108 protein-coding genes and 1 other RNA gene (2 of these 109 running past the window's edge) are annotated in these 115,343 nt (G+C 41.5%); 60 read left to right on the top strand and 49 right to left on the bottom strand.

Annotated elements, in window-relative coordinates; genetic code table 11:
- From ACTJKG_RS13270 to proB, 6 genes are all read right to left on the bottom strand, one after another.
- A protein-coding gene (locus ACTJKG_RS13270; RefSeq protein WP_440739478.1) for an alpha-2-macroglobulin family protein crosses the window boundary here: on the bottom strand, positions 1-976 show its 5' end (the start). 4,625 nt of this gene lie to the left of the window's left edge; only the first 976 of its 5,601 coding nucleotides appear in the window; it begins with the start codon at positions 974-976; its stop codon lies beyond the left edge, outside the window.
- An 81-nt stretch (positions 977-1,057) separates the two neighbouring features.
- Complete coding sequence (locus ACTJKG_RS13265; protein ID WP_172333563.1) at positions 1,058-1,462, bottom strand: hypothetical protein; 405 nt, start codon at positions 1,460-1,462, stop codon at positions 1,058-1,060.
- A 96-nt stretch (positions 1,463-1,558) separates the two neighbouring features.
- Entirely contained in the window at positions 1,559-3,946 is a 2,388-nt protein-coding gene (gene topA, locus ACTJKG_RS13260; RefSeq protein ID WP_440739477.1) for a type I DNA topoisomerase, read from the bottom strand.
- A 196-nt stretch (positions 3,947-4,142) separates the two neighbouring features.
- The gene (gene mnmA / locus ACTJKG_RS13255; RefSeq protein WP_172333561.1) at positions 4,143-5,231 is read right to left on the bottom strand and encodes a tRNA 2-thiouridine(34) synthase MnmA; all 1,089 of its coding nucleotides are present in this window, start codon (positions 5,229-5,231) and stop codon (positions 4,143-4,145) included.
- Positions 5,232-5,938: 707 nt separating this feature from the next.
- Positions 5,939-7,186, bottom strand: coding sequence for a glutamate-5-semialdehyde dehydrogenase (locus tag ACTJKG_RS13250; protein ID WP_440739476.1), 1,248 nt, complete (start codon positions 7,184-7,186; stop codon positions 5,939-5,941).
- A 5-nt stretch (positions 7,187-7,191) separates the two neighbouring features.
- Positions 7,192-8,271 (bottom strand): glutamate 5-kinase, encoded by a 1,080-nt coding sequence (proB, locus tag ACTJKG_RS13245; RefSeq protein ID WP_440739475.1) that lies wholly within the window; start codon positions 8,269-8,271, stop codon positions 7,192-7,194.
- A 716-nt stretch (positions 8,272-8,987) separates the two neighbouring features.
- Here proB and ACTJKG_RS13240 point away from each other — a divergent pair.
- Positions 8,988-11,942, top strand: a complete 2,955-nt coding sequence (locus ACTJKG_RS13240) for a TonB-dependent receptor (RefSeq protein ID WP_440739474.1) — start codon at positions 8,988-8,990, stop codon at positions 11,940-11,942.
- 276 nt (positions 11,943-12,218) lie between these two features.
- Here the strand turns inward: ACTJKG_RS13240 and ACTJKG_RS13235 are convergent, their stop codons facing one another.
- The 8 genes from ACTJKG_RS13235 to ACTJKG_RS13200 all read right to left on the bottom strand — a co-directional run bounded on the left by ACTJKG_RS13235 (position 12,219) and on the right by ACTJKG_RS13200 (position 20,536).
- Positions 12,219-12,929: a phosphoadenylyl-sulfate reductase gene (locus ACTJKG_RS13235; protein WP_172333546.1), complete on the bottom strand. Its 711-nt coding sequence runs from the start codon at positions 12,927-12,929 to the stop codon at positions 12,219-12,221.
- Between the two features lies 1 nt (position 12,930).
- A complete protein-coding gene (locus ACTJKG_RS13230) occupies positions 12,931-14,439 on the bottom strand; it encodes a TSUP family transporter (RefSeq protein ID WP_440739473.1) in 1,509 nt (502 codons plus the stop codon).
- 24 nt (positions 14,440-14,463) lie between these two features.
- Positions 14,464-16,554 carry a nitrite reductase gene (locus ACTJKG_RS13225; RefSeq protein WP_440739472.1) on the bottom strand — a complete coding sequence of 697 codons (2,091 nt, stop codon included), beginning with the start codon at positions 16,552-16,554 and terminating at the stop codon, positions 14,464-14,466.
- Positions 16,555-16,831: 277 nt separating this feature from the next.
- A complete protein-coding gene (locus ACTJKG_RS13220; RefSeq protein ID WP_440739471.1) occupies positions 16,832-18,325 on the bottom strand; it encodes a hypothetical protein in 1,494 nt (497 codons plus the stop codon).
- A 99-nt stretch (positions 18,326-18,424) separates the two neighbouring features.
- Complete coding sequence (locus tag ACTJKG_RS13215) at positions 18,425-18,859, bottom strand: RrF2 family transcriptional regulator (RefSeq protein ID WP_172333542.1); 435 nt, start codon at positions 18,857-18,859, stop codon at positions 18,425-18,427.
- 137 nt (positions 18,860-18,996) lie between these two features.
- Positions 18,997-19,308: a SelT/SelW/SelH family protein gene (locus tag ACTJKG_RS13210; protein ID WP_172333541.1), complete on the bottom strand. Its 312-nt coding sequence runs from the start codon at positions 19,306-19,308 to the stop codon at positions 18,997-18,999.
- Positions 19,305-19,709 carry a VOC family protein gene (locus tag ACTJKG_RS13205; protein WP_440739470.1) on the bottom strand — a complete coding sequence of 135 codons (405 nt, stop codon included), beginning with the start codon at positions 19,707-19,709 and terminating at the stop codon, positions 19,305-19,307. The genes ACTJKG_RS13210 and ACTJKG_RS13205 overlap by 4 nt, the downstream gene beginning before the upstream one ends.
- Positions 19,706-20,536, bottom strand: a complete 831-nt coding sequence (locus tag ACTJKG_RS13200) for an MOSC domain-containing protein (RefSeq protein ID WP_440739469.1) — start codon at positions 20,534-20,536, stop codon at positions 19,706-19,708. Before ACTJKG_RS13200 ends, ACTJKG_RS13205 begins: the two co-directional genes overlap by 4 nt.
- Before the next feature lie 227 nt (positions 20,537-20,763).
- Between ACTJKG_RS13200 and ACTJKG_RS13195 the strand changes: the two genes are divergently transcribed.
- Both ACTJKG_RS13195 and ACTJKG_RS13190 read left to right on the top strand, forming a co-directional pair.
- A complete protein-coding gene (locus tag ACTJKG_RS13195) occupies positions 20,764-22,473 on the top strand; it encodes a GMC oxidoreductase (RefSeq protein WP_172333538.1) in 1,710 nt (569 codons plus the stop codon).
- A 157-nt stretch (positions 22,474-22,630) separates the two neighbouring features.
- Positions 22,631-23,344 (top strand): ThuA domain-containing protein, encoded by a 714-nt coding sequence (locus ACTJKG_RS13190; RefSeq protein WP_440739468.1) that lies wholly within the window; start codon positions 22,631-22,633, stop codon positions 23,342-23,344.
- A gap of 102 nt (positions 23,345-23,446) precedes the next feature.
- Here ACTJKG_RS13190 and ACTJKG_RS13185 read toward each other — a convergent pair whose 3' ends face one another.
- The 4 genes from ACTJKG_RS13185 to ACTJKG_RS13170 form a co-directional block, all read right to left on the bottom strand.
- Positions 23,447-24,706, bottom strand: a complete 1,260-nt coding sequence (locus ACTJKG_RS13185; protein ID WP_440739467.1) for a nucleoside permease — start codon at positions 24,704-24,706, stop codon at positions 23,447-23,449.
- A gap of 182 nt (positions 24,707-24,888) precedes the next feature.
- A complete protein-coding gene (locus ACTJKG_RS13180) occupies positions 24,889-25,491 on the bottom strand; it encodes a bifunctional nuclease family protein (protein ID WP_172333535.1) in 603 nt (200 codons plus the stop codon).
- Between the two features lie 26 nt (positions 25,492-25,517).
- Complete coding sequence (locus tag ACTJKG_RS13175) at positions 25,518-26,495, bottom strand: electron transfer flavoprotein subunit alpha/FixB family protein (protein ID WP_172333534.1); 978 nt, start codon at positions 26,493-26,495, stop codon at positions 25,518-25,520.
- Positions 26,496-26,643: 148 nt separating this feature from the next.
- On the bottom strand, positions 26,644-27,381 hold the full coding sequence (locus ACTJKG_RS13170; protein WP_172333533.1) for an electron transfer flavoprotein subunit beta/FixA family protein: 738 nt from the start codon (positions 27,379-27,381) through the stop codon (positions 26,644-26,646).
- A 60-nt stretch (positions 27,382-27,441) separates the two neighbouring features.
- Between ACTJKG_RS13170 and ACTJKG_RS13165 the strand changes: the two genes are divergently transcribed.
- Together ACTJKG_RS13165 and chrA are read left to right on the top strand one after the other, a co-directional pair.
- Complete coding sequence (locus ACTJKG_RS13165; protein WP_369829179.1) at positions 27,442-27,768, top strand: tetratricopeptide repeat protein; 327 nt, start codon at positions 27,442-27,444, stop codon at positions 27,766-27,768.
- A 175-nt stretch (positions 27,769-27,943) separates the two neighbouring features.
- A complete protein-coding gene (chrA, locus tag ACTJKG_RS13160) occupies positions 27,944-29,143 on the top strand; it encodes a chromate efflux transporter (protein WP_172333531.1) in 1,200 nt (399 codons plus the stop codon).
- A 106-nt stretch (positions 29,144-29,249) separates the two neighbouring features.
- Here the strand turns inward: chrA and dnaB are convergent, their stop codons facing one another.
- Positions 29,250-30,815, bottom strand: a complete 1,566-nt coding sequence (gene dnaB, locus ACTJKG_RS13155) for a replicative DNA helicase (protein ID WP_172333530.1) — start codon at positions 30,813-30,815, stop codon at positions 29,250-29,252.
- A 308-nt stretch (positions 30,816-31,123) separates the two neighbouring features.
- On the opposite strand from dnaB, the gene rlmB reads away from it, so the two are divergent.
- Positions 31,124-31,891 carry a 23S rRNA (guanosine(2251)-2'-O)-methyltransferase RlmB gene (rlmB, locus tag ACTJKG_RS13150; RefSeq protein ID WP_172333529.1) on the top strand — a complete coding sequence of 256 codons (768 nt, stop codon included), beginning with the start codon at positions 31,124-31,126 and terminating at the stop codon, positions 31,889-31,891.
- Between the two features lie 112 nt (positions 31,892-32,003).
- Here the strand turns inward: rlmB and ACTJKG_RS13145 are convergent, their stop codons facing one another.
- A complete protein-coding gene (locus ACTJKG_RS13145; protein ID WP_172336411.1) occupies positions 32,004-33,089 on the bottom strand; it encodes a mannose-1-phosphate guanylyltransferase in 1,086 nt (361 codons plus the stop codon).
- A 246-nt stretch (positions 33,090-33,335) separates the two neighbouring features.
- Between ACTJKG_RS13145 and recQ the strand changes: the two genes are divergently transcribed.
- Positions 33,336-35,528, top strand: a complete 2,193-nt coding sequence (gene recQ, locus ACTJKG_RS13140; RefSeq protein ID WP_172333814.1) for a DNA helicase RecQ — start codon at positions 33,336-33,338, stop codon at positions 35,526-35,528.
- A gap of 63 nt (positions 35,529-35,591) precedes the next feature.
- Here recQ and ACTJKG_RS13135 read toward each other — a convergent pair whose 3' ends face one another.
- A complete protein-coding gene (locus ACTJKG_RS13135) occupies positions 35,592-37,493 on the bottom strand; it encodes an OmpA family protein (protein WP_440739466.1) in 1,902 nt (633 codons plus the stop codon).
- 39 nt (positions 37,494-37,532) lie between these two features.
- Positions 37,533-38,156: a 7-carboxy-7-deazaguanine synthase QueE gene (locus ACTJKG_RS13130; protein WP_440739465.1), complete on the bottom strand. Its 624-nt coding sequence runs from the start codon at positions 38,154-38,156 to the stop codon at positions 37,533-37,535.
- Positions 38,157-38,352: 196 nt separating this feature from the next.
- Between ACTJKG_RS13130 and ACTJKG_RS13125 the strand changes: the two genes are divergently transcribed.
- The 3 genes from ACTJKG_RS13125 to ACTJKG_RS13115 are packed head-to-tail and all read left to right on the top strand — an operon-like array spanning position 38,353 to position 41,130.
- Positions 38,353-39,117: a hypothetical protein gene (locus ACTJKG_RS13125; protein WP_172333525.1), complete on the top strand. Its 765-nt coding sequence runs from the start codon at positions 38,353-38,355 to the stop codon at positions 39,115-39,117.
- A 31-nt stretch (positions 39,118-39,148) separates the two neighbouring features.
- On the top strand, positions 39,149-39,478 hold the full coding sequence (locus ACTJKG_RS13120; RefSeq protein ID WP_172333524.1) for a Rieske (2Fe-2S) protein: 330 nt from the start codon (positions 39,149-39,151) through the stop codon (positions 39,476-39,478).
- Positions 39,479-39,525: 47 nt separating this feature from the next.
- On the top strand, positions 39,526-41,130 hold the full coding sequence (locus tag ACTJKG_RS13115; protein WP_172333523.1) for a Na+/H+ antiporter: 1,605 nt from the start codon (positions 39,526-39,528) through the stop codon (positions 41,128-41,130).
- A gap of 88 nt (positions 41,131-41,218) precedes the next feature.
- Here the strand turns inward: ACTJKG_RS13115 and ACTJKG_RS13110 are convergent, their stop codons facing one another.
- The 6 genes from ACTJKG_RS13110 to rnpB all read right to left on the bottom strand — a co-directional run bounded on the left by ACTJKG_RS13110 (position 41,219) and on the right by rnpB (position 48,452).
- The gene (locus ACTJKG_RS13110) at positions 41,219-42,100 is read right to left on the bottom strand and encodes a bifunctional 5,10-methylenetetrahydrofolate dehydrogenase/5,10-methenyltetrahydrofolate cyclohydrolase (RefSeq protein ID WP_166086643.1); all 882 of its coding nucleotides are present in this window, start codon (positions 42,098-42,100) and stop codon (positions 41,219-41,221) included.
- 103 nt (positions 42,101-42,203) lie between these two features.
- Complete coding sequence (lepA, locus tag ACTJKG_RS13105; protein ID WP_172333522.1) at positions 42,204-43,991, bottom strand: translation elongation factor 4; 1,788 nt, start codon at positions 43,989-43,991, stop codon at positions 42,204-42,206.
- A gap of 46 nt (positions 43,992-44,037) precedes the next feature.
- Complete coding sequence (locus ACTJKG_RS13100; protein WP_440739464.1) at positions 44,038-45,684, bottom strand: hypothetical protein; 1,647 nt, start codon at positions 45,682-45,684, stop codon at positions 44,038-44,040.
- Positions 45,685-45,895: 211 nt separating this feature from the next.
- Positions 45,896-46,357, bottom strand: a complete 462-nt coding sequence (locus ACTJKG_RS13095) for a lipocalin family protein (RefSeq protein ID WP_440739463.1) — start codon at positions 46,355-46,357, stop codon at positions 45,896-45,898.
- A gap of 100 nt (positions 46,358-46,457) precedes the next feature.
- Positions 46,458-47,837, bottom strand: a complete 1,380-nt coding sequence (locus tag ACTJKG_RS13090; protein WP_440739462.1) for a sigma-54-dependent transcriptional regulator — start codon at positions 47,835-47,837, stop codon at positions 46,458-46,460.
- Between the two features lie 216 nt (positions 47,838-48,053).
- Positions 48,054-48,452, bottom strand: an RNA gene (rnpB, locus tag ACTJKG_RS13085) — RNase P RNA component class A.
- A gap of 199 nt (positions 48,453-48,651) precedes the next feature.
- On the opposite strand from rnpB, the gene ACTJKG_RS13080 reads away from it, so the two are divergent.
- Complete coding sequence (locus ACTJKG_RS13080; RefSeq protein ID WP_440739461.1) at positions 48,652-49,050, top strand: DUF3574 domain-containing protein; 399 nt, start codon at positions 48,652-48,654, stop codon at positions 49,048-49,050.
- A gap of 145 nt (positions 49,051-49,195) precedes the next feature.
- On the opposite strand, the gene ACTJKG_RS13075 is transcribed toward ACTJKG_RS13080, so the two are convergent.
- From ACTJKG_RS13075 to ACTJKG_RS13060, 4 genes are read right to left on the bottom strand one after another with little or no spacing between them, the layout of a single operon-like run.
- Positions 49,196-49,618, bottom strand: a complete 423-nt coding sequence (locus ACTJKG_RS13075; protein ID WP_440739460.1) for a c-type cytochrome — start codon at positions 49,616-49,618, stop codon at positions 49,196-49,198.
- Positions 49,615-50,271, bottom strand: a complete 657-nt coding sequence (locus ACTJKG_RS13070) for an SCO family protein (RefSeq protein WP_440739459.1) — start codon at positions 50,269-50,271, stop codon at positions 49,615-49,617. The genes ACTJKG_RS13075 and ACTJKG_RS13070 overlap by 4 nt, the downstream gene beginning before the upstream one ends.
- On the bottom strand, positions 50,268-50,678 hold the full coding sequence (locus ACTJKG_RS13065) for a hypothetical protein (RefSeq protein WP_172333515.1): 411 nt from the start codon (positions 50,676-50,678) through the stop codon (positions 50,268-50,270). Before ACTJKG_RS13065 ends, ACTJKG_RS13070 begins: the two co-directional genes overlap by 4 nt.
- A 50-nt stretch (positions 50,679-50,728) precedes the next feature.
- Positions 50,729-51,199: a DinB family protein gene (locus ACTJKG_RS13060; RefSeq protein ID WP_440739458.1), complete on the bottom strand. Its 471-nt coding sequence runs from the start codon at positions 51,197-51,199 to the stop codon at positions 50,729-50,731.
- A 429-nt stretch (positions 51,200-51,628) separates the two neighbouring features.
- Between ACTJKG_RS13060 and ACTJKG_RS13055 the strand changes: the two genes are divergently transcribed.
- Complete coding sequence (locus ACTJKG_RS13055; RefSeq protein WP_440739457.1) at positions 51,629-52,996, top strand: GH1 family beta-glucosidase; 1,368 nt, start codon at positions 51,629-51,631, stop codon at positions 52,994-52,996.
- Between the two features lie 73 nt (positions 52,997-53,069).
- Here ACTJKG_RS13055 and ACTJKG_RS13050 read toward each other — a convergent pair whose 3' ends face one another.
- Entirely contained in the window at positions 53,070-54,251 is a 1,182-nt protein-coding gene (locus ACTJKG_RS13050; protein ID WP_172333512.1) for an acyl-CoA dehydrogenase family protein, read from the bottom strand.
- 239 nt (positions 54,252-54,490) lie between these two features.
- Between ACTJKG_RS13050 and folB the strand changes: the two genes are divergently transcribed.
- Positions 54,491-54,850, top strand: coding sequence for a dihydroneopterin aldolase (folB, locus tag ACTJKG_RS13045; protein ID WP_172333511.1), 360 nt, complete (start codon positions 54,491-54,493; stop codon positions 54,848-54,850).
- Positions 54,847-56,244, top strand: coding sequence for an FAD-binding oxidoreductase (locus ACTJKG_RS13040; RefSeq protein WP_172333510.1), 1,398 nt, complete (start codon positions 54,847-54,849; stop codon positions 56,242-56,244). Before folB ends, ACTJKG_RS13040 begins: the two co-directional genes overlap by 4 nt.
- A 66-nt stretch (positions 56,245-56,310) precedes the next feature.
- Here ACTJKG_RS13040 and ACTJKG_RS13035 read toward each other — a convergent pair whose 3' ends face one another.
- Positions 56,311-56,757 (bottom strand): acyl-CoA thioesterase, encoded by a 447-nt coding sequence (locus tag ACTJKG_RS13035; protein ID WP_172333509.1) that lies wholly within the window; start codon positions 56,755-56,757, stop codon positions 56,311-56,313.
- Positions 56,758-56,893: 136 nt separating this feature from the next.
- Here ACTJKG_RS13035 and ACTJKG_RS13030 point away from each other — a divergent pair, with 136 nt between their 5' ends.
- The 3 genes from ACTJKG_RS13030 to ACTJKG_RS13020 all read left to right on the top strand — a co-directional run bounded on the left by ACTJKG_RS13030 (position 56,894) and on the right by ACTJKG_RS13020 (position 59,508).
- Positions 56,894-57,334: an Hsp20/alpha crystallin family protein gene (locus ACTJKG_RS13030; protein WP_172333508.1), complete on the top strand. Its 441-nt coding sequence runs from the start codon at positions 56,894-56,896 to the stop codon at positions 57,332-57,334.
- A 156-nt stretch (positions 57,335-57,490) separates the two neighbouring features.
- Positions 57,491-58,747 carry a putative DNA modification/repair radical SAM protein gene (locus ACTJKG_RS13025; protein WP_440739456.1) on the top strand — a complete coding sequence of 419 codons (1,257 nt, stop codon included), beginning with the start codon at positions 57,491-57,493 and terminating at the stop codon, positions 58,745-58,747.
- 2 nt (positions 58,748-58,749) lie between these two features.
- On the top strand, positions 58,750-59,508 hold the full coding sequence (locus tag ACTJKG_RS13020) for a TIGR03915 family putative DNA repair protein (protein ID WP_440739455.1): 759 nt from the start codon (positions 58,750-58,752) through the stop codon (positions 59,506-59,508).
- A gap of 603 nt (positions 59,509-60,111) precedes the next feature.
- Here the strand turns inward: ACTJKG_RS13020 and ACTJKG_RS13015 are convergent.
- Positions 60,112-60,615 carry an anthrone oxygenase family protein gene (locus ACTJKG_RS13015; protein ID WP_216650453.1) on the bottom strand — a complete coding sequence of 168 codons (504 nt, stop codon included), beginning with the start codon at positions 60,613-60,615 and terminating at the stop codon, positions 60,112-60,114.
- 3 nt (positions 60,616-60,618) lie between these two features.
- Complete coding sequence (locus ACTJKG_RS13010) at positions 60,619-60,954, bottom strand: c-type cytochrome (protein ID WP_172333505.1); 336 nt, start codon at positions 60,952-60,954, stop codon at positions 60,619-60,621.
- Between the two features lie 179 nt (positions 60,955-61,133).
- Here ACTJKG_RS13010 and ACTJKG_RS13005 point away from each other — a divergent pair, with 179 nt between their 5' ends.
- The 5 genes from ACTJKG_RS13005 (at position 61,134) to ACTJKG_RS12985 (ending at position 65,550) form a co-directional block, all read left to right on the top strand.
- Positions 61,134-62,486 carry a PhoH family protein gene (locus tag ACTJKG_RS13005; protein WP_172333504.1) on the top strand — a complete coding sequence of 451 codons (1,353 nt, stop codon included), beginning with the start codon at positions 61,134-61,136 and terminating at the stop codon, positions 62,484-62,486.
- 111 nt (positions 62,487-62,597) lie between these two features.
- On the top strand, positions 62,598-63,257 hold the full coding sequence (locus ACTJKG_RS13000) for an MBL fold metallo-hydrolase (RefSeq protein ID WP_440739454.1): 660 nt from the start codon (positions 62,598-62,600) through the stop codon (positions 63,255-63,257).
- A 280-nt stretch (positions 63,258-63,537) separates the two neighbouring features.
- Positions 63,538-64,170, top strand: coding sequence for an HAD family hydrolase (locus ACTJKG_RS12995; protein ID WP_172333502.1), 633 nt, complete (start codon positions 63,538-63,540; stop codon positions 64,168-64,170).
- Positions 64,171-64,218: 48 nt separating this feature from the next.
- Positions 64,219-64,998 carry a DUF6438 domain-containing protein gene (locus ACTJKG_RS12990; RefSeq protein WP_172333501.1) on the top strand — a complete coding sequence of 260 codons (780 nt, stop codon included), beginning with the start codon at positions 64,219-64,221 and terminating at the stop codon, positions 64,996-64,998.
- A gap of 165 nt (positions 64,999-65,163) precedes the next feature.
- The gene (locus ACTJKG_RS12985; RefSeq protein WP_172333500.1) at positions 65,164-65,550 is read left to right on the top strand and encodes a hypothetical protein; all 387 of its coding nucleotides are present in this window, start codon (positions 65,164-65,166) and stop codon (positions 65,548-65,550) included.
- 26 nt (positions 65,551-65,576) lie between these two features.
- Here ACTJKG_RS12985 and ACTJKG_RS12980 read toward each other — a convergent pair whose 3' ends face one another.
- Positions 65,577-66,050 carry a ferritin-like domain-containing protein gene (locus tag ACTJKG_RS12980; protein WP_172333499.1) on the bottom strand — a complete coding sequence of 158 codons (474 nt, stop codon included), beginning with the start codon at positions 66,048-66,050 and terminating at the stop codon, positions 65,577-65,579.
- Between the two features lie 277 nt (positions 66,051-66,327).
- On the opposite strand from ACTJKG_RS12980, the gene kaiC reads away from it, so the two are divergent.
- The 5 genes from kaiC to ACTJKG_RS12955 all read left to right on the top strand — a co-directional run bounded on the left by kaiC (position 66,328) and on the right by ACTJKG_RS12955 (position 71,253).
- Positions 66,328-68,067 carry a circadian clock protein KaiC gene (kaiC, locus tag ACTJKG_RS12975; protein ID WP_172333498.1) on the top strand — a complete coding sequence of 580 codons (1,740 nt, stop codon included), beginning with the start codon at positions 66,328-66,330 and terminating at the stop codon, positions 68,065-68,067.
- Complete coding sequence (locus ACTJKG_RS12970; RefSeq protein WP_172333497.1) at positions 68,067-68,360, top strand: circadian clock KaiB family protein; 294 nt, start codon at positions 68,067-68,069, stop codon at positions 68,358-68,360. The genes kaiC and ACTJKG_RS12970 overlap by 1 nt, the downstream gene beginning before the upstream one ends.
- A 3-nt stretch (positions 68,361-68,363) precedes the next feature.
- Positions 68,364-68,699, top strand: a complete 336-nt coding sequence (locus tag ACTJKG_RS12965) for a circadian clock KaiB family protein (protein WP_172333496.1) — start codon at positions 68,364-68,366, stop codon at positions 68,697-68,699.
- Positions 68,699-70,363, top strand: a complete 1,665-nt coding sequence (locus tag ACTJKG_RS12960; RefSeq protein WP_172333495.1) for a PAS domain-containing sensor histidine kinase — start codon at positions 68,699-68,701, stop codon at positions 70,361-70,363. The genes ACTJKG_RS12965 and ACTJKG_RS12960 overlap by 1 nt, the downstream gene beginning before the upstream one ends.
- A gap of 113 nt (positions 70,364-70,476) precedes the next feature.
- Positions 70,477-71,253, top strand: a complete 777-nt coding sequence (locus ACTJKG_RS12955) for an enoyl-CoA hydratase/isomerase family protein (protein WP_440739453.1) — start codon at positions 70,477-70,479, stop codon at positions 71,251-71,253.
- Positions 71,254-71,304: 51 nt separating this feature from the next.
- On the opposite strand, the gene ACTJKG_RS12950 is transcribed toward ACTJKG_RS12955, so the two are convergent.
- On the bottom strand, positions 71,305-71,580 hold the full coding sequence (locus ACTJKG_RS12950) for a hypothetical protein (RefSeq protein WP_172333493.1): 276 nt from the start codon (positions 71,578-71,580) through the stop codon (positions 71,305-71,307).
- A gap of 91 nt (positions 71,581-71,671) precedes the next feature.
- Between ACTJKG_RS12950 and ACTJKG_RS12945 the strand changes: the two genes are divergently transcribed.
- Complete coding sequence (locus tag ACTJKG_RS12945; protein ID WP_440739452.1) at positions 71,672-73,354, top strand: MutS-related protein; 1,683 nt, start codon at positions 71,672-71,674, stop codon at positions 73,352-73,354.
- Positions 73,355-73,362: 8 nt separating this feature from the next.
- On the opposite strand, the gene ACTJKG_RS12940 is transcribed toward ACTJKG_RS12945, so the two are convergent.
- Together ACTJKG_RS12940 and ACTJKG_RS12935 are read right to left on the bottom strand one after the other, a co-directional pair.
- Positions 73,363-73,656: a chaperone modulator CbpM gene (locus ACTJKG_RS12940; protein ID WP_172333491.1), complete on the bottom strand. Its 294-nt coding sequence runs from the start codon at positions 73,654-73,656 to the stop codon at positions 73,363-73,365.
- 17 nt (positions 73,657-73,673) lie between these two features.
- Positions 73,674-74,567: a DnaJ C-terminal domain-containing protein gene (locus ACTJKG_RS12935; protein WP_172333812.1), complete on the bottom strand. Its 894-nt coding sequence runs from the start codon at positions 74,565-74,567 to the stop codon at positions 73,674-73,676.
- A gap of 169 nt (positions 74,568-74,736) precedes the next feature.
- Between ACTJKG_RS12935 and ACTJKG_RS12930 the strand changes: the two genes are divergently transcribed.
- From ACTJKG_RS12930 to ACTJKG_RS12920, 3 genes are all read left to right on the top strand, one after another.
- Positions 74,737-75,069: a cupin domain-containing protein gene (locus ACTJKG_RS12930; RefSeq protein ID WP_440739451.1), complete on the top strand. Its 333-nt coding sequence runs from the start codon at positions 74,737-74,739 to the stop codon at positions 75,067-75,069.
- Between the two features lie 33 nt (positions 75,070-75,102).
- Positions 75,103-75,756 carry a CPBP family intramembrane glutamic endopeptidase gene (locus tag ACTJKG_RS12925; protein ID WP_440739450.1) on the top strand — a complete coding sequence of 218 codons (654 nt, stop codon included), beginning with the start codon at positions 75,103-75,105 and terminating at the stop codon, positions 75,754-75,756.
- A 62-nt stretch (positions 75,757-75,818) separates the two neighbouring features.
- Positions 75,819-76,331, top strand: coding sequence for a GNAT family N-acetyltransferase (locus ACTJKG_RS12920; protein ID WP_440739449.1), 513 nt, complete (start codon positions 75,819-75,821; stop codon positions 76,329-76,331).
- Here the strand turns inward: ACTJKG_RS12920 and ACTJKG_RS12915 are convergent.
- The gene (locus ACTJKG_RS12915) at positions 76,328-76,957 is read right to left on the bottom strand and encodes a chloramphenicol acetyltransferase (RefSeq protein ID WP_172333487.1); all 630 of its coding nucleotides are present in this window, start codon (positions 76,955-76,957) and stop codon (positions 76,328-76,330) included. The genes ACTJKG_RS12920 and ACTJKG_RS12915 overlap by 4 nt on opposite strands.
- Positions 76,954-77,643: an HAD family hydrolase gene (locus tag ACTJKG_RS12910; protein ID WP_172333486.1), complete on the bottom strand. Its 690-nt coding sequence runs from the start codon at positions 77,641-77,643 to the stop codon at positions 76,954-76,956. The genes ACTJKG_RS12915 and ACTJKG_RS12910 overlap by 4 nt, the downstream gene beginning before the upstream one ends.
- A gap of 156 nt (positions 77,644-77,799) precedes the next feature.
- Between ACTJKG_RS12910 and ACTJKG_RS12905 the strand changes: the two genes are divergently transcribed.
- A complete protein-coding gene (locus ACTJKG_RS12905; protein ID WP_172333485.1) occupies positions 77,800-78,159 on the top strand; it encodes a DUF1493 family protein in 360 nt (119 codons plus the stop codon).
- Between the two features lie 159 nt (positions 78,160-78,318).
- Here ACTJKG_RS12905 and ACTJKG_RS12900 read toward each other — a convergent pair whose 3' ends face one another.
- The gene (locus tag ACTJKG_RS12900) at positions 78,319-78,540 is read right to left on the bottom strand and encodes a PspC domain-containing protein (RefSeq protein WP_172333484.1); all 222 of its coding nucleotides are present in this window, start codon (positions 78,538-78,540) and stop codon (positions 78,319-78,321) included.
- Between the two features lies 1 nt (position 78,541).
- Positions 78,542-79,828, bottom strand: coding sequence for a DUF2851 family protein (locus tag ACTJKG_RS12895; RefSeq protein WP_172333483.1), 1,287 nt, complete (start codon positions 79,826-79,828; stop codon positions 78,542-78,544).
- Between the two features lie 137 nt (positions 79,829-79,965).
- Between ACTJKG_RS12895 and ACTJKG_RS12890 the strand changes: the two genes are divergently transcribed.
- Positions 79,966-81,297, top strand: coding sequence for an MFS transporter (locus tag ACTJKG_RS12890; RefSeq protein ID WP_172333482.1), 1,332 nt, complete (start codon positions 79,966-79,968; stop codon positions 81,295-81,297).
- A 158-nt stretch (positions 81,298-81,455) separates the two neighbouring features.
- Positions 81,456-82,532, top strand: a complete 1,077-nt coding sequence (locus tag ACTJKG_RS12885; protein ID WP_440739448.1) for a M20 family metallo-hydrolase — start codon at positions 81,456-81,458, stop codon at positions 82,530-82,532.
- Between the two features lie 141 nt (positions 82,533-82,673).
- On the opposite strand, the gene ACTJKG_RS12880 is transcribed toward ACTJKG_RS12885, so the two are convergent.
- Positions 82,674-83,390 carry a ZIP family metal transporter gene (locus ACTJKG_RS12880; protein WP_172333481.1) on the bottom strand — a complete coding sequence of 239 codons (717 nt, stop codon included), beginning with the start codon at positions 83,388-83,390 and terminating at the stop codon, positions 82,674-82,676.
- Positions 83,390-83,953: a phosphatase PAP2 family protein gene (locus ACTJKG_RS12875; RefSeq protein ID WP_172333480.1), complete on the bottom strand. Its 564-nt coding sequence runs from the start codon at positions 83,951-83,953 to the stop codon at positions 83,390-83,392. Before ACTJKG_RS12875 ends, ACTJKG_RS12880 begins: the two co-directional genes overlap by 1 nt.
- 307 nt (positions 83,954-84,260) lie before the next feature.
- Here ACTJKG_RS12875 and glmM point away from each other — a divergent pair, with 307 nt between their 5' ends.
- The 4 genes from glmM to ACTJKG_RS12855 all read left to right on the top strand — a co-directional run bounded on the left by glmM (position 84,261) and on the right by ACTJKG_RS12855 (position 87,824).
- Positions 84,261-85,643 (top strand): phosphoglucosamine mutase, encoded by a 1,383-nt coding sequence (gene glmM / locus ACTJKG_RS12870; protein ID WP_440739447.1) that lies wholly within the window; start codon positions 84,261-84,263, stop codon positions 85,641-85,643.
- 107 nt (positions 85,644-85,750) lie between these two features.
- On the top strand, positions 85,751-86,887 hold the full coding sequence (locus ACTJKG_RS12865; RefSeq protein ID WP_440739446.1) for a cysteine desulfurase family protein: 1,137 nt from the start codon (positions 85,751-85,753) through the stop codon (positions 86,885-86,887).
- A 187-nt stretch (positions 86,888-87,074) separates the two neighbouring features.
- On the top strand, positions 87,075-87,560 hold the full coding sequence (locus ACTJKG_RS12860; RefSeq protein ID WP_440739445.1) for a hypothetical protein: 486 nt from the start codon (positions 87,075-87,077) through the stop codon (positions 87,558-87,560).
- 39 nt (positions 87,561-87,599) lie between these two features.
- Positions 87,600-87,824, top strand: a complete 225-nt coding sequence (locus tag ACTJKG_RS12855; protein ID WP_440739444.1) for a hypothetical protein — start codon at positions 87,600-87,602, stop codon at positions 87,822-87,824.
- Positions 87,825-87,999: 175 nt separating this feature from the next.
- Here ACTJKG_RS12855 and accD read toward each other — a convergent pair whose 3' ends face one another.
- Positions 88,000-88,845, bottom strand: coding sequence for an acetyl-CoA carboxylase, carboxyltransferase subunit beta (accD, locus tag ACTJKG_RS12850; protein ID WP_172333475.1), 846 nt, complete (start codon positions 88,843-88,845; stop codon positions 88,000-88,002).
- A 219-nt stretch (positions 88,846-89,064) separates the two neighbouring features.
- On the opposite strand from accD, the gene fbaA reads away from it, so the two are divergent.
- The 4 genes from fbaA (at position 89,065) to ACTJKG_RS12830 (ending at position 91,922) form a co-directional block, all read left to right on the top strand.
- Complete coding sequence (fbaA, locus tag ACTJKG_RS12845; protein ID WP_172333474.1) at positions 89,065-90,144, top strand: class II fructose-bisphosphate aldolase; 1,080 nt, start codon at positions 89,065-89,067, stop codon at positions 90,142-90,144.
- 209 nt (positions 90,145-90,353) lie between these two features.
- A complete protein-coding gene (locus ACTJKG_RS12840; protein ID WP_172333473.1) occupies positions 90,354-90,860 on the top strand; it encodes a low affinity iron permease family protein in 507 nt (168 codons plus the stop codon).
- Positions 90,826-91,251, top strand: a complete 426-nt coding sequence (locus ACTJKG_RS12835; protein WP_440739443.1) for a GNAT family N-acetyltransferase — start codon at positions 90,826-90,828, stop codon at positions 91,249-91,251. The genes ACTJKG_RS12840 and ACTJKG_RS12835 overlap by 35 nt, the downstream gene beginning before the upstream one ends.
- A gap of 74 nt (positions 91,252-91,325) precedes the next feature.
- Entirely contained in the window at positions 91,326-91,922 is a 597-nt protein-coding gene (locus ACTJKG_RS12830; RefSeq protein ID WP_172333471.1) for a hypothetical protein, read from the top strand.
- A 110-nt stretch (positions 91,923-92,032) separates the two neighbouring features.
- Here ACTJKG_RS12830 and ACTJKG_RS12825 read toward each other — a convergent pair whose 3' ends face one another.
- Positions 92,033-92,809, bottom strand: coding sequence for a DNA-formamidopyrimidine glycosylase family protein (locus tag ACTJKG_RS12825; RefSeq protein ID WP_440739442.1), 777 nt, complete (start codon positions 92,807-92,809; stop codon positions 92,033-92,035).
- 378 nt (positions 92,810-93,187) lie between these two features.
- Positions 93,188-94,237 carry a winged helix DNA-binding domain-containing protein gene (locus tag ACTJKG_RS12820; RefSeq protein WP_440739441.1) on the bottom strand — a complete coding sequence of 350 codons (1,050 nt, stop codon included), beginning with the start codon at positions 94,235-94,237 and terminating at the stop codon, positions 93,188-93,190.
- Positions 94,238-94,354: 117 nt separating this feature from the next.
- Between ACTJKG_RS12820 and ACTJKG_RS12815 the strand changes: the two genes are divergently transcribed.
- From ACTJKG_RS12815 to ACTJKG_RS12730, 18 genes are all read left to right on the top strand, one after another.
- Entirely contained in the window at positions 94,355-94,510 is a 156-nt protein-coding gene (locus ACTJKG_RS12815) for a hypothetical protein (RefSeq protein ID WP_172333468.1), read from the top strand.
- 98 nt (positions 94,511-94,608) lie between these two features.
- Positions 94,609-95,445, top strand: coding sequence for a hypothetical protein (locus ACTJKG_RS12810; protein WP_440739440.1), 837 nt, complete (start codon positions 94,609-94,611; stop codon positions 95,443-95,445).
- A 17-nt stretch (positions 95,446-95,462) separates the two neighbouring features.
- The gene (locus tag ACTJKG_RS12805; protein ID WP_440739439.1) at positions 95,463-97,919 is read left to right on the top strand and encodes an alkaline phosphatase family protein; all 2,457 of its coding nucleotides are present in this window, start codon (positions 95,463-95,465) and stop codon (positions 97,917-97,919) included.
- A gap of 64 nt (positions 97,920-97,983) precedes the next feature.
- A complete protein-coding gene (locus ACTJKG_RS12800; protein WP_440739438.1) occupies positions 97,984-99,228 on the top strand; it encodes an ElyC/SanA/YdcF family protein in 1,245 nt (414 codons plus the stop codon).
- Between the two features lie 51 nt (positions 99,229-99,279).
- Positions 99,280-100,158, top strand: coding sequence for a hypothetical protein (locus ACTJKG_RS12795; RefSeq protein WP_172333464.1), 879 nt, complete (start codon positions 99,280-99,282; stop codon positions 100,156-100,158).
- Between the two features lie 93 nt (positions 100,159-100,251).
- Positions 100,252-100,860 (top strand): RNA polymerase sigma factor, encoded by a 609-nt coding sequence (locus tag ACTJKG_RS12790; RefSeq protein ID WP_172333463.1) that lies wholly within the window; start codon positions 100,252-100,254, stop codon positions 100,858-100,860.
- A gap of 89 nt (positions 100,861-100,949) precedes the next feature.
- Complete coding sequence (locus ACTJKG_RS12785) at positions 100,950-101,918, top strand: FecR family protein (RefSeq protein WP_440739437.1); 969 nt, start codon at positions 100,950-100,952, stop codon at positions 101,916-101,918.
- Positions 101,919-102,129: 211 nt separating this feature from the next.
- Complete coding sequence (locus tag ACTJKG_RS12780) at positions 102,130-105,714, top strand: SusC/RagA family TonB-linked outer membrane protein (protein ID WP_440739436.1); 3,585 nt, start codon at positions 102,130-102,132, stop codon at positions 105,712-105,714.
- A gap of 23 nt (positions 105,715-105,737) precedes the next feature.
- Entirely contained in the window at positions 105,738-107,270 is a 1,533-nt protein-coding gene (locus ACTJKG_RS12775; protein ID WP_440739435.1) for a RagB/SusD family nutrient uptake outer membrane protein, read from the top strand.
- A gap of 408 nt (positions 107,271-107,678) precedes the next feature.
- Positions 107,679-108,275 carry a DUF4255 domain-containing protein gene (locus ACTJKG_RS12770; protein ID WP_440739434.1) on the top strand — a complete coding sequence of 199 codons (597 nt, stop codon included), beginning with the start codon at positions 107,679-107,681 and terminating at the stop codon, positions 108,273-108,275.
- Positions 108,272-109,444, top strand: a complete 1,173-nt coding sequence (locus ACTJKG_RS12765; protein WP_440739433.1) for a hypothetical protein — start codon at positions 108,272-108,274, stop codon at positions 109,442-109,444. The genes ACTJKG_RS12770 and ACTJKG_RS12765 overlap by 4 nt, the downstream gene beginning before the upstream one ends.
- Positions 109,445-109,456: 12 nt before the next feature.
- Complete coding sequence (locus ACTJKG_RS12760) at positions 109,457-111,469, top strand: phage tail sheath C-terminal domain-containing protein (RefSeq protein ID WP_440739432.1); 2,013 nt, start codon at positions 109,457-109,459, stop codon at positions 111,467-111,469.
- A 51-nt stretch (positions 111,470-111,520) separates the two neighbouring features.
- Positions 111,521-111,952 carry a phage tail protein gene (locus ACTJKG_RS12755; RefSeq protein WP_172333456.1) on the top strand — a complete coding sequence of 144 codons (432 nt, stop codon included), beginning with the start codon at positions 111,521-111,523 and terminating at the stop codon, positions 111,950-111,952.
- Positions 111,953-111,954: 2 nt separating this feature from the next.
- The gene (locus ACTJKG_RS12750) at positions 111,955-112,479 is read left to right on the top strand and encodes a phage tail protein (protein WP_172333455.1); all 525 of its coding nucleotides are present in this window, start codon (positions 111,955-111,957) and stop codon (positions 112,477-112,479) included.
- Between the two features lie 39 nt (positions 112,480-112,518).
- A complete protein-coding gene (locus ACTJKG_RS12745; RefSeq protein WP_172333454.1) occupies positions 112,519-112,686 on the top strand; it encodes a DUF5908 family protein in 168 nt (55 codons plus the stop codon).
- On the top strand, positions 112,683-113,402 hold the full coding sequence (locus ACTJKG_RS12740; protein ID WP_172333453.1) for a CIS tube protein: 720 nt from the start codon (positions 112,683-112,685) through the stop codon (positions 113,400-113,402). The genes ACTJKG_RS12745 and ACTJKG_RS12740 overlap by 4 nt, the downstream gene beginning before the upstream one ends.
- A gap of 3 nt (positions 113,403-113,405) precedes the next feature.
- Positions 113,406-115,202 (top strand): type VI secretion system tip protein VgrG, encoded by a 1,797-nt coding sequence (gene vgrG, locus ACTJKG_RS12735; protein WP_172333452.1) that lies wholly within the window; start codon positions 113,406-113,408, stop codon positions 115,200-115,202.
- Positions 115,203-115,331: 129 nt separating this feature from the next.
- Positions 115,332-115,343, top strand: partial view of a PAAR domain-containing protein gene (locus tag ACTJKG_RS12730; RefSeq protein WP_172333451.1) — the beginning only. 279 nt of this gene lie beyond the right edge of the window; the window shows 12 of its 291 coding nt (coding positions 1-12); the start codon lies at positions 115,332-115,334; its stop codon lies off the right edge, out of view.

The raw sequence follows: 115,343 nt of genomic DNA, 5'->3' as shown, positions 1-115,343 counted from the left end.
GTGATATATTTTCAATACCCTCATTTACAAAAATGCTGTAATTACCCTGAAGACTCTCGGGCGAATAAACTTTCACGGTACTACCGTCAATGGTATAAGCTGGGTCGGTAATGTTATTGATACCTATCAAACCATTCAACTCCTGTCCAACCAATATATTATCGGAAAATTGCACCAATACATATTGATCATTATCCTGTACGGCGCGTATATCCAATACTCTGAAATCGCCTATCGCCGGCACATCAAAATGTTGGTTACCTTTTTTATCAACATTAAGGCTACCGCCATCCCAATTGATAGTGACTGCAGTTACCTTATTCGCCTGTCTTTTTAATCCTGTTATTTTAAAATGATGAGCTTTGGTTCCCGTATTATGTTCCCAGCTTATTTTAACAGGAAATTCATAATTAACCGTTACCAATTTTTCAACAAGGGCCGGATCTTCTGTATCAGCAGTCTGAATGGTACCATCCAGTTTCATTTCATCGATAGAGGTATTTGTGGCGGTTGTTAAACCAGCAAAACTTACGTTAAAGTCGGGTTTCACTACCTGAAAACCGAACTTGAAATGGTCAAACTGATGTGGTACCTCGATCAATTTACCCAGATCAAAATCTACCGTGTATGTTTTTTCGGGATCAAGTTTATCAGTAGGCTTAAATTCAATAGTACGTGCGTCGACCCAATGGGCTTTACCTTTTACAGAGGGCGAGAGATCAAAAAGACCATCGCTTAGTTGTTCATTTTGTTGATGGGTAACCTGTACTTGCCCGGCCAAACGAATGCGAATGGTGCTTTCTTTTGAGATAACCCCGGTAGTATATGATTCAATATATTTACTAAATGCAGGATCTACAGTCGTTTTTTTACGACCGATAGCAATTATGTAAACAACTAATAAGATGAGTGCAAGTGATGCACCTAAGGTAATGATGCTTTTACGCCTGCGGAATCTGGTATATCCGTTCTCCATGGAATAGGTTTATTTATGGTCATGTAAATTATGAAATTTATGAGAATAAATAATTTAAACGGAAACTTATTTTATGCAGGATTATCGTATCATAACACCTGGTTTATTCAAAACCGGCAGCTTGATGAAATTCATTTCGACTATACTTTCGGGCAAAAAAATGAATTTTTTATCGTAGATGTTTTTACCAATATAATAACTGAGCCAATACTCATTATTAAGGCCAAAGGTTTGTTCGTCAATGGGTTCAATAAGCTTAAATGCCTGCCCGGGAACTTCCGGGAACATGTGTCTTAGTGTTGACGTTTTTACCTGTACACCGTCCTTTTCACCATAACCTTTGGATGTAACCAGCACATTTTCAATAGGCTCATTCTTGAGGTTGATGAGATATACATACCATACTTTGCTTTCTATATTCTCACTTTCCAAGGCAACCGCAACTGCAATATCCTGTACGTTATTTTCGGGGAGGTCTTTTATCATGTTTAGTTTATTGGGTGAATGGTTGATTAGGTGAGTAGTTAAATAAAATGATAAAAAAACTATTCACTTAATCAACGTAATAAACCATTCACTAAATTATTTCTTTTTTGCTGCCGCTTTTTTCTTTGCCGGTGCTTTAGCCGCCGGTTTTGCTGCCGACGCTTTACCAAAACGCCCTTTTTTTGCATCTTTCGGTGTAGCATCAGCCAGGGCCTTGCAATCTTCGTAGGTAAGCGTCAATGGATCTTTATCCTTGGGGATCTTCACATTGAGCTTTCCAAATTCAATATAAGGGCCCCAACGGCCATTAAGCACCTTAACCTCGGGATCTTCGTCAAAAGATTTGATCAGTTTCTCGGCATCTTTTTTACGTTTGGCATTGATCAGTTCTATGGCCTGTCCTTCGGTAACGTCCAGTGGATCAATTTCCTTGGGTAAAGAAACAAACGCACTGTTATGGCTGATATAAGGCCCGAAACGACCGATAGCCACTTTCATCACCTTGCCTTCATACTCACCAACAACTTTTGGTAATTTAAACAACTCCAGTGCTTCATCAAGGCTGATAGTTTCTATACTCTGGCCATTTCTTAAACTCGCGTAAAGTGGCTTTTCTTCGTTTTCTTCCGTAGCACTGTCACCTACCTGTACAAAGGGGCCGTAACGACCGATGCGTACGGATATTTTTTTGCCACTTTCCGGATGCACGCCTAATTCACGCTCACCGGTAGCTTTATCTGCGGTTTCAATGGTGCTTTGAACTTCTTTATGAAAAGGGTTATAAAAATCATGGAGCATGTCTGTCCATTCCTTTAAACCCTGTGCTATTTCATCAAATTGTTTTTCAACGCTTGCCGTAAAGTTAAAATCAACAATACCTTTAAAATACTGAACCAGAAAATCATTCACTACAGCACCAATATCGGTAGGGAAAAGTTTGCCTCGTTCTGCGCCTGTATTTTCTGTTTTATTCTCTTTTAGGATCGCATCGCCCTTTAATGTCAATACCCTGAAGTTGCGTGTTTTTCCTTCACGCTCTTCCTTAACCACATAACCACGGTTCTGGATAGTTGAAATAGTAGGGGCGTACGTTGATGGACGACCGATACCTAACTCTTCCAGCTTTTTAACTAAACTGGCCTCTGTATAACGTGCTGGTGGACGAGAGAAACGTTCGGTTGCCGACATTTCCTGTAATGCCAAGCGCTGGCCTTTTGTTAATGGCGGAAGCATAGCGTTCTCACCATCCTGTTGTGTATCATCTTCCTCGTCTTCCGATTCCAGATACACTTTCAGGAAACCATCAAACTTCATTACTTCGCCATTGGCGGTCAGTTCTTCTTTGCGGCTGGAGATGCTGATCTTCGCGGTTGTTTTTTCAAACTGCGCCTCACTCATCTGCGAAGCAATAGCGCGTTTCCAGATCAGCTCATACAAGCGTTTTTCGGATGAATCGCCATCAATGGTATGATTATTAAAATAAGTTGGCCTTATTGCCTCGTGCGCTTCCTGGGCACTGGCATTTTTGGTTTTATATTTACGGTGCTGGTGATATTTTTCACCATAAGCCGAAACGATCTCTTGCTGAGCAGCATTCAAAGCGGTTTCTGACAAGTTAACCGAGTCGGTACGCATATAGGTAATATTACCTGATTCGTATAGCTTTTGAGCAACCTGCATGGTACGGGCTACCGAATAGCCCAATTTTCTGCTGGCTTCCTGTTGTAACGTAGAGGTTGTGAACGGCGCCGCGGGTGAGCGTTTTGCCGGTTTCGTTTCTAACGACCGAACATCAAAATCGGCCGCGATACAATCAGCCAGGAACTTTTCGGCATCTTCCTGCTGGCTAAAACGTTCGGGAAGTTCGGCTTTAAATGCTTCTTTACCTTTACCAAATATGGCTACTATTTTAAAAGCAGCTTCTGACTTAAACTTATTGATCTCTCTTTCGCGATCAACGATAAGCCTTACAGCTACAGATTGTACGCGACCAGCAGACAAAGAAGGTTTTACTTTTTTCCATAAAACGGGGGAGAGCTCAAAACCCACCAATCTGTCCAATACACGACGGGCTTGCTGGGCATTAACCAGGTTGTAATCAATTTTACGTGGTGTATCAATAGCTTTTAAAATAGCTGGCTTGGTTATCTCATGAAAAACAATGCGCTTGGTTGTGGCATCTTTTAAACCCAGTGTTTCAAATAAATGCCAGGATATGGCTTCACCCTCGCGGTCCTCGTCCGATGCGAGCCAAACCATTTCGGCTTCTTTAGCTAATTTCTTTAATTCGCTGACAACTTGCTTTTTATCGGCCGGTACTTCATATTTCTGGGTGAAGTTATTAGCAATATCTATTGCGTCTTCAGACTTTATCAGGTCACGGATATGACCATAGCTCGATTTAACCGTAAAGTCTTTCCCAAGATATCCTTCGATGGTTTTGGCTTTCGCCGGAGATTCAACTATGAGTAGGTTTTTGGCCATTTAAGCAGTTATTTTTTTGCAAATAAAACATAAAGAAAGTGAAACGCAAATTTGTTTTGGTAAAAGCTTATAAGCTTTTACGGCTAAACGTATAAATAGTTGGAATGCAGGATTATTCGTAAAGCGGAGTTTTAAGGCGTTTTGGCAATTAAAAGCATACGGCAACAAGATGCCATTAGCAAGCAATATAGAAGGCCTACATTAGGAAGCCACCACCCAAAAGATCATTTCCTTCATAAAAGACAGCCGACTGTCCCGGTGCTATGCCTGAAACGTTATGATGGAAATCAACTTTCATATGTTCGCCCATTTGTACAATGCTGCTTTGCATACCCGCATCTTTGTAGCGTATTTTGGTAATAGCTTCTAAAGGCTCATTGATAGTGGCATATTTAACCAGGTTAAGGTTTTTAACCCAGGCTTGTTTGCGTTCCAGTTCATCTGCCGTACCTAAAACAACAGTATTAGTATGTGGATCTATAGCCGTAACAAACATTGGGTGTCCCAAAGCTATGCCCAAACCTTTACGTTGCCCTATAGTATAAAACGGATAGCCCTGATGTTTGCCCACTACAGTGCCATTGGTGAGCGTAAAGTTACCCGGGCCTATACGATCATCCAGATCTTCTACTTTGTGTCTTAAAAAGGCTCTATAGTCGTTATCGGGTACAAAACATATCTCATAGCTTTCGCTTTTGCCGGCAAGTTCAATCTGTCCCATATCCAAGGCCATTTGTCTGATCTCGGGCTTAGAAAAACTGCCTAAAGGGAATTTTGTACGTGCAAGGTTCTGCTGAGATACCCCCCATAATACATATGATTGATCTTTATTTTCGTCTTTTCCCTTTGATATCACATAACGACCATTATCCTGCAAACGGATATTAGCGTAGTGACCTGTAGCAATAAATTCACAGTCGAGTTTATCGGCACGTTTTAAAAGCGCATCCCATTTTATATGGGTGTTGCAAAGCACACATGGGTTAGGGGTACGGCCTGCCAGATACTCATCCACAAAGTTGTCGATCACAAAATCGCCAAATTCACTTCTGATATCTAATATATAATGAGGGAAGCCATAACCCACTGCCAGTGCACGGGCATCATTGATGCTGTCAAGGCTGCAGCAGCCGGTTTCCTTTGAGCTACCACCAGATGAGGCATAGTCCCAGGTTTTCATAGTAAGGCCAATAACTTCATAGCCCTGTTCATGCAACATCACTGCCGCTACCGAACTATCAACCCCCCCGCTCATTGCCACTAAGATCCTGCCATGCTTACTCATAATTTTGCAAAGATACCTTTTTGATCTTGATGTCAATACTTTATTGGTCAGCCGAGGGTAAAATGGAGAAACCTATTAAATCTCAATAGATTAACTATTAATTAATAGTTACTGATAATCAATTTATTATAAAATTTACATTAAGTTATAATTCATGATGATTATACAGTTTCTTTAGAAAGAAAATTGCTTCCCAGAAGATAATAACAGCTAAAATCAGGATATACTATGTTTGTATATTTAAGATTAAAAAAAATGCCCGATTATAAAAATTATCTAAAAAATGCTTTTTACTTAATCATAGAGCATAAAATTTAACACTTTAATAGTGTGTAGTCTCTACACAAATTTTAATAGTGCAAGCTTTTTTTTGCGATTATTTTAACGAATAAATGTACTGGTGACCATTGTAAAAAGCATGTAAGTTTTTTGTTAAAAAAAATGCAAAAGTGTATTACGCTCTTGTGGCATCCGGTTTACATTTTAAATTTGCTATACCCTAATTAATTTAAAATGATAAGCCAGTTAACATTAGAGCAAAAACTGCAAGGAGTGATTTTAGTGATTATTTGTTTTGTTGCTATAGCAAATTACCTGATTAAATAACTACACAGACCGAACAGTGAGGAAAAATTTAAGGCGCTTTTTCAAGCGCCTTTTTTTTGCAACAAAGTATAGGTATTAGGTATTAGGTATTAGGTTTATAATTATGGATTTCGGGTTTGACCATCGCCTTTAACCAACCATTTGTAACTGGTCAGTTCTTCAAGCCCCATGGGGCCACGCGCGTGGAGTTTTTGTGTACTGATGCCTATTTCGGCGCCAAGGCCGAATTGGGCTCCATCAGTAAATGCGGTTGAAACATTGACATATACCGCGGCTGCATCTACATCATTTAAGAATGTAGCTATATGTTCGGCATCTTCGGTAATAATAGCCTCACTATGCTTTGAACCATTTATGGCGATATGCTCAAGCGCCTGTTTAAAGCTATCTACTGTTTTTATGGCCATTTTCATAGACAAAAATTCAGTGCCGAAATGTTCCGGAGCGGCTCTATTCAGCAGGTTATCCGGATAATTACCCTTTAATGCCTCGTAGGCAGTTTCATCGGCAAATAATTCTACCTGCTTTTCCTTTAATATGTGGGTAAGTCCCGGCAGATCAGTAACGCGTGATGAGTGGATAATTAAACAATCAAGCGCGTTACAAACGCTTACCCGGCGTGTTTTGGCATTGGCTATAATTTGAGCACCTTTTTCCAGGTCGCCCGATTCATCAAAATAGGTGTGAACAATACCTGCCCCGGTTTCAATTACGGGTACTTTACTGTTATCCCTCACAAAATTAATCAATGACTGGCTGCCTCGCGGTATCAATACATCCACAAAGCCAACGGCATTTAGCAAGGCTGCAGTAACTTCACGATCAGCAGGTAATAAGGTAACTATATCGGTGTCCAGCTGATGTTTACGCAGTATTTTATGTATAACCGAGATAATGGCCCGGTTTGAGAAATCGGCATCACTACCGCCTTTTAAAATACTGACATTGCCTGTTTTAAAGCAAAGGGCAAATACATCAAATGTAACGTTGGGTCGGGCTTCGTAAATAACACCTACAACACCCAGCGGAACCCTAACCTTTGTTATGGATAAACCGTTGGGCATATTGGTTTGCGAAAGCTGTTTACCCAGAGGGCTATCTAAAAGGGCCACATTCACCATATCACCCGCTATGGCTTCAATGCGAGCGGCGGTAAGTTTCAACCGGTCGTATTTAGGATCGGTGCTATCCATCCGGTCAAGGTCTTTCTGGTTCTCGGTCAGCAGGTAATCGGTTTGGGCAATTGCTTCGGATGCCACATCCTGCAATACCTGATTAATCAATGCAGGAGCAAAGGTAGGCTTTCTACCCGCTACAAGGGCTTTTTGAAAATAATTATCGTATCCCATCGCTGTTAACCTTGTAAATAAAGATAATCGTAATGCACCAAGGGCTTTTGGTTTTTCTGCCCAACGCGTTCACGAGCTCTATCAGCACCATATTCGGCTATACCTAAGCCTACTTGTTTGTTTTTTTCGTCAACCAGTTTAATAATGTCGCCTTTTTTAAAATCGCTTACTACCTGTACTATGCCTATCGGTAATAAACTTGTGGCTTTATTAGATGTTAACGCAAGCCTTGCGCCATCATTAACCTGAACGATGCCGGTTGCCGATTTTTCGGAATGCGCTATCCATTTCTTTTTCCCTGACGCTTTTTTTGTAGGAGTAAAGCGGGTATGTATCACTTTATTTTCCAGAACATCGGTCAAGATATTTTCGCGGGTTCCGTTAGCTATATGTACGGCTATGCCCAGTTGTGCCGTTTTTTGCGACATGGTTGATTTAGTGATCATGCCGCCCCGGCCAAATTGAGAACGACCGGAAGAAACAAACTCAGAGAAATCAACTACAGAACCGTTAACTTCTTCAATTACAGAAGATCCCGGCGCGCTTGGATTGCCATTATATATACCATCAACATTGGTTAGCACGATAAGGGCCTCAGCATTTAGCATAGAGGCTATAAGACCGGCAAGCTCATCATTATCCGTAAACATCAATTCTGTTACTGATACCACATCATTTTCGTTCACCACAGGTATTACCTGGTGCTGTAGCAACAATTCCAGGCAGTTTTTCATGTTCAGGTAATGCATCCTGTCCCTGAAATCTTCCTTGGTGACCAGCACTTGCGAGCAAAGGATATCAAAGCGTTCGAAAAGACTGGAGTAGGTATTGATCAGCTTTACCTGACCAATGGAAGCCAATAACTGCCTTGCGGCAATGGCATCATATTTTTCGGAAATAGTGATCAAACTGCGACCAGAAGCCACTGCTCCTGAGGATACCAGGATTACTTCCTTGCCTTGTTTTTTGATCGCCGCTATCTGTTCAACCAGGTGTTCTATACGTTGCAGGTTGGGTAAGCCATTTTCCTGGGTAAAAACGTTAGAGCCTATTTTGATAATGATGCGCTGATAGTTGAAGGCCATTTCCTGCTGATCGTATTTTGATCCAAAAATAGCATTTTTTGATTGATATTAATTCGCTTTAAGGTATAAATTAACCATTTTGAACAAAAAATTATCATTTCACTATAAAATACAGCCATTATGGCTCTTGTATTTATTATTTACATTAGTTTATGGGCAAAAATTAATAATTTTTAATAAATTATTGTTGATTATGCCTTTATATGCATATAAACTATTAATTATTGTGTAACTAATTACCAAGTATATCTGCCGAAATGTAGTTGAAAGGAGGAGGGAGGAAGGCCCCTCCGGAAAGGACGCTGTCTAAATTATCTAGTTACGCCGAAACTTTTTAAACTTTAAATTTTAACATTTTTTAATCAAAAGCCGGGCAAAATGGGATGCTTTTAGGCCAGTTTAACTAAATTTTAACGCCATTTTAACACTTTTTAACAAATTTTTGAGGCGTTTTAAAAGGTTTAAAAAGTATTTGATCACTGGCTTGATAAAGCAGGCTCAAAATTAAAATAGAAAAAAAATTTGTTAAACCTATTTTTTTTCTATTTTTGTCGACTAATTCTATAGACAATGTATCATTATTATAAAATTACGTTAATGCCCTTTGTAAATATGCAGTGCTCTACTGCCTGTTGTTGATGCTTTTGATCTCTACATCTATCAAAAACATTTAATCAACCCAAATTTTAGTTTCCACCACCACCCAACCTTACTACATGAAAAAAATCTTTACAAATTCGTTAAGACTTATTGTACTTTTTCTTTTGCTTACACCAGCCATCAGTTATGCACAGCTCAATGGCTCGTATATTTTAAGCGGACAGGTAAAAGATGATCACGGACAACCTTTAGTAGGCACCACCGTTAGTATAAAAGGTACTACCAACAAAACGGCTACAGACAGTACCGGTAAATTCGCCTTAACTACAAGCGCTAAATTACCATACACACTGATTTTTAGCGCTGTGGGTTTTCAACCACAGGAGTTTTACATTAAGAATGCCAATAGCGCTTTAAATATTCAGCTTACCTCACAATCATTACTCATCAACGAGGTAGTGGTTACCGCATCCCGTAAGGAAGAAAAACTGTTACGCTCACCCGTAGCTATCGAAAAACTGAGCATCAACGCGCTGAAACAATCGCCTGGCCCAAGTTTTTATGACGCGCTGGAGAACGTGAAAGGCGTACAGATGACCACCACGAGTATCACCCTTAAGGTACCTAATACCCGCGGTTTTAACAGCCCCAACAACTTCAGGTTCATGCAACTGGTTGATGGGGTTGATATGCAATCGGCTACTTTAGGTGTACCGCTGGGTAATGCCATTGGCCCAACCGAGCTGGATATCGCCAGCATCGAAATCACTCCGGGTGCGGCCGCAGCTTTGTATGGCACCAATGCCATCAACGGTTTATCGAACCTGTTTACCAAAGACCCTTTTAAATACCAGGGATTGAGCTTCTACCATCGCCAGGCTTTAAACCACGTGGGTAATGATGCTTTGGGTGCGAGTTCATTAACCGAAGATGCTTTAAGGTTTGCGAAGGCTTTTAATGATAAATTCGCTTTCAAAGTAAACTTTAGCTATTTGCAGGGAACCGACTGGCAATCAAACACTCAAAAAGATCAAAACCCGACAAACTTAAAAACCGCCAACCCGGCGTATCCCGAACTGACAGGTACCAGCAACGCTGCTTATGACGGCTGGAACAAATATGGCGATGACGCGCTTGCCGGTAGTAATACGGTTGTAATTAAAGGTATTACTGTTGATGGTGTGGCCCGTCCCAACCTTAATGTGGCCCGTACCGGCTATAATGAGGTGGACCTGGTTGATCCGCATGTAACCAACTTAAAACTGGATGGTACATTGGCCTACAAAATAACGCCGAATACCATTTTATCATATACCTACCGTTATGGCCGCATGGATGGTGTTTTTCAGCGTGGTAACAAGATATCGCTCGATGGTGCTACCGTACAGAACCATAAAGTGGAGTTAAAGGGAAAAGAGTTCCTGGTTCGCACATATGAGTCTATCGAGAATACAGGTAATTCATTCAACGTAAAGCCATTGGCTGATAATCTCGACCTGAACCACGCCAGCAACTCGGCCTGGGCCACTTTATACGGTAACGCGCTTAAATCATATGCAGGTGGTAAATTAACATCGGCTAACCTGGCCGCAGCGGAACAATTTGCCAGGGCCGCCGCCGATAAGGGCAGGGTAGAGCCAGGCACACAGGCCTTTAATGATCTGCGTAAAACCATCATAGGTATCAACAACTGGGACATTAAATCGAGCCAGATCCCGAATGCACCGGTGACCGGTGGCGCCGCCCTGGTTCAAAAAAGCCACATGTATAATGCTGAGGCCCAATGGGACCTGAGCCGGTATGCCAAGGTGATCGACCTGTTGGTTGGCGGTGATGTTCGCGTATATTCCATCATACCTGATGGAAATAACTTTGTTGACTTTACCCGTCCTATTGCTGATCGTAATACACCTTTGGCCAACGGAAGTTTTGGTAAAGATGTGATCTACAAAAAATATGGCGCGTTTACCCAGGTAACCAAAACTTTTTTTGACGAGAAGCTGAAATTATTCGGATCTATCCGCTGGGATTACAACCCTTACTTCGATCCTAAATTTACACCACGTTTAGCCGCCGTTTATACGGTGAATGAAAACCATAACTTCAGGTTCACTTTCCAGAACGGGTACCGTTTTCCATCATTGTTTGAAGCTTTGTCATACGTAAACAATGGTAGGGTGAAACGTGTAGGTAGTTTACCATTTATAAATGATGGATTAGGTTACCTGGGCAACAGCTACACGCAAACATCGGTAACCAATTTTAACGCTGCTGTAAACGCAGCACCGGGAGGTAGCACAGATGCGAATGCCCTGGCTAACAGGAACCTGCTGAAAGTAGCCGATTTGCCACCAGCACGTCCGGAGCAGATCACCTCGTACGAGATTGGTTACAAAGGCATTGTTGCCGATAACAAAGTATTCATCGACATAGATGCCTATACTAACCGTTATGACGGCTTTTTAGGCCAGGTGCAGGTGTTTGTACCCAATGGAACCACTGTGGGCACAGACGCGGCCGTATTATCCATGCTTGACATTAACCGCGACCCAACTTCTGCAACTTCAACCAATGCAGCCAGCCAGGGGCAAAGCAGGTACCGGGTGTACACCAACGCCAAAAACATTTATCACAACTACGGTTCATCGGCAGGTATTACCTATAATTTTTATAAAAGATATACCATATCAGGCAACGTAAGCTTTAACAAGTTAAAAGCTCAAACGGCCTCTGATATTTTTGTAACGGGCTTTAATACACCGGAATGGTCGGGCAACGTATCATTCGGTAATCGTGAAGTGGTTAAAAACTTTGGCTTCAACGTAGTTTACAAATGGCAGGAGTCATTCCTGTGGGAAAGCCCGCTGGTTACCGGTACCGTACCCGCTATTGGCACTGTTGATGCGCAGGTTACCTACCGCGTACCCGTATACTATGCCACCTTTAAGTTAGGCGCAAGCAATATTTTCAACAAGCGGTACATTCAGTATGCCGGCGGCCCAACTATTGGCGGTCTGTACTATGTATCGGTTACCCTGGATGGCTTGTTAAGCGGCCAACAACCTAAATAAGCTTTTTTTTAATACGTTTTATATAGTTTTTAAGGCGGATGGGCAGCAATGCTCATTCGCTTTTTTGTGGGGTGAGGCGTAGGGGCCAACACTATTACGTCATTGCGAGCGCAGCGTGGCAATCCCTAACTATACAGAGCGGCTCTGCCAATTGGGGATTGCCACGCTGCGCTCGCAATGACGGACTTATTAATCACAAGATTCTAAAACAAAAAAACCGGATGATTCTGATGACCATACCGGCTTTGAGTGTATAATTCAAAAAAGCGTCTTTGTTTAATGCTGTTTCACTTCGTGCAGTCCGCATTCCTTTTTAGACTGATCTTCCCACCACCAGCGGCCGGCGCGGAAGTCCTCGCCTTCGGCAACAGCACGTGTACAAGGCATACAGCCAATGCTGGGAAAGCCTTTATCATGCAGGGAGTTATAGGGAATGTTATATTGTTTGATATAGGCTTTAACATCATCTAATGTCCAGCTAAAAATAGGGTGGAACTTGGCCAGCAGGTTTTGCTCGTCCCACTCTACGTTTTCCATATCATGGCGGTTGGCAGATTGATCGGCACGGATACCGGTGATCCATAATTTATTGCCTTTAAGCGCGCGTTTCAAGGGCTCTATCTTTCGGATACCGCAGCACTCTTTACGGTTCTCTACAGACTCATAAAAGCTGTTGGGGCCCTTTTTGTTTACCATTTCTTCCAGCAGATCGCGGTCGGGGTAATAGGCGTGTATGGGTTGTTTATACCTGTCCATAGTGCTGCTCCAAACAGAGTAGGTTTCGCGGAAAAGGCGGCCGGTTTCAAGGGTAAAAACTTTAATTGGCAAGTTATTGGCAAATATCATGTGGCTGATGGCCTGATCTTCCCAACCAAAACTGGTAGAGAACACGATTTCGCCGGGAAACAGCTCGGCGAGTTCGCGCAGGGCCTCAACAGGGTCGAGACCTGCAATTACTTTTTGTATATGTTTAACTACTTCACTCATGTTACAAAACTTTGGTAATAAAGGCGACTATCGATTTGATACTTACCAGTATTACGATAATACCTACAGAAACCATAATGGTTTTGGTGGATATTTTATTAGAGATACGGGCCGCTATAGGCGATGCCAATGCGCTACCCAATATTAAACCAGCTACTGCAGGCCAATGATCGCTGGTTACCAAACTAATAAAGGTAATAGAACCGGCTATAGCAACAAAAAAACGTGCTAATTTTACAGTACCTAATGAAAATATAGGACTACGGCCACCAGCTATCAAAGTTGACAATACGATTGATCCCCAACCGCCGCCGCCAACCGCGTCAATAAAGCCGCCACCTAAACCTAATAACGAAATGCGCTTTACTTTATCGGTCGATTTTTTACGCTTGATATTAAAAGCTTTTGACAGGATAACCCATCCAAGTATTAATGTATATAAAGACACTACCGGCTTGGTATACATGCTATAATGCTCCAATGATGATAATAACGTAGCACCTGTAATAGCTCCGATAATGCCGGGTATTACCAATAATTTAAAAAGCTTCCAGTTGATATTACCCATACGAAAATGCATCCAGCCGGCTATACCACAACTCAATATCTCTGACAGGTGGACACCCATACTGGCAGATGCAGGAGGGATACCCATTGAGAGGGAGAAACTGGTAGAAGTAACGCCATATGACATACCTATAGCGCCATCAACCAGTGCAAACAGGAAACCAGCCCCCAAAAAGTAATAAAACTGTGGAGGTACACCCTCTATAAATGATTTAAACTGAGGTTCCCTGTAATACAAAGCGGAAATAACAACCGCCAGGGAAATGATAATGGTTGACCAGATAAGCCAGATAAAATTCTTATTAACGGTAATTTTAGGCTCAACCAGTACCGAGGTTACTTTATTTAAAGTTTTAACCTTGTCAGCAAAATCACCGGTGAGGGTATTGCGCAGTTCGCTCATTTGCTGCAGAGTGGTATCCAACTCGTCAGGGATACTTTCGTTGAGCACTTCCTTTAAGCGTTTGGCTATGGTTGGCGATTTACCGTTGGTGGATATAGCCAGCTTCAAATCGCCTTTTTGAACGATGGATGCCAGGTAAAAATCGCAAAGCTCAGGTTTATCAGCCACGTTGATCAGCAATTTGCGGTCATGTGCTGCCTGGCGGATATATTTGTTCAGATCGCTATCGTTAGTAGCGGCTATCACTACTTCGGCATCATTCAGATCATCATCGGTAAAGGATTTCTGAATAACGGTTAAGCCGTCATATTGAGCAGCCAGTTCGTGTATTTCCGTTAGAAACTCACGGGATATCACGGTTACTTTGGCCTGGGTGCTGTTATTTAAAATAGCGGTCAGTTTTTCCAACCCAACATTACCTCCGCCTACCAGTACGGTATGCAGGTCGTTCAGCTTTAAAAACACGGGAAACAATTGATTGCCCCCAGTATCCTGGTTCTGAACCTTGGTTATGCTGCTATCTTTGGGCAATAATGACATGCTTACTATTCTTTAACAATTTTATTATTGTACCAAAGCCTCTCTTTTTGCTTTACTTTTTTCTAAAAACGCGGTTGCCTGCGCTAAGTAAGCTGTAGCAAACTCTTGAGAAGGTTCATGTTGGTTGATCTGTAAAACCAGGTCGTTAAAGCTGCCTTCGATATCAAATTCGCCTTTTTCTACATAATTGGCATCAAATTCACGAATAACAGCGGCCTGCGTACTGGTGTTTATACTTTTATCAAGTAACAACGCTTTAGCTGAGCTTAGCAGTGTATTATAGGCATGATAAATGGCATCAGACCATGCACCGGCCTGGAATGATTGCTTGGCCCAGCCCAGTTTTTCTTCCGACTCATACAACAGCGTTGCCACCAGGTCGATGATCACACCGGCACATTCACCAACGCCAATGGCGGTAACAAAAGTTTCCTGGTGACCCCAGTCAACAAACTCATCATCGGTTAGGTTGGTCAAATCGGCAAGGGGTTTCAAAAGGCGATAAAAATAGTCTTTACCTTGTCTGTCGTAGTAATCATTATAAAGTTCACCTTCTGTTGAAAGTGCTTTATAATCATCAAGCAGGGTACGTAAAACATCGGTTGCCCTTTTTGAAGGCACCTTGATCACCCTATCAGCAGCACGACCAACGCCGTCGCCAACGGTACCGCCTCCCAGCATCACCTGTACAGACGGCAACACTTTGGTACCCGCTTTTAATGAGCTGCCGTGAAAACCAATATGCGCCAAACCATGCTGACCGCAGGAGTTCATACAGCCGCTTATTTTTATCTTGATATCGCGGTTATAAATAAAATCTTCGTATTCGTTGTAGATCAGGTCTTCCAGTACACGGGCCATGGTCATACTGTTGGAGATACCCAGGTTGCAGGTATCGGTGCCAGGGCAGGTGGTTACATCAGCCACGCTGTCAAAACCAGGCGCAGCCAGTTCCAGCTTAGCCAAGCCTTGGTACAGGGCTGGTAATGCCTCTTTGCGGGCAAATTTCAACAGTAATCCCTGGTTTTGGGTAACGCGGATCTCGTCGGCAACCAATGGCTGTAATACTTTTACCAGTTCACGGGCGGTATCTGAGGAGATATCACCAACGGGAACTTTAATGTATACGCCATAAAAGCCTTTTTGCTTTTGTTCAAACACGTTGGTAGCCAACCATTGCTCATAGCGGAAAGGGTTGCTGATGCTTACTTCGGCAAAAGCGGTTTCTTCCGGAACGGCAGGTTGTGGAACCGCATCACGGTCGATAGTATAACTTTTTACTTTGATGGCCGTTCTTTCGATAGCCGCTAAACGTAAAACTTCCTCTAATCCAAGTTTTTGAATGAGATATTTCAATCGGGCCTTGTTACGGTTATTGCGTTCGCCATAACGATCGAACACCCGGATGATGGCCTCGATATAAGGGATGAGTTGATCTTCGGGTAAAAATTCTTCTACAATGCTGGCTAACAGCGGCTGGGCGCCTAAACCACCGCCTAAAAGCACTTTAAAGCCACGCTCGCCATTGGCCTTCAGTTTCGGGATAACGCCGATATCGTGAATGTAAGAAAACGCGGTGTCCGCATCGCTTGATGAAAAAGAGATTTTGAATTTACGCCCCATTTCCTGGCATACCGGGTTGCGTAAAAAATACTCGAAAGTAGCATGCGCATATGGCGAAACATCAAATGGTTCCTGCGGATCGATACCCGAAGCAGGGGAGGCGGTAACGTTTCTGACGGTATTACCGCAAGCTTCGCGCAGGGTAATATCATCCTGCTCCAGTTTGGCCCAAAGTTCAGGTGTACGTTCCAGGCTCACATAATGGATCTGGATATCCTGGCGGGTGGTTAAGTGCAGGTTACGGCTTCCGTATTCGTCAGATATCTCGGCAATACGCAGCAGCTGTTTGAAAGTAACTTTACCAAATGGCAACTTGATACGCACCATTTGCACACCCGGCTGGCGCTGACCATAAATGCCGCGTGCCAAACGTAAGCTCCTGAACTTTTCGTCGTGAATTTTACCTTCACGAAAAGCCCTGATCTTTTTTTCAAGATCAATAATATCTTTTTCAACTATCGGGTTCTCCAGTTCCGTTCTGAAGCTCTGCATATCTTATCGTTTTATCAATTATAAAAAAGCCTCTTTGGCTTAGGCTAAAGAGGCGTATATGGTTAATACAAAAATTATAGCCTGGCCTTATTGTCTCTCACGCAATAACACATCAGATTTTTGTAGTAAATATTCCTGTTGAAGGTATTCATTCCCCAAATATATACATACTATAGGGAAATGGTAGAATTTAATTGAAAAAAATTACCATTTGACAGTTTGGTGAGATTATAAGAAGCGCGTATCCAGAATTAGATTGAAATAATTATACTGTTGCTTACTCGATAAAGATCTTTGTGAGATACATATCAGCTTCCTTTTTCCGGAGTAAATAAATTACTTGCTTTTTATTTTTGTCCCGGAAAACAGAACTCGGAAAAATTGCGTCCGTATCTGATTTTGGTGGTTTATTAATCAGTATATTTCTTTGCACCTTACCGCTATCTATTGTTGCGTAAATAACCACAGTTTCATCAGTTTTTGAAGAGTTTACCTTCTTCATTTCATCTGGTGGGCATTGTAAGTTTCGGGGGAGCTCATTGTAAAGGAAATAACTTTTTCCCTTATAAGTTAAAGGCGCGTATCCGGTAAACTGAAATTTTTCTTCGTTGGTATGCTGCTTTTTCTTTATACGGTTAATTTGTTTTGCAACGTAATTGCTATCAACATCAACAGTAATAATATCGCCAATATCAAACTCATTTTGGAGTTTAATACCATAATAGGTTGTGGTGGTTCTGAGCCTGCTTTCAAATACGATCCGTAATCCATTATTGGCTGTAGTAATAATTTGCATGGGGATACATGACGACAAAGAAAAATCATCATTATCGGCATTATCACTATCACCACTACTGCCGGTTTTAAATGGAATGGCCACTTCTTTTACCAACTTATAGCTTTTTGTATCTATCTGTACAATATATGCTCCCACCGCATTTTTATCCGAAGACGGAGTTGTATAAGGTAATAATAAATTAATCTGGTCATGATCATCGACGTAGGACATGCCTCTGCCCGACAGGGAAATAGTATCTTTTGAGAGTTGCTTCAGTTCGATGATTTGCGGAGTATTGGACGAAGGAGAGTAGACTATAACGTTCCATTTAACATTTTTGTTCCTTAACCTACTTCTGGTTAAGCGATACAGATCCCATTTATCATCAAACGCCGAATAAACTTCATATCCGGGGTCTTTGCCCAATGAGATATTCTGTGTTCGGGTTTTGGTTCCTGTATAATCAAAGTGATTGATGTTGATATATGTGCTATCTTTTACGGTTTTATACCCGTATGAAAGAAACTCTTTAGCTGCTTTGCTATTAAGGATAGAAAAACTGCCAGCTTTCCGCGCATTTTTTCCGCCTGAAGTATCTATCAGTTTAGCTGCACCTATTTTTTCTCCATTTCTTTTAAAGTTCAACATTTCTAACTTTTTGCATAAGTTTTTTTCGTCGAAATAGGAGTAGAATACACTGAAGTTATCTTTGAAAACAAAAAGATTTTCAAAACTGTACTGGATCGAATCTTTAGGTGGGAGAGGAACTTTTATATGAGCCTCGTTCTTTAAGAGCTCTTTCTCATAAATGTCTAAGAAATAATCCTTTTTATCATAACGGATGGCATACAGCGACGTGCTGTCCTGCTCAAACATACGAAATGACATGCTATCATAATCAGGAATCTTTGCTCCGCTATAAAAATGTACAGTCTGCGCGGAAATATTGACAACCGAAGCAATGCAAAACAGGGGTATAAGCAAATATTTCATTTTTGGATATGAAGTGATAAGGCGCCCCGGTTTACAAGTTTCCGAAAAGCAATGCAATTTAAGGATTATCTTAAATTTTAACAGCGGTCAATAAGCTTTTTAAGTATGAATAAGCGTTTGCTCCCGCGAGATGATATCAGCGATGCTGGTCTCACTTAATATTTTTAACGTGGCATCACGAACATCAACAAATACATCGCGGATGCCACAGGTAGTTTCCTGGTGACACTCATCGCATTTGTGATAAAAGTTAAGACTGGCGCAAGGCACCATAGCAATAGGGCCATCCGTGATACGCATAATACTTACGAGGAATATCTCTTTAGGATCACGATTTAAGCTGTAACCACCACCTGCACCTTTTTTGCTGTACAGGAAACCTGCATTCCGTAAATCGAGCAGTATTTGCTCCAGGAATTTCTTGGGGATACGTTCGGCCTCAGCGATCTTTGAAATTTGCATTGGCGGCTGATCCATGTTCTTACCCAGGATCACTAATGCCTTAATTGCGTATTTAGTTTTTTTAGATAGCATTTTTTAAAATAAAACTAACAAAGGTACACAATTATAAATAAAAATATCCAGTAATACTATAGGATACTTGTATAGGGTATAGAATCAAGAGATAAGAGCCAGGAATCAGGACAAGGGATTAAATTAATCGATTACTATTATTCTTCCTGATTCTTGATTCTTATTTCTTGCCTCTCTTTTTCCGAGTGCCCTAAGTTTTTATCCGGGTTAACCTGATCACGAACCAGCTGTTTTAACTCTTTGATCTCCGGGAAGCGCCCCTGTTCTTTTCTGTCGAACAATACCTTATCATTAACACTGATGGTATATTTGCCACTTGTTTCGCTTGGGTGCAGGGTTACGCCATAAACATCATCAGTAAAAGTAGTCAGCAGTTCCTGGGCCATGTAAGCGGCGCGCATCATCCAGTTACATTTGGGGCAGTATTCAATGGTAATAGTTGGTTTCATGTTGGTTGTTTATCGGAAGGTTGTATCAGGTCCCACAAATTACCGTAAAGATCTTCAAAAACCGCTACTATACCATAATTCTCGGTAACCGGCTGCCGCACAAAATTGATCCCTTGAGCAGTCATGGCCTTATGATCGCGCCAAAAATTGTCGGTATACAAAAACAGGAATACGCGCTTGCCCGATTGATTGCCAATAGCTTGTTTTTGTTCATCACCCGCAGCCTTCGCCAGCAGAATAGAACATTGTGCATCTTTATCCGGCGCTATTAAAACCCATCTCTTTGTTTCGCTTAAAATGGTGTCTTCTATCAATACAAAGCCAAGCTTTTGGGTATAAAAAGCAATGGCCTCATCATAATCGGCTATCACCAGGGTAATATGGGCAATATGTCTTTTCATTTATAAGGCACCAGGAATCTTTCTTCGGTGTGGGTACTTAATACATTCAGGGTATCGCCAATGGTAATGATGCCGGTACCTTCATGAACCAGATTTTGCCCAAACATTATTTTCTTGTCCATCAGCCGGTATTGCGCCAATGTTTTTAAAGGTTCTTTAGCCTTTACCGCCGTAAGCTGATCGATAGTAGTGAGCACACAACGTGCGCAAAGCTTGGCTCCATAAAAGTTGATACCGGCTACTTGTATATGGTTCATCAGGTCTTCTGCAAAAGGCTCACCGCCGGTAAAAACAATGTTAGGCCTGAACCGGTTCATGGGTAATGGTTCGGCAAGGCGACTATTCAGATCATTAAGCGAAGCCTGACCTATCAGTAAAAAAGGATAAGCATCGGCAAAAGAAGTGATCATACCCGGTGACGCATACCGCTGGTCAACCTCCCTATGCGTGTCTTCGGGCATGTGCACCAGTCGGCATTTTATACCCAGCGCGGCGCTAAACCAACTGTCCAATTCCGAATCCACAAATACGCCCGCACAGGTATCATCCCAGATAGCCACTTCCTGTTTGCCCTGGTTATGTTGCTCAAATGGTATGGCAACCGATCCGTTCAGGTGGTGGGTAACTAACAGTCCGTCGTTTTCAACCTGCACTTTTAGCAACGCCATTTGCGGATATTCTCGCTGGGTTAGGAAACGGTTTTGTTCATCAACCAGCATCCAGCGACGATCATATTTTAGCCCGCGGTCGGTAACCTCGGCGTTGGATAATGATATGCCTCCTAATGATTTGATAGGATAAATATATAATTCACTTACAGTAAGCATGGCAGTAGGGGTATAATATGTAAAAGTAGAAAAACTACCGTTGTTTTGCGAGAGGCGTTTACAGGAATATGATTATATGTGATCTGTATGATACTTTAATCTGACCTGTTTGTAACCTATAAATTACAATCGATTGTTTTTTTATTGACAGTTCATTGCTTTGTTTAGTTTTAATTGATATTATTGTTTATCCAATTGCAAAACCAACCTTTAATTTTATTGAAATTATGCCATTAAACAATGTAAACGGCAAGGCTAAAACCGCCAATACTTATGACGCTATAGTTATTGGCTCGGGCATTAGCGGCGGCTGGGCGGCTAAAGAATTAACCGAAAAAGGTCTGAAAACCATTATGCTGGAACGCGGCCGTAATTTTGAACACATCAAAGATTATAAAACCGCCAATAACAATCCCTGGGATATGCCGCACCGTGGCAGTCCAACACAGGCTCAACGCAAAGTCAGACCGGTAATATCACGTGGCTGGGGGGCTTATGAGCCCATCATGGATTATTGGGTTAATGAGCAGGAAGCGCCTTATACCGAAATTAAACCCTTTAACTGGTGGCGATCATACCAGTTGGGTGGCCGCTCTATTTTATGGGGCAGGCAAAGCTACCGCTGGAGCGATCATGATTTTGAAGCTAATGCCAAAGATGGCTGGGCAATTGACTGGCCTATCCGTTATAAAGACCTGGCACCCTGGTATGATCATGTAGAGAAGTTTGCCGGCATAAGCGGTTCATTAGAAGGTTTGGAGCAATTACCCGATGGGCATTACCTGCCACCAATGGATATGAACTGGGTGGAGAAAGATGTAGCTGCCCGGCTGAAAAAGAATTATAATGGCACCAGGCATATGATCATCGGTCGTTCGGCTAATCTTACAGCGGCCATTCCTGGTCGTACCAAGTGCCAGTTCCGTAACCGTTGCTGGGAAGGATGTCCTTTTGGTGGATATTTCAGTACACAATCCTCCACTTTACCGGCTGCTTTGGCCACCGGGAACCTAACGGTTAGGCCATACTCCATAGTTACTAAAATATTGTACGATAAGGATACGCAAAAAGCTACCGGCGTTGAAGTGCTTGATGCCGAAACCAACCAAACCTATGAGTATTATGCCAAGATCGTATTTCTGAATGCCTCGGCTTTAAACAGTGCCTGGGTGTTGATGAACTCGGCAACGGATGTATGGCCCGACGGATTGGGCAGCAGCAGCGGCGAACTGGGGCACAACATTATGGATCATCATTATAACCTGGGCGCATCTGGCCATGTAGAAGGTTTTGAGGATAAATATTATTATGGTCGCCGTGCCAATGGCATCTATGTGGTACGATTTGCCAATTTATTTGGCGATAAACGCGATTATCTGCGTGGTTTTGGCTACCAGGGTGGTGCAAGCAGAACAGGTTGGAGCCGCGAGATTGCCGAACTGAACATTGGCGCGCAATATAAAGACGCGATAACCGAACCGGGCGACTGGGAGATTGGCATAGGCGGTTTTGGCGAATTACTGCCTTATCATGATAACAAGATCACCCTGGATAAAAACCGCACGGATAAATGGGGCTTACCTGTTTTAGCCATGGATGCCATTATCAGGGACAACGAAAAGAAAATGCGCATCGATATCGTAAAAGAAGCCAAAGAGATGCTGGAAAGTGCCGGCGTTAAAAATGTAAAAACGCACGACAGGGGCCACAACGTTGGTGACGGCATACACGAAATGGGCACCGCCCGCATGGGGCTTGACCCTAAAACATCTGTTCTGAATGCGCATAATCAGGTATGGGATGCCAAAAATGTGTTCTGTACTGATGGTGCAGCGATGACATCGTCCGCCTGCCAAAACCCTTCATTAACCTATATGGCATTAACCGCTCGTGCAGCCGATTTTGCAGTTGGAGAATTGAAGAAGGGAAATATATAAAAGGATCATAGATAAATAGAGCAAAGAACAAGGATAAAATAAACATACACGTCATCCCGAATTTATTTCGGGATCCCACAAGCAAGGTTGATCATACAATGTAGATCTTCTTGTAGGATGCTGAAACAACTTCAGTACGACATAAACTTAATCAACTATGAAAAAACTACTTTTTATTTGTTTGCTATTAAGCACTACGTTGCTTTATGCAAAATCGAAACCCAAAGTGCTTGTTTTCTGTAAAACGGCGGGCTTTCATCATAACTCGATAGCGGTTGGCGTACCGGCTATTATGAAATTAGGCCAGGAAAATAATTTTGATGTGGATAGTACCACCAACGCTGCAAAATTTACACCCGACAACCTCAAACAATACGCCGCGGTGATATTTTTAAGCACCACTGGTAATGTTTTGGATGATACCCAACAAACTGCCTTTGAGCAATACATAAAAGCAGGTGGCGGCTTTGTAGGCGTGCATGCGGCTACTGATACGGAGTATGACTGGCCCTGGTATGGCAAACTGGTGGGTGCTTACTTTAAAAGTCACCCCAAACAACAGGAAGCTACGCTGAATGTGGTCGACCGCAATTTTATAGCCACCAAACATTTGCCCGAAACCTGGAAACGCTGGGATGAGTGGTACAACTATAAATGGATAGCCGACGATTTGCATGTACTGATCAAAATAGACGAAAAAAGCTATACCGGCGGCGAAAATGGTGATAATCACCCCATGGCCTGGTATCACAGTTTTGATGGCGGCAGAGCCTTTTATACCGAACTGGGCCATACCGATGAATCATATGCCGATCCCTTATACCTGAAACATCTTTTGGGCGGCATACAATACGCCATAGGCAAGAAATAGTTGCCTGAATCAGGATTTACAGAATTTAAGGATTTTCAGAATAATCGAGTAACATTCTGTTAATTTTCAAATTCTATAAATTCTGATTCAGATAATATTGCTTTATGCATGTGCAATGGCATGTTTTAATGCCGCGTTATGTTTATATCTAAATATAAAAGGAAAAATAACCGCTATAACCAGTGCATAAGCTGCAAAGGTTAGCCAGATGCCGTGCCAGTTTTTACTATGATCGGCATGGGTGAAGAACTTATCAATAATGTAGCCGCTGCCTATGCTGCCAAAAAAGGCACCAAAGCCATTCACCATCATCATGAAAAGGCCCTGGGCGCTGGCCCTGATTTCGGGTGTTGCCTGCGTTTCGACAAATAATGAACCCGAAATATTAAAGAAGTCAAAGGCCATACCATAAACGATACAGGAACCAATGATCATCCAAAGTCCGCTGGCCGGATCGCCGAAAGCAAACAGACCAAATCGTAACACCCAGGCCAGCATACTAAACAGCATCACATACTTGATACCGAACTTACGCAGGAAGAAAGGGATAGCCAGGATAAACAACGTTTCGGAGATCTGGGATATGGACATGATAATGGCAGGATACTTTACTGCTATGGTATCTTTATAAGCCGGCACAGTAGCAAAATCGTGGATATAGGTATCGCCATAGGCGTTGGTCAACTGTAAGGCAGCGCCTAACAAAAGTGAGAATGCAAAAAATATAGCAAACTTAGGTACTTTAAATAGAGTAAAAGCTTTTAAACCCAATTGCTCTACAAATGATTTATGAGCAACTTTACCCATAAGGGGAGGAGCTTTAGGCAATGTAAAAGAATATAAACCTAATACAAGGGCCATCGCCGATGAGATATAAAACTGATTGGCCGAGGTTTCGTTATGGGTAAGACTCACCGTCCACAATGCAGCAATAAAGCCGATAGTTCCCCATATCCGTATAGGCGGGTAATCTTTTACAATATCCTTATCACTGTTTTTTAACGCCGAATAGGCCACGGTTATGGATAATGATAGGGTTGGCATATAAAACACCATATTCAGCAACATCACCCAAAAAAACGTGATCGGATTGGTAACAAGCGGTAAACAAAATAAGGTCATTGCTCCTAAAATGTGCATTACCCCGTAAAGCTTTTCGGCATTTATGAAGCGGTCGGCAATAATACCGGTAAGGGCGGGCATAAAGATAGCCGAGATGCCCATGGTTGAAAAAATAGCACCAAAGTGCTCACCCGACCATTGTTTATTTTGAAACCAGTATACCCCTATAGTTAGTAGCCATGAACCCCATATAAAAAACTGCATAAAATTCATCACTATTAAGCGAAACTTAATATTCATACAACGCCGGGTTTAAATAATAAAATCAGTATTAAATTAAAAAGGGAAAGTAGTGAAATTAATGTGAATCAGGAAATTTGAGAATTCATCTGAACCCTGATTTACCTGATTAAAGGATTAAATAATTTTTTCATTAAAATCGAGGTAATCATATAATCCTTTAATCAAGGTTCAGACAATCTCTACGATGCTTTGCGTTTGTTTAACTCATCGCGTATTTTGGCTGCCTTTTCATATGATTCTTCGGCAAGCGCTTCTTGTAATTTGGTTTTAAGTTCGTCTATACTCAATGAGGCAAATCCGCTGCCTACGGTTGCGCCTACTGTTTTCTCTTCCTGGGTTTCGTTGATGTTTTCGAGATAAACAAAATCATTGCCTTCAATAACTATACCTGCGGTAGACAGGATGAACTCGTAAGTAAAAATAGGGCAGTCGAACCTTACAGCTACCGCAATAGCATCTGATGTGCGGGCATCAATCTCGATGGATCGTTTACCATCGCTACAAATCAATTTGGAGTAAAATATACCGTCGACCAGGTTATAAATAATGATCTCCTGCACCTCGATCTGATAAGCTTGTGCAAAGCTCTTAAACAGATCGTGCGTAAGCGGGCGGCTCGGGGTCATTTTTTCTATCTCGATAGCTATGGCCTGTGCTTCAAAGCTGCCGATAATGATAGGGAGCCGTCGCCGGCCGCTTACCTCGCCTAAAACTAATGCGTAAGCGCCCGATTGTGTCTGACTGTACGATAACCCTACTATATCCAGCTTAATTTTTTTCATGTTATTACCCATCGCACCTATATAATTTATGCTGAAGCTTTATATTCTTTAACGGCCGCTATTAATTGAGGCACAACTTCAAAGGCGTCGCCAACAATTCCGTAATCTGCCACTTTGAAAAAAGGAGCTTCCGGATCTTTATTGATCACCACAATAACTTTTGAAGAACTGATACCCGCCAGGTGCTGTATAGCACCTGAAATTCCTATCGCAATATACAAATTTGGACTGACAGCGATCCCCGTTTGACCAACGTGTTCGCTGTGTGGGCGCCAACCGGCGTCTGATACTGGTTTAGAGCATGCTGTGGCCGCGCCAAGCAGTTCGGCGAGCTCTTCTACCATGCCCCAGTTTTCGGGTCCTTTGAGGCCACGACCGGCAGAAACAACAATTTCCGCATCGGGCAGGGATATTTTATCGGTAGAGCGAACGATCTCTTTGATCACGGCTCTAAAATCGGACTCTTTGGTTTCGGCAGCAAAATCTTCTACCTGGGCAGTACCCCCGGTTTCCACCACCTTATAAGAGTTAGGCACCAGGGCGATAACCTTATTGGCTGATGTTAACTCTACAATAGCAAATGCTTTGCCCGAGAAAGCAGTTTTTTTGATAGTGAATTTACCACCATTTTGCTCTGGCAGCGCTACGGCACCGTCAGCAACACCGGCCTGTAGTTTCACACCCAAACGTGGCGCTAAACCACGGCCAGAGAATGTATTGGATAATACCACAATATCGGCGCTTTGCTTTTTTGCGGCTTCGGCAATGATAGAGGCATAAGCCTGGTTGATAAAATTCTTGAGCTTATCGCCAGATACGTTCAGCACTTTTTCGGCACCGTATTTACCTAACGCGGCTAATTCATCTTTGCTGACATCGCCAATGGAGATAGCCACAAGATTGGTTTTATTTTGATCGGCAATGGCACGGGCATAGGTAACAGCTTCAAAAATTGACTTTTTGAATTTACCACCGGCATTTTCCGCATATATTAAAACTGACATATATTAAAATGAGTTATGGTTTTAGGAAATAAGAATCAAGAGACAAGAATCAAGAAAAAATATATCGCTATGTTGAATTATATTTTTTAAATCTCCCATCTTCTGAATTTCTTATCTTGATTCTTGGCTCTTGATTCTTGTTTCTTTTTTAAATAACGCGTGCTTCGGTATGCAAAAGCTCAACCAATTTCGCTGTATCATCAGCAGGAACCAATTTTACTTGTCCACGAGGGGCAGGAGTTTCATAGCTCAATACTTCCGAATAAGTCTTTACTTCAACTGGTTCAACCACCGCTAAGGGTTTGGTACGGGCCGACATGATACCGCGCATATTGGGTATTTTAGGTTCAGCAACGCCTTCAGCAGTACCGGCCACAAAAGGGTAGGGAATGGTCAGGAGCTCTTTACCGCCCTCTATCTCGCGTTCAACGGTAGCTTCTTTATCAGCAGCATCCAGTTTTTTGATGATAGATACCGAAGGCAGATCAAGCAACTCGCCAAGCATACCGGCAATTTTTGAGCCGTTATAATCGATAGACTCGCGGCCCGTCAAAATAAGGTCGAACGGATTGGCTTTCACGTACTCAGCTATCTGGTAAGCCACATACCAGGCATCGTGAGGTTTAGCGTTTATACGCACCGCGTCTGTAGCGCCAATAGCCAGCGCTTTACGGATAGTAGCTTCTGTATTTACTTCACCAACGTTGATAACCGTTACCGCCCCTTTACCGCCATCGGTTAACTCAATAGCACGCGAAAGCGCTATCTCATCATATGGGTTTAGTATAAATTGAACACCATTTGTATTAAATTGGGTGTTATTATCAGTAAAGGTTATTTTTGTGGTGGTATCAGGAACATTACTTACACATACCAGGATCTTCATATCAATAGGTTTTTGCAAATTTAATTAAAAAAGATAGAGTTTAAAATGGAGTTGAGCAGATTGGATAAGCTATTAGAATTTATAAAGAACGAACCCGAAGACGAATTTTTAAAATACGCCCTCGCCACAGAATATCTACGTCTGAATCAGGCAGATAAGGCCTTAACTTATTATGAGGACCTGGTGACAAATCACCCGGGTTATGTGGGCACTTATTATCATTTAGGCAAATTATATGAAGCCCTGAACCGCAAACCCGACGCTATTACTACCTACGAAAACGGCATGACCATAGCCAAACAAAAGCGCGACAACCATGCTTTTTCGGAGCTGCAGGCTGTTTACCGCCAGGCCAAAGGCATTGAAGAAGATGACGACGATTATTAAATAGTTCATTTGTTTGCTGGTTCATTAGTTCATTGGGACCTATGCTAATCAGAATTTAAGAATTAAGGAGATTTTACTAATCTTACAAAAGTTTAACAACCGTGTAATGACGATTTGTTTAATAAGGTTTGGCTCGATACCAATGAACCAGTGAACTAATGAACCAGTGAGCTAAATGAAAAAACGGGAACTTCTATTTCTTCGTGATGTATTGATCTATACGTTTACGGCTTTTGGTGGCCCGCAAGCGCATATAGCTGTTTTACTGCGTGAGTTTGTGGAAAAACGGCATTATATTACCGAAGATGAATTAATGGAGCTCAATGCTTTATCGCAAGTGTTGCCCGGCCCGTCATCAACCCAAACATTGGTCGGTATAGCCTGGAAGGTAGGCGGATTAAGGCTGGCTTTGATCACCTTCCTGATATGGATACTGCCGTCTGCTGCAATTATGGCTACCGCTGCTATCAGCTATAAAATGTTTGCCAACCGTGCTAAATTTGCACACATTATCACTTATATACAACCCTTGGCTGTAGGTATTGTGGCTTATGCTACCTATAGTTTTGCGCACAGGTTCCTGAAAACGCGGGTGAGCACCATGCTGGCTATAGCATCGTTCATAGCAACACTTATTCTCCAAAATGCCTATGCTTTCCCATTATTGGTTTTATTAGGTGGGATTATATCATCGGCTATGGAAACCCAGCCGCAGGAAAACGAATTGAGGGTTAAACTATACTCTAACGTAAACCCTAATAAAGTGGCCTATTTTATTGGGATTCTGTTGTTCTTTGCGGCACTGGGTGCCATCATCAATCAAACATCACCGTTTAGCTTACCTATTCGTTTATTTGAGAACTTTTACCGTAACGGTATCCTGATATTTGGTGGCGGACAGGTTATGGTGCCGCTCATGTACACAGAATTTGTAGAAGTTAAACATTACCTCAGCAATTCGGAATTCCTTTCCGGATACGCCTTACAACAGGCGCTTCCGGGGCCAACATTTTCTTTTACATCCTTTTTAGGCGGTATCACTTTAGGGAACAAGGGATACGGCATTGGTGGGCAGATCATAGGCAGCATTGTGGCGGTTATTGGGGTAAACACACCCGGCTTGATACTGATCCTGTTTATTGTGCCGTTTTGGGAAGATCTTAAAAAGATAACCCGTATTAAAAATTCCTTAAGTGGTATCAGCGCGGTAGCGGTAGGTTTTATGGCTACGGCTTTTATTTTATTGGTACGGCCATTTGGGGGCAACTGGATAGCTTATGGGCTTATGGCGGGCACTTTTTTACTGTTGCACTTCACCAAAATAAAAACCCCGGTAATTATTATCATCGGGGTGTTACTGGGGATATTTTTTTGATTTGGGATTTCGGATGTTCGATTTCGGAATTACTATGATTTAAGATTTCTTGTTTAGTTCAATCCACAATAAAAATAAATCCGAATCAAAATTCCCAAATCCGATATTAAAACGGTGGTTCATCATCAATATCGTCCATTCGCGATGGGCGGATGATGAAGTTACTTTGTTTTTCAAAATCCTGCGATGGCGCCAGGCCCGAGAATGCGCTGCCCGCAGCAGGAGGGAAGCCATCCATGCTCTCTTCCAGGTTAGCGAATTTTACGTATTTACCCACAAACTTCAATCGTACCGTACCCGTTTCACCGTTACGGTGTTTGGCTATAATAACTTCACCCACATTGTTGGTTGGGTTACCGTCTTCATCTTCTGTTAAGCCATAGTATTCAGGGCGGTAAAGGAAAAGCACCATATCCGCGTCCTGCTCAATAGATCCCGACTCACGCAAATCCGATAGCATTGGTCTTTTGGAGTTGCCCGGCCTGGTTTCAACCGCACGACTTAATTGCGATAGCGCGATCACCGGTACGTTCAATTCTTTGGCTACCGATTTCAAGGCCCTTGATATACTACCAATTTCCTGTTCACGGTTACCGCCACCACCTTTACCTTCTGCCTTACCATGCATCAACTGTAAGTAGTCAATAATGATCAGTTGGATATCATGCTGTGATTTTAAACGGCGGCATTTGGCCCTGAATTCAAATATATTCAATGCCGGGGTATCATCGATGATCAGTGTGGCTTGTTCCAGCCTGCCAATCTTAGAGTGGATCTGTTGCCATTCCCATTCCTCCAAAGTTCCCTTACGTATCTTTTCCTGTTCAATTTCGGTTTCGCCGGATATTAAACGGTTAACCAACTGAACCGAGGACATTTCCAGCGAGAACACCACAACCGGTTTATCAAAGTCGACCGCGGCGTTACGGGCACAACTCAGTACGAAAGCCGTTTTACCCATCGCCGGGCGGGCAGCTATAATCACCAGGTCGGATTTTTGCCAGCCCGAGGTCATCCGGTCGAGCGCTGTAAAGCCAGAGGCTACACCGGTAAGACCATCTTTTTTATCTTTTAACGCCTCAATATCTTTTAAAGCTTCATGCACCAGGTCATCCATTTTACGGGCATCGCGGCGCAAGTTACTTTGTGCAATTTCAAAAAGGTTCTTCTCAGCCCGGTCTAACAGGTCCAGTACGTCAGATGTGTCCTCATAAGCGCTTTGAATAACATCCGTAGATATGCGGATCAGTTCGCGTTGAATGAACTTCTGAATGATAATACGGGCGTGAAATTCAATATTGGCTGCAGAAGCCACACGACTGGTCAGTTCTGTAATGTAGTAGGCCCCACCAATCATTTCCAGTTCGCCTTGCCTGCGTAGTTCGGCTGTAACTGTCAGGATATCAACCGGTGACGATTTTTCAAACAGCTGTTTTATAGCCGCAAATATTTTCTGGTGATTATCACGATAAAAAACTTCGGGATTTAAAACATCAATAACCGACGAAAGGGCGTCTTTTTCGAGCATTAACGCTCCTAAAACAGCCTCCTCCAGATCGGTAGCCTGGGGCGGAAGTTTCCCCAGTCCGCTGTAGGGTGTCGGGGTAGTGATGCGGCTCCGGCGGTCGTTAGTATTCGGCTTGTTCTGCAGGTTATCGTTCTCGAAATTCATAAGTCGACAAAAATATACAAAAAATGTTTTTTTGAAGCTACATTTCCATCAACATAGTGTATCGAGATTTTAAAACAATCATACCCAGTGTTATAATTTAAAGCTTTTTAATTAACACACCTATGTTGATAACTTTATAATAAAGTTTTAGTTGCTCTGATTTACAAACATTTAAACCTATGTTAATAAAGTTTTATAATGTTAACTATTATTGACCTGTGTTTTTAAAAAACCGAAAAGGGTTATCAGTTCAATAAGTGCTTAATCAATTAATATAGCTACTTTTGCAGAAAAACAGATCATTACAAATGGCATTTAATTCAAGACCTCAGCGCGAAAGTAACCAAATGGTTTTTGGTATCAGGGCGATCATGGAGGCCATCACTTCGGGCAAGGAAATTGAAGCATTATATATCCAGAGAGGAGGCGCAGGTAGCCTGTCGCATGAGCTAAAAGCTTTGCTTACAGAATATAACATCACCGCCCAGCAGGTGCCCGTTGAAAAACTGAATCGCCTTACCCAAAAAAATCACCAGGGTGCGGTAGCTTTTATTTCGCCGATAACTTATCAGAAGATTGAAAATATAATTCCCGAAGTATTTGAAAAAGGAGAGGTACCATTGGTGCTTGTTCTGGATTCTATTACCGATGTGCGCAATATGGGCGCTATTGCCCGTACCGCCGAATGTGCCGGGGTGCATGCCATTGTTATCCCTGCTAAAGGTTCGGCGCAGATAAATCCTGATGCTATTAAAACATCAGCGGGAGCATTGTACAAAATACCGGTTTGCCGTCATGATAACTTTATGCAAACCGTTCGTTTTTTACAGGAATCGGGCTTACAATTGGTTTGTTGTACCGAAAAAACACAGGACGATATTTACAAGCCCGATTATACCGCCCCAACAGCCATTATCATGGGATCCGAGGAGGATGGCATCCGCAACGAGATCATCCGCATATCAGACCACTTAGCTAAAATCCCCATGTTTGGTGAGATCGAATCATTGAACGTATCCGTATCAACCGGAGTAATATTGTATGAGGCGATAAGGCAACGCGTTGCGGTTAAGTAGTTGATTGGGTGAGTGGTTGATTGAGTCTATTAAGTGAGTAATTGGATTATATTAGAAATTATAACGATCCGCTTTAATGAGCACCATTAACTTAATCAACCACTCACCAACCCTAAATAAATTTCGTTCCAAATTTGGCTTTCACATCAGCCACTACCTGTTTTACATTCTGTTCCTGATCGCGCGGGCAAATCAGGAGGGTGTTGTTGGATTCTACCACGATAAAATCATGCAAGCCCTGTAGTATCACCAGTTTTTCACCCGGCACATTCACCATGCAATTGGATGAATCATACATGATCACTTTTTCTGACGGGATTACCACGTTGCCCACATAATCTTTCTCGGCCAGGTCATAGATCGAGGCCCAGGTGCCCAGATCACTCCAGCCAAAGGCCGATGGCAGTACATACACATTATCCGCCTTTTCCATGATCCCGTAATCGATCGAGATATTGATGCATTGCTGATAAGCTTTGTGCACATAGCTCTTCTCGTCCCCGGTATTGTACACCGGACGTGCTTCCGCGAAGATCTCATGCATCTCTGGCAAATGACGACCAAAAGCTTTAACAATGGCTTGAGCCGACCATACAAAGATGCCCGCGTTCCATAGGAAGTCGCCGCTCTGGATAAACGTTTTGGCTATTTCCAGCGTGGGTTTTTCGGTAAACGTTTTTACTTTATGAAAATCCTGGTTAATGGCCTGGTCGGTATACTGGATATATCCGTAACCTGTATCCGGGCGCGATGGCTTAATCCCAAGGGTGATCAAACTATCGGTTGAGGCTGCAGTCTCCAGTGATTTTTCAATCGCTGTCACAAACGCTTCCTCATCCAGGATCTGCTGATCTGAGGGGGCTACCACGATAACCGCCTCGGGGTTCAGGCTTTCAATCTTGAAACAGCCATAAGCCACGCAAGGTGCCGTATTGCGCATCACCGGTTCGGTCAGGATTTGCCCATCGGCCATTTCCGGTAATTGTTGTTTCACCAGTTTGGTATAATTCTCGTTGGTCACCACGTAGATGTTTTCTTTGGGGCATACTTTCAGAAAACGTTCGTATGTATTTTGGATCAGGGTTTTGCCCGTGCCCAGGATATCTATAAATTGTTTGGGATGCGATGACCGGCTTATGGGCCAAAAACGGCTCCCGATGCCGCCTGCCATGATGATCGCATAATTGTTTTTATTCATGTGGTAAAAAGAGTTTTTATTTTGCGTAGCCAGCGCAAAAGTGTACAATAATCTGTTAAATATGGGTTAAATAAAACTAAATAATTGGATAGCGAATTTGTCCGCAATTTAAATGCGCCAAATGAACAAATTGTTTTTCATTTAATAATCATATTTGTATAAAATTAAATAGTAAATCCATCGTTTATTCATTAAATTTTGTTACTTTAAACTTTTAAATACAATTCAAGATCACGTTAAACAATGATAGAAACTAAGAAGTCGCTATTTGATAATCTCCAGAATTTTTTCGGATTCGACAACTTTAAGGGGGAGCAGGAAGCGATTATAACAAACATACTGGCGGGTAATGACACCTTTGTGATCATGCCTACCGGTGGTGGCAAATCCATGTGTTACCAGTTGCCGGCATTAATGAGCGACGGCACTGCGATAGTAATTTCACCGCTGATAGCTCTGATGAAAAATCAGGTAGATCAGTTGAGAGCTTTTGGAGGTTCAGACAGCATAGCTCATTTCTTAAACTCATCACTTACCAAATCAGACATAGCCCGCGTTAAAGAAGACGTGCTGGCCGGAAAAACCAAACTTTTATATGTTGCTCCCGAGTCACTGACCAAACAGGAGAATATCGACTTTTTAAAACTTAATCATGTATCATTTGTAGCGGTTGACGAGGCCCACTGTATATCGGAGTGGGGGCATGATTTCAGACCCGAATACCGCAAGATACGCCAGGTGATCAGCAATATCGGCGAAAATATACCCATCATTGCCTTAACGGCTACCGCTACACCAAAAGTTCAGCAGGATATACAGAAAAACCTGCAGATGAACAATGCAACGGTATATAAATCATCATTCAACCGTTCAAACCTGTTTTATGAAGTTCGTGCCAAACGCAATGTGATCAAAGAGATCGTAAAGTTTGTAAAGCAAAACCAGGGCAAATCGGGCATCATTTATTGCCTTAGCCGTAAAAAGGTTGAAGAGGTTGCCGAAGCGCTCAATCTGAATGGTGTGAGGGCATTACCATATCACGCCGGCCTGGATCCCAAGGTACGTGCCGATACGCAGGACAAATTCCTGATGGAAGATGTGGAGGTGATTGTAGCCACCATTGCTTTTGGTATGGGTATCGACAAACCGGATGTTCGTTATGTGATACATCATGATGTGCCTAAAAGCATGGAGGGGTATTATCAGGAAACAGGCAGGGCTGGTCGCGACGGCGGTGAAGGTGTTTGTGTGGCTTTTTATTCTGAAAAAGATATTGATAAGCTTCAGAAATTCATGAAGGATAAACCGGTTTCTGAACGTGAAATTGGTACCCAGATATTGAAAGAAGTAATTGATTATTGCGAATCTTCTGTATGCCGTCGTAAACAACTGCTGCATTATTTTGGAGAAAACTTTAATGAAGCGGGCTGTAATAACATGTGCGATAACTGCTGCGGCCATAAAGACCATTTTGATGGCGAGGAGCATTTGCATAAAGCGCTAAGCCTGATCAAACACATTGGGGAGAAGTTTGATGATCAGCATATCATCAGCATATTGATGGGAACTGAAAACGCCCAGGTAAAGAGCTATGAACATGATACCCTTGACTATTATGGATCGGGTAAGGAGCAAGGTGAAAACCTGTGGAACTCATTGCTGAGACAAGCTTTGTTAAACAATTATCTTTCCAAAGATATTGATCAATATGGCTTGCTGCGTTTAACCAAAACCGGTAACAGCTTTATTGATAACCCGCACAGCATCCGTTTTATCCTCAATAAGGTGATGGAAGCTACCGACGATGACGATGACGCTGACGGCCCTAAACAAGGCGGTGGCGCATTGGATACCCAGCTATTGCAAATGCTTAAAGACTTGCGTAAAAAGCTGGCTAAGCAAAAGGGCTTGCCTCCATTTGTGATATTCCAGGATCCATCATTAGAGGAAATGTGCACGCATTATCCAATCACTACTGAAGAATTAAAACAGATCTCAGGAGTAGGAGCAGGTAAAGCCCTGAAATTCGGTAAACCATTTACTGATCTGATACAAAAATATGTAGAAGATAACGATATCGATCGCCCGGTTGATATGGTGATTAAAAGCGCGGCTAATAAATCGGCACTCAAAGTATTTATTATCCAGAATATCGATCGTCACCTGAATCTGGATGACATTGCGGCCTCCAAAGGGCTCACCTACGAAGAGATATTGAAAGAAGTGGAAACTATAGTGAACTCAGGCACAAAACTTAACCTGAACTATTATATTGATGAAGTAATAGATGAGGACAAGCAGGAAGAGGTATTTGATTACTTCCGCACCGCCGAAGTTGACTCCATCGATGATGCGTTAAGCGAATTAGGAAACGATGATTATACCCGTGAAGAGGTGCAATTAATGCGCATTAAATTCATATCAGAAATGGGTAACTAATAACAAATAAAAAAGCTTTTAGTAATTTGCTAAAAGCTTTTTTTATGTTCAATTACTATCCTCTTATTTAGAAATAATTTTAAACTCGGTGCGGCGGTTCTTTGCCCGATTTTCATCGGTATCATTAGGCGCTATCGGTTGCATTTTACCATAACCTTTATATACCAGGCGAGTGGCACTAATGCCATTACCAATTAAATACTGATACACAGATTTGGCCCGGTTTTCGGAAAGAGTCTGGTTAATCTGATCCGGGCCCACATCATCTGTATGGCCTGATATTTCAATATGTACCGTTGGATTTACGGTTAAAAATTCGATCAGTTTCACCAACTCCGCTTTTGATTCCAATTCGAGATCGAATTTATTGGTATCAAAGAATATGTTCTTCAGGATCACTTTATTGCCAACATCTATAGGCGACAATGAAACAGAAATGTTAAACGGATTCCTGGTTTTATAACCCACCAGCGAGAAATTCTCGGAATAGAACATATACCCGCTTTTCGAGATATTCAAACCATAGTTTTTACCCGAAGTAATGGTAGCCAAAAAGCTACCTTCGTCATCACTGCTATAATCCTGGTAAACCGGTTGATTGCTTTGCAAATCAATGATCTCGATAGCGGCTTCCAGCGGATGATTGCTTTTAGCGTCATGTACATTGCCTTTTACATAGGTTACTACGCGTGGCCGTACATTTACCGGTAACTCAAATGTGTAAATATCATAACCGCCATAACCATTTAGATTATCCGAAGCGAAAAACGCGATGTTACCGTTCGCGGTTAAGGTCAGTCCATTTTCATCTCCGTTGGAATTAATAGGGTAGCCCAGGTTTTCGGGCTTTTGCCATTTGCCATCTTTACCCAAACGGCTTACAAAAAGATCTTTATTACCCAAACCCGGCCATCCATTGGAGCTAAAGTAAAGCGTACTATCATCGGCATGGATAAAAGGCGATTGCTCATTATAAGCCGTATTGATATTTGGCCCCAAATTTTCTGCAGGCCCCCAACCTTTGCTGTTCAGGGTTGACTTCCATATGTCGTATCCCCCATAACCACCTGCCCGGTTGCTTACAAAATAAAGCGTACGCCCATCAGCGCTTATGGATGGCTGTGATTCCCATCCGGAGGTATTTACCGGCGGACTTAAGTCAACAGGTTTACCCCAATCCTCGCCTTTTTTTTGAGCAATATAAATATCACATCTACCCAAACCATCGGGACGGTTACATCCCGTGAAAAACAAGTATTTACCATCCTGGGAAATAGACTGCGCGCCTTCGTTGTACTGGGCTGTATTGATCTGATCGCTCAGATAACTGGCCGTTTGCCATTTCCCGTCAATATTGGCGCTTTTGTAAAAATCTTCATTGTTGTTCACCTTCCGGGTAAATATCAATAAGGCTTCGTCGGCGGTGGCAACAGGCAGGTATTCATCATTGGCTGTATTTATTTCGGGACCTATATTCACAGGCTTAAACGCTACCGGATGCTGCATCGCCTGGATACTGAATTTAGCATCGGCAATAAGCTTTTGCGCATATAACTTATTAGCAGGAGTGATATCTGGATAGGTTAAATATTTTTCCAGGTGCTGCTGAGCCTGCGGGTATTTTGCTTCCGTTATTTCGGCCTCACCGATTTTGAGATAAACTGAACGGTTAAAATCGGGATTAATGCTTATAACCCTCAAATATTCATCAATGGCTTGTTTGTATAGATGTCTCAATCGAAATACATCTGCAAGCTGGGCATGTGCTTCTACAAATTTGGAATCTTCATTGATAGCCTTTTGAAGGCTGGCAATGGCTTCGTCATATAAATGATCATCGAGATTTTTGTTGGCTTCGGCAAAATACTTTATGGCTTCCTTTTTAGTGGTAGTGTATTGGTTTTGCTGAGCCAAAGCAATAACAGGAAGAAAAATTGATAAAATCAGGATGATTACAATCTTCATCTGTTTTGATACGATAAATGTTATCGTAAGTTACAAATATTAAGGAATATTCAAATACTTATGCGTTTGCAATGATATTTCCCATTGCGGATTATTCATCACATAATCAACTATAAGCGGAGTTATTTCCTTTGATTTTGACCATTCTGGCTGTAGATACAATTTGCAATCGGGCGATACCATTTTGGCATGATATTCGGCCCATTCAAAATCCGATTTGTTAAACACGATCACCTTTAGTTCATGCGCGTTTTCGGCCACATGGGGCATAGGTGCTTTGAATTTTTTGGGTGACAGGCAGATCCAGTCCCAATCCCCCGAAAGCGGATAGGCGCCCGATGTTTCAATAAAAGTTTTAATGCCCCGGTCATGCAGCTGGGCGGTCAGATAATCTAAATTGTAGATTAATGGCTCACCACCTGTTACCACAACAGCTTTTGAAGGATGCACAGACGCCTTGGCCACTATTTGATCGGCAGCGGTTAAAGGATGTAATTCAGCATCCCAACTCTCTTTAACATCACACCAATGACAGCCTACATCACAACCACCAAGGCGTATAAAATAAGCCGCTTTGCCTGTGTTGTATCCTTCGCCCTGTATCGTGTAGAATTCTTCCATTAAAGGAAGCAGCGTGCCGTCGTCTGGAATCTGGTGTGCCATAATTTTTGCAAAGGTATCTATTTTATACCGAAAGCGTAAGGGCGAATAGTAAACGTAGCGTAAACGTTTTAGCTATTTATTCTTTTTATTATGGTTAATAATATTTATTATTACTTCAGTTTTAACAACCCGGTTAAATTAACCTGGATTTAACTTAACTGATATGAAATCCTCGTAAACCTAAAACCATAAGCCGATGAAAAAATTCTACCTACCCCTAATTTTTCTGGCCATTTTATGTTTAAGCTCCTGTGTAGATATTGAAGAGCAATACGATTTTAAAGCCGATGGCAGCTGTAATGTGGTATATGGCTTTGATATGAGCAAAGCTGTATCCGTATTGGTGAACCTGATGTCTGATTCGGTAAAGGAAACGCCGCAGTTTAGTTTGGTTAAGGACACCACACTGAATTTTTACAGCGCGATGCCCGACAGTACGCAGCAGAAAATGAGCATCGAGGAAAGTAATATGGCTAAAACCAGCGACCTTTCCATTAACATGAACCTCAAAAAGAGCATCATGAAAGTGAATATCACGCATGTAGCCAAAAACGCTGCCGACTTACAGTATTATCTTCAAAATCTTTCAAAAATAGCCCTGAACAGCCGTATCAATGCATTTACAAGCGCCGATAAAGCCAGCAAAAGTTTTGATGCCCGCCAAATGGTAGCCGGTCAGGATTATTATTCGTATGATATCACCCCGCATAAATTTTACCGCATAATCGACAAGGCCAAATTCAACGCCTTTTTGAAGAAAACCCAATCTACATTTATGATGGCCAAAGCCATGTTGATAGATATGCCTTATAAGGTGATCCTGAAATTTGCCAAACCTGTTAAAAAATTAAATAATTCTAAAGCCGTACTCTCTGCCGACAGACGCAGCGTAACGCTGGTTACAAGTATGGACGAGGTAATCAAAAACCCATCGGTAATGAATCTGAAGATCGATTTTTGATATTATATTTATCTTCGGCTTTTACTTTTTTATGAAGTGGCATAAGATCAATATGGCCTATACATCAGCGCCATTTATTACCAAAACTAAAATTGGCCGCAAAAGCATTTGCATAGTTGGCTTTGAGGGTAGTTTGTATGCCCTGTCGGCCGTTTGCCCTCATGCCGGAGCCGATCTGAGCGAGGGGTTATGCGTGAAAGGTAAAATTGTTTGCCCGTATCACCGGTATACCTACAATCTTGAAACCGGCAAAGGTGGAGAGGGCCAAAATGATTTTGTAGCCACATATCCCGTTGAAATGAGAGCAGACGGTATTTATATAGGCATAAAATCTTTTTGGGAACGGTTAAGTGGAAAGTGAAAACTGATCAAACTTTCATAAACTACGATTGATTTTTATCTTTAGCCATGCATTATTCCCTGCTGCAATTTCTGATCTTGCTTTTTGCCGCCTTCATGCTCATCATGCTGGCCAAAAAGTTAAACATCGCATATCCTATATTTTTGGTTCTGGCTGGCCTGGTTATCGGTTATATCCCTGGTATGCCGATAATAGCTATCGACCCCGATCTCATATTCCTGATATTTTTACCACCATTACTTTATGAAGCAGCCTGGTACACCTCATGGAATGATTTCTGGAAATGGAAACGACCGATAAGTTTACTGGCATTTGGGCTGGTTATTTTTACGTCAACTATTATCGCTTTTTTCGCCACGGCGGTTATACCCGGCTTTACCTTGCCTATGGGCTTTTTATTGGGTGGCATTATATCCCCACCAGACGCGGTAGCGGCCACTTCGGTTTTAAAAAATGTTAAGATCCCCAAAAGAATAATCACTATTTTAGAAGGTGAGAGCCTGATTAACGATGCCTCCAGTTTAATTGTACTGCGTTTTGCTTTGGCCGCTGTGCTAACAGGCAAATTTTCCCTGCATGAAGCCACTACAGAGTTTTTTGTGGTTACCTTGATGGGCATAGTGATAGGAGTGGTGGTGGCTCATGTAATGTATGCCATACATCGTTTTTTACCTACCACGGCAAGTATTGATTCGGCATTAACGCTCATATCTCCCTATTTTATGTACCTGGCAGCCGAGCAATTTCATTATTCGGGTGTGATGGCTGTAGTAAGCGGAGGGTTATTCTTATCCTACCGATCGCATGAAATATTTACCGATGGGCAAAGCCGATTACAAGCGATTAATGTTTGGGCAACGGTAGTTATTATCCTCAATGGTCTTGTTTTTATTTTGATCGGGTTAGAGTTACCGGTGATCATGAAAGGGTTGGAGGGCTATTCATTGGCAGAAGCATGGAAATACGGACTGATCATCAGTGGAATAGTTATCCTGATCAGGTTGATCTGGATATATCCCGGCACTTTTGTCCCTCGCTGGCTCTTTAAAAGTATCCGCACTACAGAGCCAAACCCCGGTTGGAAAAATCCGTTTATTGTTGGTTGGGCGGGTATGCGTGGCGTAGTTTCGCTGGCAGCAGCGCTCTCATTGCCTTTAATAACCCATACCGGGCAGGCGTTTCCGCATCGAAACCTTATTATTTTTATCACCTTCGTGGTGATATTGGTAACGTTGGTATTTCAGGGATTTACACTACCTATCCTCATTAAATTGATGAAGATAAAAGACATTGATCAGGTGGTACCCGAAGATCAGCAGGAAATGACCATCAAGATCAGGCTTACAGAAGTGGCCCTGAAAAGACTTGATGAACATTATTTAGATGAAATTGAACACAACCACTTACTACAAGTATTAAAAACCGAACTGCAAAATAACGCGGAACACGCAGCGGCACGCCTTGGATCATTAGAACATGGAGATACCCATCAAACACAAAGAGATGTTTATCGGAAGGCGTTGAAAGATATTTACCAACAACAACGCAAGGAGCTTTATCGCATCCGGAAGGAGAAAAAATTCAGTGAGGAAGCTATCCGCCGGCAAGCTATGCAAGTTGATCTTGCCGAAATGAAAATACTAAGTAAGTAAGGTGAGCGTTGGATTAAGTGAGTAGTTGATTGAGTTAAATGGTTCTAACTTAATCCAACAGAATCAACTACTCACTTAATCAACCAACCTATTGATAAACCTCTTTATTAGCGGAAGCCAGGGTGTTTTTAAGTAAACCAATGATGGTCATTAAGCCAACACCGCCCGGTACCGGGGTTATCCAGGATGATTTTGGAGCAACGTTCTCAAAGTCAACATCGCCGTATAGTTTATAGCCTGATTTGGTTAGGGCAGAGGTTTCGCGGTTCATACCCACGTCAACCACAACAACACCATCTTTTACCATATCGGCAGTAATGAAATTCTTTTTGCCTATGGCCACGATCAAAATATCGGCTTGTAAGGTAATGCTTTTAATATCAGGAGTACGGCTGTGGCATATAGTAACTGTGCAATTGCCCGGAGTAGTATTACGAGCCATCAAAATACTCATGGGGGAGCCCACGATATTACTGCGACCCACTACCACACAATGTTTGCCTACAGTATCAATGCCATACTCTTTAAGCATCAGGGTGATACCATAAGGAGTAGCGGGTATAAATGATGGCAGATTACGCTGCATACGGCCCAGGTTTACCGGGTGAAAGCCATCTACATCTTTACGGTGATCAATACGCTCGGTTACTTTTTCCGGGTCGATATGTTTGGGTAGGGGAAGTTGTACAATGATACCGTCGATGTCTGCATCAGCATTTAATTCCTCCACTTTCTTCAACAATTCTTCTTCGGTCACATCATCCTCATAACGTACCAGGGTTGATTTAAAACCAACCTTTTCGCAGTTTTTCATTTTGCTGGCCACGTAAGTTTCGCTGCCACCGTCATGACCAACCAATACAGCCACCAAATGAGGCTGCCTGCCGGTGCGCTGTAATATTTTAGCCGCTTCTTCGGCTATTTCAACCTTCAATTTTTCCGATACGTATTTTCCGTCTAATAGTTGCATAAAATAAATAAGAATCAAGAAGTAAGAGCCAAGAATCAAGAGTAGCATAAATCAAGAGAAGCTCTTTTGTCTTGCCTCCTGATTCTTATCTCTTGATTCTATATTAATCCAATTTCAAAACAGCCATAAATGCCGATTGTGGTATCTCTACGTTACCAACCTGGCGCATGCGTTTTTTACCTTGTTTTTGTTTCTCTAACAGTTTACGCTTACGGGATATATCACCACCGTAACATTTGGCGGTAACGTCCTTACGTAAGGCCTTCACCGTTTCGCGTGCTATGATCTTAGCACCAATTGATGCTTGTATAATGATCTCGAATTGCTGGCGAGGTAAAAGTTCTTTTAACTTTTCGCAGATCCTTTTACCAAAATCATAAGAGTTGCCTCTGAAAATCAGTGACGATAAAGCATCCACAGGCTCAGAATTTAAACGGATATCCAGACGAACCAAATCAGATTGGCGATAACCTATCTGGTGGTAATCAAACGAAGCATAACCTTTGGAAATAGTTTTCAGCTTATCATAAAAGTCAAAAACAATTTCGCCCATCGGCATTTCAAATATGAGCTCAACACGGTCGGACGTTAAGTACGACTGGTTAACAATACTACCACGTTTTTGGATACAAAGCGACATCACAGGTCCTACAAATTCCGATTTGGTAATGATGGTCGCTTTAATATAGGGTTCTTCCACGTGATCAATTTTACTTGGATCAGGAAGATCTGATGGGTTATTAACTACAATCTCATCACCTTTGGTAGTATAAGCAAGATACGATACGTTGGGAACGGTAGTAATCACCGTCATGTTAAACTCACGCTCCAAACGCTCCTGGATGATTTCCATGTGCAGCATGCCCAGGAAACCGCAACGGAAACCAAAGCCTAATGCCGCAGATGATTCCGGTTCAAAAACCAGTGATGCATCGTTCAGTTGCAGTTTAGCCATCGATTCGCGCAGCTCTTCGTAGTCCTCGGTATCAACCGGGTAAATACCGGCAAATACCATTGGTTTTACTTCTTCAAAACCTTGAATACCTACTTCGCAAGGACGGTCAACCCGGGTTATGGTGTCACCAACCTTAACCTCGCGGGCTTCTTTAATACCAGATATAATGTAGCCTACATCGCCGGTTTTGATCACATCTTTAGCAAGCGGACGAAGCTTCAGCGTACCTACCTCATCAGCCAGATATTGCTTTTCTGTCGCGACAAATTTTACTTTATCACCTTTACGGATCTCGCCGTTCACTACTTTAAAATAAGCAATGATACCACGGAAAGAGTTGAACACCGAATCAAATATCAAAGCCTGTAAAGGTGCCTCAGGATCGCCCACCGGTGCCGGTACACGCTCCACAATGGCACGTAAAATATCATGTACGCCCATACCTGTTTTACCAGATGCGGCCAGAATATCCTCACGTTTGCAACCAATCAAATCAACTATCTGGTCTTTTACCTCCTCGGGCATTGCACCGGGAAGATCCATTTTATTCAGCACTGGGATTATCTCCAGATCGTTTTCTAATGCCAGGTAAAGGTTTGATATGGTTTGCGCCTGTATACCTTGTGCCGCGTCAACGATAAGCAATGCGCCCTCGCAGGCAGCTATAGAGCGGGAAACCTCGTAGGAGAAATCCACGTGGCCCGGGGTGTCTATCAGGTTCAGGGTATATTTCTGCCCGTCAAGCACATAATCCATTTGTATGGCATGGCTTTTTATGGTGATACCCCGTTCGCGTTCCAGGTCCATATCGTCAAGCAATTGTGCCTGCGATTCGCGTTGGGTAATAGTGTTGGTATATTCTAATAACCTATCGGCAAGTGTACTTTTACCGTGGTCGATATGTGCGATGATACAAAAATTACGAATGTGCTCCATTGAACCGCAAAAATAGCTTTTTAAGATGAGATTTTGATATACTGTTTTAATTAGCCGCTTCTACAAACACCGGGGTTTCGGAAACCTTCACCGTTACCTTACCAAGCGTTGTGGAAACCTGGGTTTTAACGGCCGCATTTGCACCTGCCTTTAAAGTATAAATATTGGCTTTAGCGGCCAACAGCCCTAAATTGAGCGTATAATTCGCAGTACGGCCTTTTTGATCTGGGATCATTAAAACGTACATTACTTTACCACCCGAAACATATTTATCAACTATTGGATCGGCATTGATAGTGCTTTGGTAGGCATAATTCCCCATCAGTGCATTGGTTTGCAGAATATAATCGGTCGCAGGTCTCGGCTTAGCATCCGTGGCCAAACCAGAAGTAGCATACTGAACATCAACATCGGGAGTATCATCCAGCAATTGATAGTAGAACGTTTTTTTGATGCCATGCCTGATATACAAAAGAGAGGTTCTTAGTATCCAATCGGCTTGCGTTGAAAGAACTGATTTATCGCCAATAGCTATAGCCTTCTGATAACTACCCTGATTTATATCATAACCCGTTTCTGTTACCCAAACCTCGGGTTTTTGAGGTAATGTGTTGGCATACTGCACAAATGAATCGGCAATTTGACCAGCCATGGATAGCTCCGGAGCTACGCCCGTAGTTGCCCTGGCATGGGTAAGTATATTGCCATTATTATTATAAAAATGGAAGTTGATCACATCAAAACACAGGTTGATAGTGCCATCAGCTTTATAACCCCGATTTTTCCGGCACCACTCTACCATCCGTTTAACCCAGTTTACATCGCAGGTAGCTAAACCACCCATCACAACCTGCATAGTAGGGTCAGCGGTTTTTACGCCGGCGTTATTGCCTAACCGGCCTTTATCACCATCATAAAATGCCGACATATTTGCGGCGTATTCCTCCGGAGTTTGCTGAGTAGCGTCACTTTTCCACCACTTATCGCGCTCGTTATCACATTCAATATATTTGATGAGCCCCATGCCTATCTTAACCACATTAAGTGGATCATTAGCCCACCTCGGGCGACTATCAACCTTAACCAGGGCTTTATTTACATTGCCGTTATAGCCATACCTTGCGGCAAACTGAAAAGCAGTACGTGCCTGGTCGGCATAGGTTGCGGGATCACTTTTATTAATTCCATAAGGTGCAGGCACATTTTCATTATCCTGCAAATTAGCAGGGTAGGTGCTTTCCAGCCAGGTTGGGCAATTTTTCAGATCGGCCAAAACCAAAATGCCGTCTTGCTTGCAACGGGTGTATATCAAATCATAATCCCAGCTGCCATTATTAGTAGGATTGTAAGTGTAATCGCCTTTGGTGTTTTCCAGCTTATTCCAGTTCATATAATGCCTTACTGCACTAAAAGACTTGATTACAGCCATATTAGCCTCATAAATATGACTTTTCAAATTAGGGTTTGCCGGATCCTGCAAAAAGTTCCATTCATAGGCATTGATACCGAACATATTTTTTAATGCCACGCTATGAGGAATGAGAGAACCATCAGTTGTTGTATCTTTTGATATTATGGTACCATCGGGCGTTTTCGGACTGTCGGTGGTAGGTTTAAGCTTTTCTGTCCGGCAGTTATTAAAAAATAATACGGTGATTGATATAACAACAGTGAGTTTACAGGACAAAAGCATTTTTGCTGTTTTTGGGGATGGTACGTTCATATGGGGGCACTGCAAAGATAATCAGTTTCTGATCAAATCCTCCACTTACCTTTTTGTGTTATTTTATCCTTAACAAAACAGCCCGATTCTTCTTTCTATTGAAAAAAACGGGCCGTTATTCATTACAAAAACACGAAAATTGCGCGTAAAACTATTACGTGTTGTAATCTGCTTATATCGTTTATCGCAGTTTTACATAGGTTTCAATGATCTCGTGATCAATTTTAAGGCTGTCAATTTTTTCAATGCCTTTTTGGATCAGGGTATCATGTTTAAATTCTACGGTAAATTTAAAATCGCGGTTTTCCCATTCGCGGGCATTGCAGTAAGCCAAATGCTCTGCATAGTTATTACCTTGCAAGGTATAGGTACCGCTGCCAGCGCTAAAAACTGGTTTATCAACCTTTCCATTTTTTAAGTCATGGGTAAAGAACGCAAAATCAGTTCCGTTAAATATTTTGACCATTTCCTGATCTTGGGGAGGGGTTGTTACCGCAGTATCGCCTTTGGTAATGCTTTTGCTCGATACTAAATGCCAGGTACCGGTTAAAGGAGAGGCAGGAGCTTTTTCCGTTTCGGTAGGTTTTTGTGTACAGCCAGCGATGGCTAAAATACAAAACGATAGTAAAAATGTGTTTCTCATAACGTGATTGGGTTTATTACAATTGTAAAAAATTTAACCCAATAAAAAAAGTGATTGAGTGTTAAGTTCAATCACTTTTTAAAATATTTATATAAGTTTATTATTCGCCTCTTTTCAAACCGAATTTTTCGATCTTACTATACAGGTGGCTACGCTGTATATCAATATCATCGGCTGTTTTGGATACGTTCCAGTTATTTTTTTCCAATTTAAATTTGATGTATTCCCGCTCGGCAAAATCCTTGTATTCCTGGAAGTTATTGAACTGATCAAAATCGGTTTGGGCCATACCATTACCTTCGCCGCCCGCAACTGCAGGTGCGGATGGATTGGCAAATGCCTTCACATCATTATCGGTAATGGTTTTGTCGCTCAGAATGATCAAACGCTCAACCATGTTCCTGAGCTCGCGGATATTTCCCGTCCATGGCAATGCTTTCAGGGCTTCGAGGGCGGCATCTGATATTTTTTTAACCGGCATGCCATACTCATTACAGATCTCATCCAGGAAGCTTTGAGTAAGCAGGGTGATATCATCCTTACGCTCAATCAGCGGCGGCACGTGTATCAATATTACGCTCAGTCGGTGATAAAGGTCCATCCTGAAATTGCCGGCCTCTATTTCTTTAAGCAGATCCTTGTTAGTAGCCGCAACTACCCGCACATCAACATCTATTTCTTTTTCGCCGCCTACACGGGTGATCTTATTTTCCTGCAAGGCACGTAAAACCTTGGCTTGGGCCGATTGACTCATATCGCCGATCTCATCCAGGAAAAGCGTACCGCCGCTGGCCGATTCAAATTTACCGATACGCTGTTTAATAGCCGAGGTAAATGAACCCTTCTCGTGACCAAAAAGCTCACTTTCAATTAACTCTGACGGAATAGCCGCGCAATTGACTTCAATAAGAGAAGAGGAGGAACGATTAGATTTTTCATGCAGCCAACGAGCCACCAATTCTTTACCGCTACCATTTGCACCAGTGATCAAAACACGGGCATCGGTAGGGGCTACACGGTCAATAGTTTCTTTTATTTTAACAATAGCCTGGGAGTTACCCAGAATTTCGCGAACTTTTGAAACCTTGCGTTTTAATACCTTGGCTTCAACAACCAGGCTTCCTCGGTCAAGGGCGTTACGTACGGTGATCAGCAGGCGGTTAAGATCTGGTGGTTTTGATATAAAATCAAACGCGCCCTTTTTGCTGGCTTCTATAGCTGTTTCAACTGTGCCATGACCAGATATCATGATAAAAGGCAGATCGGGTTTTATGGCCAAACCCTCGGTAAGTACCTCCATGCCATCCATGCGATTCATTTTGATGTCGCACAGTACCAGGTCGTAATCATTTTTTTCAATCAGTTGCAGTCCGTCAACGCCATTGTCAACGTCTTCAACATCATAATCCTCATATTCCAATATCTCGCGTAGCGTATTGCGGATCGCCCGCTCATCATCAATGATTAAAATTTTAGCCATATCTTTTATTAAATGTAAATCAGGTAGTTTTTTAAGTCCGAAGTCTTAAGCATTAAGTCATCAATTGAAGATTATTTTCGAATAGACATCAGACTTAGAACTCAGTACCTGGGACTTTATTTAGCTTGCTAATATATAAGATTTTGTATAGAAAAATAAACACTTGAGCTTGTAACAAAAATAACCCCTTCCTGTTTGCAGGAAAGGGTTATATAATTCAGCAGCAAATCTGTAAGCCGGGTTCTGTATTGCTTAAAAAGCAATTTCTATCATTTATCTGGCCCTGCCATTGCTGACAGGTTTAAACAACCTACCCATCCCGGAGTAGTGCCCGAAGGCATTGCGGAAGCGAGCAACTCCACTTCCGGGACCTATTTGGTTTTTCAACTCCTGAGGTTTACCATCATTTCCGGTCACCCGGAAACGTCGTGAGCTCTTACCTCACGGTTTCACCCTTACCCAATCCCGATAGCTATCGGGACGTGGCGGTTTGTTTTCTGTTGCACTTGCTGTCGCCGGCTGCCGGCGCCTTCCCGTTAGGAAGCAGGATGCTCTGTGTTGCCCGGACTTTCCTCCGTCCCGATAAATCGGGACAGCGATAGAACGTTTTGCAGGGGTAAAGGTACGGATTTTTTGGGGAAGGGGCGCCCTCTAAATCTACCCAAAAGTAGGAGACTTTAAAAAAATGCCTAAAGCCCTCTCCAAAGAAAAGGACTGGGTGGGGCTTTCTTGTAATCTTTAATTAAACCCCATAAACAATAGTTAAATTTTATTTTTTAATTATTTTTGATGTATACCAAAACCTTTTACACCTATGAAAAAGAATACCTACCGAATTTTACCTCTTTTCTTTTGCCTTAGTTTGGCTTCTTGTGCTACTTATCAGCGGAGCGATCTGTTTTTTGGAAGGGATATCCCCGATGGAGGACAGGTTAGCGAACAACAATGGAAAGCTTTTAGCGACAGTGTGATCAGTCATTTTTTTCCGGAAGGGTATACCGAATGGAACGCCGATGGGCGCTGGAAGGATACCAAAACAAAAGTAACCATAACCGAACCTACTAAAGTGGCTACTTTTTTTGGAAAACCAAGCAAGCAGCGCGACGCAGCACTGGATAGCATTGCGCAACTATATATCCGCCGGTTCAAACAGCAAAGCGTGCTGAGATCTGACAGTAAAACCAACGTGCAATTTATTAGTAAAACGCAGTGATAAGTAATAAAAAGAGGGGTGTCACCCTGAGCCCCGTCGAAGGGTAGAGCGCAGAGGCCCACCCACCATGCTTCGACGGAGCTCAGCATGGCACCCTTTATTGTCCCGCAGTCGCTCGGCTCCTGCCGAGCGACTGCTAAGTGATTTACTTACAATTTTTTAAATCAGCCTCAATCTGTTGCAGATTAATCAAACCTGACTTATTACCAAAGGAGTTGGTTATATAGGTTAATACCTTGGCTACCTCAATGGGCGACAGATCGGCTGCAGCAGGCATTTCACCTTCAAACTCACGACCAGCTACTGTTAATTTTCCTTTAAGGCCATTTTTTAGATAACAAGCTAATGATGAACGATTAGTTTTCAGAAACACAGAATCGGTAAGTGGTGGGATCAGCGCCTGCAAACCTTCGCCTTTTTCGCCATGGCAGTTTTGGCAATGCGCCAAATATATAACGCTGCCGCCAGAGTAATAGCGGCTAAATTCAACCTGATCCTCACTCTGGCACGAGGCCACCACTGCCATAATAAATAATAGGACTATGCCCGTAAAAAATGCTAATTTCATTTAGCGTTAACCTGGTCAGGTTCGGTTTTTAGTGTTTTAATATCGGCAATTAATTTGGTCACCTGTGCGGGATCGGTACCATCATAGGTACCACGAAGGCGTTTTTGCTTATCAACTAAAACAAAGTAACCATCATGTATATATTCGCCCTGTGGGTTTTTTTCCTGTACCGATACCAGGTAATTTTTAGCTATCTGGTAAGTTTCTTCTTTAGTACCGTGTAAAAGCCACCAGGTATTGCCGCTGATGCCCATTTTATCGGCATATTTTTTTAACACTGGCACAGTATCATATTTAGGGTCGATGGTATGGGATATGATCCTGAAATTATCATCGGCCTTAAACTCTTTGTACACGTTGAGCATATTGCGGTGCATTACCGGGCAGATAGAAGGACAGGTGGTAAAAAAGAAATCGGCTACATATATTTTGCCGTCCAAACTTTTATCGCTTATAGTATCGGCATACTGGTTCACAAATTTAAATGCCGGGATGGTTGAATAAGTTGTATCGGTAACCTGCTTGCCATCAACCGTTTTGGTAACCGGTTCACGATTGCCCAAAATAGGAAGTTTAGCAGTATTATTAGTACTACCTTGTTTACAGGCGCTATAAAGCGCGATTACAATAAATGCACAGACGATATTTTTCATTTTTTAGTGGTTGTATTCAGGTATTTATTTGAACTGGTAACGGCCATGTTTATTTGCGAATCAATAATGGTGATCTTCTTTTTTTGATCGGTCAGATAATCGATGATCTCCTGGTGGGATTTACCTTTATTTTCTGCATCAAATTTGTGCATCCAATCGCTCATAGCGTCATCCGCATCATCAACCAGTTTTAAATAAGCTTTGGCTGAGTCGATATTTACTGTAGTTGGTGCATTTTTGATGATACTATCCAGGATCATTTTATTTTTCATCAGCTGCTCGTCGCTGGCCATAACCTTATCATGTGTAGCTATAACGCTATCCAGCAGTAATTTTTCCTGTTTTTTACCGTCTCCGCAACCCCACAAAGCCAAGGCTGTTAAAGTAATCAAACTAAATTTTTTCATAGGACTTTTTCAATGGAAGTATATACTGGCAAATATGGCAAATAAACGGGTTAAATTTTGTTAACTACCGATCTTAAATAATAGGTATAGTCAGTAATAGGTAAACTTTCTGCACCCGCAAATTTCAACTGCTGGCCCACCTGTGCCCTGGTATGCGTACCATGATTAATTACGTGTGTTAATATATCCGCCAGTGAATCTTCCCAATTATCACCTCTAAAATTCTGATATTTAATTATTTTGTTAAGATCGGCATCGGTTAGTTGGTTTAAATAGATTATCCATTGGTCATGACATTCCGGAACAAGCTGTACGCACTCTTCAATAGTATAATCAAACCATGCATTAGCATATTTGGGTGGTAAGTTGTGGCAACGATCAAACCAAACCTGCTCGGCTGTTAGCAGGTGTGCAAACAGTTGTAATGCTTTTTGGGGCACTTGCCTGTCAATAATTGCTTTCAGTATCAGATCATTAGCAAAGCGGTTATAATTGAACAGTTTAATAAAGTGTGCTTTCATGAGGAGATAAGTGAATAATAGAACAAGTATCAGGCATAAATGACAAAACTCAAAATAGGTCTTTTATCTATTTTTTCCGATTAACTTTACAACAGAAGATTTGCAAAACTTATTCTTTAAAATAACTACCTGTTTCACAATAATTTACTAACTTTAAGTAAAACGTACTTTTCAATTAACCGCAATTCATCGCGGTTTAATAATATGATAATATAACTGTTACAATTAGGTTATACCTGTAGCTTAACTTTAGTTATATATTAAAAAGCATAGTTATGAAATTCATCACGGTTTTTTCAAGATTGGTCAGCAGTGTTCGTGAATGGATGATCCGCAAAAGCATGAGATCATCTTTTATCCACTAAATTGTCCGTTAAGCTTTTCTTTCATAAAATAATCGCAATTTTGGGCTTTGCTTAGCTCAATTTAATGGAACTAACTGATCTGGATACACCACTCCGCCAACAACTCTTTGGCCCCGACTTTATTTGGGGCGTTTCAACTGCCGCATTTCAGATAGAAGGCTCGCACGATGCCGATGGCAAGGGCGAATCGGTATGGGATGCTTTTACCACAAAAAAAGGCAAGATACTTAATGCCGACCACGCTCATACCGCCTGCGATTTTTATAATCGGTACGAGGAAGATATCGATCTCATCAAACAGCTCAATATCCCCAACTTCCGGTTTTCGATATCCTGGTCGCGCCTTTTACCCAACGGCACAGGCGAGATAAACCAGGCCGGTATTGATTATTATAACCGGGTTATTGATTATTGCATCAAAAAAGGAGTAGAGCCCTGGGTTACTATTTACCATTGGGATCTGCCACAGATACTGGAACAAAAAGGCGGGTGGACAAATAGGGAGGTTATCAGCTGGTTCAGCGAGTTTACAAACCTGTGCGTCCAAAGCTTTGGCGACCGGGTAAAACACTGGATGGTGATGAATGAACCAGTTGTTTTTACAGGCGCGGGATATTTTTTCGGCATACATGCTCCGGGCCGCAGCGGCATCAGGAATTTTATCCCGGCTATACACCACGTGGTGCTTAGTATTACCGCTGGAGCAAGGATATTACGCCAGTTACTGCCCGAAGCGCAGATAGGCACCACCTTTTCCTGCTCGCAAATTACCCCCGCCAGCGATAAACCAAAGGATGTAGCCGCCGCAGTAAGAGCAGACGCGCTGATTAACCGGTTGTTTATTGAACCTATTTTAGGTATGGGCTATCCTGTTAAGGAATTACCGGTACTGAAGAGTATCCAAAAATATATTCTGCCAGGCGATGAGGATAACATGCATTTTGATTTCGACTTTATAGGCATCCAGAACTATACCCGCGAGGTTGTTAAATATTCGTTTTTTACGCCTTATATCAACGCCAAAATGATAAAGGCAGAAGATCGGAAAGTTGATGAGCTTACCGCTATGCGCTGGGAAGTTTTTCCGCCGTCTATCTATCATATGATTAAAAAGTTTGATGCTTACCCCGGTATCAAAAGTATTATCATTACCGAAAACGGCTCTGCTTTTCCAGACGTAGTGGAGGATGGCAAAGTAGATGACCCAAAGCGCCTGCGGTATTTACAAAACTATATACGCCAGGTACTCAAAGCAAAAAACGAAGGCTGCAAAATAAACGGCTATTTTATCTGGACACTGACCGACAATTTTGAATGGGCCGAAGGCTATCATCCCCGTTTCGGGCTCATCTATGTTGATCATAATACCCAACAACGTATTGTTAAGGAGTCGGGAAAATGGTACGGGGAATTTTTAAAGGAAACTGTCTGAATCAGAATTTTCAGAATAATAACCAGTCAATTCTGTTAATTCCTAAATTCTGAAAATTCTGATTCAGACAATATTATTTAAACGCATCTTCCCCGGTAATATCCATACCGGTTATCAGCAGGTGAATATCGTGGGTACCTTCGTAAGTGATCACTGATTCCAGGTTCATCATGTGTCTCATGATAGAATACTCACCGGTTATGCCCATGCCACCTAATATCTGGCGGGCTTCGCGGGCTATGTTAATGGCGGTTTCTACGCTGTTACGTTTGGCCATGGATATTTGAGCAGGAGTTGCCCGACCTTCGTTTTTGAGTACCCCCAAACGCCAAACCAATAACTGAGCCTTGGTGATCTCTGTGATCATTTCGGCCAGTTTCTTTTGTTGTAGTTGGAAGCCGGCGATAGGTCGGCCAAATTGCACACGTTCTTTAGAATAGCGCAGGGCTGTATCATAACAATCCATAGCCGCGCCAAGCGCTCCCCAGGCAATACCGTAACGGGCCTGGTTAAGGCAACCCAGCGGACCTTTTAAGCCAGCCACATTTGGTAACACGTTTTCCTTAGGAATTTTCACATGGTCAAAAACCAGCTCGCCTGTAGCTGATGCTCTTAGCGACCATTTATTATGGGTAGTTGGAGTGGTAAACCCTTCCATGCCGCGTTCTACAATCACTCCGCGAACCTTGCCGCTCTCGTCTTTAGCCCAAACAACGGCAATATCAGCGAATGGGGCATTGGAGATCCACATTTTGGCACCATTTAAAATATAGTGATCCCCGGCATCTTTGATATTGGTAGTCATACCGCCCGGATTTGAGCCATGATCAGGTTCTGTAAGACCGAAACAGCCTATCATTTCACCAGATGCCAGTTTGGGCAGATATTTTTTGCGCTGTTCCTCGGAGCCATAAGCATAAATAGGATACATCACTAATGAACCCTGAACAGATGAGGTAGAACGGATACCCGAGTCACCACGTTCAATTTCTTGCATAATAATGCCGTAGGCCATATAATCCAAACCTGCACCACCATATTCAACAGGGATAGTTGGGCCGAAGGCGCCTATCTCGGCAAGGCCTTTTATGAGTTGATTGGGGAACTCGGCTTTTTGGGCGTAATCCTCAATAATGGGGCTTAATTCTTTCTTTACCCAATCGCGCACGGATGAACGGATGAGCTTATGTTCTTCGGTTAACAATTCATCTAATTGATAATAATCAGGCGCTTCGTACAGATCTGTTTTAGCCATAATGTTATAGTTGGTGGGCAAATATAGATGATTTGAGGGGGAGTTGGTGAAGCCTAAATCGCTGTTTTTGAATACCAGAAGCCACTTTATTTCAAAAACTATGTTTAGATTGTTTAAACCTACTTTTTGAAAATTATATTTTTTCAAAAAAAACTTTGAACCAGTCTTTTCTACTAAAATTTAACAGTCCAAAGGCATAAAGAGACTTGCTGAATCAAAAAATCAATTACTTTTGGAGTATGATAAATATAGCCTTGCAGGGTGCAGAGTTTTTTGCCTATCATGGGTTTTATCCCGAGGAGCAAAAAATAGGATGCCGTTTTCTGGTAGATATCGCGGTAGGTTTTGAACCGGCAACCGATTTGAAGGATGGGTTACATAACACGGTCGACTATGAAAAAGTGTATACCATAGCCTGCGAGGAGATGAAGATCCCCAGTAAGCTGATTGAAACGGTAGGGCAGGCGATCACTAATCGTATTCAGAGTAAATACCCCTTTGTTAAGACCATTGAAGTGACGATAAAAAAATTAAATCCCCCGTTGACAGGACGTGTAGCCCAGTCGAGCGTTACGATTAATTATCCACCAACAACATGAATTATAATATCATAACACCACCTGTAATTGATGCCATTACGGCCATTGTTGGTGCCGACGCGGTTATTGTGCAGCATGACGATCTTGAAAAATACAGTCACGATGAAACCGAGGACCTGGTTTATTACCCAGAAGTAGTTGCCAAGCCCCAAACCCCGGAAGAAGTGGCTGCCTTGTTGAAACTATGCAATAAGCACCGCATCCCGGTTACCCCCCGCGGGGCCGGCACAGGTTTAAGTGGCGGCGCATTACCGGTTAAAGGTGGGTTGCTGATAGCGATGGAGCGTTTTAATAAAGTACTGGATATTGATGAGCAAAACCTGCAAGCTACTTTAGAACCAGGTGTAATTACCGAGGAATTTATGAACCAGGTAGCGGCCAAAGGCTTGCTTTATCCGGTTGATCCGGCCAGTAAAGGAAGCTGTTTTATTGGTGGTAACGTATCGCATGGATCAGGTGGGCCGCGGGTAGTTAAGTATGGAACCATACGCGAATATGTATTGAATTTACAGGTAGTATTGGCATCCGGTGAGATCATCTGGACGGGAGCCAACACGCTTAAATATGCCTCGGGTTATAATTTAACTCAGTTGATGATAGGCTCGGAAGGCACCTTAGGTATTGTTACTAAAATTGTGGTTAAACTGATACCCTTACCAACCATTGATGCGCTGATGCTGGCATCGTTTCCAACTAACGAAGCGGCCTGTGCAGCTGTATCAGCTATATTCAGGGCGGGTATTGTGCCATCAGCGCTGGAGTTTATGGAACGCAGGGGAGTAGAGTGGGTAAAAGAATATGACGGTATCGCTTTTGATCTTAAGGATGATGTTCAGGCTTTTTTATTGATAGAAGTTGACGGCAACAATCAAGACGTGATATTTGCCGACTGCGAAAAGATCAACGCCGTTTTAGAGAATTACGACTGTAACGATGTGTTGTTTGCGGACTCATCGGCCCAAAAAGAAGAAATTTGGCGCCTTCGCCGTACCATGGCTGTATCGGTAAAATCAAACTCTATTTATAAAGAAGAAGATACGGTAGTACCCCGGGCCGCATTACCGCAACTCATAAAAGGCATCAAAGAAGTTGGTGCCAAATATGGCTTTGAATCTGTTTGTTATGGCCATGCCGGTGATGGCAACCTGCACGTAAACATCATCAAAGCCAAGATGAGTGATAACGACTGGAATAACAAACTCAAATTTGGCATCCGTGAAATTTTTGAGCTAACCGTATCATTAGGCGGCACACTTTCCGGCGAACATGGCATTGGCCTTGTTCAAAAAGAATTTATGCCAATAAAATACTCCGATGTACATTTCGCTTTATGGAAAGGCATCAAAAAAGTATTCGATCCTAACGGGATACTAAACCCGGGGAAAATATTTTAAAACAAATGTGCAGATAATGAAAACAATGTAAACCGACATTTGCATATTTACATATCTGCACATCTACTAATTCGTATTCAAAATCAGCCTTGGCTCATCATACTCAATCATACTGCGCCGCTCATTAACAGGTATAGATACTGACTTATTAGCGCTATAATCATAGCTAATACAAATGGTTTTGCCGGTAGTTACAATTTCTTCACCATGCTCGGTTATCTTAACCAGTACGTGCATTACATCAAAACTACTATTACCTATACGGACGGTACGTACATAACAGGCTATCTGGTCATTAATGGTGATGGGTTTCAGGTAATTGATCTCTGACCTCCCCAGGATAATACCTGCATGATTCCAATCCCAGTTGATGATCTCTTTCCAGTAATTGCTTCTGGCTATTTCAAAATAGGTTAAATACACCGCGTTGTTTACATGTCCGAAGGCATCTATATCTGAAAAACGGATGGGGATGGCCGTTTTATACTTGTAATCTGAAAGTTTTTCGCTCATTTAGGTCATTTTGTCTGTATAGAATCAATTTAAAGTGACAAGTTGTCGCTTATTTATCGATTTTATCACTTGGTACAACACTTGATTAATAGCTTACGAAGTTAACAAAAACAAAAACTTAAAGGAGACATTAAAAATGACACTTGTAAAATTCAACAACGGATTAAAAAATAACGCGGTAAACCCATTCTTTAATGATGTATTAGATTCTTTATTGAACGACTCATACATCGGTAATAAATTAGTTGCCCGCGTGCCTGCGGTAAACATTGCCGAAACTGAAAACGAATTTCAGATTGACCTGGCAGCACCCGGTTTAAAGAAAGAAGATTTCAAGATCAATCTGGATAAAAATGTATTGACCGTTTCTTCTGAAAAGAAAAGCGAAAGCGTAGAAGAAGGTAAAAAATTCAGCAAACGCGAATATAGCTACAGCTCTTTCAACAGATCGTTCACATTACCAGAAAGCGCCGATCATTCAAAAATCGAAGCTGATTATACCGACGGTGTATTAAAGCTTACCATAACCAAAAAAGAAGAAGCTAAATTTCAATCAAGAGAAATAGCTATCAAATAATAAAAGATTGTTTTCATAAAGTAGTTAGTTTGGTTTTTTAAAGAGGTCGCTCCGCAAGGGGCGGCCTTTTTTATTCTCGGATTACAACCAAAAGCGCTAAAAATAAACTCTTGCTCAATGTTAAATTGCTAAAATTATTAGTATTTTTGACTTAATATGAATGTAGAGCGGATAACAGAGAAGTTGAATATATTGGCGGATGCCGCAAAATATGATGTATCGTGCGCATCAAGTGGTAGTAAACGCAAAAATGAAAACAAAGGACTTGGAAATGCGAGTAACGGTATATGTCACAGCTACACGGAGGATGGGCGATGTGTATCGTTATTGAAAATACTGCTTACCAATCATTGTATTTTTGATTGCGCCTATTGTGTATCCCGTAAAAACAATGACGTTAAACGCGCAGCCTTCACCGTGCAGGAGGTGGTTGACCTCGCCATAAATTTTTATAGGCGCAATTACATTGAAGGCTTGTTTTTAAGCTCCGGCATTTTTAAGGATGCCGATTATACTATGGAACGCCTGGTTAGGGTGGCCAAAAAACTGCGTACCGAGCACAATTTTAACGGCTATATACATCTCAAATCTATCCCGGGAGCCAGTGATGAATTGATGCGGGAGGCAGGCCTGTACGCTGATAGGTTGAGTGTGAATCTGGAAATGCCTACCGAAAGCGGATTGAAACTGTTAGCTCCGGACAAAAACCGACAGGACATGCTCAACCCAATGAGTTTTCTAAAAAAAGAGATCATTCAACGGGCCGAAGAAAAAAAGCTCTTTAAAAACGCACCGGCGTTTGCCCCGGCAGGACAAAGTACGCAAGTAATTATTGGTGTCACACCAGAGAACGATCAGCAAATACTTCAATCAGCTGATTATTTTTATCAGAATTTCAATTTAAAACGAGTGTATTATTCCGGCTATGTTCCGGTACTGACCGACAAACGCCTGCCAGCGTTAAATACAGCGGTACCCATGGTGCGCGAAAACCGGCTTTACCAGGCCGATTGGCTGATGAGGTTTTATGGTTTTCATGTAAACGAAATTGTAAATAAAGATCAACCCTTACTTGATCTGGATATTGATCCTAAGCTGGGCTGGGCCATCCGAAATATGCAGATTTTTCCCGTCGATATTAATAAGGCCGATCTGCAATTGATACTACGTGTACCGGGCATCGGAATACAGTCGGCACAAAAAATTGTGAGCGCGCGCAAATTTGCCAGATTGAGCTGGGAGCAACTTAAAAAAATAGGAGTGGCCATTAATCGCGCCCGGTATTTTATTATTTGTAAAAGCAACGAATTTGAACGCCGCGATTTAACCGGCAATAATATTAAACAATTTATCCTTGCCGAATCAAAAAGCAAGTACATCAAAAACACGCAAACCCAACTTAACTTGTTTTGATCATGTATACATTGGTTTACGATGGCACATTCGAAGGCTTACTCACTGCGGTATTTGAAATATACGAGCGTAAACTATTACACGTAAAATTAATAAAAGGAGAATGGCGCGCCAGTGCGTTATTTGAAGAGGTATTAGAGATTATCACAGACGAGAACCGTGCTAACAGGGTATTACGAGGGCTACGGAAAAGATTATCAGTTGCTTGTGTACAACGACTTTATATTGCCCACATGGCCGAAATGGAGAATGAAGAAAACGCGATTGTTGGCTTTATTCGCTATGCCTTTGACGCTGATAGAAATATTGAAGAAGATTATGGAAATAAATACGTGATGCGTATTTCAGAGATCATCAAAATGGTTCGTCGTGAAAAACATCGGATGGAGGCGTTTGTGCGCTTCCAAAAACTAAAAGACGAAACATTTTACTCGGCTGTAGAACCCGATTTTAACGTTCTGCCATTGCTGATCAGGCATTTCAAGGACCGATACGCCGATCAGAAGTGGATGATCTATGATATTAAAAGACGGTATGGGATTTATTATGATTTGCACGATACCCAATATATCTCGCTTGATTTTTCAGAAACAAGCAAGCCGACCGATACTATAACGATTGTGAGCCACGATGAACTCATGTATCAGAGCCTTTGGAAAAATTATTTTAGCAGCACAAACATCGTTTCCAGGAAAAATACAAAGCTCCATTTAAGGCATATTCCTAAAAGATATTGGCGCCATTTAACAGAAAAATTTTAAACTTTTTTCATTTTACGCATTTTCTGAAACATAAAAACTATGCATTTCACGAGTTTTTGTGAATAAGCGAATTGTTTATAAGCACGGCTATTTTTCAACTATCCATAAATAATGAATTGAAAAACAAGCTTTAATCAATGTTTATAACTACACTTTCAATGTTAATAACGTGTTAATAAAAAACAAATAAAATCCTTGCAGAATCAGCAGGATGTCCCGATATTGAAATCATCAAGAACGACGTACATTGACAGCCTTTCAGGATTACAGAAGTTGAATCGGGTTAGCCTTCGGGAGAACTAAAGAACAAGGGAAGTGCCTGAGTTACATGAAAAAATGATAAGACGAAAGTTTTTGAAAAAGGATTGTGATTAAAAGAGGTATTGGGGAAATGCAGGAACTTCACGGAGAACCGCAACTGAACCAATGATATTGAAGGAGTCGACAGCTCGAAAGAGCGACGGACAAGATCATATCGGTAATGATGCACAAAACTTGGTGCTACTGGGAAGCTATGGCAGAACAGTGGTCAGGAAACGGGAGCTCAATTCGAAAGAAAAGACTCCCGTTTTCATTTTTACCAGATTTTGCAATTCCTTTCATTTATTTGCTTTCGTAGCAGCAACCGGTAATAACCAATACTAAACTTACTACATTAGCCAATGTGCGGATGTTATGCAAAAAGTTCCAGGGCCCCTCAAACATTGCCCGGTATACCGATAATTCTTTTGGCGATGCGGTCTCAGCATTAAGCCTTGCCAAGGCATCATTCAAGGGCACGTTTCCAAACATAGTAACGCCAAACACACCGATAGCGTAAACCAGAGCAGCAACAACTAACAGGATAAAGCGCGTATTCATTCCCGGGCTATAATTAAGATAAGCACTCAGGGGCAGCAACAATAACGTCCCCATAAAGCTGGCCATAAAAAGCGGATTTATTATTTGCACGTTGATGGAGTTCATAGCAGCGATATATTCGCGATCGGCGAGTTTACCCAGTCCTAAGTTAACAGAGCAGGTATAACCGTAAAACAGACCCGCGATTAAAGCAGTGACTGTTGCTGTGATGATTAAAATCAGGGTTGTCATATTCATCTTGATCATGATTTATTTTCTTAAAGTTTTAATGTATTCAATTACAGAGCTTATCTGGCCCGCAGTCAGTTTTTTTCCCCAGTTGGGCATAAAACCACGGCCATTACTAATGGTGTAGAGCAATTCGTTGTTATCTAATTTACTTAACCGCAAATTCGCAGCACCCCAGCGTCCTCTTGTGCCATCGTTACCATGACATGTAGCACATTTTTTTTCAAACAGGGGCTTGCCGGTTAAGGGGGAATTTTGAGCATAAGCAATTTGATTCCAGCACAGAAGCGCAATGATGATCAATGTGGTAAACCATTGTTTTATTTTGCTATTGTTATTAAAAGTTGATGATTTCATGGCGTTTTATTTTTTGATAAAGTTGCGGCGATATCAAAAAATAAAATAGAACAAAACCGACAAGGGGGGAGTTTTGAGTCTTAATCCCAAGTTTCCAATCAAAATAAATTCGAAATCCAACATCCGAATTCCGAAATACAAAATGGAAACTAAAAACAGATTCCTTAAATTAGTCGGATATGAATAAAGATGGTAAGAACGGGACTATAGGAAGTAATAAAATATTTGTTTTAGATACCTCGGTGATCCTTTACGATCACAACGCATTCCAGAATTTCCAGGAGCATGATGTAGCCATACCTATTCAGGTTTTGGAAGAACTGGATAACAAAAAAAACGGTAACGACACCCGTAATTTTGAAGCCCGAAGCTTTATCCGCCTTATGGATGATCTGTCTCGTAATAAGATGGTAAATGAGTGGATACCATTAAATGGCAAAAGCAAAGGCAGTTTCAAAGTAGCGATGGACATTAAAACCACTGCTATTGATGCTGAAGAAGTTTTTGGCTCCGACAAAACAGACCACCGCATTCTGAATGCGGCCTTAGGCTTGCAGGAAGAGAATCCTGGTAAAAAAGTGGTGCTGGTATCAAAAGATATATGCCTGCGTCTGAAAGCAAAAGCGCTTAATCTGCACGCAGAAGATTATGAAACCGGCAAGATTAAAAACCTGGATGAATTGTATACCGGGCAAACTGATGTAAACAAGGTTACCGAGAAACTGATAACCCAGTTAAACAAGCACGAAAATCTGCCAGCCGAAAGTTTGCATATTACATCGTACACCAATAATCATTTCTATATATTAAAAAGCAAAAATAGCGATGTACCTGGTTTTTATAATACCCAAACCAGGCAGCTGGAAAAAGTTATAGAGCAACCGGTATTTAATATATTACCCCGCAATATTGAGCAGGCCTTTGCCATTCATGCCTTGTTACATCCCGATATTAAACTGGTAACTATCCAGGGCAATGCCGGCACAGGTAAAACTTTACTGGCATTGGCCAGCGCGCTGGAGCAAAGAAAATATTATCGTCAAATTTTTGTTACAAGGCCGATTGTGCCTTTAAGTAATAAGGATATCGGTTTCTTACCCGGTGATATCAAATCAAAGATCGACCCATACATGGCGCCAATCTGGGATAATTTGAAGTTTATCAAAGATCAGTTTGGGGACGATGAAAAGATGCAGGCCAAAATAGATGAACTGGTAACTAACGACAAAATATCCATAGCCCCGCTGGCTTTTATCCGCGGACGTACATTGAGTAAGATATTCTTTATTGTGGATGAAGCCCAGAACCTTACGCCGCATGAGGTAAAAACCATTATATCACGCGCCGGCGAAAACAGCAAATTTGTTTTTACAGGAGATATTTACCAGATAGACACCCCATACCTGGATGCAGAAAGTAACGGATTGTCATACCTGATAGATAAAGCCAAAGGACATCCGCTGTACGCGCATATCACCTTGCAAAAAGGTGAGCGGAGCGAACTGGCCAATCTGGCAAATGAATTGTTGTAATTTTTAGTATCAAGTAGCTAGTATCAAGTATCATGATTTTTGAATTCGTTAAGAAGCAAATGCAGCTGTCGTGATACTTGATACTAGCTACTTGATACTAACTAAAAAGATATGAAAATCTCAAAATACCTCCATTCATGCCTTGTATTTGAGCTCGATGGTTATAAAATTTTATTTGATCCAGGCGATATTTCTTTTATTGAAGGCTTGGTAACACCCGAAATGTTTGCCGATGTTAATACTGTAGTGATTACCCATATCCATCCGGATCATTTTGTAATAGATATTTTACAAAGGATTTTAAATATTTCCGGGGCCAAGGTAGTCACCAATAGTCAGGTTGGTGAGCAATTAAACAGGGTCGGAATAAAATATTTGCTCCTGGAAGAGGGTATTGAGCACTTTGGCCCCTTCAAATTGGAGGCATTTCCGGTACAACATGCCCTGATCATGGATAACCCTTTACCTCAAATGACAGGCTTTGTGATCAACGATAGGGTGCTGCACCCGGTCGATTCCATGGAAGATAATCTGTTGAAATTCAAAGGAATAGAATTGCTAATTATGGTAACCATGGCGCCATTTGCCAGTGAAGTAATGATCTCCGCCTTTGCCGATAAGTTGCATCCCCGCCAGATATTACCCGTTCATGATGGTTATGCCAAAACTTTCTTCATTCAGAAAAGATATGCTGCTTACGTGAAACATTTTGACAAACTGGGCATAAAGTTTAACGAAGTATACCAAATAGGCGATAGCATCAACATCTGATTTGGGATTTGAGATGGTCTATTTCGGAGCTATGAGACTTTAGCGACAATTCAATTATCTTATTATCAAATAATTATAACAAACTCAAAGTGCAAAAAATTGGGCATAAAAAAAGCCCCTACCTTTTACGGTAGAGGCCCTATGGAACCAACCTCCTGCTAAGCTGGCCCACATTAACCTTATCACAATGCTAAGGTGAAGATAAATAATGAAGAAAACATGAACTTCTGTTTTATGCTTGGTGTAAATTTTACATCTTAGCAAAAACAAGATCGCTCACATGCAAAAGCCCGATAGTCTGATATTCGACATGGACGGAACCCTTTGGGATGCCGTTGACACCTACGCCAACTCCTGGAACCTGGTTTTCGAAAAAATGAGCATCCAACGTACCCTCGGCCGTGATGACCTGATGCAGCTGATGGGCATGGAAGGCAAAAAACTAACCAAGGTACTTATGCCCGAGTTTGATGATAACAGGGCACAGAGCATCTATATGGATGTAAATGAAACCCGCAGACAGATACTGCCCACCAGTGGCGGCGTTATGTACGATGGAGTGACCGAGGGTATCAAACAACTGGCCGCCAAATACAAAATCTTTATACTGAGTAATTGCGCTGTAGGGATTATTCCTTTGTTTATCAGCTGGGCTAAAATTGAAAATGACATTACCGATTTTATAGCTTATGGGCAAAATAATATGCCCAAGCATCATAACATGCAGTTGCTGATTGATAAACACCAGCTAAAGCACCCGGTTTATATAGGAGACACTAATGGTGACGCTGAGCAGACACGCATGGCCGGGATACCATTTATATTTGTGAGCTATGGTTTTGGAAAAACAGATGACTATGAATTGAAGTTTGATGATTTTGCATCATTAACAAAATATTATATGAGTTTGTGAGTTTTTAAAGCGTTAGCCAAATTTCTTCTACCCCTAAAGCATACTCCAATGGTAAAACGTGGACTCTCTCTGTTATTATTTTTGCTTATCTCAGATTTATCATTTGCTCAAAAAGTACAACTGGACGCCGAACGCTGGATAACCAAAGATCTGGGCCACCTTTACTTCATCGACAAAAAAGTATATTATAATTTTGTAGGCAATGCCGGCATTAAAGATCATTATGCTATTGTGAACGATACACTGATCCTGTCAGACATCTTCAGAAGCAGTGCCGACAATTTCAAGAAGCAACGGCGGACCGATTTTAAGTTCCTGATTAGACACGCCGACTATAATCGTATATATTTAAAAGCCGTTGAGCCAAATGCTATTGAACTGGCAGGTACCATTACTTACGAATTCTTCAACTTCAAAAACAGTTACGATAAAAACGTAAAATTTGCCAAGGTCTATTTCCTATCATCCACATGTTTTGGCGACTGTCCGCAGCTGGGTATCGAGATATGGCCCAATGGCGATTACCATTTAAAAGCCGGTGAACATGCTGCTCCATACAAAGGTGATTATACCGGCAAACTAAGTCCGAGTCAGCTGGATACATTGAATTATTGGCTTAAGCACAGCGAGCTAAAAAAAATGAACGACTGGCAACAAGGCAACCAAGTAGTCGATGCGCCAAACTATTACTTTGCCATTGACTTTGTTGACAGTAAAAAGAAACTTAGCATCAACACTAACGAACCACCCATGAACATTATCGATCTGATCAATTTCATGCTATCGTCTTACAAAAACTTAAAACTCACACCTGCAGGTAATAATTGATGAGGATCAAGAGATAAGAGTCGGGAGTCAAGATGAGGGCTTTGCTTTTCTTATTAAAATCCGGTCTAAGCTCAATCCAGTGTTATAGCTTTCTTGATTCTCGGTTCTTTATTCTCACCATTGATTATTAGTTTTATTTTGTAGTTTAGATAAAAATATATCTATATGAAAGGCCGTACCAAAGCAATTATTTTAATAGTGATATTAGTATTGATCGCCGGGTTTACTTACCAGCGCTATTTCTTTGTTTTTGGCGAAGGCGCAAAGGCAGGCACCATGAACTACTTTGTAAAAAAGGGGTACCTGTTTAAAACCTATGAGGGCCGACTGATACAAAGCGGCATAAAAACACCACAAAGTGGGGGCAATATCTCCTCAAACGAATTTATGTTTTCTGTTACCGACGAGAAAGTTGCGCAGAAGCTAAGCAGCAGCGCTGGTTCTTACCTCGAATTACATTACAAGGAATATTTGCACGCTTTGCCATGGCGCGGCGTAAGTGTATTTGTTGTGGATAGTATTATTTCAGAAAAACCAGTAGTTGGTCAATAAATAAACGGATCAGTCCCGTTTATTTATCAGGCATTCACCTCCGCGTCGCGTAATGCTTTGATGGTGTCATGGGCAACCCTTAAACTTTCCAGTTGCTTTTTAAGGATGAACACGACTTGTTGATCTTCCCATATCAGCTCTTTATCATCCAGTGCCGCCCGGTATGCTTTTTTGGCAATATCTTCGGTACGTTCACAATCACTTAATATACTACGCCTGTCTTTGCTTGAAAAAGCGGACTTAACATCTATCCAGGTATTATTTAGTTTCCCGGATAGGGTAGTACCATCGGTAGGGTCGCCTCCCAATACTTGGATATAATCTCGCAACTCGGAAACATTGCTTTTACTTTGATCCATGTATTCTTTAAAGAGCAAGTTTAATCCTGTTTCTTTAGTACTTTCATTAGCTTTTTCATAACCCGCGATGCGATCATTATTTATTTTAATCAGATCGTTAAGAGCCGATATCTGATGCTGTATATGTTGTAAAACCCCCATGATTATTATATTTATAACTAATAAACATGGCAAATGAATTAATGTTTTTTTAATTGAGGTAAATATACCTGTTTCAGTATCTGGTGGTATTCAAATTTAGAGTAAGGTTTTTTTGCTGGTAAAAACCAATAGTATCAAATTGCGTTAAAGAAGCTATCATAAATATAAGTGATTAAAACAATTTGAGCCCAATAAGCATTTATTAACCATTTGATATGAAAACGCGCGACAATTTTGGGCTTCAGTTGATCAACACTTGAAAAAACATTTGTTTAAGATGACTAAATCACATAAAAAACAGCAAACCATTTTTAAAACATTGCCCAAAACACCAACGGGCATTAACGGACTTGATGAAATAACAGACGGTGGTTTACCCGCTGGCCGGCCTACGCTTATTTGCGGAGAAGCCGGCTGCGGTAAAACATTGATGTCGCTTGAATTTATAGTTCGCGGGGTTACACTCTTTAATGAACCTGGGGTTTTTATGGCTTTCGAAGAAAAAACCGACGAATTAGCTATGAACGTAGCCTCCCTGGGTTTTGATCTGTACAAACTACAGGAAGAGAAAAAAGTAAAACTCGACCATGTACATATCGATCGCAGCGAGATAGAAGAAACCGGCGAATATGACCTGGAAGGTTTGTTCATCAGATTAGGACATGCCATTGACAGCATTGGCGCCAAAAGGGTAGTATTGGATACGCTGGAGAATCTTTTTTCGGGCCTCAACAACCAGACTATTCTGCGTGCCGAGTTGCGCAGGCTTTTTACTTTTCTTAAAAACAAAGGAGTTACCGCTATTATAACTGGCGAAAAAGGGGACGGAGGAGCCCTCACAAGACAGGGTCTGGAGGAGTACGTATCGGATTGCGTTATTCTGCTTGACCACCGGGTTATCAACCAGATTTCAACCCGCCGACTTCGTGTTGTAAAATACAGAGGCTCGCAACATGGAACCAACGAATACCCTTTTTTAATTGACGAAGATGGTATTTCTTTGCTGCCAGTGACTTCTTTAGGGCTCGAAAAAGCGGTCTCATCAAAAAGGGTGTCATCGGGTATTCCGGCACTGGATTATATGCTCGGAGGACAAGGCTTTTTTAGAGGAAGCAGCATCCTGGTTTCCGGAACTGCCGGAACCGGTAAAACCAGTATCGGCGCGTATTTTGCTGCCGAAACCTGTAAACAGAAAAAGAAATGCCTCTATTTTGCTTTTGAAGAATCGCCCAACCAGATCATCCGCAACATGCGGTCTATCAGCATCGATCTACAGCAATATGTTGATAACGGTTTGTTACGATTTCATGCGTCAAGACCAACCTTATATGGGTTGGAGATGCACCTGGTGGCCATTTATAAACTGATCAAGCAATTTCAACCGGCTACGGTAATATTAGATCCGATAACCAATCTGATCACCGTAGGATCTGTAAGTGAAGTAAAATCAATGCTTGTAAGGCTTATAGATTTTTTACAGAACGAACAAATCACGGTAATGTTCACAGCTTTATCGCTCAACACCATTGTAAATGAGCAAACCGACGAAGGCGTATCATCGTTAGTGGATACCTGGATGCTGGTACGGGATATTGAGCATAATGGCGAGCGTAATCGCGGTTTATACATCATGAAATCGCGCGGTATGAAACACTCCAATCAGGTACGCGAATTTATCATCACCGATAAGGGGCTTGATCTGGTTGATGTTTACCTGGGGCCCGATGGCGTATTAACAGGATCGGCAAGGGAAGCACAGCAACTAAAGGAAAAAACCGGTGTTGCGCTGCGTGATTTCGCCGTATCACGCAAAGACAAGGAAATTATACGCAAACGTAAAACGCTGGAAGCTAAAATATCCAGTTTACAAGCCGAGTTCGAATCGGTAGAAGAAGAGCTGAACAGGATATATTACGAAGACGAGTTAAAACAACAAATAATGAACAAAAATCGGGAAGAGATAACAAAAATGCGGAGGGGGATAAAAGAAGAAAGCCCGGTAAAGAAGAAAAAGTAATGGAAACTGAAGTAATAAATTATGAATTAAGGTTATATATTGCGGGCAAAACAGCAAAATCTGTTAGTGCTTTAGCTAATCTTAAAAAATACTGTGAAGAACATTTAAAAGGTCAGTATTCGATTGAAGTGATCGATCTTTTAGTAAAACCCCAATTGGCCGAGGGCGACCAGATTTTTGCCATACCAACATTGGTACGCAAAGTACCGGAGCCTATCCGCAAAATAATCGGGGATCTGTCAAACGAAGAAAAAGTATTGGTGGGTTTAGATATACGCCCCCGTAAACTATAAAAAATGACCGAAAAGGATCAATCATCTTTATCTGAGGATAATTATTTTAATGAGCAGAAACAAGAGGTTTATCATTTACGCTTGTTCGTAACGGGTGCATCGCCAAATTCAGCGCGAGCTATAACCAACCTCAAAGATATTTGCGAAACCCATTTAAAAGGCAATTACGACCTGGAGATAGTAGATGTTTATCAGCAACCTTTAACTGTGGAACACGAACAGATTATCGCTTTACCCATGCTCATTAAAAAGGCGCCGGGTATAGAGCGCCGTCTTATTGGTGATATGTCAAATACAGGTAAAGTATTAAAGGGTCTTGGTTTACAAACAGAAAATTAATGGAACTGGCTAAATACACATATGAAGAGTTGCTGCAGCAAAACGAGGAACTTCGGATACAGCTGGAGGAGGCCAATGATACCATTGACGCCATTCGCAACGGGCAGGTTGACGCGCTTATTGTAAAAGATGCCGATGGCCATCAGCTATACACCTTAAAAACAGCCGACCAAACCTATCGTGTTTTTATTGAAAAGATGAATGAAGGCGCTGTTACGCTGAACAAGGATAATACCATTTTGTATAGCAACTCGCGGTTTGCCGCCATGATGGGTCTGCCGCTGGAAAAAGTGATCGGACTGAATTTTGCGGTTTTTATTCCGGAAATATCTGTTGATAAGTTTAACGATCTGATGGACAAAGGCTGGGAAGAAGATTGTAAAGGCGAGATATTATTGGCCAATAAGCTGGGAAAACTAACCCCGTGCCAGCTTTCCTGCACTACGCTTGATTTGGACGAAGGTACAGCCCTAAGCTTGATCTTAACAGACCTTACCAGTCAGAAAGAAATAGAATGGGAATTAAAAATAAAAAACGAACAATTGCTGGCCGCCCAAAATGCTGCTGTAAAGCTTAACAATGAGCTGGAGGATACGGTTAGGGCCCGTACAAATGATCTGCTAATAAGCAGAGAGCATTTTAAATTACTTGCCAACAATATCCCTCAAATGACCTGGACAAACCTGCCAGGTGGTGAGGTTGATTTTTACAACCAACAATGGTATAATTATACAGGCAGCCGCTATGCCGAAAGCGTAGGATGGGGGTGGCAGCATATGATACATCCTGATGATTTGCCCAATACCTTAGATAAATATATTGAGGCTTTAAAAACCGGTAACACATTTGAGGTTGAAAATCGGTATAAACGCTGGGATAACACTTACCGCTGGCACCTGAACCGGGCCGTACCTTTAAGAGACGACAGCGGCGCGATTATTTTTTGGGTGGGTACAGCTACCGACATCGAAGATCAGAAGCGGGAAATGGATCGTAAGGACGAATTTATTGGCGTAGCCAGTCATGAGCTCAAAACACCCTTAACCAGTCTAAAGGGCTATCTGCAGCTGATAAGCTCTTATAAGAAAGAGGAGCTGCCGCCTGTAGTAAAACAATATATAGGTAAAGCAAGTGTGGCTGTAAATAAATTGCAGCACCTAATCAATGATTTGCTTGATGTAAGTAAGATACAGGCTGGCCGCTTGGAATATGCTATGGGTGAAGTAAATTTATCTGAGCTGATGATGCAGGTGGTTGAAAATTCAAAGCATATCTACCCATCACATGAATTAGAAGTTCAGCTGCAGCCCAACATCTTCATCACGGGCAATGCCGAACGCCTGGAGCAGGTTTTAATGAATTTTATCAATAACGCTGTAAAATACTCCCTGGCCGATAAAAGGATCATCCTGAAAACCATTGTAAAAAATAATTTGGTACGCGTGTCTGTAACTGATTTTGGTATAGGCTTATCGGCAGAGCAGATAGATCGCATATTTGAACGCTTTTACCGGGTTGAAGACAAACGTCACATCACCAGCGGTCTGGGTATGGGGCTTTATATCAGCGACGAGATTATTAGTAATCATCTGGGTAAAATTGGGGTCGACAGCGAATTAGGTAATGGGGCCACTTTTTATTTTGAATTACCTGTGATTGCTTGACAGATCATTCTTAAATTATTTTGAACGAAAATTGCAGGTAAGCCAAATACTTCTGATATTGGGCAAACGGGCTCTGTCAGATAGTCCATCTTTATACAATAAACCTCAAAATTATGCCTGATACAGATAATGGCCATGTATCTTTTAATAAAAGTGCAAATGGTATAGCTACTATTAGCTTTTATCACCCTGCCCAAAATTCGCTCCCCGCAAATCTTTTAAATGATCTTGCCGAATGCATTAATCAGGCAGGTAACGATCCCGAGGTACGGGTTATTATCTTAAAAAGTGGCGGCGATCGTACTTTCTGTGCCGGTGCCAGTTTTGATGAGTTACTGCAAATAAAAGATAAAGAAGCAGGCGCATTGTTTTTTTCTGGTTTTGCCAAAGTGATCAATGCTTGTCGTAAATCATCTAAAATAATTGTTGCCCGGGTTCAGGGAAAAGCGGTTGGCGGGGGGGTGGGCCTTGCTGCTGCTGCCGATTATAGCCTGGCATCCGGCTTTGCTTCCATCAAATTAAGCGAGTTGGCCATAGGTATCGGGCCGTTTGTAATATCGCCTGCGGTAACCCGTAAAGTTGGCTTGTCTGGGTTTTCGCAATTAACCATAAGGGCATCTGATTTTCAATCGGCTCAATGGGCCCGCGATCACGGGCTATATCATGAAGTGTATGAAGATATCCCCTCGCTTGACTCAGCCGTAGACGAACTTACTAAAAAACTGGCCTCCTATAACCCGGATGCTCTCGCGGAACTTAAAAAGATACTATGGGAAGGCACAGAAAATTGGGACGAATTATTAACCCAGCGTGCCGCTATTAGTGGCGAACTGGTACTTTCAGACTTTACTCAACAAGCCCTGCAACGCTTTTTGAGTGGCAATAGATAACTAACATGCACACCAAAAAAAGAGCCTGAATTATATCGGGCTCTTTTTTTATTACCAGCATCTGTAATGGCGATGTACACGGTAGTAAACCGGGCGGGCATAATAACGGCCTGGATAATAATATGGACGACCATAGTAAACCCTGCGCGCATAACCATAATATACCGGGCGATCATAATAACCATATGCCGGATAATTAGCGGCAACTACCACCCTTGAACGTGGATAATGGCCAAATGAAGCACCTATAGATATACTTTGAGCTTTTACAAACTGAACTGAAAACAGCAATGCAAAAACTACGACCGAAAATTTGATGGCTTTCATAAATCAAAAATTAAGTTAACATGGTAGTTATTTATGTTTATAGACTATAAATATCACTTGAGGTTTAGTATATTTTTTTTATTTTTAAGGCATGTATTACTTTTTATTTGCACTGCTGTTTTTGGTCATTGTTTTGGGTTTTTCATTGATCAGCTCTTACTATGGCAGATTACGTGCCGATGAAAAGAAACTTGATAAAATAAAAAGCAAATGGGGTAAGCCTATAAATACCAGGCGCAACTTTGATTTGATTAAAACCTACCTAAATGCCGATAAAAGCTGGGACAGATTACCCGATGTTACCGCCGAAGACATCGATCTGAAAAGTATTTTTAACTATATCGACAGAACAAGCTCCAAGCCAGGTAAGCAATATTTATATAAAAAACTGCATTTTCCCGAAACAAACCTTGAAAAATTATTAGCACTTGACGCTAAGGTTGAGTCCATTAATAAAGATAAACCCAACCGGGAGCTGATTGAACTACAATTATCAAAACTCAACAATACCTACGCGTATTATATTGCCGATCTGTTTTTAAGAACCCATGAATCGATCTTTGTACCGATCATGAATTTTTATATCAGGTTTGTGCCGCTGGTGATCATCGCGCTTATCGTATCGCTGATTGTTTATCCTAATCCCATTAGCATTTTGTTGTTATTGTTTTTTGTAGGTTATAATGTGGTTTTGCATTATGCCAATAAGAAAAAAATAAGTTCCTATACCAATTCATTGCCCCAGTTGCTTATTATGCACAATGTAGCGGTATGGCTGGTAAAACATGCCGGTCTGGAGGATAATGAAGTCGTGAAAACCAGTTTGAAAAATCTGTTAGGGTTAAAACGTTCCTTAAGCATCATCAATCTGGAAAGTAAATTGATAAATGGAGGCGGAGACTTGAGCTATGCTGTTTTTCAACTCATTAAAACCTTGTTTTTGTTAGAACCCCGCATTTATGCCAGCTCTATAAAACATATTGAAAGATACCGGGAGGATATTGAACTGGTTTATCAATACGTAGCCGAAATTGATATGCTGGTAGCTATCCAATCGGTAAGGGATGGTTTACCTTATTACAATAAGCCCCAATTTATTGATACCGATGCGCAAATGAATATTACCGATCTGTATCATCCGCTGATTGATAAATGCGTTACCAATTCATTATATACACGTGCCGATAAGGGGGCATTGATAACAGGCTCAAACATGTCGGGCAAAACAACTTTTATTAAGGCGATTGCCGTTAACACCTTATTGGCCCAAACCCTGTTCACCAGCTGTACCAAAGAGTATAAAGCTCCCTTTTTAAAAATACAGACCAGCATTAAAACTACGGATAGCATAGAGGAGCAAAAGAGCTATTTCCAGGCACAGGCACAATCGATATTAACTATCATGAGCCGCAGCAACGAAATTGAACAGGTAAAAAGCCTGGTTATTATTGATGAGATATTCAGAGGTACTAATACCATTGAACGTATAGCTGCCGCTAAATCGGTATTGTCCTATATCACAGCCAATCAGAATTTTGTTTTCGTATCAACACATGATCTTGAGCTGGCCGAGTTGCTTGATGAGGATTTTGCTATTTATTCGTTTGAGGATTCCAAATCAGGCGCCGTTCTGGTGTTTGACTATAAGCTTAAAGAAGGCCTACTCAAAAGCCGCAACGGTATAGCCATATTGGAATCCATGGGCTATCCGGATTCTGTAATCGAAGACGCTAATATTGTGAGTGAGCGTATGATGCTAAAATATATGGAGTAAGCTACACGCTATTCACCTTCATATAACCGCAGTTTATTTTTCAGACTTTGCAAATCATCCTGCATTTTTTCCATCCGGTGCAATAAATAGCTGATGGCTTCTATACCCTCTACATTGATATCCAACTGATATAGATTGATCAGCTTTTCGAGTTTTCTCAATTCCGCTCCGGGTATATGAATAGTTTCATCAATTACAGTAACCTTAACTAAATCAGCCTTATATAAGGATTCTATAAAGGCATACTCTATGTTATGGTATAAACAAAAATCATTTATTGATATTAAATCCGCTGTTTTCATCTTCTTTAAATTTTATATCATGATTTGGAGAGCTCCTCAAACAATTGTTTTTGCCGCTCGGTGAGGTTTACCGGTATCTGGATATCATAGGTAAGGTACAGATCGCCAAACTCATTCTCTTTCTTGTAAACAGGCATACCTTTACCTTTTAGTTTTACCTTGGTGCCGTTTTGGGTTTCGGGCTTTACTTTTACTTTAACCTTCCCGGTTAAGGTTTCCGCTGTAATTTCTCCGCCAAGTACAGCAGTATAAAGATCCAATTTAACTGTGGCGTATAAATTGCGTCCATCACGCTTAAAGCGGACATCATCTGGTATCGAAAATTTGATATAGAGATCTCCTGCAGGGCCATTATTTACACCTGCGCCCCCATGGCCTGTTATTTTAATGGTTTGTCCGTTCTCGATACCGGCAGGTATATTAATGCGTATGCTTTTGCCGTTAACGGTTAAGGTTCTTTTATGAGTTTCCGCAATATCCTGAAGAGTTAGTTGCAGTTCGGCATTCAAATCTTTTCCACGATATTTTGTTTGCCTGCTGCCGCCACCGCCAAACATCGACTTGAAAAAATCAGAAAAATCGCCACCGCCGAAACTTTCATCATCAGTAAAACCGCCGAAAGCACTGCCGCCATAGCTACCGCGCCCGCTTTGTTGTTGTCGGGCTTGTTGTTCATAAGCTTCGCCATGCTGCCAATTTTCGCCGTATTTATCATACTTTTTACGTTTTTCCAGATCGCTCAATACTTCGTTCGCCTCATTAAGCTCCTGGAATTTTTTGTGCGCCTCGGCATCATTCGGGTTAAGATCAGGGTGATACTTACGGGCAAGTTTGCGATAAGCATTTTTGATATCCTTATCGGTAGCGGTTTTGGTCAAACCCAGTGTTTTATAGTAATCAATAAAAGCCATATCAAGCGTAGAATGTAGTATGTATAATAAACCCTTAAATATACGGCTTAGTTTTAGACAGTGCATTTTTCATGCTGTATTCTGACGATAGCCTGATTTTACAACTACCGCGTTAAGCACAATTTTTATACTTTTACGCCTACGCCTCCATCAGGCAACAAACATCATTATGGAAAACAAAGTATTTAATCAGTTTGCAGATATCGAAACCAGGGAAATGACTCCGGGCTATTTCTCAAAGATCATTCATACCCCGGGAAATACTATCAATTTTTTGGAGGTTAAGGCAGGCGCGGTATCGCCAATGCACCAGCATATCAATCATCAGTGTGCTTTTGTGATTGAAGGGCAGTTTGAATTAACCGTTGATGGTGTATCTCAAATACTGGATACTGGCACCTATGCCATTATCCCTCCAAATGTGATTCATGGCGGCAGGGCTATTACCGATTGCAAGCTGATCGATATATTCGACCCGGTTCGTGAAGATTTTAAATATTAGTAACTTTTATTAATCGGCATAGTCAAAAAGACAATGACGGCTAATAAAAGTAAAAGATTCTTGTTTGATGTACTGATGATCATCGTATTGGTCATCTTTCCACATCTGGGCTTGATGCCTATGTATGCTTTTGCTATTCTGTTATTGCTATTGATAGGCGGTTATTTAAGGTTATATAAAGAGGGATTTAGCGATATTGGTTTCAGATTCAGAGATATCAGTTTCCGATCTTTTTGGCTCGGTGGATCAATAGGTTTAGGGTTTGCCATGCTTATGTATTGGCTGTTAGGCCCCCTGTTAACCTGGCTGGGATTTGCGCCGGCAAACGTTTCTGATTTTTATTACATCAGGCATAATGCTATCCAGTTATTCGTACTACTTGCGATAGCCAGCTTCCTGGTGATCCCATTTGAAGAGATCGTTTATCGAGGCTTTATTTTTACCCGCATAAGAGCGATGACGGATGATAGTAAATATAGTTTTGCAATCAGCGGTTTAATTACCAGTATCATATTTACCCTTTACCATTACCAGGAGGGAGCGGGTGCTATGATCAGCATATTTATAGGGGCTAATTTTGTTATCTGGCTTTATAAAATAGTTAAAGGCAATCTTTGGTACCTGATATTCTTTCACATTGTATACGATATCTTTATGCTAACCGCCATTTATTTAGGATACATTTAGCCATATTTCCTTTTTACTGCGCTAAATATTAAGTTTGCCCTCCCAATAAATAAAAAGTAGATATGTCCATCACTAAGGCCACACTTGCCGACGTTCCCGAATTAAATGTATTAGTAAACAGAGCCTATCGCGGTGAAGAGTCAAAAAAGGGCTGGACCTCGGAGGCCGATATGCTCGATGGTATACGGATAGATGAAACCATGCTGAAAGAATATTTCAGTAATGAGGCTATCACCATACTAAAATACACGGATGATAACGGTGTGATCACTGGCTGCGTTTACCTGGAAGTGAAAGGGCCAAAACTATACCTGGGCATGTTTAGCGTATCGCCAGTATTGCAGGGTAAAGGAGTAGGGCGTGCCTTACTGCAAGAAGCCGAGATATTAGCCAAACAATTCAATTGCCGTACCATCACCATGACGGTGATCAGCACCCGCGCAGAGCTTATTAGCTGGTATGACCGCAGAGGTTATGTCTTTACCGGCGAGATACAACCCTTTCATGACCATGGTCGCTTTGGCAGCCCTAAACAGCACATAGAACTCATCGTAATGGAAAAAGCAATAGTTTAATTGCTACTGCTCATCAGTTCCTGGAAAAGATCATAATATTGGCCAACATGCAATCCATCAACCAGGGCATGATGTACGTGCAACGATACCGGCATGCTTTTTTTGCCATTCTCCTCGGTCATTTTTCCGAATGATATTTTAGGGCAACTATCCGGGAACGAAAAACTGCGGGCATGTGATAAACTGGTAAAATTTATCCAGGGCATGGCCGAATAGTGTACAATATCATCATCGAGCTTTGGGGCGAAAAGGGTAGTGGTAGTTTGCACCCGTTCAATCTCTTTTTTTGCGCCTGTTATAAATGCATCAAGGGCGGGATGAAAATCGATATATGCAAAACCAAAAGTACCATTGGACCTTCCAATAGTTGGCCCGGCATTTATGCGATCATAAATAAACACATCATCTCCATAAATACGGTATCTGAACGGGTCCAGTTCATTGATGGCTGTTAACGATTTATGCAGGTAATACAGAAAAAAGGATACACCATTATCTTTTGCATAGCCGTAAGCCTGTGTACAGTCGATATTGACTACGACGCCATAAAATGGCTCCTCAAAAGTTTTAAAAAAATTAAAATGTTCTTTGCGTGCCCAGGTATCAATATTTAATTTATGCTTCATGCCAATATATACGGCAGAATATCACGGAGTGTATCAGCCTGTTTAAAATTATCGTGGGTTAAATTGGTTTCTATATGCTCATGCGCCCAGGTGGTATGAAAGGGCACATGAATGGCATGACCGCCGATGTTGAGCACCGGCATCACATCTGATTTTAGGGAATTGCCCACCATCAAAAACTCTTGGGGCTTAATATCCAAATGTTTAATAAGCTTGATATAATCCTCATCCTGCTTATCAGACATAATCTCGATGTGGTGGAAATAGTGCGACAATCCCGACTTTTTGAGTTTCCGTTCCTGATCGAGCAGATCACCTTTGGTAGCCACTACCAGGCGGTAATGCTTTTTTAAGGTTGCCAGCACATCTTCTACACCATCCAATAGTTCAATAGGCTCATTAAGCATGCCTTTGCCATATTCCATAATCAGTTCAATGGCATCAAGACCTATTTTTTTGTCGGATATTTTTAGCGCGGCCTCAATCATGCTTAGGATATACCCTTTTATACCATAACCATAAAGCGCTAAATTGGCTATCTCGATCTTGAAAAGCTCGTTAGAAACTGTATGTTGCGGCAAAAAGTCCTCCAGCAGACTGCAGAACTTCTCTTCGGTTTTTAAGAAATAGGGCTCATTTACCCAAAGGGTATCATCGGCGTCAAAAGCTATAACCTTTAGTTTCATATGCTTTTATAAACAAGACTGCAATAATAATCATACGGCGTTTATTTCCTGCCGATTTGTGGTAACCTTTTTTTGAAAATAATGTCTCCATAGATGCAACCTAATTTTAAAAGCGACGTCCTATACAACACATGGTCAAAATTATATTCGATTAAAATGGAAGAAGTACTGCCACCCTTAAAAGAATTTATTGTTGATTACTGCAACCGCTATAAGCTGAATCATGTTGATCCGGGAAGCCTGAACCTGGATACCAGCCTTGATCTGGACCTGGATATTTTTGATATCGAGATAGATCTTTTCCTGGCCGATTTTGCCGATCAGTTTAAGGTTGACCAATCCAAATTTACCTGGTACAAATATGGCTATCCCAAAGGCTCAACCCGGGTACGTATGATCAAAATCGTGTTTGGCTACAGCAGCACCTGGGCCAAACAACTGGCGCTGTATTGTTATAAACCTAAGTTTAAGATCAGCAATTTACAAGATGCTGTAAAAACGGGAAGACTATTATAAGATTTGGGAATTCGGAATTTCGATTTTTCGTTATCGGTTCATTTTAAAGGTACTCAAGAAGGCTACGCCGTTTCGGATTTAAAAAGACACATCAACTCAGTTCCAAAATCCTGACAATCTTTTAATCCCATGAATCAAGGTTTAGAACAAACTTAAGACTTATCTATCGATAACTCCTGTATGACGGCGTTTTACAAAATTGCGGATATCAAGTACGATACCGGCAAAGAAATAAAATATCAGCGGGAAACCCACCGCTAAGAAAGAAGAGTAGATAAAAAACAAACGGATCTTTGAGATAGAAACGTTAAACTTTTCGCCAAGATAGGTGCATACACCAAAGGAGTACCGTTCAAAAAAAGTAAGGATTCTCTGTATCATGTCAGGCAAGTTTTAATATTTTGTTACCAACGCCACATTGCAGGCATTTCTTATAATTACAATAATTATTTTTCAACTCCAGCAGCGCCTGCGACTCAAAAGCATTGTTAATTTTCAGCCCTAAGTTAACAAAATCTTCGGTAATATTATTTTGTTCGGCCGGTAAATTTTCCAACAACTTTAAGCTTCTGCTAATATAGTACTGTTGCTGGTGCTGTTTCCCGTAACTAAACAAAAATAAAGCCAAAGTGTTTATTAATAATATGTCGATAGAGGCCGCACCCAGATTTTTAGCTATCGGTTTTGATTGTACATCAAACCGATAATGATCGTCCCAATAATCATTTACCTTAATATCGGTAAAAAGGGCACGTAAAGCACTGATATCTTTTATCTCCAGGATCTTGGAGAACAGGTGATTCGATTGCACAATCAGCGCAGCGAACTGGGCCAGCCTGATAGTAGGAAAATTTTGAGGCCGTAACCGCATAAACTTCCACAAATGGTTTTCAATAGGTTTTAGATTATACTTTTTCCGCAGAAAATCATATTCCTTTTTTAATTTCAAAGGATATTCATCCTGAAGCTCCGCTTCCAGAAAGCCGGCTTGCCCAAATATCAGGGCTTCTATTTGCATGGGGTTATTCTTATGCTTGGCCAGCGTAAGTTGCGGTAACGATTTGGCCAGTAACTCAAAGGGCAGGGCATTGGTTTTAAAGCCAAAGTTTGCCGCTAAAAACTGGTAAAAAGTCTCTTCCCAATCATTATGATTGAGATTGAGGGAATCTGTTACCGCAGTGGAGCGTTTCTCCAACCGCTCTACCAGCACCCGGGTAAGCCAGTTGTTCATAATGAGCCCATCAATACCGGCAATGCTTTTTTCGCAGGGGATGATACGCTGATCGCCAAAGATCATTTGGTGATAACGGTTGTACAACTCGTCGGGTATCCGATCTTTAAGTTGTAATGTAGGCACTTTGCGACCATTTGATAAGATAAGAGGCGCATCATCGCGGTAAACCACATGGAGTATCACATTATCATAAGCGCTATCAGTAGTGTGGCCGTGCTTTTGCCAATCAGACGAGGATAGATGCACCTCCACATTTCCGGCCCAAACCGTTTCGCCTATTTTTACACGGGCATTATGAAAATCGGGCCCCGAATCTGTATTGGCCATTCCGGCCGAAAGGATCTCCAGGTTTTCGCCATCTTCCGTTTTCAGATCAGTACGATCAAACAGCCTGAATTTCCATATATAGTGTAAAAAATCTTCGGTAAAAAGCATCAAACAAGATAGTTATTCTGACTGTTGGTTTGATGTGATTTTTTGAATTTTGTTACGAGATTAAAGGATTGTCATGATTTTGGATGAGATCAATCAATTTCTCTTACATTTATGATCAGATATACCGACCAAACCCAATGAAAGAAGAAACCAAGGACACATCATCGATCAACCCAGCCAAATCCATCCCCAAAACCACTACCGGACGCATTAAATCCATAGTAGGGGGCTCGTTAGGTAATTTGGTAGAATGGTATGATTGGTATGTATACACCGCATTTTCCCTGTATTTTTCCGACGCTTTTTTTCCTTCAGATAATCAAACCGTACAACTTTTAAATTCGGCCGGCATTTTTGCCATCGGCTTTTTGATGCGCCCGATAGGCGGTTGGCTCATGGGTACTTTTGCCGACAGATATGGTCGTAAAACAGCTTTAACGGCTTCTGTATTATTGATGAGCGTAGGCTCATTAATCATCACCATAACACCCGGCTTCCGCTCTATTGGAGTGTTTGCGCCTATACTGTTGGTGCTGGCACGTATTGTACAGGGTATAAGCGTAGGCGGCGAATATGGTACCAGCGCAACTTATCTGAGCGAGATGGCAGGCAAAAAACACCGGGGATTTTATTCGAGCTTTCAATACGTAACGTTGATTATGGGGCAGTTGATGGCTTTAGGCGTGCTGGTTTTACTACAGCGTGTTTTTTTAAGCGAACAGCAACTGCATGACTGGGGCTGGCGTATTCCCTTTGGTATCGGCGCTTTTTTGGCGGTGATTACCATGTATTTGCGGCGCAGTCTGCAAGAATCTGCATCATTTACTAACGAAAGTAGTAAATCAAAATCTACTCAGGGTACTTTAAAAGCTTTGGCCAAACACCCCAAAGCAGTATTCACAGTAATTGGTTTAACGGCAGGGGGCACGCTCGCTTTTTATACGTTTACTACGTACATGCAAAAATTCCTGGTAAATACATCGGGCTTCAGCAAAAGCAGCGCTACCCTGGTATCAACCCTTACCCTGGCTGTATTTATGCTGCTGCAGCCTGTATTTGGCTTGTTATCTGATAAAATAGGCCGTAAACCCCTGCTCATTGGGTTTGGGGTATTGGGCACGCTTACCACAGTACCTATCCTCACGCTTTTAAGCGAAACTAAAGATGTTTGGATAGCCTTCGCGCTGATATTAGCAGCCCTTATCATTGTAAGCGGTTACACCTCCATCAATGCGGTAGTTAAAGCCGAACTTTTCCCCGCAAACGTGCGTGCCCTTGGCGTAGGCTTTCCTTACGCCATAGCGGTTTCCATATTTGGCGGCTCTGCCGAATACATTGCCCTGCTGTTTAAAAATGAACATCATCAACAATGGTTTTACTGGTATGTAACTGTCTGCATAGCCCTGTCACTTATTTTATACACTACCATGAATGATACGCGCAAACATTCTAAAATAGAAGACGAGTAATTTAGTTTTTATTTAGTATCAAGTAGTTAGTATCAAGTATCAAGATTTTTGAAGTTGTTATAAAAATAAATGCAGCTGTCTTGATACTTGATACTAACTACTTGATACTAATATACTGGCCAAAAAGTATTAATTTTGCCCGCTTACCATCATAGGATATGCCTACATATATGGCCGATAACAATAATCTATTTCAACAGGCAGTAGCTTTACTGCAGCAGCTGATATCCATACAATCGTTTAGTAAAGAGGAAGACCGCACCGCCGATCTCATCAATGAATTTTTACAGCAACGCGGTGTACAAACACATCGTAAAATGAATAATATATGGGCCTGGAATAAGCATTTTGATGCCGCTAAGCCTACCATTTTACTCAACTCGCATCACGATACCGTAAAACCCAACTCAGGCTATACCCGCGACCCTTATGACGCCAAAATTGAAGATGGAAAGCTTTACGGATTGGGCAGCAATGATGCCGGCGGTTGCCTGGTATCGCTCATAGCGGTGTTTCTTTACTTTCATGATAAAGAAAACTTAAAATATAACTTCTGCCTGGCTACCACTGCCGAAGAAGAAATCTCTGGCGTGAATGGCTTGGAGCTCATCATACCTGAATTAGGCAAGCTTGATTTTGGTATAGTAGGCGAGCCAACACTAATGCAATTGGCTATTGCCGAGCGCGGCTTAATGGTATTGGATTGCGTGGCTCACGGCCGTGCAGGTCACGCCGCACGTGAAGAAGGGGATAATGCTATTTATAAAGCCTTAACAGACATTGAATGGTTCCGGAGCTTTACTTTTCCGAAAGAATCAGAAGTATTTGGGCCGATAAAAATGTCGGTTACCATTATCAATGCGGGCTCACAACATAACGTGGTACCCGCCAGTTGTACCTTTACAGTTGATGTAAGGGTTACCGATGCTTACCGTAATGAAGAAGTATTGGAGATCATTCGTCAGCACGTCAACTGCGATGTTAATCCGCGTTCTATCCGCTTAAAACCATCGTCTATACCCAAAGAACACCCGATTGTGCAGGCTGGTATTGCTTTAGGTCGTACCACTTATGGTTCACCAACCACTTCAGATCAATCGCTGCTGGATATCCCTTCTATAAAAGTAGGTCCTGGTGATTCGGCACGTTCGCATACCGCCGACGAGTTTGTTTATGTAGACGAGATCAGAGAAGGTATCGATCTGTATATAAAAATGCTGGAGAGTATTAATTAACGATGTGCAGTTATGCGGATTTCAGATGTGCAGATGATTTTGAAATTAATCACTAAAATCACCTGCACATTTTTATACCCTCACATTTTGTTTTTTATCTGCACATCTGAAATCCGCACATTTGCACATCGGCACTGGGCTCTACATCTCTCCCAAAAACGCCACCAATGCAATAGCAACACCCAGTAACACGGCGATCATTTTACGAAGATTAAAGCGATGGTCGGCGCTTGATTCAAAGAGGATAGTGGTAGAAATATGTAAAAATATACCAATAACCACACCCATAATACGGTTAAAGTAATGTTGTAAATTGCCAATATTGCCATTACTGAGGGCAGTACTGAAAAGATATCCCGCAGGTGCCATCACCGCGAATAGCGCCACAAATAATATAGTACTCTGTTTACTCTGCTTATTGGTTATTAAAACCGTAGCCAGCGCAAAAGCAGCCGGTATGTGGTGCAGCGCGATACCGTAAACCAACTGATCCTGGTTGCCCTGGGCCAGTGGCATGCCTTCTAAAAAGGCATGCAGGCAAAGACTGATCATAATTCCCACCGGAAATACCATATGATCATGCTTCGGTTTATGCATATGGCCATGTTCAATGCCATCAGAAAACTGTTCCAGGATGATCTGGAACAGAAAGCCGGCAAGTATAAAAACACCCACCCAATTATCATTACCATGATAAGCATCGGGTATTAAATGCAGCACAGTAATACCAAACAGGTAAGCGCCGCTGAATGATAGTACCAGTTTAAGGGTTTTATGATTATCGCCCTTAAAGAAAAACACAGAGGTACCACCAAAAAAGGCACAAAAGAATAGCAAACAAATTTTCCAGACAGCCATTAAAAAGCAGGTTGTAGTTTTTTAAACAGTAAAGCAAACAGGCCACCCACCAGCGAGCCGTAAATAGCGCCACAGATAACATCAACGGGGAAGTGCACACCTACATACACCTGGGCAAAACTGATCAGCCCAGCCCAAAGTATGGCCCAGAGCCATATCCAGCGCCATTTTCTGAAAAATACCAGGCTCAGGAATATGGCCATGGCAAAGTGATCGGTAGCATGGGTAGACGGGAAGCTATAACCCGTTCCGCAGGGTACCCGACTGATGTCGGTTTGCGAAACGATAGGATCACGGCAGGGGCGAAGCCGTTTTACATTATACTTGATGATACTGGCGCTGCTAAAATCGGCAAAGCCGGCGGTTATGGCCAGCAAAACGATAATGATAACCCCCGTTTTTTTATAACGATAAATACAAAAAACTATGATGAACAGATATAACGGAATCCAAAATTTAGGATTACGCAGCAAAGGCATGATCCAGTCAAAAAAGGGGTTTGCCAGATCGTGATTAATAAAGTAGAATAAATGCCGGTCGAGTTGTAATAGATGTTCAGGCATTGCCGTTTTAATATAATGGATAAAAGCCGCACGGATATGAAGCCGCAATCAGGCAACAAAGTTATCAATAACTTTAAAACAACATGGATGCCGTATGGTTAATGCTGATAAATAAACGGATAATTTACAATCGAACTACATAATGTAGCTTTGTTGCATTTGCAAATGCATTTTTAAAGCTGGTTTATCACAAACGTTTGCGTGAAAAAAGTGGCTTATAAATTAAGTTCAGCCTGTAAATTGCGCTTGTTTATACACCGCTTATCATTTAAATATTTTTACTTTTGCCATTCAAAACCAAATAATTTTGACACTCATAAAATCTATTTCAGGGATCCGCGGCACCATAGGCGGTGCTGTTGGCGATGGTTTAACACCATTAGATATTGTTAAATTCACATCGGCCTATGGTGCATGGGCCGTAAAAAAATCAGGTATCAAAAAAATTGTTGTTGGGCGTGATGCACGTTTATCGGGCGCTATGGTTAACAACCTGGTTATCGGTACGCTGCAAGGGCTGGGTATCGATGTGATCGACCTGGGCTTGTCCACAACACCTACGGTTGAAGTTGCAGTTACGGGCGAAAAAGCTGCAGGGGGCATTATTCTTACTGCGAGCCACAACCCTAAACAATGGAACGCCCTTAAACTATTGAACGCAAAAGGCGAGTTTATTAGCGATGCCGATGGTAAAGAAGTACTGGAAATGGCCGAAAACAGCGATTTTGATTATGCCGATGTGAACGACCTGGGCAAGGTAACCCATGACGATAGCTGGATGCAAAAACATATCGATCTGATACTGGCCTTACCGCTGGTTGATGTTGCAGCAATCAAAAAAGCTAATTTTAGTGTAGTGATCGACTGTGTGAACTCTACAGGTGGTATTTATGTACCTGCACTGCTGAAAGCCCTTGGTGTAGATACCGTGCACGAACTCTATTGCGAACCAGATGGCAATTTTCCGCATAACCCGGAACCGCTGCCAGAAAACCTGGTGGCTTTATCAAAAGAAGTAACCGCCAAAAGGGCGCATTTGGGCATTGCTGTTGACCCGGATGTTGACCGTCTTTGCTTTGTTTGCGAAGATGGCAATATGTTTGGCGAAGAGTATACCCTGGTTGCCGTTGCCGATTACGTGCTGCAAAACAATAAGGGCAATACAGTATCCAACCTGTCATCAACCCGTGCCCTGCGTGATGTTACCGAAAAAGAGGGCGGCGAATATCATGCTGCCGCAGTAGGCGAGGTAAACGTGGTTAACAAAATGAAAGAGGTAAATGCCGTTATTGGCGGTGAAGGTAATGGTGGCGTAATTTATCCTGAATTACATTATGGCCGCGACGCTTTAGTGGGTATCGCCCTGTTTTTAACCCATTTGGCTAAGTATGGCAAATCAATTTCTCAGTTGCGTATGTCATATCCAGGTTATTTTATTTCTAAAAACAAAATAACCCTGACACCCGAAATGGACATAGACGCCCTTTTAAGCAAGGTGGAGCAAAAATATAGCAAACAACCGCATAGCACCATTGACGGCCTGAAGATAGAATTTGACAAAGAATGGGTACATTTGCGAAGGTCAAATACCGAGCCTATCATCAGAATATACTCTGAAGGTAATTCAGAAACGGTAGCAAACGGCCTGGCAAATAAAATAATTGCCGATATAAAAGAGATATTAAATTAAGTAGTGAGTGGTGAGTTGAGAATGGTGAGTAGTAGCTTCAAATGCTTCATATTTCCATTTCAATCACTAATTCACTAACTCAATAATTCAATAATTACAAAAGAGAGATGCGTGTTTACTTTGATAACGCGGCCACCACACCGCTTGATCCGGAGGTTTTAAAAGAAATGTACAAAGTGATGGAGAACCACTATGGTAACCCTTCATCTATCCATGCGCACGGTCGCGAAGCACGCACGTTGATTGAGCGGGCCCGCAAAACCATCGCCGGGTTGCTTCATACTTCACCTGCCGAGATATTTTTTACATCAAGCGGTACCGAGGCCGATAACACCGCCATCCGCTGTGGTATTGTTGATCATAATATTACTCATGCCATCACCAGTCATATTGAGCACCATGCGGTATTGCATACTCTGGAAGCAATGGAAAAGTCGGGCATCATCAAACTAAGCTTTGTTGATGTAGACAACAAGGGCAATATTGATTATAATCACCTGGAAACGTTACTGAAAAACAATGAACGCAGTTTTGTATCTATCATGCATGCCAATAACGAAATTGGTACCCTGTCTGATATGATCCGAATCGGCGATCTGTGCGAAGCATACAACGCCATTTATCATTGTGATACCGTACAAACCATGGGCCACTATGAGCACGACCTGAGCAAGCTGAAGGCACACTTTTTAGTTTGTGCTGGCCATAAACTGCATGGGCCAAAAGGCGTTGGCTTTTTACACGTGAATCACCGTATTAAAATAAAACCCTTTATTTACGGCGGCGCCCAGGAACGTAACATGCGTGGCGGTACCGAAAATATTTACGGTATAGTAGGTCTGGCCAAAGCACTTGAGCTGGCTTATGCCGAAATGGAGCAACACCGTAATCATATACAGGATCTGAAAACCTATATGATGGGTAAACTGACCGACCAGATCCCCGGCATCAGCTTTAACGGCGAAACCGATCCGGAGAAAAGTTTGTATACTGTGCTTAACGTGGCTTTCCCCGAAATGGAAATGGGGGATATGCTATTGTTTAACCTGGATATTGCCGGTATTTCGGCCTCAGGTGGCAGTGCCTGCAGCTCGGGTACTGATATTGGCTCGCATGTACTTACGGCTATTAACGCAAGCTCATCAAGACCATCTGTAAGGTTCTCCTTCTCCAAATATAGCACCAAAGAAGAAGTTGATTACGTTGTGGCCAAAGTTCGTGAACTTTGCCCGGTGAACGTTTAATTTCAAAAGATAATTCGTTTTCAAGGCCCGTCATTTTGTTAATGACGGGCTTTTTTGTTATAAATACTTACGCTCGTTTATATCTCTCATCTATATTTATTAAGAAAGTAATTTTCTTATTTCGACAAAATAAAAACAATTCAGCAATCCATTTGGTTTATTAATTAACTATCAAATTGGAAAACCTATGATGAGCAATAAAGAAGAAGCCTGGGATTCCCAGGATAATAATCGTAACGATTTAGACCATACCAACAATGCTTCATTTCGTCAAAACGAAGATGCCTTTAACAACAATGAATTAGATGATGACGAGTTGAAAGAGGATGAGGATGCTTATACTAATGATCTGAAACCCACGTTTAATCAACAAGACCTGAATGATGAGGACGACGAATACGAGCGTCCTGACGAAGTGCCAGAAGAAGATGATGACGAAATACCGGACGAAGGCCAAACAAAAAAAGAAGGTTCCGGATATCATAGTCAGCAGGAAGTTGATCAGCCACAACGCGGTGCTGATACCTCATACAGTGAGAAAAACGACGTAACACCGCCAAATAAAAAAGAGTTCCCATCCGAAGGTCCTGCCAAAACAGATTTTGTAAGCCGTCCGAATGGCCGTACAACCGGTCGTATGATAGGTCACGAGCCAGGCACGGAAGGTATTTAATTACCACTTTGATTATTTATTGGATAGGAGGATAAGACCATGAACAACTATTTAAAACCCGATTCCGGTCGGGATAATAACAAAGGAACAGGAACCAATTATCAGAACATGTACGCAAGCCCAGTACAAAATGAAAGATACATTGAAAAATATGGACCTCACAGAGGTGATTTCAAGGTGCTGCGCAGAGATGGCAGCTTGCCCATGCTTCCCGATCAGCATGTAGAAGGTGGGGGAGCTAATGCCGGTGCAACAACTAAATAAGCTACCGGTTTGATATACAAACAAGAAAGGCTGTTCAAAATGAACAGCCTTTCTTGTTTGTATATATTTTAATCCACTTTGTCATCCTGAGTGTAGCGAAGGATCTATTCGCAGATATGTCTATTGGATAACAGCTTCTTCGCTACGCTCAGAATGACAAATCTTAAGTATTGTATTAATTCGCCATCATTTTAATGAACGATGCCAGTTTTTCTTTCATTTCCCTGCGATCAACTATAAAGTCAAGGAAACCATGTTCCTGAACAAATTCCGCGGTTTGGAAACCTTTCGGCAAGTCCTTTTTGATGGTTTCTTTAATAACCCTTGGGCCCGCAAAACCTATCAGTGCACCTGGCTCAGCAATATTGATGTCGCCAAGCATAGCGTATGATGCGGTAACACCACCTGTTGTAGGATCGGTCAATAATGAAATGTAAGGAATTTTAGCCTGTGATAGTAAAGCCAGTTTTGCCGATGTTTTAGCCATCTGCATTAATGAGAAGGCTGCTTCCATCATCCTTGCGCCGCCCGATTTGGATATCATCAGGAACGGAACTTTATTAGCGATGCAATAATCAATAGAACGGGCTATTTTTTCGCCTACTACCGACCCCATAGAACCACCAATGAAGTTAAAATCCATACAGGCGATAACCAGGTCCTGCCCATCAATTTTACCGGCTCCTGCGCGTATTGCGTCTTTTAATCCTGTTTTCTTTTGGGTTTCAGCCAGTCTGTCGGTATATTTCTTGGTATCTTCAAAATGCAGCGGATCGCCTGAAGTCAGATCAGGAAACAGCTCCGTGAATTCGTTATTATCAAATAATACTGCAAAATATTCTTTTGAACCTATACGCAGGTGGTAGCCACAATAGTGACAAACATATTGATTTTCAACCTGCTCAGAATAATGCAGGGGTTTCTTACAATTAGGGCATTTATTCCAGATCCCATCGGGGGCTTCTTTCTTTTCCTCAGTAGTCGTAATTATCCCTTTCAACTCTCGTTTAAACCATGCCATATCTATGTCGAGCTCTTTCAATTGACTACAAAGAAACGAAAAATATTATAACAAGTAGTAAGTAATCCATGTTCACTTTTATTTGTTAAACTATTTTTTTTCAAACAAAGTGTATAAAATACAGTAAGCGAGCAGCTAAACGGTTAAATCGCAACAAATAATCAGATACTTATACTAAAACCAAGAAATTTTATAACTTCGAGGCCCAAATAAAAGCTCATGGATTTAAAAAATTATAAAGGTGTTCTGCACGGCGATCAGGTGCAGGAACTATTTGAGGTTGCTAAAAAGCATCAGTTTGCTTTGCCTGCGGTAAACGTTATTGGTACCAACACCATTAACGCGGTTATGGAAACTGCCAAACAGGTAAACTCTCCGGTAATTATCCAACTATCAAATGGCGGCGCACAATTTTACGCCGGTAAATCATTAGATAATTCAAAGCTTCAGGCCTGCATTTTAGGTGCTGTATCGGCTGCTAAACACGTTCACTTACTGGCTGAGCATTACGGTGTAGCGGTTATACTTCATACCGATCATGCTGCCATGAAGTTTTTACCATGGATTGATGGTTTGTTGGATCATGGTGAAAAATTCTTTGCCGAAACTGGTAAACCGCTTTTCTCATCACACATGCTTGATCTTTCGGAAGAGCCTATCGAAGAAAACATCGAGATCTCGGCAAAATACCTGGCCCGTATGGCTAAATTAGGTATGACCCTGGAAATTGAATTGGGCGTTACCGGTGGCGAGGAAGACGGCGTTGACAACTCTGATGTTGACAGCTCACGTTTATATACCCAGCCAGAAGAGGTTTCTTACTCATATGAGCATTTATCAAAAGTAAGCCCGCGCTTTACCGTAGCTGCTGCCTTTGGTAACGTACATGGGGTTTACAAACCAGGCAACGTGAAATTACAGCCGGTTATCCTGCATAACTCTCAGGAGTATGTTAAACAAAAATTTGGTTTAACCGATGCCAAACCTATCAATTTTGTGTTCCACGGTGGTTCTGGTTCAAGCCAGGAAGAGATCCGCGAAGCTATCTCTTACGGCGCCATCAAAATGAATATTGATACCGATATGCAATGGGCGTACTGGGAAGGTATTAAAGATTACTACAAATCAAAAGAAGGATATCTGCAAAGCCAGATCGGTAACCCCGAAGGCGAAGATTCTCCAAACAAAAAATATTACGACCCACGCGTATGGTTACGCAAAGGCGAAGAAAGTTTTGTTAAACGTTTAGCTGCTGCTTTTGAAGACCTTAACTGTGTTGATGTAAATAGCAAATTATAATATTATAAGAGAGGCAAGATATTAAGAGTCAAGAGCCAAGAAAAAAAGTCGATAAATAAAGTCGTTTTAAGTTCATATTGATTCCTGACTCTTATTATCCTTGCTCTTAATCCATAATATTCATCAAAAACTAACAAAGCGCTGTTACATTTGTTGTAATGGCGCTTTGTTGGTTATAAGCGTTTCCCAAAACCTGATAAATTACGTATATGGCAGAGATCGCTAAGAAAAAGAAGAATTTATTTGAACGTTTTGCCAACTGGGCTACCATTGCCACGGGCAGCTCGGGGGCTTTTTTAACAGCCATTGCTGTTATTGTTGTATGGGGTATCACCGGCCCTATATTTCATTATTCTGATACCTGGCAGCTTATCATCAATACGGGAACCACTATTGTTACCTTTTTGATGGTTTTCCTGATCCAGAAATCTCAGAATAAAGATTCAAAAGCCATACACTTAAAACTGAACGAATTGCTGGCCTCGCACCAGGGCGCCAGTAACCGGATGGTGGATATTGAGGATCTGAACGAAAAAGAGCTTGACCAGTTGCATAAATTTTATGTGCAGTTATCTATATTGGCCGAAAAGGAAGATGACCTTACCTGTACCCACTCTATTGATGCTGCCGAAGAGAATCACAACGCCAAACTAACTGTACTTAAAACCAAACCACATTATAATGCCCACAAACTTAAAAGTAAGAAAAGTAATTGAGCAAGCCGATCTTGATAAAGTTTTTGCCGTAAGGCGCGAAGTTTTTGTAGTTGAACAAAACTGCCCTCCCGAGCTGGAATGGGAGTTTGAAGATGAATCGACCCATTTCCTGGCAACAATTGATGGCGAACCTGCAGGCGCCTGCCGCTGGCGCAAAACAGATAAAGGCTATAAACTGGAACGCTTTGCTGTATTGAAAAAATTCCGCGGTCATGGCATAGGGCAGGCCCTGGTACAAACCGTTCTGGACGATTTGCCTGCCGATGCTACGTATGTTTATATGCATGCGCAAACACAGGCCGTATCCCTATATGAGCGGTTTAATTTTGAAAAAACAGGTCCGGAGTTTGAGGAGGCCGGTATATGGCATTATAAAATGATCAGGAAATAAAAGATATTAACCGTGCAACCAATTTACCTTCGGTTTCGTCTTGCCTTTATTAAATATCATTTTATAACCGTCTTATGATCAATCATTGCCTGCCGCTATCCAAAGTATTTAAATTACTGTTTATCTGTTTTATTTGTTTTGCCGCTTTCAATAGTCTGGCGCAGGATAAAACAAAAACCATCGGTAATAAATTACGATCAGGAACAACCAATAACTCCTTCAATGTTGTGCAGGGGGCGCAGGTGGGGATTAGGATGAATGCCGGACATAAGCCGGTTGAGTTACTAAAACTGAGTTTTCACGTAGACAATTTGGGTAAGGATACTATTCCATTTAAAGTGAACGTATATGCCATGGGCGATAAATTGCCCGAGAGCGATAATTTGATTAAAGAAGAAATAAAGGGAGTAATTGTAAGAGAAAAAGCTCCCAATGAACCCTTAAGGGATAACCAACTGATCACCGTTGATCTGGCACCGTACAAGGTAGAAGTAAAAGGGGATATATTGGTTGCCGTTGAATTCTTAAAAACACAGCCCCGTAAAGAACTTGGTTTTTCATGTGGCGTACTCAACGGCGGCACTTATCGCAAAAATGGCCCAACCGAAGAATGGAAAAAAATACCCATTGTTGGCGCCGATTTTAATGTGCTGGTGAAGAAGTTGAAATGATATTATTTCAATAGTTTGTCATTCTGAGCGTAGCGAAGAATCTGTTAACTGATCATGCATATTCGACAATAGATCCTTCGCTACGCTCAGGATGACAAAAAAGCAGAGCCCTAACTATATAACTCCTGCTCCTCGGTATAATACGTTTTCCTGGTACCTTCCTTCACAATAATCTTCTCGCCTTTGGGGCTGTGGGTCTTTTTTGAATTGTGGATATGCATAAAGTCCCGTACCTCGCCATTGATAATATCCGGATTAGCCTTCAGGATAGCCTTTTCGGCATCTGTAAGTACGGTATGGATAGATCTAACCAGCTCCTTTATCTTATGCTCCGGGATTTTATTACTGATAGACATGGGTGATATGCCAGCATGCCACAGGATCTCATCGGCGTAGGCATTACCAATACCGCGAATGATCTTTTGATCGAGCAGTACGGTTTTGATGTTGGTTTTTGTTTTTTGAAGACGGGCGGTCAGATAGTCAACACCGCCGTCTTTTGCCAGGGCATCAGGCGCTTCCTTATTATCAGGATTTAAGGTAGGGTTGGCTATTCCCTGAAAATCGGTCAATGCCAATCCCGATCCATCTGTAAAATGTAATTCGATAATCGGATATTTATTCCCGTTTTTTTCTTCGAACAGAAACAGTTTACCGTGTAGCATCAAGTGCAGGCCCAGGATATCGCCCTTTGAAAATTTAAGGTAAAGCTCCTTGCCCTCACGGTAAACCTTATCTAGCTTTTGCCCTTCGAGTGTACCTTGTAGTTCCTGGTGACTTACATTCAATTTTTTGGCATTGATAACAGCCACATGTTTAACCGTTTTTCCGGCTAATTTTTTATCGAGATTATAACTAAATGCTTGCAGATCGGGTAATTCAGGCATGATAATGAAATTTTAAAACAGAGATCAAATATAACAGGATAACAGTGTTTCTGCATCTTGGTTTTGCGCCTTAATTTTCGTATATTTGGATATAATAAGAGCCCGGTTTTCTCATAAAAAGGAAAATCGGGCTGTTTATTTTAAGAGAAAAAGGCTTAAAAACCGGCTCATTTTCATATAGTTATTTGACAGTCAATTGCTTGATACTTTTTAAAATTTAAAACACACTTCAAAATCAGCCTGAAATTTGTTAAAAAGTGTTAAAATCGATATTTTTTGATCTTTTTTAATCCATTTTAGCCCGTTTTTGAATCGAAAAGTGTTAAAATTTGAGGTTTAAAAAGTTTTTGACGTAACCCGGAGGTTACTGATCTCGCCTCAGAAAAGAAATTTCCTGTACGTGGCTTCGGCGGCTTCAAGTGCTTTTGTCTGCGTTTTATTTACCCGCCCAAACAGGTTAAGGTCGACTGTAACTTCATCCTTTTTGAGACTACGCTTCCAGGTACCAACCAATTGGTTGTTGACAATAATTGAGGGATCAAAAACAACATGCCCTGCCTGCTCTACATATTCGGGAGCAATTAAGGCGCTTCGGTCTTTGTACGAGGTGGCAAATTCATCATAGGCTGGCAATAAAAAGGTGGTATTTTTTTTCGGCAACAATGCATCGGGACTATCTGGTATCCAGTAGGTTTTGCCGTCAATCACCTCGTTTACCAATTGTTCTTTTACATTTTCAAGACCAATACCAGCGTCGGTAATGGTCAACCCCGACCAGTTGGCAAAATCATGTACAGTAGCAGGGCCACGAGTATTAAAATAAGCTGCGGCAAGCTTGGTTAAGGCTTCTTCATGAGTCAAAGCCGGAGAGGCTGGGGCGAGGTCATCCAGCAGGGCATATGAAAATTGCTTCCCGATACGGGCTCCGCTACAAATAACCTGGTCGAGTTCGGCACGCATCAGTATGATAGTAAATTTGATATCATCAGTAGCGATGCCCGACCGTTTAAACAGCTCCAAAACCTGGGGTCTGCTCAATTGTTTATTTCCTTGCAAGGCCTTTGCCAAAAGTTCGTTTGTCTTATTAAATGAGGTATCTGTAAAACCAAACTTTTTATAAAAGGAGGCATTGATGGCATGAATACGAGGTGCGGTAAGCGTTAACAACCAACGGATATCCTGTGGGAGCACAAAATGCCAGGTTGGTCTCAGCAAATGAGTGCGCAGTATTTTTCCCTGGTTTATAGCGTTTTCAATATCTTGCTCTTTAGCGTTCTGCATCCGTAACCCAATGGCCCATTTAGCACTTGCGTAATCCTGAGCCTGCATAGCCACCATATATTTTACCACATCCTCGGGCTTAGTGAATACGGGGTTATTAATTTTCTGGTTATATATTCGCAGGCTGGCCAGGTGATTATCTTTCATATATAGGCTTGATGTTAAATGATAAAGATAAAATTAATAGCCATAAATGACAGCTGCTTGTCTGCAGTAAAAAGCTTCTTAGTATTCAACTGGAATACTTAATTTTAATACGAAATAATGAATAAAATAAAACCGGGATATTTTGCAGGTGGTTTAGTTATTGGTATTGTGATCGGTTTAATTTTGCACAGTTTACCTGTGGGTATAGCCATTGGAATGATATTGGGTGTGCTAATTACTTTCAGAAAAGCCAGAGAAAACCGCCTTGATTAGGAAATACTTTGTAACAAGATAATAGCAAAAGAGGATTCAACATTATGTTTACGATTACTTAATTATAGGGTAACATGAAGGGGGTTAATTCGCAGCGTATGAAAAAAACGCTTTACCTTGTATTATCATTAGTATTATCAGGTGTGGCTGCAATGGCACAAAATGCCGGCCCAATAAACCCAACAGGGAATTTTAAAATGGCAGCCCCTCAACCATTTTTATTCTCCGTTAACACTCTGACAGGCAGTTCCCCATACTGGAGTCTAAATTATTCCGGCAGTTATGGTGAACGCACCTTAACTCCATTTGGCTACGACGGTGTTGATCAGCAACTGGCTGTTAAGGGCTATCTGGGCAACCAGTTTACATTATATGCCAATGCAGCTTTAGGTTTTGCGCGGGATGGCGGTACAACCAGTGCACAACAAGCTGAACTAATGCATGACTTTATCGGCGGCAAACAACTATTTGGCCCCCGTATTGGCCTTAGCTTAGGTGGCAGCCGTGATTGGACAAATGTTAAATCTATTTTTAGCCGCGTCACGGCCTCGTTTGATGCTGCATCCTGGCGATTTGCAGGAAACCTCCGATTTGAAAAGGCTTTTGATAAGTCAAGGGACGGAATCGACCTGATAACGAGTCTTGGTTTTCATCACCGTATTATTGGTAATTTCTATGCTGGGGCAGAAGCTGTGGGTGAAGATCTGGAAGGTTTTTGGGAAGCAGATGAAGCGGAAGGTGGGGCCAAGTTGTTAATTGGACCATCTGTCAATTATATTCCGTCGGGTTCGAGATTTGGGTTCTCTATTTGTGGTGGCCCCATTATTTACGCTACTCATAGCAATGTAGTACCATCAGAAGCAGTAAGGGATCTCTCGACATTGTCGCAAAATGGGTATACAGTAAGGGCCCAGGTATCATTTAATTTGCATTAATACTTACTTAAACTACCATGTTTAATTCAATAATTAAAAAAATAAGCTTTGCTTCGCTATTAAGCATACTCATTAGCGTATCTGTAATTGCGCAGATACCTGGCAAAGTAAAAGGAACCTCACAGGTGTTACTCCCTAATGGGTGGAAATTAAGCCCTGCCGGCCGATCATTAACATTAGGCGATCTGCCCTTAAATATGCAATTGAGCGCATCCGGTAAGCTGCTGGCTGTAACCAATAATGGTCAAAGCACACAATCGTTACAACTTATTGATCCCAAAACCGAAAAATTGCTTGATGAAAAGGTTCTGGGCAAATCGTGGTATGGACTGGCATTTAGCCGCGACGAAAAACATCTGTATGCATCTGGCGGTAATGATAACTGGATATTGGATTTTCACTTGCATGATAATAAGTTAAACACGGCAGATACTATAAAATTAGGCACACCATGGCCCAAAAATAAAATATGCCCGACAGGCATTGTGGTTAACAAAAGCAATACCAAGCTGTATACAGTAACTAAAGAGGATAGTACCCTTTATATTATTGATCCACAAGCTAAACAGATCATTAATAAGGTACAACTACCCGCTATAGCTTATAGCTGTGTATTATCTCCGGATGAAACAAAATTATACATTTCGCTTTGGGGCGGCAGGGCCGTTGCTGTAGTAAACACAACCTCGCAAACTATTGAAAACAAAATAACCGCTGGCGACCATCCTAACGAACTACTTTTGAATAAAAAAGGGACCTGCCTCTTTGTTGCAAACGCCAATGACAATACGGTGTCTATCATCAATACCATTAGTAATAAAGTAATTGAAACTGTCGCTACCACATTGTACCCAACCCGGTTAACGGGTTCTACAACTAATGGATTGGCGCTTAGTGCCAATGAGAAAACATTATATATCGCTAATGCCGATAACAATTGTCTTGCTGTTTTTGACCTATCCAAACCCGGATACAGCAAGAGCCAGGGTTTTATCCCAGTGGGCTGGTATCCTACTAACGTAAAAACGTTAGGTAGTAAAATATTGGTAACTAATGGTAAAGGATTAAGCTCAATGGCCAATCCGCAAGGTCCTCAACCCATTTCAAAGGCTGATAATAGTGGCTATCAAACCGGCAGTACCGCTAATAGTCGGTTACAATATATCGCCGGTTTATTCAAAGGTTCATTATCATTTATTGATGCGCCTAAACCCGAACAATTGAAACAATACACCCGCCAGGTTTATGCAAATACACCGTTTACTGATAAAAGAACCGCAACCGCCGATGGCGAAACCGGTAACCCTGTTCCACGTAAATTAGGTGAAAAATCGCCAATAAAACATGTCTTTTATATAATTAAAGAGAACCGTACCTATGATCAGGTTTTAGGAGATATGCAAGGTGGCAATGGAGATACATCTTTAACCTTATTTGGCAAACACGTAACGCCCAACCACCACGCTTTAGCCAGCGAGTTTGTATTGCTTGATAATTTTTATGTTGATGCCGAAGTAAGTGCCGATGGGCACAACTGGAGCATGGCCGCGTATGCTACAGATGTAATTGAAAAAACCTGGCCAACCAGCTATGGCAATCGTGGTGGCAGCACCAGTTTTGAAGGTGGCAGGCCGGTTACTTATCCACGCGATGGCTTTATTTGGGATTATTGTAAGAGGGCTGGTATAACCTATCGTAGTTACGGCGAGTTCAGCGATGATGGAAAAGCTAATATTAAAACGCTTCAGGGGCACATCTGCCCGCAGTCGCCTGGCTTTAATCTCGATATAAAAGACCAGGTTAGGGTTGATGCCTGGCAACATGACTTTGATTCCCTGCTTACTATCAATGCAGTGCCCCAGTTTAATACTATTCGTATTTCCAATGACCATACCAGCGGACAGAAGAAAGGTAAAATATCGCCGGTTGCTGCGGTTGCTGATAACGACCTGGCGATAGGCCGGTTTATCGAACATCTGTCGCAAAGCCCGATCTGGAAGGAATCTGTTGTATTTATACTGGAGGATGATGCTCAAAATGGCCCTGATCACGTTGATGCTCACCGATCGCCGGCATTTGTAATTGGACCTTATGTAAAACGTAACGCAGTTGTACATACGATGTACTCAACTTCCGGTTTTCTGCGAACTATGGAATTGATACTTGGCTTACCACCGATGAGTCAGTATGATGCCGGGGCAATGCCTTTATATGAATGTTTTACCAGCAAGGTTGATGTAACACCCTATAAATTAAAGCCGGCCGAAGTCGATCTGGAAAGGCGTAATATAGCTGATAATGAAAGCAGCAAGCGTTCAGAATTATTCAATTTTGCTAAGGAGGATGCTGTACCAGACCTGGATTTGAATGAGGTGGTTTGGAAATCTGTAAAAGGAGAACATTCTGCTATGCCTGCACCGAAAAGAAGCGCTTTTGTACTGTTGGAACAAAAAAAGAAAGACGATGATGATTAAAAAGCGCTCTGGTTTTAATCATTAAATATCAATTATCGTTTAATAACAATTGACTACCTCACTCATGAATTTTAAGAAATATTTATTCCTATTATTAAGCTTCATTGCTTTTTACTCTTATGGTCAGTCGGCAAATCAAAACTATAAGCTGATAGGTGATAATATTATACAGACTAAGAACTATTATCTGCTCACTTTATTTCAAAATAACGCGGCAGCTAAACAATTGTTAGCTAACGACCCGGAGCTGACAAAATTAACTCAGACCAGGTTGGATAACATTAAATCATCACTCACAACCTGCAAAGATCCTCTGTGTTTTACGCAGACCCTGAAATTTAGTGATGATGAGATCAAAGCCATCAGCGAAAGATTGATCAATTTATATAAAACAGGTAATGCACTCGATAACCTGGTAAAACAACATTTAATACCATCCGGTACTTACCAGCAATTTGGTAGTCTATCGCCGGTTCAAATGCTGGTAAGTGCATGGGAGCAGGATGCCAAAGCGGTTAATTATACTATTGAGGTTTATGCAGAGGGCCGCAAGCCAAATTACCCGGCGATTGACTCTATCAGCTTTAATGTAAAAAACCGTGGATATCTTAACCTGGTATATGATGCTTCGGCAACTATATGGGACGAAAGCAAAAATGAAAAGTTGTTTTTTGTCCCATCCATGAATTACGCTCTACATTGCCTGGAGATAAACGAAAGAGACGACGCTGCAAACGATGAGCCGATGATCTCCGGGATCAATAAAAACGCTTATGTACGGATTAAAACCATCAATTGGGCCAAGTATAAATATACCATGATCCTGATACCGGGGGCAGGTCCCGACGTTCTGGGAGTGGCTTTAAGTGCAGAAGGAATGCTTCGGTGCCGGGTAGCGGCGTTAAGATATTTTGAAGGTTTAGCACCATTCATCATGACCTCCGGAGGTAAGGTTCACCCGTATAAAACCAAATACTGCGAGTCGGATGAAATGAAGAAGTATATGGTAGAAAAATTGCACGTACCGGAAAATGCCATATTTGTTGACCCACATGCACGGCACACCACTACCAATATGCGTAATTGCGCTCGTATTATATTCCGTTACGGGATGCCGTTCAGCAAACCTTGTATTACTTCAACAGATAAATCACAAAGCTATTTTATAGAAAATATGGCCGGGCGTTGTGAAAAGGAGCTGGGATATGTACCCTATAAATTGGGCAAACGCTTATCGGCCACCGAGCAGGAGTTTTACCCAACTATTGAATCTCTGAGAATTGATAATGATGAACCCCTTGATCCATAGAAGATCGAGCTATCAGGCGCAACTATTTTCAAATTCTGCAAAACAATGATCATGAAGAAATTACTGTTTATTTCAATAGCTATATTGTGCTTAGGGCTAACCGCATTTTTTAATAAAACAGTTGATATGACGGTTACCCGTGCCTTAACCATCGATTCATTAGGCGCCTGCCAGGGTATTTCATATCAGCATGGAAGAATATTTTTATATGGTGACCGGGAGGTTGGAATGATCCGTGAATTTAGACTGGTAGGGGATAGCCTCACCTACATGAATAAAGAATATAAGCTAACCACAAACGGGCAGGATGTAATAAACCATCCTACCGGTATAGCTTATAACGGTACCGGGCCCACTTTTATGGGCAACTCCATCCGTCTGAATAAAGATGGCACCAAATGGAAAGCTGTTATTTATTGCATTAACTGGGATGGCCTCTTAAAAACAGGTACTTTGGATGGTAACCTGATCAACACCATTGATGATGATGCCTGTATTCAGGGTACGAGACCGGAATATGTAAAATACAATAATAAATGGTATGTAGCTACCGCAGATTATGGTAATAATGGCAACGAAGTTAGATTGTATGATCCAGAAGCCCTAAAAAAGGCCTCCAGAACCAGCGAAAAAGGCGTACTATATAAAAAATTTACCTGCACCGCCTGGGTTCAGAACTTGCATTGGATAGCTTCAAAAAATATACTTGTCCTTATTCAAAATCAAAAGGAAGGAAGGATGTGGCGTTTTACATACATAGATCTGAAAAAATCTATAGAAACAGGAACGCAACAGGTGATCAGAGAGATAAATATTGATGGGAAACAGGATGAACTGGAAGGTTTTTCCTTTTTAGGTGACACCCAAAAAGGAATAGCCGTATCCTCATCCCGCAAAAATAACGTAACGTTTACAAATACCTCCTGGTAGTAGCGTTCAATAACATATTAGTTTGTTAATACCTGCTTTATAATCCGACTATAAACACTCATTAAATTTGTAGCGTTCATTCGGGACTAATCAATGATATACATCAATTTATCAGAGCAGTTGCTGCTAACTCAATGTTGTGAGGGCGATACTGCTGCTTTTCAGGAACTTTATTGCCGTTATAAAGAATTTGTTTTCAATGTAGTTTACGCGAGGCTTACCAGCAAAGAAGACGCAAGAGATGTAACACAAGATATATTCATAATGCTATGGACAAACCGGAAGCAATTAGGTAACATCAATGACTTTAAATTATATCTATATGTCATTAGTCGTAATCAGGTAGTTTCAGCCTATCGAAAAAAAAACACCAGGATCAAAGGTGAAAACTATCTGATTGGAAAAATTGAACAAATGACTCATTCTGCCGAAGAGCATCGCCTTGCCCGTGAACTTACAGATAAAATAGATCAATTGGTAGTGCAACTACCTGAAACCATGCGTTCTTGTTATAATCTGAGTAAAAACGAAGGCAAAAAAAATGGCGAGATTGCTAATATCCTAAATATATCAGAAAAAACCGTTCGCAATAATGTGTCAGAAGCCTTGAAACGTCTTCGGTTAAATTTACGAAATAACCATCCCGAGCTTTTGATGCTCATCATTACGCTTAGTCTGCTCTTTGTTTTTTTTCGATTCTAAATATAACGCAGGAAAGGTAACAAATTGTTAACCTTTTCTTAAAGGACAAACTACCCTTATGCACGAGCTGTATAAAAAGCACCTTGTACGTGGACAATAGGGTAAAAAAATTATTCGAAAAATATCAATCAGGTCAAGCAAATGACCAGGAACGTAAAATAGTTGAAGACTGGTTTGCCAGTTTTGAAAAAACACCTATTGAAAAATTAAATACCAAGGAGGATCTCGAGCTTCTCTCACACATGGATGAGAAAATAAATAGCGTTCTTCTAAATCATCCTCGCAATTTATTTGATCGCAGATGGCTATATGCTGCCGCCGCTCTGATCCTGATCCCGATTGGCATTTGGTGGTTAAAATACTATCAGACTGAGTCTAAACAAAATGTAACAGTTACTTATACTACCGTTGTGGTATCCAAAGGGGCAAAAAAGAAATTCTCGTTGCCAGACGGCAGTATGGTTAGTCTTAACTCTGATTCCCGGATCCTTATACCATCCAATTTTGGTATTAAAACCAGGGAGATTTTTCTTGCAGGTGAAGCTTTTTTCTCCATAACACATAATGAGGCTAAGCCTTTTACTATCCACTCTGGCAAATTACTTATCACTGATCTGGGTACCGAGTTTGACGTGAAGGCCTATCCAGAGGATCATAAAATAAGAGTAGCCGTTAAAAGCGGTAAAGTAAAGGTGGAGAAAAACAATGCGGACAGTAAACCCGAAACATTCGCTGATGCAATTACGCATAACCAACAGCTAATGTTTGAAGAACAAACAAACATACATACCCTTAGCCGTGTCGAAACATCCGATTTAATTAGCTGGCAACAGAACAAGTTAAGTTTTCAAAGTGCTTCGATGGATGAAATTGCCTCAACCCTCGAAAGATGGTATAATGTAACCATAAAACTTAATGGCGAAAAAACGAGACGGTTATACACCGTTAGCTTTAATAATGAGCCCCTTTACCATGTGTTAAACGTACTTAACCGCCTCACAGGTTTACACTACCAAATCAAAAATAAGATTGTATTAATTAATTTAAAAAAACTGTAAAAGCATGGAATAATAGCGAGCTTATTAAAACAGGGAATGCTTCACCAACCCCTGTTGAATCAGACATTAAAGTAGTGTCTGCCTTTAAAACGATCTTACAATCATTAAAAATTCTTTTAAAATGCAAAATTTTTATCGAATCAGTCCCCCAGTTCATTTAATAAAAAGGCTTAAGTCTGCCATGCTTTACCCTTTAATTGCAATCATATTTATGTTACAATTAACCGGTCCGGCCTTTGCAGCCGATGGACAAACCATTAACAATACCCGTATATCAATTACTGCTGATAACATTACACTTAAGGAAGCCTTTACCCTAATTGAACAAAAAACGGATTTCGTTATCGGGTATGATAACACTGTTGATATTAAAAAACACATATCACTTCATGTAAGTGACCAAAGTATAAGCGAGGTATTAAAAAAGCTGTTAAAAAACTATAAAGGAACCATTAGCCAGGTAGATGATCACCATGTGGTGATTAGGGTAGAAAAAGCTCAGCTGGATCCTAAGTCTCCATTAAAAACAGAACAGCCCCCCGTTAAGATATCCGGAACCGTAGTTGACGAAAAAGGCTTAGCCTTACCAGGTGTAAGTATTTATGAAAAAAAAACACACAAAGGAACGGCAACAGATATCAACGGTAAATTCACCATTACTGTTGAACCCGGAACCACATTGGTTTTTGCTTTTGTAGGCTACACCAACCAGGAAATTATTGTTGGCGAACACACGGAGATAACCGTTAAGCTATTACCATCAACAAACATACTGAACGAAGTTGTGGCTATCGGTTATCAAACGGTACGCAAAAGCGATTTTACGGGAGCTATAGCCAGTGTTAAATCAGAAGAGCTGAATTTAACCGCTCCGACAGTTGGTCAGGCCTTAGTAGGTAAAGTTGCGGGTGTACAGGTATCGCAAGTTAGCGGTTCGCCTTACTCCACTACCAAAATTAACGTACGTGGCGTTGGTTCATTCCTTGCAAGTTCAGATCCGCTTTATGTAATTGACGGTTATGCTGCAGGTAACGATCTATTTATCAACCCGGATGATATAGAATCAATTGATGTATTAAAAGATGCTGCATCGGCCGCTATTTACGGTTCAAGGGCAGCTGGTGGTGTGGTGCTTATTACAACCAAACACGGTTCTAAAGAAAACAGCAAAGGCAAATTTGAATATGACGTTCAGGTTGGAGTTAACGGATTGGCTAAAAAAGTTGATTTGTTAAATTCAGATCAATTTGCGCAGCTGGTAATCGACGGTCGTAACAATTCTTATCATGACTTGTGGGTTACTACCGGTCATACCTGGAATGATGCCATGTACTCTGATGATAACGCTACACGTATAGCTAACGTAGGTAACGCCGGTTCGGTAAGCGTTCCGCCTTATCTTTATAACTTTCAAACACAGTCGCTTATTCATCAAACAGTTAATACCGACTGGCAAGATGAATTGTATCGTCACCCGGTAACACAAAGCCATAGTCTTTCGTTCTCGGGCAATTCAAATGGCACAAGATATTACTTCAGTACTGGTTACCAGGATAATCCGGGTATTATGCTGGGCACAGGACAGAAAAAAATAAATCTGCGTGCCAATATTGATGGCCAGATAGGCAAAAGATTAAAAGTAGGAGCAAACATAGCATTTACTCAAACTACCAATCAGGAAACTCAGGACGGTCGTTGGGATCATAGCCCGGCATTCGGTGCATTGATATATATGCCATTCTTCCCGGCTTACAATGCCGATGGCAGCATTGCGACAAACGTAGCCGCAGCACAATCAACAGCTTACGCTTATCAATCAATCGAAAACCCAATAGCAACAGCAACATTAATAAAGATAAATCGTGTAGGTGACCGTGCAACTTATAACGCTCATGCCAATTATTCCATCCTGGATGGCCTTTCGTTCAATGCTAACCTGGGTATGCAAACCTATGCCGAAAACTACAACTACTATTTACCTACTAATATTAGTAATGGGGCAAACCCACCGGGTTCACCTCAATCAATACAGGCAGCAAAAGCTATACGCCAAACCATTGATTATCGTGACCAATTAGGTGAGTTTACGCTGAACTACACCAAGCAATTAGGTAAAAACCATTTTGACGGATTAGTAGGTTATACCGCTCAGAAAACCACCAATAATGTGCTTACCGTACAGGGTACCGGTTTTCAGAACGATAATATACCAAACATAGCGGGCGCCAATCCAGCTCAAATAACGCTGATTACACCCAATAGCAGCCCAATAGAAGGAGTACAACCAACAGGAGATGATACCTATACATTATTGTCATACCTGGGCAGGATAAATTATAATTATGACAGTAAATATTTCCTGTCAGCCTCATTCCGTACGGATGGATCTTCCCGTTTTGGCACTAAAACCAGATACGCAAATTTTCCATCTGTTTCAGCAGGATGGAATTTATCTGATGAGTCATTTTATCACGGTTGGCTGGGCGACCAATCAACAGTTAAGTTACGCGCCAGTTGGGGCTTAAGTGGCAATAACAACATTGGTAATTATACTGCTCAACAATACTTTAACCCACCAGCAAACGCGGTATTTGGTACTCCTGGTGCTACAGCGCCTTCGCTTACTGCAGGTAATATTGCTGATCCAGGCTTAACATGGGAATCAACATCACAATATAACTTTGGTGCTGATTTGGGCTTACTTAAAGGACGACTTTTCATTATTGTTAACTATTACCTAAGCCATTCTTATAACCTGTTATTTAAAGAACCAATATCTGCTATTTCAGGAAATACAACCGTTACCACTAATTTAGGTCCTGATTCAAGAATAAGTAATAAAGGGTTTGATTTTCAGGTTGACGGTAAGGTGATCGCCAAAAAAGATTTCAGCTTAAATCTAAGCGGTAACATATCCATAAACCGAAACAAAGTGTTGAACCTTGGTGGCAGCAATACCATTATCAGTGCAGGTGCGGAGCGTTCATACTTAACTAACATTACCGAGACAGGACAGCCCGTAGGTATGTTCTACGGTTATAAAGTTGCCGGGATAGTAAGTCAGGCCGATCTGGCTAACATAGCTGCAGATCGTGCTAACTATAATCCGGCTACACAATCTTATCCGGCTGGTTATAAAATTAAAGGTCCACCTGTTTCAACATTTTCTACTACCCCGATACAGGCTGGCGATCTTTATTTTAAGGATGTTAATGGAGATGGCGTAATTAATGCGAAAGACGCGGGCATTATTGGCACTCCATATCCTAAATTCACCTATGGTTTTGCCATAAATGCAACCTTCAAAAACTTCTATTTCAGTTCAGCATTTGCGGGTTCTTATGGTAATCAGATAGTTGACGGACAAGATTACTACCTGTACAACATGGAAGGTTCTGGTAACCAATATGCTGATGTTGCCGATCGTTACCGTAATGCTGCCGATCCGGGTGCGGGAAGTGTTTATCGTGCATCACGTGGTAGTACTCAAAGTAACAGCACCAGGCTATCAACTTTTTATTTACAGAGTGGCTCTTTCTTAAGAAACACCAATATGACTTTGGGTTACACACTTAAATCAGATTATATAAGTCGTAACCTGGGTTTAGGCTCATTGAAAATATATGGTGCTGTTAACAACGGCTTTACTATTACCAAATACAAAGGTTATAACCCCGAAGTTAATTATAATTATAGCTATAGCGGTTCACAGAATACAAACCTTACTCCAGGTATTGATTATGGTGTTTACCCATTGGTACGGTCATACAATTTGGGTGTTAAGGCAACTTTTTAATTCAAAAATTAATTCTGAAGCAAATGAAGAATATAAATATAAAGCTAGTTTGTCTGATTGCGTTATTTGCGCTGGGTTCTTGTAAAAAAAACTTTTTAGAGCAAACTAACCCCGATGGTTCGTTAATAAGTTCGTCTTTCAAAACCGAAAATGATGTATTATTAGCGGTTAATGGTTGTTATGCGCTATTAAGAAGCGGTAATACCATAGGTGAAGGCAGTGATCTGTGGACCGACCAACGTTCTGATGATACCGGGACAAATGATAATCAATCTAACGCAGGCGAGCCTTTTGGGTTTAATAACTTTTCATTAATACCTACCAACAGTTACTTGTACTCACATTGGAGTGCTATGTACTCCGTTATATCCAACTGTAACATTGTATTATCTAATATTGATAAGGTAAACTTTGCCAAACCCGCAACCAAACAGCAATATAAAGCCGAGGCTGAATTTATCCGTGCTTTAATATATTTTCACATGGTTAGGGAATGGGGCGATGTACCGCTGGTTACAAAACAATTTACAGACCTCAATGAGGTTGCCGCGAGTACAGCACGTAACCCGCAGACCGCAGTTTATGCACAAATAGTTGCCGATTTAAAGGATGCTCAAAGCAGCCCCCTACCTGCTACCCAGGCGGCAGGCACAATTGGTCGTATATCACTTGCTGCTGTAAATACCTTATTGGGACAGGTTTATTTAACAATGGCTACAACATTAGATGCTGCCAATAAAACAACAAATTTAAATAATGCCTTAACAAGCCTTACAGCAGCTTATAACGCCAAAACTTTTGCTAACTTAAAAGATATCCCTTACAACGATGTATTTGATGTAACCAAAAAGGGTACTTGCCCCGAGCTTATCTGGCAAATTGTAAATATACAGGGCGATCCGGTTTACAGTTCAAGCATAGCGGCAAACAATCAGGCTAAAGGCGAAACCATTAACTCTCTAAAATCATCAAGTAGTGTTGGTAATAACGTAACACATGACCTTGTGAATGATTATGAAGCTAATGATCCACGTGGCGCATTCTCCATCAAGTTTGCCAATGATGCTACGGTTAAAGATTGGTTTGTTACCAAGTTTAGGGATGCAAGTTCAGGAGCGGGTAAAAATGGGTACGGAGGTAATGACTGGATCCTGATGCGTTATGCTGATGTTATCCTGATGCTTGCCGAGGTAAATATGTACCTGGGTAACAATACAGCTGCTATTCAATATGTAGATATGGTACGTGCGAGAGCTGGTATGCCTACTTATGAAGTTTCTTCACAAGACCCCACCTACAGTGCTAAATACCCAACCCTTAAACTGGCTATATTACATGAAAGACGTGTTGAACTGGCCTTTGAACATCACCGTTTATTTGACCTGTTACGTACTTTCACTACCGATGAATTAGTAGCATATTTTCACAGTAAAAAGCAGGCAGACTTCGGCTCAGCTCTGTTATCAAACTTTACTACAAAAGATAGGTTTTTCCCTATTCCGTTTAACGAAACCAAGTTAAACCCGGTTACAATGTATCAGAATCCAGGATATTAATCAGATTCGTTTATTTAGAACAAAAAAGGAAGGCATATGCCTTCCTTTTTTGTTTTAAAATGTTTTGCCCGTTCATAAGGTTTTTTCTTCTGTATGCCTAAATAGCATATATTTTTTTCAACCAGTATAAAAAATACATAATTGGTATTATACTTTTATAATACCAGGCTCTAAATATCAATTTTAGTTAACTATCTCAATTACAGAATAGATATACTATCAAAAGGACACAATAAAGTCGCGTAAAAATACGCAGGCATTTGAGGTGTTTTTAGTAAAAGTACGCGTATTAATTAATAATTAAGCTCCTAATTTTACATCATAATAATTCTCCCTGAAATTATTAAGCAGCTGTTTTATACATCCCTTTATAAGGCAGCATTTTAAACCAGTATAAACTTTATTACAATGATAGATCAGGCTTTAACATTCTTGAACACGCATCTGGATAGCTATCTGCGGTTAAAGTTGGATCCATCCAACAGTAACTCTTTTATTCAGGTAGCTAATATAGCCTGGAATGATAATGACACCTCCGGATCTACCGGCACAAATAATCCGGCGAACGCATTCATAACACTGGTTAACATAGAGGAGGACAGGATCAGTAAATCGCCCGAAAATTATGTTCGGCAAGGGAGTGAAACCACCTATAAGAACCCCAAAATATACCTCAATCTGTATGTATTGTTCGCGGTTAACCTTTCAACTTATACAGAATCGTTGAAGCGTCTTTCTTTCATCATACAGTTTTTTCAATGTCAAAACGTATTTACACCACTTAGCTCACCCGATTTACCTGCGGGAGTTGAAAAACTTATCCTGGATCTCAACACATTATCATTTCAGGACATGAACAATTTATGGGGTATACTGGGGTCAAAATATCTGCCTTCTGTTATGTACAAAATGCGGATGATCAGTATAAGTGAGGAATTTGCACAAGGAAATACCCCTCTGCTGCATGAAATTATTGTTAACGACAAAACGCTGCAAACATTATGATTGATATCAATTTTGGAAGTCTGTTCACGGTTGAACTATTGCATAGTTACTACAAAGATCAACTATGTCCCGACTTTAATATTTTACCCTCAAACCAAACGGTTAAAACTCTAGGCGGCCATCAAATAATTGCACGGCAATACTCCAACCAGTTAATTACCGGGGTAAACTGTAATGGTAAAATAAACCCTCCAAAACCGTTTACGGCAATTGAAACAGGCGCGCAGTTCACTTTTTTCATGCAACTTAACAACCCTTTATTTTTTAACTATACCAATTTATCTTCTGCTACACCTGGTAAAATTTACTATTTCACTAACAGGAACAACAACGTCAGTAACGGAAAAACTTTTCTGTCGAGCAAAATAGCGGTGTATAACGCGGCAAATACTTATGCTCCCGGCGATCTGGTGTCAAACGGTACAGGTATTACATATAGAGCAATTGGTAGCAGCAAACCAGGAAACACTTTTAATCTCACCAATGCTAATCATTGGATGGTTGTAGATAAAAATCAATATCTGACAGAAGCGGATGCTTTAAAATGGATGCCATCTATATCCGCATACCAGTTTGCCTCCCCACAAGCATCAGTTAATATATCTGTGTTGGGTTATGATAATATTGCTACTACCTACACCCAATCTGTATTTTCAAAAACGATAGCTTTTGCAAATCCGGCTTCCTCTTTTCCACTTGATCTGAGCTTTTTGCAATCAGGAAAATACTCATTAACGGTTAACGGCATCCAGCAATGGATCTACATTAATGATGAGCTTAGTGATAGCAAAACCTTTGCCGTGATTGACATTTTTAATGATGCATCACCAGTTTCCTGTAATCTGATTGATGGGAGTGGGGCCCTTATAAACCCTGCGCCTCACTATAGTATTTACTTTTTAAACCGTGCTACCATCTGGAAATATATTCTGGCCAGCAAACAATCGGGCAACATTAATGACACGGCTAATTTATATCACTTCGCAAATCCGGCGAGTGTGATTACTTCACTTACACCTATTCCATTAAGTAATAAGGCGTTGAATTTAAAATTAACCTTAAATAATCATGATTATTCTCCAATTGCTTGTGCAGATCCTCAGAGGCTCGTCACAATTACAAAGGGTACCGATACTTATCCATGTTCAGAGATCTTTTTAAACTTTTAAAAACCGATAAATATGTCACAAATAAACGAAAGCACAATTAAAACTCCAGGGGTTTATGTGAATGAAATTCCATCCTTTCCGCCATCAATTGCACAGGTGGCCACCGCGGTTCCGGTATTTATCGGATACTCGCAAGACGCGACAAGAAATGGGAAGAGTGTGGTTAATCAAGCTGTACGTATTTCCTCACTTGTTCAATACGTACAATATTTTGGCGCCGATTTTCCTAATCTCACTGCTAATGTTGCGCTTAAGCCAGATAATAGTGTAGATACTGTAAATATATCGCCCAAATACCAGTTGTATAACGCTGTAAGAATGTTTTACAGTAACGGCGGTGTTAACTGCTATATTATTTCTGTTGGTAAATACAAAAATGACGGCTCAGTGCTCATTACCGACTTTATTGACGCCGGCAAGATCAGAGCTTTTGAAGTTTTACGTAAAGAGGATGAGCCAACGCTGATTGTTATTCCTGATGCTATTTCATTTGGCGCCAGTGATTTTAATAACCTGGCTACAACATCTTTGAAAGCATGCGCCGATCTGCAGGACAGATTTACCATACTGGATGTACTTAATGGCGACAAAGAAAGAACCTACGATAACTCAGACGTTATTACCGTTTTTAGAAATGGAATAGGTTCGGCCAATTTGAATTATGGCGCGGCATATTATCCATGGCTCCGTTCAAGTTTGTCCTATTCTTTTTCGTACCGGAATATTCAACTGCAAAAACCAGCTGGCACCAATGTACCTACAAAAAATATTGTAATTAATAATGTTTTTGTTACACAAATTGACAGGGCTGTAACCGACTTGAATACCCATATCAACACTTTTGTTAACACACCTGGTTTTGGCGCTCCGTTCAATGTAGCTCCTTATACCGGTGCCATAACCGATGCTTACGGGCTAATTCCCTCAACAAGCGATAAGCCTGAGATGACTTTACGATTATCTTATATCAAAGACATCATATTGGGTTTTGTAGCTTTGAACAGCACTTTAACTGATGCCGACCCAAGTCATATTTATGGCGGCCGTACAACAAAAGATATTCATACTACCTACACCAGGGCCGGTGCCGATGCAACCGATATTTCACCAATGGACCAACTGATACGTGAACTTCTTCTTTTGGATGAAAGTTTTCCTGGTGGGGCGATAGGAGCGGCAATCGCAGCTAATTTCACTCCGGCGTTCCCAAATGCCGCTGGCCTGGCTGCAGATCCAACCATATATGGTACACCAGCACCTGCAGATGCAGCAGCCGCTGTAAAATATATCAGGGCAAGAGTTAACAATCTGTATTCAGGAGTTGTAAATTCTGTATCAGCGTTCATCAATGAAGTGAATCTGCGTTTACAAAATCTGGAAATCCAGCTCAACGATTCAAGCTCTATATACAACAACATCACCGTAGCCATTAAAAACCAGGGAATTGTAGTACCTCCGAGTGGCGCTCTGGCCGGCATTTATGCCTCAGTTGATGGTACTAGAGGCGTTTGGAAAGCTCCTGCCAATGTAAGTGTTAATACTATAGTGGAACCATTGGTAAATGTTGACGATAACACCCAGGAAGATCTGAACATTGATACAGATTCCGGCAAGTCAATTAACGCGGTACGCGCTTTCACGGGCAAAGGTATCCTGGTTTGGGGAGCCCGTACTTTGGATGGTAACAGTAACGATTTCAGATACATATCAGTACGCCGTTTTTATATTATGGTTGAGGAATCAGTTAAAAAAGCAGCTATGCAGTTTGTGTTTGAGCCCAACGATGGTAACACCTGGGTACGCGTACGTGCTATGATCGAAAATTATCTTACCAATCTGTGGCGTCAGGGTGCTTTGGCTGGGCCGAAACCAGAGCAAGCATTTTACGTGAAAGTAGGTCTGGGACAAACCATGACTTTTGATGATATCCTTAATGGAAAAATGATCATTGAAATTGGTATGGCTCCTGTACGCCCTGCTGAATTTATCATCCTGCGTTTCTCTCAGATCCAGCAACAAGCTTAATAGTAGTGTTTATTAAAAATTAATTATCAATCAATCTAAAACTTAAATATTATGGCTAATTACCCACTTCCGAAATTCCATTTTAGTGTTGACTGGGGCGGCACACGCATTGGCTTCACTGACGTAAGCGGACTCGATATAACCAACGATGTAATTGAATACCGCGATGGCGCGAGCCCGGAATATCACAAAATCAAGATGCCGGGGCAACGCAAATTCAGCAATATCACGCTTAAACGAGGTGTGTTTAAATCAGACAATGAGTTTTATAACTGGCATAATACCATTAACATGAATACCGTTGAGCGCCGCGATATCACCATTAGTCTGCTTGACGAAACATTAGCACCTGTAGTGGTATGGAAAGTTAAAAATGCCTGGCCTACCAAAGTTACCTCTACCGATTTAAAGGCTGATGGTAATGAGGTTGCTATTGAAACGCTTGAACTGGCACATGAAGGCTTAACCATGCAAAACGAATAGTCATGTTTGATTACCCTTTTACCGGCTTCCATTTCCTGGTGGTATTTGAAATATTTCCGCAAGTGCCTAATGATTTCCGTTTTCAGGATGTTACAGGCTTAACTGTTGATGTGGGTTTGGATACCTATAAGGAGGGTGGCGAGAATCGTTTTGTTCACCGGTTGCCCGGACGTAACACGTATTCAGACCTTGTTTTGAAACGGGGGATGACACTGGTATCAGGGGTAACGGCATGGTGTCTGGATTCGATCGAGAATTTCAATTATCAACCTACCAACATGTTGATATCGCTTTTAAACGAAGATCATTTGCCCGTATCGTCATGGTATATCGCTAATGCTATACCGATCAAATACAGTCTTTCTTCATTTAATGCAGAAACAAATTCGATAGTTATTGAGTCGATGACCCTTCGCTATGAATACTATAAGACACTTAACCTGTCGGCAGCAGTTGGTGCTGCTGTCGGTGCGGTGGCCGATCTGTTTGGAGGGGCCAGCGCAAGTGCCAGTATTTCTGTAGGCTAATCAATATGCTTTAACAAACAGTTTAATAACAATAAGCCAATGCCAGTAGAGATAAGAGAATTGCAAATAGTTACCACCATCACCGAAGGCGGGAATACAGGAGGAAATACAACACCTTCTTCTGCAGGAGCCACAAATAGTGAGGACATTATTGCCAAATGTGTTGAACAGGTATTGGAAATTTTAAAAGAAAAAACTGACCGATGAGCCTGGGTGAATTAAAAAAGATGAAACTGGTTGCCTATACGGATATCAGTTTTAGCACAAAAGCCGATGGATTGGACTATGATGTACTGATCAATCCCGAATCATATGCGCTTACTTACGGAACTGAGGTAAGTCAGAAAAGCGCCCAGGGCTCAAGTGAAAGTATTACTTCTTTTAGTAAAAGATCTGCACAATCCCTCACCTTCAAGTTCTTGTTTGATGGTACCGGTGTGATAAAAAGGGGAGGTGGGGGTTTGTTATCAGGCTTAGCCGTACCGGGATTGCCGGCAGACAAACCTGATGTAGTACAGGATTTTGAAAAATTTAAAAGCGTAGTTTATGACTACGATGGCACAACACACCAGCCGCGTTATGTTCAATTGCAATGGGGGCCGCTGCTCTACAATTGTCAGATGACCCGCATGACGTTAACTTTTAAACTGTTCAATCCCGATGGCACACCGTTACGTGCCGAAGCAGATTGCACTTTCCAGGGAGTAATTGATGAAACCAAACTGGCGGCTATCGAAAACCGCCAGTCACCCGATCTGACGCATATCCGAACAGTAATTGAAGGGGATACCCTGGCCTTAATGTGTTACAAGGAGTACGGAGACAGCAAGTATTACTACCAGGTAGCACAATATAACGGACTAACAGATTTCAAAAAATTAACTGCCGGAACTAAAATCATTTTTCCACCAATTGCAAAATAAACCATGTCACTAAGCCAAACATTACCTGGAACACAAAATACCGATCTGGTTACCTTTACCATTAAGGTAAATGGGACCCTACTGGGTGCATCTTACCAGGTGGCTTCCATGAATTTTAGTAAAGAAATAAACCGTATCCCGGTAGCTAAGTTGCTGATATATGATGGTGATGCTTCGGCACAAGATTTTGCAATAAGTAACGAACCAACCTTGGTTCCGGGGGCTGAAATTGAAATAGCGGTAGGCTACCATGCTGAACAGGCCACTCTTTTTAAAGGTATCATCTTGAAACATAGTTTAAAAATACGAGGAAATGGCTCACCTGTATTGATCCTCGATTGCCGTGATAAAGCCATTAAAATGACTATAGCCCGTAAGAACAAATATTTTTATGATACTAAAGACAGCGACGCTATTACCGGGATCATAGGCAATTACGGATTAGATACCGACATAGAGGATACCAGCATAACACTAAAATCCATTGTTCAATATGATTGTACCGATTGGGACTTTATGGTATCGCGGATGGAAGCTAATGGCAAACTGTGCATGGTTGATAATGGTAAAATAACCGCAAAAAAACCTAATTTCAGTTCGGCAACAGTGCTTGACACTTTATTTGGTGCTACAATGCTGGAATTTGATGCCGATCTGGACGCTCGGAATCAATATCAGAGCCTCACAGCCAAAACATGGGATTATACCACTCAGGAGATAGCTTCCGCAAGTGCAGCTGAACCTGGTTTTGAAGAGAATGGTAATATTTCAAGCAGCGATTTGGGAGCGGTGCTAAGTGTATCAGAATATGACCTATACTCCGGCGAAGATCTTACGACTGATGAATTACAAAGTTTAGCGGATGGTCGCCTTCAAAAAGCAAGGATGTCACGTTGCAGGGGCAGGGTAAGGTTTCGCGGATATGGCGGTCAGTTAAATCCAGGCGATCTGGTCAATATTGGTGGGGTGGGCGACCGCTTTAACGGAAAAGTATTTGTTTCTGGGGTGCGTCATGAAATTGTGAACGGCAGCTGGACTACCGATGTTCAGTTCGGCTTATCCAATGAGTTGTTTACTCGCCAGCCGGATGTAAATTCTCCACCTGCGGTAGATATGCTGCCGGCCATACAAGGTTTACAAATAGGAATTGTAACTGATCTGGAAAACGATCCTGATACCCAGGATAGGATACGCGTAAGGTTACCCATTATCGATCCTGCCGAGGATGGTATCTGGACACGTGTGGCTTGCCTTGATGCTGGTAATAATCGCGGTACTTTTTTTCGCCCTGAAATTGGCGATGAGGTGGTGGTAGGTTTTTTAAATAATGATCCCCGCCATCCTGTGGTATTAGGTATGCTGAACAGCAGCAATAAACCAGCCCCACTAAAAGCTGCCAATAAGAACGACGAAAAAGGCTACACCTCACGCAGCGGCATGAAGATGATCTTTAACGACGATGAAAAGTCATTAAAAATTGAAACACCTGCAGGTAAAAAGATAACCATAAGCGAAAAGGAAGGCTATATACAATTGGAGGATGAGAATAACAACAAAGTAACCATGGATTCATCAGCTATAAACCTGGAAAGCGGAGCAGATATTAAGCTCAAAGCAACAGGCGATCTATCCATTGAAGCCACCAATGTTTCTATAAAACCGTCCTCCAGCTTTGAGATGAGTGCAGGTGGGGCTTCAATTAAGGCCGATAGCGGTAGTGCTTCCATGTCAGCTCCATCAGTAAAGGTAGAAGGCTCAGGTACAGCTACCCTAAAGGGTGGCGTAGTAATGATTAATTAATGTTTTGGTTGATTAAGTGAATGCTTGATTGAGTTAAGTGGTTTGATAGGTTGACGAATAATAACCTAATCAACCGTTCACTTAATCTAAACTAATCCAACTCAATCAACCACTTAACCAATAAAAAATATGCCACTCGCA

This window comes from Mucilaginibacter sp. 22184 (genome assembly GCF_052045695.1).
Lineage (GTDB): Bacteria > Bacteroidota > Bacteroidia > Sphingobacteriales > Sphingobacteriaceae > Mucilaginibacter.
Note: the sequence above shows the minus strand (reverse complement) of the source record. Positions and strands in the feature narration are given on the sequence as shown.

What these genes read in the sequence shown, in the direction of transcription:
- ACTJKG_RS13265 (WP_172333563.1), bottom strand. Translation starts at nt 1,462, where the DNA reads ATGATAAAAGACCTCCCCGAAAATAACGTACAGGATATTGCAGTTGCG.
- topA (WP_440739477.1), bottom strand. Translation starts at nt 3,946, where the DNA reads ATGGCCAAAAACCTACTCATAGTTGAATCTCCGGCGAAAGCCAAAACC.
- mnmA (WP_172333561.1), bottom strand. Translation starts at nt 5,231, where the DNA reads ATGAGTAAGCATGGCAGGATCTTAGTGGCAATGAGCGGGGGGGTTGAT.
- ACTJKG_RS13250 (WP_440739476.1), bottom strand. Translation starts at nt 7,186, where the DNA reads ATGGGATACGATAATTATTTTCAAAAAGCCCTTGTAGCGGGTAGAAAG.
- proB (WP_440739475.1), bottom strand. Translation starts at nt 8,271, where the DNA reads ATGGCCTTCAACTATCAGCGCATCATTATCAAAATAGGCTCTAACGTT.
- ACTJKG_RS13240 (WP_440739474.1), top strand. Translation starts at nt 8,988, where the DNA reads ATGAAAAAAATCTTTACAAATTCGTTAAGACTTATTGTACTTTTTCTT.
- ACTJKG_RS13235 (WP_172333546.1), bottom strand. Translation starts at nt 12,929, where the DNA reads ATGAGTGAAGTAGTTAAACATATACAAAAAGTAATTGCAGGTCTCGAC.
- ACTJKG_RS13230 (WP_440739473.1), bottom strand. Translation starts at nt 14,439, where the DNA reads ATGTCATTATTGCCCAAAGATAGCAGCATAACCAAGGTTCAGAACCAG.
- ACTJKG_RS13225 (WP_440739472.1), bottom strand. Translation starts at nt 16,554, where the DNA reads ATGCAGAGCTTCAGAACGGAACTGGAGAACCCGATAGTTGAAAAAGAT.
- ACTJKG_RS13220 (WP_440739471.1), bottom strand. Translation starts at nt 18,325, where the DNA reads ATGAAATATTTGCTTATACCCCTGTTTTGCATTGCTTCGGTTGTCAAT.
- ACTJKG_RS13215 (WP_172333542.1), bottom strand. Translation starts at nt 18,859, where the DNA reads ATGCTATCTAAAAAAACTAAATACGCAATTAAGGCATTAGTGATCCTG.
- ACTJKG_RS13210 (WP_172333541.1), bottom strand. Translation starts at nt 19,308, where the DNA reads ATGAAACCAACTATTACCATTGAATACTGCCCCAAATGTAACTGGATG.
- ACTJKG_RS13205 (WP_440739470.1), bottom strand. Translation starts at nt 19,709, where the DNA reads ATGAAAAGACATATTGCCCATATTACCCTGGTGATAGCCGATTATGAT.
- ACTJKG_RS13200 (WP_440739469.1), bottom strand. Translation starts at nt 20,536, where the DNA reads ATGCTTACTGTAAGTGAATTATATATTTATCCTATCAAATCATTAGGA.
- ACTJKG_RS13195 (WP_172333538.1), top strand. Translation starts at nt 20,764, where the DNA reads ATGCCATTAAACAATGTAAACGGCAAGGCTAAAACCGCCAATACTTAT.
- ACTJKG_RS13190 (WP_440739468.1), top strand. Translation starts at nt 22,631, where the DNA reads ATGAAAAAACTACTTTTTATTTGTTTGCTATTAAGCACTACGTTGCTT.
- ACTJKG_RS13185 (WP_440739467.1), bottom strand. Translation starts at nt 24,706, where the DNA reads ATGAATATTAAGTTTCGCTTAATAGTGATGAATTTTATGCAGTTTTTT.
- ACTJKG_RS13180 (WP_172333535.1), bottom strand. Translation starts at nt 25,491, where the DNA reads ATGAAAAAAATTAAGCTGGATATAGTAGGGTTATCGTACAGTCAGACA.
- ACTJKG_RS13175 (WP_172333534.1), bottom strand. Translation starts at nt 26,495, where the DNA reads ATGTCAGTTTTAATATATGCGGAAAATGCCGGTGGTAAATTCAAAAAG.
- ACTJKG_RS13170 (WP_172333533.1), bottom strand. Translation starts at nt 27,381, where the DNA reads ATGAAGATCCTGGTATGTGTAAGTAATGTTCCTGATACCACCACAAAA.
- chrA (WP_172333531.1), top strand. Translation starts at nt 27,944, where the DNA reads ATGAAAAAACGGGAACTTCTATTTCTTCGTGATGTATTGATCTATACG.
- dnaB (WP_172333530.1), bottom strand. Translation starts at nt 30,815, where the DNA reads ATGAATTTCGAGAACGATAACCTGCAGAACAAGCCGAATACTAACGAC.
- rlmB (WP_172333529.1), top strand. Translation starts at nt 31,124, where the DNA reads ATGGCATTTAATTCAAGACCTCAGCGCGAAAGTAACCAAATGGTTTTT.
- ACTJKG_RS13145 (WP_172336411.1), bottom strand. Translation starts at nt 33,089, where the DNA reads ATGAATAAAAACAATTATGCGATCATCATGGCAGGCGGCATCGGGAGC.
- ACTJKG_RS13135 (WP_440739466.1), bottom strand. Translation starts at nt 37,493, where the DNA reads ATGAAGATTGTAATCATCCTGATTTTATCAATTTTTCTTCCTGTTATT.
- ACTJKG_RS13130 (WP_440739465.1), bottom strand. Translation starts at nt 38,156, where the DNA reads ATGGCACACCAGATTCCAGACGACGGCACGCTGCTTCCTTTAATGGAA.
- ACTJKG_RS13125 (WP_172333525.1), top strand. Translation starts at nt 38,353, where the DNA reads ATGAAAAAATTCTACCTACCCCTAATTTTTCTGGCCATTTTATGTTTA.
- ACTJKG_RS13120 (WP_172333524.1), top strand. Translation starts at nt 39,149, where the DNA reads ATGAAGTGGCATAAGATCAATATGGCCTATACATCAGCGCCATTTATT.
- ACTJKG_RS13115 (WP_172333523.1), top strand. Translation starts at nt 39,526, where the DNA reads ATGCATTATTCCCTGCTGCAATTTCTGATCTTGCTTTTTGCCGCCTTC.
- ACTJKG_RS13110 (WP_166086643.1), bottom strand. Translation starts at nt 42,100, where the DNA reads ATGCAACTATTAGACGGAAAATACGTATCGGAAAAATTGAAGGTTGAA.
- lepA (WP_172333522.1), bottom strand. Translation starts at nt 43,991, where the DNA reads ATGGAGCACATTCGTAATTTTTGTATCATCGCACATATCGACCACGGT.
- ACTJKG_RS13100 (WP_440739464.1), bottom strand. Translation starts at nt 45,684, where the DNA reads ATGCTTTTGTCCTGTAAACTCACTGTTGTTATATCAATCACCGTATTA.
- ACTJKG_RS13095 (WP_440739463.1), bottom strand. Translation starts at nt 46,357, where the DNA reads ATGAGAAACACATTTTTACTATCGTTTTGTATTTTAGCCATCGCTGGC.
- ACTJKG_RS13090 (WP_440739462.1), bottom strand. Translation starts at nt 47,837, where the DNA reads ATGGCTAAAATTTTAATCATTGATGATGAGCGGGCGATCCGCAATACG.
- ACTJKG_RS13080 (WP_440739461.1), top strand. Translation starts at nt 48,652, where the DNA reads ATGAAAAAGAATACCTACCGAATTTTACCTCTTTTCTTTTGCCTTAGT.
- ACTJKG_RS13075 (WP_440739460.1), bottom strand. Translation starts at nt 49,618, where the DNA reads ATGAAATTAGCATTTTTTACGGGCATAGTCCTATTATTTATTATGGCA.
- ACTJKG_RS13070 (WP_440739459.1), bottom strand. Translation starts at nt 50,271, where the DNA reads ATGAAAAATATCGTCTGTGCATTTATTGTAATCGCGCTTTATAGCGCC.
- ACTJKG_RS13065 (WP_172333515.1), bottom strand. Translation starts at nt 50,678, where the DNA reads ATGAAAAAATTTAGTTTGATTACTTTAACAGCCTTGGCTTTGTGGGGT.
- ACTJKG_RS13060 (WP_440739458.1), bottom strand. Translation starts at nt 51,199, where the DNA reads ATGAAAGCACACTTTATTAAACTGTTCAATTATAACCGCTTTGCTAAT.
- ACTJKG_RS13055 (WP_440739457.1), top strand. Translation starts at nt 51,629, where the DNA reads ATGGAACTAACTGATCTGGATACACCACTCCGCCAACAACTCTTTGGC.
- ACTJKG_RS13050 (WP_172333512.1), bottom strand. Translation starts at nt 54,251, where the DNA reads ATGGCTAAAACAGATCTGTACGAAGCGCCTGATTATTATCAATTAGAT.
- folB (WP_172333511.1), top strand. Translation starts at nt 54,491, where the DNA reads ATGATAAATATAGCCTTGCAGGGTGCAGAGTTTTTTGCCTATCATGGG.
- ACTJKG_RS13040 (WP_172333510.1), top strand. Translation starts at nt 54,847, where the DNA reads ATGAATTATAATATCATAACACCACCTGTAATTGATGCCATTACGGCC.
- ACTJKG_RS13035 (WP_172333509.1), bottom strand. Translation starts at nt 56,757, where the DNA reads ATGAGCGAAAAACTTTCAGATTACAAGTATAAAACGGCCATCCCCATC.
- ACTJKG_RS13030 (WP_172333508.1), top strand. Translation starts at nt 56,894, where the DNA reads ATGACACTTGTAAAATTCAACAACGGATTAAAAAATAACGCGGTAAAC.
- ACTJKG_RS13025 (WP_440739456.1), top strand. Translation starts at nt 57,491, where the DNA reads ATGAATGTAGAGCGGATAACAGAGAAGTTGAATATATTGGCGGATGCC.
- ACTJKG_RS13020 (WP_440739455.1), top strand. Translation starts at nt 58,750, where the DNA reads ATGTATACATTGGTTTACGATGGCACATTCGAAGGCTTACTCACTGCG.
- ACTJKG_RS13015 (WP_216650453.1), bottom strand. Translation starts at nt 60,615, where the DNA reads ATGATCAAGATGAATATGACAACCCTGATTTTAATCATCACAGCAACA.
- ACTJKG_RS13010 (WP_172333505.1), bottom strand. Translation starts at nt 60,954, where the DNA reads ATGAAATCATCAACTTTTAATAACAATAGCAAAATAAAACAATGGTTT.
- ACTJKG_RS13005 (WP_172333504.1), top strand. Translation starts at nt 61,134, where the DNA reads ATGAATAAAGATGGTAAGAACGGGACTATAGGAAGTAATAAAATATTT.
- ACTJKG_RS13000 (WP_440739454.1), top strand. Translation starts at nt 62,598, where the DNA reads ATGAAAATCTCAAAATACCTCCATTCATGCCTTGTATTTGAGCTCGAT.
- ACTJKG_RS12995 (WP_172333502.1), top strand. Translation starts at nt 63,538, where the DNA reads ATGCAAAAGCCCGATAGTCTGATATTCGACATGGACGGAACCCTTTGG.
- ACTJKG_RS12990 (WP_172333501.1), top strand. Translation starts at nt 64,219, where the DNA reads ATGGTAAAACGTGGACTCTCTCTGTTATTATTTTTGCTTATCTCAGAT.
- ACTJKG_RS12985 (WP_172333500.1), top strand. Translation starts at nt 65,164, where the DNA reads ATGAAAGGCCGTACCAAAGCAATTATTTTAATAGTGATATTAGTATTG.
- ACTJKG_RS12980 (WP_172333499.1), bottom strand. Translation starts at nt 66,050, where the DNA reads ATGGGGGTTTTACAACATATACAGCATCAGATATCGGCTCTTAACGAT.
- kaiC (WP_172333498.1), top strand. Translation starts at nt 66,328, where the DNA reads ATGACTAAATCACATAAAAAACAGCAAACCATTTTTAAAACATTGCCC.
- ACTJKG_RS12970 (WP_172333497.1), top strand. Translation starts at nt 68,067, where the DNA reads ATGGAAACTGAAGTAATAAATTATGAATTAAGGTTATATATTGCGGGC.
- ACTJKG_RS12965 (WP_172333496.1), top strand. Translation starts at nt 68,364, where the DNA reads ATGACCGAAAAGGATCAATCATCTTTATCTGAGGATAATTATTTTAAT.
- ACTJKG_RS12960 (WP_172333495.1), top strand. Translation starts at nt 68,699, where the DNA reads ATGGAACTGGCTAAATACACATATGAAGAGTTGCTGCAGCAAAACGAG.
- ACTJKG_RS12955 (WP_440739453.1), top strand. Translation starts at nt 70,477, where the DNA reads ATGCCTGATACAGATAATGGCCATGTATCTTTTAATAAAAGTGCAAAT.
- ACTJKG_RS12950 (WP_172333493.1), bottom strand. Translation starts at nt 71,580, where the DNA reads ATGAAAGCCATCAAATTTTCGGTCGTAGTTTTTGCATTGCTGTTTTCA.
- ACTJKG_RS12945 (WP_440739452.1), top strand. Translation starts at nt 71,672, where the DNA reads ATGTATTACTTTTTATTTGCACTGCTGTTTTTGGTCATTGTTTTGGGT.
- ACTJKG_RS12940 (WP_172333491.1), bottom strand. Translation starts at nt 73,656, where the DNA reads ATGAAAACAGCGGATTTAATATCAATAAATGATTTTTGTTTATACCAT.
- ACTJKG_RS12935 (WP_172333812.1), bottom strand. Translation starts at nt 74,567, where the DNA reads ATGGCTTTTATTGATTACTATAAAACACTGGGTTTGACCAAAACCGCT.
- ACTJKG_RS12930 (WP_440739451.1), top strand. Translation starts at nt 74,737, where the DNA reads ATGGAAAACAAAGTATTTAATCAGTTTGCAGATATCGAAACCAGGGAA.
- ACTJKG_RS12925 (WP_440739450.1), top strand. Translation starts at nt 75,103, where the DNA reads ATGACGGCTAATAAAAGTAAAAGATTCTTGTTTGATGTACTGATGATC.
- ACTJKG_RS12920 (WP_440739449.1), top strand. Translation starts at nt 75,819, where the DNA reads ATGTCCATCACTAAGGCCACACTTGCCGACGTTCCCGAATTAAATGTA.
- ACTJKG_RS12915 (WP_172333487.1), bottom strand. Translation starts at nt 76,957, where the DNA reads ATGAAGCATAAATTAAATATTGATACCTGGGCACGCAAAGAACATTTT.
- ACTJKG_RS12910 (WP_172333486.1), bottom strand. Translation starts at nt 77,643, where the DNA reads ATGAAACTAAAGGTTATAGCTTTTGACGCCGATGATACCCTTTGGGTA.
- ACTJKG_RS12905 (WP_172333485.1), top strand. Translation starts at nt 77,800, where the DNA reads ATGGAAGAAGTACTGCCACCCTTAAAAGAATTTATTGTTGATTACTGC.
- ACTJKG_RS12900 (WP_172333484.1), bottom strand. Translation starts at nt 78,540, where the DNA reads ATGATACAGAGAATCCTTACTTTTTTTGAACGGTACTCCTTTGGTGTA.
- ACTJKG_RS12895 (WP_172333483.1), bottom strand. Translation starts at nt 79,828, where the DNA reads ATGCTTTTTACCGAAGATTTTTTACACTATATATGGAAATTCAGGCTG.
- ACTJKG_RS12890 (WP_172333482.1), top strand. Translation starts at nt 79,966, where the DNA reads ATGAAAGAAGAAACCAAGGACACATCATCGATCAACCCAGCCAAATCC.
- ACTJKG_RS12885 (WP_440739448.1), top strand. Translation starts at nt 81,456, where the DNA reads ATGCCTACATATATGGCCGATAACAATAATCTATTTCAACAGGCAGTA.
- ACTJKG_RS12880 (WP_172333481.1), bottom strand. Translation starts at nt 83,390, where the DNA reads ATGGCTGTCTGGAAAATTTGTTTGCTATTCTTTTGTGCCTTTTTTGGT.
- ACTJKG_RS12875 (WP_172333480.1), bottom strand. Translation starts at nt 83,953, where the DNA reads ATGCCTGAACATCTATTACAACTCGACCGGCATTTATTCTACTTTATT.
- ACTJKG_RS12865 (WP_440739446.1), top strand. Translation starts at nt 85,751, where the DNA reads ATGCGTGTTTACTTTGATAACGCGGCCACCACACCGCTTGATCCGGAG.
- ACTJKG_RS12860 (WP_440739445.1), top strand. Translation starts at nt 87,075, where the DNA reads ATGATGAGCAATAAAGAAGAAGCCTGGGATTCCCAGGATAATAATCGT.
- ACTJKG_RS12855 (WP_440739444.1), top strand. Translation starts at nt 87,600, where the DNA reads ATGAACAACTATTTAAAACCCGATTCCGGTCGGGATAATAACAAAGGA.
- accD (WP_172333475.1), bottom strand. Translation starts at nt 88,845, where the DNA reads ATGGCATGGTTTAAACGAGAGTTGAAAGGGATAATTACGACTACTGAG.
- fbaA (WP_172333474.1), top strand. Translation starts at nt 89,065, where the DNA reads ATGGATTTAAAAAATTATAAAGGTGTTCTGCACGGCGATCAGGTGCAG.
- ACTJKG_RS12840 (WP_172333473.1), top strand. Translation starts at nt 90,354, where the DNA reads ATGGCAGAGATCGCTAAGAAAAAGAAGAATTTATTTGAACGTTTTGCC.
- ACTJKG_RS12835 (WP_440739443.1), top strand. Translation starts at nt 90,826, where the DNA reads ATGCCCACAAACTTAAAAGTAAGAAAAGTAATTGAGCAAGCCGATCTT.
- ACTJKG_RS12830 (WP_172333471.1), top strand. Translation starts at nt 91,326, where the DNA reads ATGATCAATCATTGCCTGCCGCTATCCAAAGTATTTAAATTACTGTTT.
- ACTJKG_RS12825 (WP_440739442.1), bottom strand. Translation starts at nt 92,809, where the DNA reads ATGCCTGAATTACCCGATCTGCAAGCATTTAGTTATAATCTCGATAAA.
- ACTJKG_RS12820 (WP_440739441.1), bottom strand. Translation starts at nt 94,237, where the DNA reads ATGAAAGATAATCACCTGGCCAGCCTGCGAATATATAACCAGAAAATT.
- ACTJKG_RS12815 (WP_172333468.1), top strand. Translation starts at nt 94,355, where the DNA reads ATGAATAAAATAAAACCGGGATATTTTGCAGGTGGTTTAGTTATTGGT.
- ACTJKG_RS12810 (WP_440739440.1), top strand. Translation starts at nt 94,609, where the DNA reads ATGAAAAAAACGCTTTACCTTGTATTATCATTAGTATTATCAGGTGTG.
- ACTJKG_RS12805 (WP_440739439.1), top strand. Translation starts at nt 95,463, where the DNA reads ATGTTTAATTCAATAATTAAAAAAATAAGCTTTGCTTCGCTATTAAGC.
- ACTJKG_RS12800 (WP_440739438.1), top strand. Translation starts at nt 97,984, where the DNA reads ATGAATTTTAAGAAATATTTATTCCTATTATTAAGCTTCATTGCTTTT.
- ACTJKG_RS12795 (WP_172333464.1), top strand. Translation starts at nt 99,280, where the DNA reads ATGAAGAAATTACTGTTTATTTCAATAGCTATATTGTGCTTAGGGCTA.
- ACTJKG_RS12790 (WP_172333463.1), top strand. Translation starts at nt 100,252, where the DNA reads ATGATATACATCAATTTATCAGAGCAGTTGCTGCTAACTCAATGTTGT.
- ACTJKG_RS12780 (WP_440739436.1), top strand. Translation starts at nt 102,130, where the DNA reads ATGTTACAATTAACCGGTCCGGCCTTTGCAGCCGATGGACAAACCATT.
- ACTJKG_RS12775 (WP_440739435.1), top strand. Translation starts at nt 105,738, where the DNA reads ATGAAGAATATAAATATAAAGCTAGTTTGTCTGATTGCGTTATTTGCG.
- ACTJKG_RS12770 (WP_440739434.1), top strand. Translation starts at nt 107,679, where the DNA reads ATGATAGATCAGGCTTTAACATTCTTGAACACGCATCTGGATAGCTAT.
- ACTJKG_RS12765 (WP_440739433.1), top strand. Translation starts at nt 108,272, where the DNA reads ATGATTGATATCAATTTTGGAAGTCTGTTCACGGTTGAACTATTGCAT.
- ACTJKG_RS12760 (WP_440739432.1), top strand. Translation starts at nt 109,457, where the DNA reads ATGTCACAAATAAACGAAAGCACAATTAAAACTCCAGGGGTTTATGTG.
- ACTJKG_RS12755 (WP_172333456.1), top strand. Translation starts at nt 111,521, where the DNA reads ATGGCTAATTACCCACTTCCGAAATTCCATTTTAGTGTTGACTGGGGC.
- ACTJKG_RS12750 (WP_172333455.1), top strand. Translation starts at nt 111,955, where the DNA reads ATGTTTGATTACCCTTTTACCGGCTTCCATTTCCTGGTGGTATTTGAA.
- ACTJKG_RS12745 (WP_172333454.1), top strand. Translation starts at nt 112,519, where the DNA reads ATGCCAGTAGAGATAAGAGAATTGCAAATAGTTACCACCATCACCGAA.
- ACTJKG_RS12740 (WP_172333453.1), top strand. Translation starts at nt 112,683, where the DNA reads ATGAGCCTGGGTGAATTAAAAAAGATGAAACTGGTTGCCTATACGGAT.
- vgrG (WP_172333452.1), top strand. Translation starts at nt 113,406, where the DNA reads ATGTCACTAAGCCAAACATTACCTGGAACACAAAATACCGATCTGGTT.